Origin of the sequence: Mesorhizobium sp. B2-2-3 (assembly GCF_006442405.1) — a bacterium.
In the GTDB taxonomy this organism is placed as follows: Bacteria; Pseudomonadota; Alphaproteobacteria; order Rhizobiales; family Rhizobiaceae; genus Mesorhizobium.
Map to the genome: position 1 here is coordinate 115,343 of NZ_VFWC01000001.1, position 113,853 is coordinate 229,195.

Below are 113,853 nucleotides of genomic sequence, written 5' to 3' on the forward strand. Positions count from 1 at the left end.
CTCGTCGGCAATGGCGATCCGCGGCAGGGCGAGCGACAGGGCCAGGCAACTGGCTACGAGCCGCAAACGCCGCGAGCGGCTCGAATGCGGGCCGCTGCAAAAAACTTCGAACATGTCTATCTTCAACTGAATGTTCCGATCCGCTTTGGCCCCACCAGCCCGATGAGCCTGCGCCCGATGCCTGCCGGGAGAGATCCCCCGCGTGCGATCCGGTTCGCGACCGCTCAGTAGCAGCCGCGCGACATCCAGACAGCCGGAACTGTCTTGATGATGATGCGAATATCCTCAAAAAGTGACCAATTCTCGACATAGTGGCGATCGAACGCGACTCGGCTGTCATAGGAGACGTCGTTGCGGCCGCTGACCTGCCACAGGCCGGTCAGGCCGGGGCGGGACTTCAGGTAATACACAGCGGCGCTGCCATAGATCTCCAGTTCGTCGCGCACGACCGGGCGAGGTCCGACAAGGCTCATGTCGCCCTGAAGGATGTTGATGACCTGCGGCAACTCATCGAGACTGAGTTTCCTCAGGACCGCGCCGACCCGGGTGACGCGCGGATCGTTCTTCAGCTTGCGGGTGGCTATCCATTCCGCCTTGGCTTCCGGATTGGCCGCCAGATAGGCGGCCAGCACCCTTTCGCCGTCCGGCACCATGGTGCGGAACTTGAGACAAGGGAAAACCCGTCCGCCACGCCCGATTCGCCGGTGACCGTAAAAAATCGATCCGCCATCGGAGAATTTGACGAGCAGCGCTATCATCACGAACAGCGGGCTGAGAGCGATCAGGGCGGCCAGTGAACCGGCAATATCGAAACTGCGCTTGATAAGGCCGCCGATCGGCGGTGGAAAATCGACGCCAGCCTGCGAAAACTCCGCTGTGGCCGACTTGGCAACATCCCTCATGCCAAAACTCCATGCGTTGACCGGATGGTTTACGGCACGATATCAAAAAAATGTTGCAGCGCAACACACAATTTCCCGCACCTTTGAAATAGTCACGTCATGAATTGACTAAATAATAAGCGCGCCCTGCACAAATTTCGGAATATTTAGCACATTTATGACAATAAATGGGCATAGCCGGAAAAATAGAGGCGCTTTTGGGGCAACTTCTAGGCGGGGCGTTCTTTATGCCCTTGAATGGAGCTCGTTGGTGCTTTAGAGCGGCACGATATTCGGTGGTATTCATATAAAATACTATTCAATATTGTAGATTCTACTGAAAAACACCAAAGAGCCGAAGTTGCGCGTAATCCCGTCGTGTGCGTTGCAGCATGAGCGAGTCGAGCGCAAAAGCTCACCTAAAAATAAATGCAGTTGCCCTTGCGGCCTTTTGCTCGCCTTAATAGAATTGCAAATTATACCTGTCAAAGTGGCGACAGGTTGAAAGGCCGGAAGCAACCGGCCGGGAGCGGGCGACTTAACAAGCCCGCATGACAAGGGACGACGCTCGGGTGGGGCAACGATTGGAATATACCCGGGCCGGTTTGTGGGCTGTTGGGTATGTCGCTTCCAAAATTCATCGTTGGGATGATTTTCGCTCTTGCGATCGTCGTTGGCTGGTCATGGCTGGGCGGCGCTTCAATAGGCACGACGCTGCTGCGCGTCATCATTTGTGCCGTGGTCATCCAGGCGGGCTACTTCGTGCTCGTCTATGCCATGATCGTCAAAAGCGCGCCGACGCCGGCCGACAGGACACGCGAGGCCGAAAGAAAGCTGAGTTCGGCCGAGGTGGCCGAGGGTGAAAAGCTGGGCGGCGCCGGGCGAAGCCTTCACTGACCCAGACCGGGCTGGCCTCAGGCCACGTCGGCGGGTTCGGACTCAGATTGTTCGCCCGAAAGCATCCGGGACAACCGGCTTCCTGCTTTCGCCTTCAGCCGCCGATATTGCCCGACCTCGACGACACGGCCGTTTTCCATCGCCACCACCCAGTCGGCGAACGCGATCATCGATGGCCGGTGCGCGATGGTCAGGATCGTCATCGAGCCGCGCAGCCCGTCGATCGATTGCGCGATCAGTGCCTGGTTTTGCCAGTCGAGCGCGCTGGTCGCCTCATCGAGGATGAGCAGTGACGGCTTGCGCAGCAAGGCGCGCGCCAGCGCGATCCGCTGGCGTTCGCCGCCCGACAACCGCACGCCGCGGTCGCCGACCACCGTTTCCAGCTTGAGGTCGAGCCGTTCGACGAATTCGGCCGCATGGGCCGATCGCAATGCGGCCCACAGTTCATCGTCGCTTGCTTGCTGTGCGGCCAGGCGTAGGTTCGCCGCGATCGTGTCGTGCAGGAGAAACACGTCCTGCGGCACGTAGGCGACCTGGTCGCGCCAGCCCCGGCGATTGGCGGCGTCGATCTCGACGCCATCGACGAGGATCGTGCCGGCTGTCGGCTCGAGCAGGCCGAGCAGCATGTCGGCGATCGTGCTCTTGCCTGATCCCGAAGGGCCGATAAGGGCGGTGACCTTGCCGGCCGGAAGGCCGAAGGTGATGTCGCTCACCACCGTCTTGGCGGCGCCGTCCTCGTAGGCGAAGGAGACGCCGCGAACATTCAGTCCGAAATCGAGCGACAGCTTTCGAGCGTCCTCGATCCCGGCATGGCCAGGTTCCCGCTCGGCGTCGAAACGCATCTGCAGGCTGCGCATCGCGGCATAGGCGGGCAGGTTGATCAGGACCTGCTGCGCCTGCGTCTGCATGTCCATGAAGCGCGGCGCGATGCGCATGAAGACCAGTAGCAGCACCACGATCTCGGCCAGTGAGAGGTCGAAGCGAACCAGCGCAACATAGATGAACAGGCTCAAGCCGATCACGCTCGCCACCTGGAACAGGGCGGTGCCGGTCGAACTGTTGCGCACATAGGCGATGTTGTCGGCCTTCATTCTTTCAAGTGTCGCCTGCAACTGCGCGAAATAGGTCGCCTCGATGTTCAGGCTCTTGGCCACCTTGATGCCGCCGAGGAATTCCGAGACCGTCCGGTATTGATCCTGGCGGTTGGTGGTCAGGACCTGGCCAAAGGCGGTGGCCCGCGACCGGAATGGCCGCAGCGCGAGGAACATCAGCATGCCGATGACCACGGCGAACAGCGTCATGACCGGCGAAATGAACATGGAGATCACGAGATAGCCGGCCAGAAGCACGGCGATCTGCACCAGCATCAGCAGCGAGAAGGCCGCGCCCTGGACGCGGTCTATGTCCCCGGTCAGCGCATGGTCGAGGTCGGAGCCGCGCATGCGCGTGAAGACGCCCCATCGTGCCTTGCCGATGCTTTCGAACAGGTTCATGCGCAGGCGGTTGATGAAATCGAAGAGAAGACTGGCCATGTAGACCGACTTGAAGCGGTTGAAGGCGGCCTGCAGCGCGACCAGCGCCACCAGCATGCACAGCATCGTGGTCAGCTTCAGCGTGCCGTCCGGCACCAGCCAACGCATGAAATCATTGTCGGGCAGCTTGATCGCGAAGTCCTGGCCGGAGCGTCCGACTAGCTGCAACAGCGGAACCAGCAACAGGATGGAGATGCCTTCGGTCAGGCTGCCCATGATCAGGAAGAGCAGTGCCGTCCAGGTCCGCCGCCCGCCTATCTGGGCGATAACGGCGCCGAACCCGGCGATTTCCCGAAACAATGACGGGCGAAGGAGCGATGATTTCGACATCTCCTGCTACCCCTGTCCTGCCATCAAGTCATGCTCGACGAGGCTCACGACCTCGCCGATTCTGTCGAAGCCCGTCGGCACTTCGAGCCTGCACACGCCGACGCGATCGGCGAGCCGCGCGCAATGCCCGAGATGCGCCGCCGCGAAATCGCCGACCAGGGCGGCGCGGCCGAAGCGCGTGACATATGAAAATCTGATCACGGCCGGCAAAGCGGCGATGCCAGGCATGGGCGAGATCTCAGCCTTTCGGCCGCGCTCGAGAATGTAGATGCGGGTCGCCGGAACCCTGTCGCGCGAAAAGGCACTCTGCAAGCGGTGCTGGGCCTTGTTGATGGCCGGATGCACCTGCGGCCGCACTTGTGCCCCTTCAAGCGAAATCGCGGCAGCGGCGTCGGCCGCCAGCTTGATCTGGGGAAAACCCGGCACGATCATCGGCTCGTCCGGATGGCTGAGATCGAGCGCCACGACGTCATCGGTAAGCAGTTCGTGTCCGGCACGGATCATGGCGCTTGCCGTCGTCGATTTGCCGGCGCCCTTGTCGCCCATGAAGATGGCGCTTTTGCCGGCAATCGCGACGGCGCTGGCATGCAGCACGAGCAGGCCGCGCTGGTGCAGGATGAGCGCCATCACCGGTCCCAGCAGCGGGAACGCGATCAGCGCGTCGTCGATGCCGGGCGCCGGCTCGACCTCGATGCGGCAGGCGTCGCTGATCAGGAACGCGGCGACAGCGTGCCATGCCAGATATTGCCGATCCGGTTCGAAGCGGAAAATGGTCGCGGCCTCGGGCGAAGGCTTCGGCATATCGATCGCGCCGACACTGATCACGATATCCGCCGCTGCGGGTTCGGCCGGCTCCAGTTCTGGCAATGTCACCTCGGAAGCGATGGTCAGGCCGTAGGCTCGATAAAAACGGCGCTGTCCGCGCGGCCAGCCTTGCGCGCGCGGGCGGAGGGCCAGCGGCTCGTTCAACGGCGTCATGCGGCACTCCCGGCACGCTGCACCTGCCGCAGCCACAGCGACAGCGACGCCGAGCGCCAGACATACTGGACGTCGAGCGGCGCCGGCCGGTCGGGCCGACTGAGCAGCCGGGCATAGGCAGCCTTCACGGCCGGCAGGTTGATATAGGGCTCGATGCGGCCGGCGTCCGGGCCGAGCACCTGTTCCAGGAGGTCGCGGTGGTTGCGCAGCATGCCGTTGACGAGATTGCCGGTGAAATCGATCTTGTCGCGCCGCCACTGGACCGCCGCCGGCAGCACGTCTTGCATGGCGCGGCGCAGCACGTAGCGGCCAAAACCGCGGCTGAGCTTCTCCTCGCCCGGCAATGCCAGGCAGAACTCGACCAGCGGCTTGTCCCAGAAGGGATAACGAGGTTCGACGCCGAAATTGGCGGCCGCCTTGTCGAGGACTTCGAAAGCATGCGGCACATAGCCGTTGGAAAGAATCCAGCGGTGGGTCAGCGCCTCGCTGGCGCTGACGTCGGGCGGCTTGTAGCCGGCTCGGTGAACCCGCTCGATGAGCTCGGTGCGGCCGGCAAGATCGGCATTGATCAGGTCGCGCCAGCTTCCGCCCTGGGCCGGCTTTCGCAGCCTGTGCAGGAGCCGGTTCGCGGCGTGCCTGAGCCTGGCCACGCGCCAGGCAGGCCCGTAGATGGTCAGGAACTGGAAATACATGCCGAGCATGCCGTCGCCATAGGTGTTGGAAGCGCTGCGGATCTCGCGCCACAGCTCCAGCCACTTGCCTGCATTGGCAAGCTCGTGCAGATGGCCGTGCCCCTGCGATACGACTTCGTCCCCGCCATGGCCGTCGAGAAGCACCTTGACGCCTTTGGCGCCCGCCGTCCTGTATACCTCCCGGGTGAGCGTAAGGCCCGGCGCCAGGAACGTTCCTTCCTGCTCTTCCAGCACCCGTTCGAATTCCGCGAACGGCGCGTAGTTGCCGACCGGGATCAGCGTGCCGTCGACGCGCCCTTGTTCCAGCACCGCGTCTATGAAGGGGGTTTCGTCCATCGCCGAACCGCGTTCGAAAACCAGCGAAAAGGTGGGCAGCCTCGGCTTTTCCTCGGACAGGTTTTGCCGGCCCGCCACGCAGGCGATCGAAGAGGAGTCCAGGCCGCCGCTCAGCATGGCCCCGACCGCCGCGCTTCCGCGCATGCGGTTGCGCACGGACTGCGAGAAGAGGTGGGCGAATTCCTCGGCGGCGTCCGGCCGCATAGGCCGCGACGACGGCTCGATCTGCCAGTATCGCTGCAGCGTCACGCGCTGCCCCGTCACAGTGAGGCTGTGGCGCGCCGGCAGGCGGAAAATATCGGTATAAGGCGTCGCTTGCGGATCGTCTGGCAGCCCTGCCAGGAAACCCGAGATCTGATGTTCGCTGAGGCGGGCGCCGGCCCCGGTGACGCCAAGGATCGGGCCGATCTCGGAGGCAAAGACAAAGCGCTGCCCGTCCGCGTGATAGTAGAACGGTTTGACGCCGAAATGATCGCGCGCGCAAAACAGCACCTGCCGCTCGGCATCCCAGATGGCGAAGGCGAAATCGCCTTGCAGGTGCACGGGACAGGCTTCGCCCCAGCGCAAATAGGCCCGCATCAGGAGCACGGCGTCGGCAACCGATGCGTCGCGGACGCCGAGCCGTGCCGTCAGCTCGTCGCGATTGTCCAGGCGGCAATCCGCGGTGACGGCCAGTTTGCCGCCCGCCATCGTCAGCGGGCCGGGGCCGGCTTCATCGGTCGTGTTGAGCCAGGCGTGGCCGAGCGCGACAGCCTTGTCGGTCCACCACGAACTGCCGTCGCGGGCGCGATGACGCATGCGGGCCAGCATGCGCTGGATATCGGCTGCGGACTCCGGCGCCTCGTGCCCGTGCAGGATACCGGCCACGCCGCTCATCGGTCATTGACCATAGTCGACGAGAGGGACAAACCTGTCTATCGAGCCGCCAAGGACGACATGGTTGCCGCTGATCAGCCAGGCATGCGCCTTCAGCTGCCGGCCGGTGTCGCGCTCGATGCCGATGCGGATCTTCGAGGCGTTGCCCTGGCGGGCGAGAATGTACTGGCCGGCGAGCGCCTGGGTGAGGCAGCTTGCGCGCGGCACCAGGCGGGCCGCGGCGGCAACGCCCCAGGCGACACGGCGCAGTTCTCCCGTGCTGGCGCATTCACGCGCCTCCAGCCGGGTGACGATGCCGCGAAGGCGGTTGTAGGAGAACAGGGTCAGCCCCAGGCGAACGGCCGCGACCACCAGCAGGCAGCGGCAGAGGAACAGCATTTCCGGGCCACTCAGGGAGAGAGCTCGAAGCCGACGCCGCCGGTGCTTCGTCTGGTCGGGACTTTTCTCCGTCGCAGGTTCTTGTCGCAAAACCGTGACCCGCTTTTGCGGAACCTGCCTAGACAGGTTCCTCATGATGCAGCCTCGCAAGTCCGCTATCGGCCAGACCTTTCAACAGTGCGTCGACATCGGCCCTGCAGCGCTCGGCGTCGACATCGTAGCGCGCGAGCACGGCCCGGCGGATTTCGGCAATTGGTTTCGGCTCCTGGATCAACTCCCAGATGAACGTGCCTACCCCGTTGAGGCTGTAGTAGATGTTGGATTTCAGGTTGAGAAGCGCCAGGCCATTGCCGAATTCGCAGGCAACCGCTTCCTTGGTCGCACTTACGCGATCGTGGTCAGATGGGTTCCAGTTCATCCGAAAACCTCGTTTGCTACACACTGTCCGCAATGCGTGCCGACCATTCTGGCGATGAAGAAAAGCCGGGTCAGGCAATGAAGAGAAGCCGGGATTTTCACCCCGACTCCCTTTATGGTTCTTGGATTCCAGAGGCCCAACGTGTCCCTCCAGAATCAGGACAGGCTCAGGAGAACGTCAGGTCGCCAATCGGCGTGTGCGCAGGAAATGCTGCGTCGAGCGCCGTGTTGCCGCCACCGCCCTGAGTGATGGTTTCAATCGAACCATGAACCGTCAGGCTGGGCGTTTCGTACTCCTGCTTTTCAACATTCTGTTCCATTTTACACTCCATCAAGGACTGGAAACGGCCTGTCGATTGCCGGCGGCACTTTCATGCTGCGATGCAATAGCTGCATGGCAGCATTTATGAGTCAAGCCTGATTTACCGCGCATTAATCAATTATGGACTGCGCGCGCAGACACAGTCGTGAGTAACGATCTCAAGCTTTGGCCTTGATCGCCTAGAGATCCCTGCATATGGGCCTAATGCACTAGGTCAGCATAAGAAATTGATTTGCATATATAAACTTTTTAAGCCCTGTCACTTCAAGGCATGGCGACAATAATGCCGTAGCGCCGGGTCTCCCGGTAGGTTTGCTACGGAACGCCGAAAAGGCCACTCGTCCCTTGTGGTCCAGCAGTTCTCCTCATCGTTCGCCCGAGCCGGTTTCGATAAACGTCGGGGCCGGATTTTTGCGCTGCAAAAGGAAAAACTGGACGGCGCAAAAGTTTTTGGCGATGCTTTGCTTCGCACCTGCAGCATAGGCGTCGCGCCGATCGCTTCTGGAGAACCGTGCGCCCGATGGCCCTGACCGAACGTTCATATGAGCGACTGCGCGCCGCCGTTTGCGCCAGCGAGATCGCCTATGTGCAGGCCTGTCTGCGGCTGTTCTTCGCGGCGCGATCCGGCGCCGCGCCCGGCGATGCCTCCGGCCTCTCCGTAACCAATGTCACCGACATAGCCAGGTTGAACAAGGTCGCGACCTTTATCCTCAAGGTGCTGTCGAGCGCACCCGCGAATGGGCCGCCGGCCCAGCTCTCCCAATGGCTCGACGCCTACCGCCGGAAGACCGTTTCGATGAACGCGTCCTGCATCATGGATTCGATGGCGATCCAGGCGGCGCTGCGCGACAGGCAAATCGATTTCGTTTTCCTGAAAGGTCCCTTCCAGCAGCATCTGCTTTACGACGATCATTTCATGAAGCCTTCGGGCGATGTCGACATATTGGTGGCGCCGGCCGGGTTTTTCAGGGCGCGCGAGGCGCTCCGCTCGATCGGATACGAGATCGCCGGCAAGTCGCGCTCCGTCTGGTGGGTCCGTTTCCTCGGCGAACAGCACATGATCCGCGGCGACGGGCCGACGCAATCCACTGTCGATCTGCATTATCGGCTCCAGCAACCCGGCTCGCCCAGCCCGCGCGACGCGGATGGCTTCCTGCGGCGCAAACGGCAGGTCGAGATCACCGGCGTCGAGGTGCCGTTCACATCGGCGGCCGACACTCTGCTGTTGTCCTGCATCAGCGTCGCCAAGGCGCTTTTTAACCGGGAACCCTGCGCCGGTTACGTCTGCGACGTGCGCGCCAGCGCCGACCGCCTGGACGAAGCCGAGCAGCAGCGCCTGCTCGATGCCGCCGCGGCGCAGGGGCTGGACGACACGCTGCTGCTTGGCCTGCGCGCCGCCGACGTGCTCCTCGGCGGCGCCGACACGCTCCTGTCGCAGCGCGCCGCGCGGATGCTGTCGCGTATCGGCAATGAGGACCTGCTCAACATGGTCATCGCGCCATGGCTGTCATCCCTGCGCTGGCCGCAGCGGCGCACCGTGTTGTGGGAGCTGTGCGGTCGTGCGCCGGTCCGCTATCTGGCGGAAGCCGGCTGGGCGGCATCGGCCGACATCAGCCGCCGCATCTTCGAACGGCAGGGCAGCCCGTGACGGGAAGCCTGTCGGGCATCGAACACGTACAGGGCGAGGGCAGAATGGAACCTGTGCAAGAGGCAAATTCATGTCGATGACGGAATCAAAGGTCTGCGTGATCATCGCGGCCCGAAACGCGGCGCGAACAATCGCGGTCGCCATCGCGTCCGCGCTGCGCGAACCGGAGGTGGCCGAAGTCGTCGTCGTCGATGACGCCTCCACCGATGACACGGCCCAAGTCGCCCGCGCCGCCGATGACGGCAGCGACCGGCTCGCGGTGATCCGTCTCGACGTCAATCGCGGCCCCTCCTTCGCCCGCAACGCCGCCATCGCCGCCTCGCAATCGCCGTTCATCGCCATTCTGGACGCCGACGACTTCTTTCTCGCGGGCAGATTTCACAATCTGTTTGCCGGCGCGGACTGGGATTTCGCGGCCGACAACATCATGCTCATCAGGGACGACGCCTTGAGCGATGTCACCCAGATCGTCGCACCGCAGTTCGCGGCCGAGCCGGAATTCCTCGACCTGGAGCGCTTCGTCGAAGGCAACATCTCCAGGCGCAACGTGCGCAGAGGCGAACTCGGTTTCCTCAAGCCGGTGATCAGCCGCGCTTTTCTCGACAGGCACGGCTTGCGCTATGACGAGAGCTTGCGTCTGGGCGAGGATTACGAACTCTACGCGCGCGCGGTCGCCAGCGGCGCGCGCTTCAAGGTCATCCGCTCCTGCGGTTACGGCGCCATCGTGCGGGCCGATTCGCTGAGCGGCCGCCACAAGACGCAGGACCTGAAGCGTCTGGCCGACGCCGACCTGGCGCTGCTGGCGATCGACAGCCTGCCTGAGGGTTCCAAAGCGGTGCTGCGCCGCCACGAGCGCCACGTGCGCGACAAATACCGGCTGCGCAATTTCCTCGACGTCAAGGCCGAGCGGGGCCTGGCGTCGGCCGCGGCCTATGCCTTCGCAAGCCAATCCAACCTGGTTCCCATCGTCCAGGGCGTGGCGTCCGACAAGCTCGAGGCGCTGTTTCGCCGCGTCGGGTTTGCCTCCCGTCGTCAACATGTGCCGCCAATGCGTTTTCTCATGGCCGGCACCAGCACGGGCAAGCAGCCTTGAATGCGGGCCTCCGGCCGCGCTCTTGCCAGCCCGTCGCGCAAAGCATTTCCGGCGGATTTATGAGTTTACGAATTGGGTGGTTGCCTAGCCGGCCGGAGGATGGCAGTCTATGTTGCGGTGCAGCAATTAGGATGGCCAATGAACCGGCCTCCGATCGGACTGCCCGATATTGAACCGGTAAGGGGCCCGGCCGACGGTCGGACCACCACAGGACTTTGAACGCATGGCCTCGATATTCGGCTTCAGATCAAGGAATCCGGCCCGCGACCGCCAGACCGACATCTCGCGCCTCGACCGCCTGGCGAAGCTGTTCGAGCAGATCGCGGCCGAGATCGAGGCCGAGCGAAACGGGCTGGAGAATCGCTACAAGGCGACGGCCACCAACGCCGCCTTTCTGGTCGAGGCCATGGAGAACGGCTCGGCGTCTGCGCGCCGTTCCGCCGAGGTCGATGAATTGACGACGTCGATCCTGAATTGCGAGCGCCGCATCGCGGCGCTGTCGCGCCAGAACGGCATGGTCCGGGAGCTTCGTCATTCGCTGGATATGGTTTTCGATGAGGACGGGTCGTCCGATATGACGGCCAGCGAGGGGCTCGCCAAACCGGCAGGCGCCGGCAGAGGGTGAAGGCTGAAGGGTGGATTTGGCGCGAGGCGAGAAGGCAGCTTGGGGAGGGGCTGACGAGAGAAAGAAAGCGCCGTTTGGCAACGGCTCGAATGGCTACTTTGGGTTGGGGATGCACAGCGCAAAGGTTGAGTTTCGTATGAATGCGGATCCGAGAACCACGTTCACCGTCGCAGTTCGCGGCATATCGTCAACGCGCCAGGCCAGGCAAGCCCGCCCGGGCGGTTCCACCGGACGCAGGGCTGCCCTGGTCGCGCTGGCCGCTCTCGCTGGCCTGTTCGCCGGGCCGGCGCCATCCTGGTCGCAGGATCTGAAGTCGGCGCCCTCATTCGTCGATGATTTCACCAGCTTCAACCGCCAGCGCTGGTATGTCTCCGATGGCTGGACGAATGGCGGCCATCAGAATTGCACCTGGGCGAAGGGGCAGGTCAGCCTGGCGGACGGCGTGCTGTCATTGGGTTTCGAGAAGCAGAAGACGAAGGATCGCGACTACGCTTGCGGCGAAATCCAGACCAAGCAGCGATTCGGCTATGGCACCTACGAGGCGCGCATGAAAACCGACACCGGTCCCGGCCTCAACGCGGCTTTCTTCTCCTATATCGGCCCGTCGGACAAGCAGCCCTGGGACGAGATCGACTTCGAGATCCTGACCAAGGACACGTCCAAGGTGCAGGTCAATGCCTACATCGCCGGCAAGGGCAAGAACGAGAAGCTGGTCGACGTGCCGGGCGGCACGGAAAAGGCCTTCAACGACTACGCCTTCGTCTGGCAGAAGGACAGTTTGCGCTGGTACGTCAACGGCCAACTGGTGAACACCATCACCGATCCGGCAAAGCTGCCCAGCCATGCTCAGAAGATCTTCTTCAGCCTCTGGGGCAGCGATACGATGACCGGATGGTTGGGCGCATTCGCCGATCCCGGACGCAAGCTTTCGCTGCAGATCGAGCGCGTCGCCTTCACCGCGCAGGGCGAACCCTGCCAGTTTCCGGAATCGCTGGCATGCAGCGTAAAATAGAACCTATTGGAAAAGTCGATTTGAACCGGCCGGGCCGAACACGGTCCGCTGCCCTGGACAGGAACAAAACAGAATGAATTTGACGGTGTTTGGTATCGGCTATGTCGGTCTCGTGCAGGCTGCTGTGCTTGCCGAAGTGGGCCACCAGGTCGTCTGCGTCGACATCGACGCGAACAAGGTCGAGCGGCTCAATCAAGGTCTCGTCCCGATTTTCGAGCCGGGCCTGGAAAGCATCGTGAGGGAGAACCATGCCGCCGGCCGCATCAAGTTCACCACCGACGCGGCCGCCGCCGTCAGGCATGGTGAAATCCAGATGATCGCGGTCGGCACGCCTCCCGGCGAGGATGGCTCGGCCGATCTCAAATATGTGCTGGCGGTCGCCGAGGCGATCGGCCGGGAAATGGATGCGCCCAAGATCGTCGTCGGCAAGTCGACCGTGCCGGTCGGCACCTGCGAGAAGATCAAGGCCAGGATCGCCGAAACGCTGAAGAAAAGAGGCCGCGAGGACCTGACCTTCGACGTCGCTTCCAATCCGGAATTCCTCAAGGAAGGGTCCGCCGTCGCCGATTGCATGAGGCCGGACCGCATCATCGTCGGCACATCGAGCGAGGACACCGAGGCGGTGATGCGTGAGCTCTACGCCCCCTTCAACCGCAACCACGAGAAGATGATCGTGATGGATGTGCGCAGCGCCGAATTCACCAAATACGCGGCCAATTGCATGCTCGCCACCAAGATCAGCTTCATGAACGAAATGGCGAATCTGGCCGAACAGCTCGGCGCCGACATCGAGGAGGTGCGCAAGGGCATCGGCAGCGATCCGCGCATCGGCTACCACTTCATTTATCCGGGCCTCGGCTATGGCGGCTCCTGCTTTCCCAAGGACGTGCGCGCCCTGATCAAGACCGCCGAAGGCGTCAAGTTCGACGCCAAGCTGCTGCGCGCCGTCGAGGAGCGCAACAACGAGCAGAAGTCCGTGCTGTTCGACAAGGTGAACCGCTATTTCAAGGGCAACCTCAAGGGCAAGACCTTCGCGCTCTGGGGCCTGGCTTTCAAGCCCAACACCGACGACATGCGCGAGGCGCCCGCCCGCACGCTGATGGAGGCACTCTGGAACGTCGGCGCCACCGTGCAGGCCTATGATCCCGAGGCGATGCAGGAATGCCAGGCCATCTATGGGCTGCGCGACGACCTGCTTCTGTGCGGCACCAAGGAAGCGGCGCTGCGCGGCGCCGATGCGCTGCTGATCGCCACCGAGTGGAAGAGTTTTCGCGCGCCGTCCTTCGACGCGCTGAAGGACGCGCTGACCACGCCGATCATCTTCGACGGCCGCAACCTCTATGATCCCAAGGTCATCGCCCGCCACGGCATCGAATATCACTCGATCGGCAGGATGGCGGCATGAGACCGGGTTTGGGCAATCCAATGTGGGATCGCCGCGGCCGGCCGGTGTGCTTGCCATGACGAACGCACAAGACCCGGAAAGGAGTTGCGGCTGATGGTGCTGGACGTAAAGCCGGAGCAGATCACCAAGGACCACTTCGACGTTGTCGCGATCGGTTCCGGTTTCGGTTCGGCCTTCTTCCTGCACGAATTCACGAAGCGGCGTAAGGCGCGCATCCTGCTCCTGGAATGGGGCCGGCACAACACGCATGAATGGCAGCTCAAGCAGAACGTCAACACCGACATCGAGGACGAGTCGACCTACAAGACCAATTCCGACAAGCCCTGGAACTACACGATCGGGCTGGGCGGCGGCACCAACTGCTGGTTCGCGCAGACGCCGAGGTTCCATCCCAACGACTTCAGGCTGAAAAGCACTTACGGCATCGGCAATGACTGGCCGATCAGCTATGACGACGTCGAGCCGTTCTATTGCGACGCCGAAGACATCATGTCGATCTCGGGCGATCCCGACATGGCGGCGATGCTGCCGCGCTCGAAGCCCTTTCCGCAGCCGCCGCACCGCATGTCGACGCCCGACCGGATGATGAAGGCGGCGCAGCCAGGCCAGCATTTCGTTATGCCCACCGCGCGCGCCCGCGTGCCGACCGCGCAGCGCACCTCGTGCTGCGCCAACCTCAGATGCTGGCTATGCCCGGTCGACGCCAAGTTCACCGCCAACAATGGCCTGATGCATGTCTTCGAGCATCCCGACGTGTCGGTCTGCCTCGGTTCGGAAGTGCGCAGGCTCGATCATGTCGGCGGGACGGTCCGCTCGGTCACCTTCGTCCATGGCGGCAAGGAATATCAGGTCAGCGGCGACCTCTTCATTCTCGGCGCCAATGCCATCCAGAGCGCGGCGATCATGCTGCGGTCCGGCCTGGGAGGCGAATTCGTCGGCCGCGGCCTGCATGAATCCTATGGCTGGAATTTCGAGGTCTATCTCGACGGTGTCGACAATTTCGACGGCAGCACCATCACCACCGGCTTGAATTTCGGCCTCTATGACGGTCCGCACCGGTCCGAGCACGCCGCGGCGCTGGTCTATTTCGAGAACCGCTGGCAACACGGCATGCGCGCCGAGAAGGGGCGGTTGCGCCAGGCGCTGCCGCTCGTCGTGGTGACCGAGAACCTGCTCGACCATGAGAATTTCGTCACGCTCGACGAGGACGACAACGCCTTCGTCAGCTTCAAGGCGCCGTCGGACTACGCAGTCAAGGGCATGGCGCGGGCGCTGGAGAAACTGCCCGGGCTGCTCGCCCCGCTGCCGGTCGAACAGCTTTTCGATCGCGGCATCCGGCCAACCGAATCGCATGTCCAGGGTACGCTCCGGATGGGAACGGGCCCGGCCGATTCGGTGGTCGACAGCGGCATGATTCATCACCAGCTCAGGAACCTGGTCGTGGTCGGCACCAGCACATATCCGAGCTGTTCATGCGCCAATCCGAGCCTGACCGCGGCAGCGCTGTCCCTGCGGGCGGCGAGCCGGATGGCGTGAGAGGAGCAAACCAGATGATAGAGATCTCGCGACGCTCCGCACTGGCCGTCATGGCGGGCGGGGTGGTGTCGACCGGCATTGCCTACGCGGCAGTATCCTCGTTTTCGGATGAGGATCTGGTGCGCGTCACGCTCGAGAAATATTTCGGCAAGCTCAACATGCGCATCGAGCATTTGCAGCAGTTCGCCCTGGCGTTCCGCGACAGGAACCCGTGGATATTCCCGAGCAAGAAACTCAGCGACGCCGTCACCTTGCTCGAGGAGACAAGGCTGGGCAAAGCCCGCGCTCTGCTGCCGGAGCAGAAGAAGCAGGACCTCCTGCATTTCGACCGCTGGCTGATCGCCGAATTCCACATGCTGACCGACTACGCCTGGCGCAGTTCGCCGGGCGATCCGATCCGGTTCACCGGATGGCAGCCATGCACCAATCCGTTCGCCAATCTCGAGCAACAGAGTGCCTGAGGCGGTGCCGGAGCAAGCTCTCGGGCCACATTGAACGAAACGCGAAAGAACCAGGAGCCAGGACCATGAAAGTTCTTTTTGCAGGCGGAAACGGATACACGCCCGAATTCAGCGGCGGCGTCCAGTCGAGCACCCATCATCTGGCGGAACAGTTGATCGAGCACGGCCATGAGGCGGCCGTACTGGCCGCCCTGTTCGGCGACGGTGTCTTCGGCTTCAAGGCGCGCGCCAAGATGAAGCTGCTGCGTCAGCCGGCGGTCATCGACAGTTTTCCCGGCTATCCGGTGGTGCGGGCTTGGTTTCCCTGGAAGGCGGCCGACTTTGCCGTCCGCAGATTGAAGCCGGACGTGGCCGTCGTCCAATGCCACAAGTCGGTTCCGGTGGGCAAGGCGCTGCAGGCCGAAGGCGTGCCGCTGGTCGTCTATCTCAGGAACGTCGAGTTCCATGAGCTGGGCGGCGATCTGCGCGAGTTGCATTCGGCGCTCTACATCGCCAATTCGCAATTCACCGCGCGCGCCTACAAACAGAAGTTCGGCATCGATGCGGCGGTGCTGCCGCCGACCATCAATGCCGCCCTCTACAGCACGCCGACCACGGGCCAGTTCGTCACCTTGATCAATCCGTACGAGGAGAAAGGCTTCGAGCTCGCCGTGCGCATCGCCGGCGCCTGCCCCGAGATTCCGTTCCTGTTCGTGGAGAGCTGGAAGCTTGCCGACGATCATCGCGCCCGCATCGAGAAAACCATCGCCCCGTTCTCCAACATCAGGCTGGAGAACCGCACCGGCGACATGAAGACCGTCTATGGCCGCACCAGGATCCTGCTGGCGCCCAGCAAATGGGAAGAGGCCTGGGGCCGTGTGGCCTCGGAAGCCCATTGCAGCGGCATTCCCGTCATCGGCTCGCGGCGCGGCGGGCTGCCCGAAGCGATCGGCCCGGGCGGCGTGGTGCTGGATTACGATGCGCCGCTCGCCGACTGGATCGCGGCTGTCAGGCTGCTGTGGAACGACCGCCAGGAATATGACCGGCTCTCGGCCACGGCGCGCAGCTTCTCCGAGCGTCCGGAGCTCGATCCGGACCGCCAGTTCCTCACCTTCTTTTCCATACTGGACAAGGCCACACAGCAGCGTTCGCGACAGGCGGCGTAGCCAGGGCTCAGGCTGGCACCGGACCTGGCAGCCCTGTAATAGGAATTTTTTCTTGACAGGGTGAAGGCAGCTATGGTAGATTTTTGGGCATGGTGCTGAGTTGCGCCGGAAACCCGCCGCACAGGCGGGTTTTTCGTTTGATGCTTCTCGACCGGCACGCCGGCGAAACACTCCGAAGGAACCCGTTAATCTGGATTCGCAGCCTTGGCGGATCAGGCCAGGCGCTTGACCCGGCTTTTCAGCGTCTCGTAGCCGCGGGCGCCGAGCAGGGCGCGGGCAAGGGCCTTGGCGGCGCCCTTGCGGCCTTCCTGTGACTTGGCCTGTCGCAACCTGGCCGGCAGGTTGCGCGCCGCCTGGCCGAGCGCCGGGAGCGACAGAGCGTTGGGAAAGCTGACCATGTGCGTTTCGACGCACAGCACCGGTTTGCCCGACAGCTCGGTGATCCTCAGCGCCTGCTCGTGCTCGCTCTCGATGAACAGGATGGCATCGGATTTGCGGTAGAATTCGGCCTTGAAACTGCCATGCGCGCCAAGCCGCTGACGCTCCGCCTTGCTCGGCAGGTCGAGCATGATCAGATGATCGTACTTGATCTCGTGCTTGGCCAGCCATGCCTCGGTCAGCGCGCGGTATTTCTCCAGCCGGCTGGTCACCAGCCAGCCGATCTTGCGGGTCGCGGTGTGGAGCGGCCGCGCTTCGCTGAGGAATTTCTCGTAGGCCGGACCGTCGTCGTTTTCCGCCTCGGTCGGATCGAGGCACAGCACCCCGTCTATGTCGACGCAGCATTGCGCCAGGAATTTGTGATGCATGAAGTTCCACTGGAACATGCGCGGATGCGGCACGACCTCGAAGACGACATCGGTCTCGGCATGCTGCGGCTCAAGCCCGAACACGGCGGCAAAGGTGTAGTCGGCCTCGATGCCGGCACCCTCTATGCGGGCGCGGGCGTCGCGCATGGCGTTGCCGCCGGAGACGCTGTCGTCGATCACCAGCACCTTGCGCATTTCCGCGACCTTGCGGTCGAGCACCGCACGGCGCTTGGTGATGCCCGATGTGTAGACGCGACCCTCGAGGAAGGAGTCCAGGTCGGTCATAGGTATGTTCGCTGCGAGACTGACCAGCGTCGCTGCCAGCACGCCGCTTCTGGGGACGCCGACCACCAGGTCGATGTCGCGCGGCAACCGGTGAAGGTTGCTGACGATCGCGTCGTTCATGTCTGAGATCGATCGGTAATGCATGGATCAGGCCTGATGCTCGGGTGAACGGTAAGGGTCGAAAGCGCCAAAATTATTGCGCCTCGCGCGGTGCTGCCGCCGGCGGCCTTGCCGGCAGCATTTTCAAGGCCTCGCGCAAGGCTTCACGGCCGGCTGCGAAGGCCAGCGCGATGACGATGGTGATGAGATAGGCAAGGATCGCGCCGCTGGCCAAGGCAATGACATGCTGCTGCGGCAGCAGCGGCTTGACCAACCAGACCACCGCCAGCGCCACATGCGCGCCGAGCACGAACGGCGTCGCCGCGCGAAGAACGTGGCTTGCCCGCAGCGGCCCGCTCCTGCCGACATAGAGCCACAGGAAAGGCGTGCGCAGATATTCGCTGACGGCATAGGCGATCGCCACGCCGAGCGCGCCATAAGGCAGGCCCAGCACGAAAGCGAGCACCGACGTCACCGCCGTGATGATGCCCCAGCGCATGAAGTCGCCGGAGCGGCCCTGGCTGACGAACAGCCATCCGGCCGGATTGTTGAGCGGCTGCAGCAGCCCGGCGAAGCCCAGCGCCAGGAAAATGCCGGCGCTCGCGCGCCATTGCTCACCGAGCACGAAGGGGATGAGTATGTCGGACATGGCGGTGGCGAAAGCGACGCCGGGAAGCGCCACCAGCAGGATCAGCGGCATGACGCGAAGATAGGCGCTGCGGTAGCGGTCGGGCTCGTCCTTCAGCCTGGAAAGGGCCGGCACCATCACCTTCGACAGCGGGTTCGTGATCTGGCTCAGCGGGAACAGGAGCAGCTTGTAGGCACGGTCATAGAGGCCGAGCTGCGCCTCGCCCCAGTATTTTCCGATCAGCACGTTGTCGAGATTACGGGCAAAGAAATTGGCGAAGTTGAAGCCGGTTATGCCGGCGCCGAAATTGATCAGCTCGCTGATCCCGGCGACCTTGCGGGGCAGGCTGGGCCGCCAGCGCGAACTGGCCCAGTAGCACAGCGTCGGCAGCACGGCTCCGGTCAAGGTGCCGGCGAAAAGTGCCCAGTAGGAGCGGTCGATGAAGGTCCAGGCGATCGACACGGCAAGACCAGCCACGGCGCCTGCGACATCGATGATGGCCAGACGGCCGAACTGCATGCGGCGGGTCAGGAGCGCCAGATGCTGCGCACCGAGGCCGTAGGCCATGATCTGCAGGCCCAGCGCCGCCACCAGGCCAGCCACACGCGGTTCGCCGTAGAAGGCGGCGACCAGCGGTGCCGCGCCGGCAAGCACGCAGGCCAGGATGGCGCTGACGGCGACGTTGATCCAGAACAGGTAGTTCACCTCGTCGTGCCGTATGCCCGATTTCTGGATGGTCGCCTGGGTGAGGCCGAAATCCTGGAACAGCGCGATGAAGGCCAGCACCGGCGCGCACATCGCCACGACGCCGAAATCCTGCGGCAACAGGAGACGCGACAGCACGATGACGGAAATGATCTGCGTGGCAACCCGCACGGACTGCGACAAGGCCGTCACGACCGCGCCACGCCCGACCGATTTGCGCAGTGAGCCTTCTGGCGGATCGAATGGATTGGCTTCCAAATTCAGGATTCCTGATTCTTGTGCAGGTTCCGACCAGGAACCCTGCAACCGCCGCCGCGGCCAAATTACGGCATTTATTTTGCAGTGCAACAAAAAACGTGGATTTTGCTACGCTGCACCAAAAATGTTGCGATGCAGCAAGACCTGTACTAGGTTCGCCGTGGGTGGGCCAACAGCGGTCGAGTTTTCATGCTGAATGTCTTGTACCTTGTGCATGACGTTTCCGACCCGGCAGTGCGCCGGCGGATTACCATGCTCAGGGCAGGTGGCGCCCAGGTCACGCTCGCAGGCTTCCGCCGCACGGCAAATCCCATTGCCGACGTCGAGGGATTGCAGCCGCTGGATCTCGGCGCGACGCGTGACGGGCGATTCGCCCAGCGCCTGACGGCAGTCGCCAAGGCGGCGGTTTCGATCGGCACCAGGCTCCGCGGCATGCCGAGGCCCGATCTCATCATCGCGCGCAACCTGGAAATGCTGGCGCTCGCCCGCCGCGCCAACACGGCATTCGGCGCCGCGGTGCCGATCGTCTATGAATGCCTCGACATCCATCGCCTGATGCTTCGCAGCGATGCGGTCGGCAAGGCGCTGCGTGCCACGGAACGTTACCTTGCCAGGGACGTAAGGCTGCTGGTGACCAGCTCGCCCGCATTCACCGCCAATTATTTCGAGCCGTACGGCCAGGTGACGGCGCCGGTCGAACTGGTCGAAAACAAATATTTCGAGGCAGCGGCGATCCTGCCGGCCGAGCATGAGATGGCCGAGGCGCCTGTCGCGCCACCCTGGCGCATCGGCTGGTTCGGGGCATTGCGCTGCCGCCGCTCGCTCGAACTCCTGGCCGATTTCTCGCGCCGCGCCGACGGCCGGTTCGAGATCGTGCTGCGCGGCCGCCCGGCGTTGACCGAATTCCCGGATTTCCACGCCTTCGTCGAGGCGGAGCCCTGGCTTTCGTTTCGCGGACCCTACCGCAACCCGGAGGACATGGCGGCGATCTACCGGGACGTGCATTTCTCCTGGGCGATCGATTTCTTCGAGGCGGGCCAGAATTCCGAATGGCTGCTGCCCAATCGCCTCTATGAAGGCTGCCGATTCGGCGCGGTGCCGATCTCGATGGCCAACACGGAAACTGGGCGGTTCCTCGGCCGGCAAGGCATCGGCATTCTGTTGCCCGAAGCCTCACCCGACGCGCTCGAAGCCGCCATCGGCAAGATGGAGGAGCGCCGCTTCAGCACGTTGAAGGAGCGCGTTCTGTCGCGCAACCCCAGGATATGGAGCTATGATCGCAGCGATTGCCAGGCGCTGGTCGACAAGCTTCGAAGCCTGGCCGCCATGCGCCAACCCTTCGCGGCCGAGGCTTTGGCCTAGGATGGAGATCGCCCGATGATGCAAGCGCTCCCCTCCAGCCTGATCGTGATTCCCTGCCTCAACGAGGCAGCCCATATCGGTGTGCTGCTCGACCAGCTCAGCCCCGCGGCCGCGAGGCTCGGCGCCAGGATCGTCGTTGCCGATGGCGGCAGCACCGATGGTACCCCGGCCATTGTCGGCGAGCGTGCGAAGGAAGATCCCCGCATCATCCTGCTCCACAATGAAAAGCGCATCCAGAGCGCGGCGATCAATCTTGCCGTCGCCAGATTCGGCGATGGTGCCGAATATCTGATCCGCATCGATGCCCATGGCGGCTATCCCGCCGACTATTGCGACCGGCTGGTCGAGGAAGCGCTGGCCACGGGCGCCGATTCTGTCGTGGTCTCGATGCTGACCAGCGGCAGCGGCACCGTGCAGAAGGCGGCCGCGGCGGCACAGAATTCAAAGCTCGGCACCGGCGGTTCCAAGCACAGGCATCTGTCCGCCGGAGAATGGGTCGATCACGGCCATCACGCGCTGATGCGGATTTCTGCCTTCCGGGCCGTCGGCGGCTATGACGAGACGTTCAGCCATAATGAGGACGCCGAGCTCGACTACCGGCTGAGACAGGCCGGCTACAGGATCTGGATGAGCGGCAGGACGCAGATGGTCTACTATCCGCGCGCGTCGCTCAGCGGCCTCTATTTCCAGTATCTCGGCTACGGCCGCGGACGCGCCAAGAATGTCCTGAAGCACCGCGTCATCCCGAAGGTCCGGCAGATGGTGCCGCTGCTGGTGTTCCCGGTGGTGGTGCTCGCGGCCTTTTCCTTCGTGCACTGGCTGGCGGCGGTGCCGCTTTTGATCTGGGCATCCGTATGCCTCGGCTATGGCCTGTGGACGGCGGTAAGCCAGCGCAATGCCGACATCGCGCTTGCCGGCGTCTCGGCGATGGTCATGCATTTCGGCTGGTCCGTCGGTTTCTGGCTGCAGCTTCTCGGCCTTGGCAAACAGCGCGGGGTCGCGTGATGGCGGTTCCAGGCAAGAACCGCAGCATCGATATCGGCGTGTGCACGTTCCGCCGGCCGGAATTGGCCCACACGCTGCGCTCGCTCGACGCCATGGACAGGCTGGCCGGTTTCGATGTCCGTGTCATCGTCGCCGATAATGACGACACGCCGAGCGCCAGGGATCTGGTGACGACGCTGGCGCGCGAACTGACGCTGCCGATCAGCTATCACCACTGCCCGGCGCGCAACATCTCGATCGCCCGCAATGCCTGTCTTGACGCCAGCACGTCGGATTTCGTCGCCTTCATCGATGACGACGAGACGGCTTCGCCGCGTTGGCTTGCCGAGCTCGTCGCAACAGCCCAGGCAAGTCGCGCCGCCGCCGTGCTGGGCCCGGTCAAGGCGCGCTATGGGGCCGATGCGCCGGACTGGATGCGGCGTGGCGACTTCCATTCGACCTTGCCGGTCTGGGTGCGCGGCGAGATCCGCACCGGCTACACCTGCAACGTGCTGCTCGACATGGGGTCGGACAGCCTGCGCGGGCGCCGCTTCAGCCTGGCGCGTGGCCAGACCGGCGGCGAGGACACCGAATTCTTCGACCAGATGCACAAGACAGGCGGCACGATCGCGTTTTCTCCGGAGGCTTGGGTGGACGAGGTCGTGCCACGGACCAGGGCCGCGTTCGACTGGCTTGGCCGCCGCCGCTTCCGCGTCGGGCAGACGCATGGCCATCTCCTGGGGCGCAATGCGAGCGGCATTGGCCTGCTCAAACAGGTCGCCATTGCCTCGGCAAAGGCAGCCTATTGCTTCGCCGCGGCGTTTCCCTTCCTTGCCAGCCCCGTGCGGCGGAACCGCAGCGTGCTGCGCGGCATTATGCATGTCGGCGTCGTCAGCGGCCTTGTCGGCATCCGCGAGATTCGTCTCTACGGCCAGCCCTCGCCACAGGAAGGAGGCAAGCGTGCAGCCTGACGTCAGCTTCGTCCCGGACGTTTCCTTCGTCATTGCAGCCTACAACGCCGAGGCGACCCTCGACCGGGCGATCGCCAGCGCCATCGCGCAGAAGGGTGTCAGCATCGAGGTCGTCGTCGTCGACGACAAGTCGCGCGACGCCACGCTCGACGTGGCAAGGGCCTATCCGCAGGACATCGTGCGCGTCGTGGCGCTCGCGCAGAACAGGGGCCCCGGCGGCGCCAGGAACGCCGGCCTCGAGGCTGCCCGCGGCCGCTGGGTCGCGGTCCTCGATTCCGACGACGCGGTCTATCCCGGCCGCATCGCCGCCATGATCGCGCGGGCTGAAAGGGCGGGCGCGCAAATCGCCGTCGACAACCTCCAGGTCGTCCGCGAGGACGGCGTGATCGAGGATGCGATGTTCCCGACGCGCTATCTGGAGGAATTGGGCGAGATCTCGCTGGCCAGCTATATCGCCGGCAACGTCGTCTTCGAATCGAAGTTCAATCTCGGCTATCTCAAGCCGATCTTCGAGCGCCGCTTCCTGGAAGAAAACGGACTTCGCTACGACGAGGACCTGATCATCGGCGAGGATTACATTTTCCTGGCCAACGCCCTGGCCAAGGGCGGCAGGTGCGTGGTCGAGCCTGACATCGGCTATGTCTATCACATCCGCAGCGGCTCCATTTCGCGCGTGCTCGAGCCTCATCACGTCGAGGCGATGCGCAAGGCCGATGCGATTTTCGCTCAAAGCCATCAGATGGACGCGGCCGCGCAAGCGGCCTTCGCCCGGCGCAGCCGCAGCCTGCGCAAGGCGGCTTCGTTCCTGTCGATGGTCCAGCACATCAAGGCGCGGTCCCCGCTCAAGGCGATCCGGACGGCGCTCAGCGACCCGGCGGCGGTCAGCCATATGGGCATGCCGATCGCCGTGCGGTTGCGACGAGTAGCGGCACAATTTGCCGTAGGGGCGGGGAGGTGAAGATGCAGGCACATGGAGGGATTTTTCCTGGCCTGCGAATGGACTGAAGTCGATCTCCTCAGAAGGAATTTGCGATGAAGAAAATCAGGAAGGCCGTGATACCGGTGGCGGGGCTTGGAACGCGGTTCCTGCCGGCGACCAAGTCGATGCCGAAGGAAATGCTTCCCGTCGTCGACCGGCCGGTCGTGCAATACGCCGTCGATGAGGCCTTCGAGGCCGGCATCGAGCACATCGTGTTCGTGACCGGCCGCAACAAAGCGGTCATCGAGGATTATTTCGACCTGCATCCGGAATTGATCGGAACACTGGAGCAGAGCGGCAAGAAGGCGCAATTGCAGTCGTTGGAAAGCCTGCTGCCGGTGGCCGGCGCCACCAGCTTCATCCGCCAGCAATCCCCGCAAGGCCTTGGCCACGCCGTCTGGTGCGCGCGCGAGGTCATCGGCAACGAGCCCTTCGCCCTGCTTTTGCCTGATATGGTTTCGTTCGGCGGCCGCGGCTGCCTGGCCGAGGTCGCCGACCTCTATGCCGAGACCGGCGGCAACGTCATTGCGGTCGAGCGCTGTGACCCGACCGAGACCAACAAATACGGCATTGTCGGCCGAGGCGCCGACATTGGCGGCGGTTTCGAGGTGACGGCGATGGTCGAAAAGCCGGCGCCGGCCAACGCGCCGTCGAATTTCTACATCAACGGCCGCTATATCCTGCAGCCCGAGATCTTCGCCCTGCTCGGCAACCAGCAGCGCGGCGCCGGCAACGAGATCCAGCTGACCGACGCCATGGTCCGCCTGGCGCAGGAGCAGTCCTTCTTTGCCCAGCCTTTCAAGGGTCGCATGTTCGACTGCGGCTCGAAGGAGGGCTTCATCCAGGCCAACATCGCCTTCGCCTTGGCGCGCGATGACATGAAGGGTCCGGTTTTCGAGATGCTCCAGGAGTTCGTCCGGTCGCATGAACGACAGGAAGAAGCCGCATAATGCCCATCTTTCGGGAGCATTGTCGGACGGCTGACGGTGCGATGCGCGGAACGCCCTGTGGCGTCCGGCATGGAATTTGCGTTGCTTTTTGGCAATGCTCCCGATCTTCGAAGTGCCTGGGAGCCAAGGCATGATCCCGGAAAGCGCAAGGCGGTTTTCGGAAAAGATCATGTTCAAACAGTGAGATAGAGCCCATCCCGATGATTGGGATGGACGGGCTCTGGAATTGGACCGAAGATGAACTATGCCAACTTTCCTCTCGACAAGAGGATGCCATTGCCGAATTCGGAAGCAGGAGACGGCGAAGACTTCATCGATGTCGAGCGGCTGCTTGGCATGGCAGCGCGGCAGGCCAAGGTGGTTGTCCTGGGCGCGGTCATTGGTCTTGTCCTGGGCCTGCTCTATCTGCAGACCACGCCGCCCAAATACCAATCGGTCTCGAGCGTGCTGATCGATGAGGGGCTGAACAAGATCGTCGATGACATTTCGGCGGCGTCGACGACCATGCAGACCGATTCGGCCATCCTGAGCCAGATCGAAATCCTGACCTCGACGCGGCTTGCCGCCGTGGTCGTCGACAAGCTGAAGCTCGACCGCAACGACGCGTTCATGAACCCGCCCCAGTCGGCGCTCGCCCAGGGCATCGGCCTGATCCGCGGCCTGATCCAGTATGTTCGCCCCAGTCCTCCCATGCCGGGCGTCGGCGACGTCACCAAGCTCGACCCCGCCACCCGCGATGCGCTGATCGCGACCTCTCGTCGCGACTACGCTATCCTCAAATTGCAGAACGAGGTGCAGGCGGAGCGCGTCGGGCGAAGCTATGTCATCGCGCTCGGCTACCAGGCGACGGACCCGGCACTGGCGACCGCGATCACCAAAGCCTATGCCGATGCCTATCTCGCCGACCAGCTCGACGCCTCCTTCGATGCCACCGAGCGCGCAGCGGTCTGGCTGCAGGGCCGGCTGACGGAACTGCGCGAAAGCTCGCAGGCGGCATCGCTCGCGGTCGAGAAATTCAGGGCCGAGCACGGCCTGTCCGCCAACAGCGACGGCCAGCTGATGAGCGCCAAGCAGCTTGCCGACCTCAACGCCCAGCTTATCGTGGCGCAGGCCGATACGGCCCGGGCCAGCGCCCGCTACCAGCAATACAAGTCCATCGTTGAAAGCGGTTCGGAGAACGCCTTCAAGGATGCCGCCATATCGAGCGACCAGCCGAGCAGCTCGGTCATCGCGGCGCTTAAGACGCGCTATCTCGCCGTCGCCAAGCGGCAGCAGGATGTCGAGGCCAATTTTGGGCCGCAGCATCCGCAGGCGGTGGCGCTCGCCAAGGAGAAGGCCGACATATCGGCGCAGATATTCGGCGAGTTGAAGCAACTGACCGAAAGCTATCGCAACGAATATGAAGTGGCGCTGGCGCGCGAGACCGCGCTCAGGGCCAATGTCGCCGCGGCGCAAGGCAAAAGCGCCATCGACAACCAGTCGCAGGTCAAGCTGCGTGAACTCGACCAGAAGGCGACGGCGCTCTCCACGCTCTACCAGACATTCCTCGGCCGCTACGAGGAAGCCGCCCAGCAGCAATCCTTCCCGGTCGGCAAGATCCGCATCATCTCGGATGCATCGACGCCGCTCAGCGCCTCCAGCCCGCGCACGGTGGTTGTGCTGGCGCTCTCGCTTGTGCTGGGCACGTTGATGGGTGCCGGGCTCGGCGGCCTGAACGAATTCAACGAGCGTTTCTTCAGGACCGGCGAGGATGTCCGCGACCGCGTCGGCCTCAAATTCCTCGGTTATCTGCCTGTCATCGGCGGCAAGACCGCCAGGGAGGAAAAGCCGGCCGACCCGGATCTCAAAACCGCCAAATCGCCGGCCGCGGCCGAAAAGCGCGCGCGCATGCGCGTCAGCGTCGATGCTCCGGCGTCGATGTTCTCCGAGACGCTGCGCAGCGCAAAGATCGCCTTCGACGTCGTCATGGAAGGGCAGGGCAGCCGCGTCATCGGCGTCATCTCGGTCCTTCCCGGCGAAGGCAAGTCGACGGTCGCGGCCAATCTGGCCGGACTGCTCGCCGCCAACGGCGCCAGGACGCTGCTGATCGACGGCGACCTGCGCAATCCGGGCTTGAGCCGCAGCCTCGGCATGGAGGCCGAGCAGGGACTGATGGAAGCGGTGGTGAGCGGCCAGACCTGGCAGTCGGTCGGCAAGATCGACCGGCAGACGAAGCTGGCGATCATTCCGGCCGTGCTGCGCGGCAATTTCTCGCATACCAGCGAGCTTCTCTCCTCGGCCGGCATGCGGCGCTTCATCGACAACGCCAAGGAGACCTTCGAATACATCGTCGTCGATCTGCCGCCGCTGGGGCCTGTGGTCGACGCCAAGGCCTTCGCGCCGCTTGTCGACGGCTTCGTGCTGGTCACCGAATGGGGCCGCACGCCGCGCGCGATGGTGAGGTCGATGCTCGAATCCGAACCCTATGTCGCCAACAAGATCGTCGGCGCGGTGCTGAACAAGGTCGATCTCAAGAAGCTCGCCAAATACGGCTCGTTCGGAGCGTCCGAAAAATTCTTCGGCCAGTACTCGAGCTATTATCTCGACAAGACCGAAGTGCGCAGCAAGACAACGGTCTGAGTTCAACCGTGGCGATTTCCGTGCCTGAGTGACGAGGCAGGTCATCGCCTATGTGGCCACGGCGGGCTACAGTGGGAGTCTAAACCCGGGCATCATCCGGCAGGCAATGTCAGCTTACGCGGCCAATAGCGGCTGGCCACCAAAAGACTGAGATGGACGACAACTATTCCGAGGATGCCTGCCAAAGCCTTCAGCGAGCCGTCCGAAAGGCGCGCATGCCGTCCGGGTTCGAGGAGCTGCATCAGCTCCAGCACAGTGGCTACGACGACAACTATAGTGACAGTTCCAGCCAAGCGGTTTGGAAAGCCGAGCCCCATCGCCACGCCGAACAGAACGTAGGCGAGGGCGCGTTCGAAATCTGGGTCACCCAGGTGGGGCCGCATCTGGATTGGCGACAGCGTCGCGAAGACAATGACGGCGAGCAAAGCAAGGGCGGCAATGCGAGAGATGAGGGTCATTGCCGTTCGTAAAGCGAACAAGCCGGCGAAACAAGTACGGGCATCTTCAAGGGTCGAATTTATAACGAGGTAGCTTCCGTACTGCTTGGCGGATTCAAGCAGCCGCGCCCGATCCAAAGACGCCATGCTAGCCCGTGACGCCCGGTTTCTTTGGCTGATTGGCGATGTCTATGAAATGACATCCGGAGCAATATCGGATTGTGCGGAATCGACGCGCTTTGAGGTTGGCGACATGGATTGGAAGCAGGTCGGCCCCAGAGCAGATCAGTCTATTTCGCTTGCCAGCGATTTCGACGGCAGGTCGGTCGTCCGCTCTGGATGGACGGCGGTGTCGATCCAAGCCCTGGTCAGTTTGAGTTCTGACCGGGTTTCGCAGACAGCGCGATCGGGTCGGTTTCGATAAGCCGAAGCGACCGCACCATGTTCGCCGTTTGCGTCTTGTACTTGAGAAAATGCGGTGTGGTCAGATGGGCTTCGTACGCCGTCTGATCGGCGTAGCATTCGATCACGCGCACCTTTTCAGGCGCACCTTTTTCCGACACGGCATGAAGGAAAAGCACGCCCGGCTCGATTCGCACGGAGGCCTCGATCTCTTCGGCAATCAGGGCCTTGTAGCTGTCGATCTGGTCAGGATCGATTTCCAGTTCGGCTATCCTGACGATCCGCATCGATTGGTCCCTAACTTTGTACAGGGCCGCGACTCACTATCCAGGCCTCGGAACCCTGCGGCTGGACAGTGCGCTCCTGCGAGGAAGGCACCGAGGTGCCCGTTGGTCAATTGGTCAACAAGATCGCGACTAGGCGGCCCTGAGCCGGTAGCGGAACACCGTGTGGTCGAGCAGCAGCCGGATGCGCGGTTCGGCTTCGGTCGCCACCAGCCAGCTTGCCGCGATCATGGTCGCGCCGACCATTGCCATCGACAGGAGATAGGGAAATCCCGCGCCGACCATCGCGCCGAGCATCGCCGCGCCGATGACGTCGTGGATCAGATAGAGCGGGTAGGTCATCAAGCCGATCCGGCGCCAGCCGCTCCAGCTGAGGTCGAGCCGCAGCGACCACGCCATTAGGGCGATGGCGACCAGGAAGACAAGGATCGGCGGCGCATAGGGCATCGCGGCACCGACCTTGATGCTGTGGACGTCGACCGAGCTGGCGATTTGCAGCACGCCCCCGCCCAGGAACAGCAGGCAGAAGGCCAGGCGCGAGGCCGTCACCGCCTTGAACCGCATCAGCCAGATGAGCACGCCGACGGCGAAAAAAGAGCCATGGTGCACCAGGACGAGCTGCAGCCAGCGTGTCTCGGCGAGGTCGGACCAGCCGAGCGGATAATAGAGGCACCAGAACAGCGTGCTGACGAGGCCGATCGCGATTGCCACCGTCTCCATCAGGTGGAAGCGGCCAAGCCGCAACAGGATCCAGACGACAGCGTAGAAGGCGATCTCGATGCCGAGCGTCCAGTAGACGCTGTCCACCCAAGGGCCGTAGGGCGCGAAAAGGCCGGTGCGAACGAGCCTGATCACGGCATCGGTTGGCCAGCTCAGACCGGTGAGCAGCAGCACCGCCGCGGTCACCGGCGCGCAGATCCAGACCGCCGGCGCCAGCCTTTTCACCCTTGCCTCGAAAAACCGCAGCGGCGTCGAATTCTCGGCGCTGAAGGCGATGACGAAACCGCTGATGACGAAGAATATCTGCACGCCGACCCAGCCGGAGCCGACCAAGGCCATTTCGGGATGGGGCGGGATGCCGCCGGTCGCGCGCGCCGAAACCCCGTCAGGGAATGCCCATACCCAGAAGCCATAGTGATAGAACATCACCATGACGGCGGCCAGGAAACGCAATATGTCGACGCCGCCGAATGTCGCCTTGTGCTGAGCCATGCCGTGCCTTTGGAATGGCCCCCCAAGCCAAACCCTAGAGTCTGTTGTTGCATTGCACAACAAAAGATTGGCCAGATGTGACAGTTGGCGCCGACCGCTCAACAAACGGAAGGATCGGGTCTGCTGCGCCCGATCATCTAGACCCCGATGCCGCGCTCCTTCAGCACGGCCGTGATCTCGTCGAGGATGACCGGGTCGTCGATCGTCGCCGGCATGGTCCAGTCTTCCTTGTCGGCGATCTTCTGCATGGTCCCGCGCAGGATCTTTCCCGACCGCGTTTTCGGCAGCCGCTTGATCGTCACCACCGTCCTGAAGGCGGCGACCGGGCCGATGCGCTCGCGCACCAGCCCCACCACTTCGCTCTCGATAAGGCCGATCTCGCGCGAGACACCAGCGTTGAGCACGACGAAGCCGAGCGGAACCTGGCCCTTCATCGCATCCGCGATGCCGACGACGGCGCATTCCGCGACATCGGGATGCGTTGCCAGCACCTCTTCCATGGCGCCGGTCGACAGCCGGTGGCCGGCGACATTGATGATGTCGTCGGTGCGGGCCATCACGTAGAGGTAGCCGTCCTCGTCGATCATGCCGGCATCGGCCGTCTTGTAGAAGCCGGGGAACTCGTCGAGATAGGCCTGGCGGAAACGGGCGTCGGCGTTCCACAGCGTCGGCAGGCAGCCCGCCGGCAGCGGCAGCTTGACCACGACATTGCCGAGCGTGCCGCGCGGCACCTCGTGGCCGGCATCGTCGAGCACGCGGATGTCGTAGCCGGGCATCGGCACGCCGGGTGAGCCGTATTTTACCGGCAGCAGGCCAAGGCCCGCGGGGTTGATGGTCATTGGCGAGCCGGTCTCGGTCTGCCACCAATGGTCGATGACCGGCACGTTCAGTTTTTGCTCCGCCCATTTGATGGTTTCGGGATCGGCGCGCTCGCCGGCGAGGAACAGCGTTCGGAATTTCGACAGGTCGTATCTGGCGACGAATTCGCCCCTGGGATCCTGCCCCTTGATGGCGCGGAACGCCGTCGGCGCGGTGAACAGGGCGACCACGCCATGCTGCGCGATCACCCGCCAGTAGGTGCCGGCATCGGGCGTGCCGACCGGCTTGCCTTCGAACAGGATGCTGGTGCAGCCATGCAGCAGCGGCCCGTAGACGATGTAGGAATGGCCGACCACCCAGCCGACGTCGGACGCCGCCCAGAACACTTCGCCGGGCTTGACGCCGAACTCGTTTTCCATCGTCCATTCGAGCGCCACCATGTGGCCGCCATTGTCGCGAACGATGCCCTTGGGCTGGCCGGTCGTGCCTGACGTGTAGATGATGTAGAGCGGGTCGGTGGCAAGCACCGGAACGCAGTCGACATTGGCGCCGGCCGCCCGCTCGCGCGCGACCGCGTCCGCATAGTCGATGTCGTAATTGTCCCTGAGCTCGCAGCGCAATTGGTCGCGCTGCAGGATCAGGCAGGCGTCTGGCTTGTGGCGGGATATCTCGATCGCCTTGTCGAGCAGCGGCTTGTAGGCGACGACGCGGCCGGGCTCCAGGCCGCAGGAGGCCGAAATGATCACCTTCGGCCTGGCGTCGTCGATGCGGGTGGCGAGCTCATGCGAGGCAAAACCGCCGAAGACGACCGAATGCACGGCGCCGATGCGGGCGCAGGCAAGCATGGCGATGGCCGCTTCCGCCACCATCGGCATGTAGATGATGACGCGGTCGCCCTTGCCGACGCCGCGGTTCTTCAGCACCGAGGTCAGCGCCACCACTTCGCGTTTGAGCTCGGCATAGGTGAATGTTTTCACGGTGCCGGTGATGGCGCTGTCATGGATCAGCGCGATCTGGTCGGCACGCCCGCCGGCGACATGCCGGTCGAGGGCATTGTAGCAGGTGTTGCAGGTGGCGCCGGTAAACCAGCGGCCATAAACGCCGGCTTCCGCATCGAACACCTTGTCGTAAGGCGTGTACCAATCGATGGCGTTCGCCGCATCCGCCCAGAACTTTTCCGGGTCGCGTTTCCAGCCGTCATAGACCTCGTGATAGCGTGAAGCCATCCATTTCCTCCCCGGGAAGATTTGCCGTCCTGGCAACAGCCTATGCTGTTTTTTCCGGCGATGTCTTCCCTCAATTCGTCTGATCCGGCCCGGTCCTGGCCGCAAAGGTGCGACATCGTGGCCCTCCGGGAAGAAAAGCAACGGTCCGGCCCGGGCGTTCCCATGTGGCCGTGTGCACCGGCGCGTCGGCCGGTGGTCTCGTCGTCGGGCATGGTCACCGCGATCGAGCAGCCGTCTTCCGGGTCAGTCGATCCTTTTTGTGCTCACCATCACCGGCCGGATCGGCGGCGCCGGCGGCAGCAGGTCGCGAATGTCGGCGAAGGGAAACATCGGCTCGAAGCGGAAGGCTTCGGCCTGCGATCCCGGCGCGCCGTTGCACTGGCCGGCGCGAAAAAAATTCTGCGTCCGGGCGATGTCGACGAAGCGCTCCGGATCCTGCGACTGGTGCAGGCGGATCGCCTTGGCCTTGATCTCGGCCTGGGCTGATATCTCGACATAGTGGGTCGGGGAGAATCCGGTGCCGCCCACCGTGTCGGCATGAAGCACCGGTACGGCGAACGACGCCGCGATGCGCACGGCGTCCGACAGCGCGCGGTGGTCGGCGTGATAGTCGTTGGACGCATGGGTAATCACCAGATCCGGTCCGGTTTCGCCAATCAGCGTCTTCAGCGCGCCGATCAGCGCGTTATCCGCCACCAGCCTGCCGTCGGGAAAGTCGAGGAAGCGCGGCGCCGCCCCGAGTAGCGCGGCCGCGGCCGTTGCCTCCTCGCGACGGACACGGGCGAGAACCGTGGGATCGCTCTTGCCGCCCCTGGCACCATCCGTGGCTATGGCAAAAGTCAGTTCTGCGCCTTGCGCCGCATAGGCCGCCATCGTACCGAACATGAATATCTCGATGTCGTCAGGATGCGCGCCGAGCGCCAGTATTTTCAACGCTTCTCTCCCCGGAAATGGAAAAACGTGACGAACGGAATCCTGCTCGCCCTGATCGCCTATGCAAGCTATTCGGGCAGCGATGCCGTTGTCAAAAGCCTGGGTGGGCAGTTCACGGTGTTCGAGATCGGTTTCTTCTCGATATTGTTTGCCGGCTGCTTTCTCTTCTTCACCCGGCCGGCGGACGAGCGTTGGCGTGATTTCTGGCGCACCAAACGGCCTTGGGCGGTGCAGGCGCGCGCCTGGGCCGGCATCGCCTCGGGCGTGCTCAGCGTCTATGCCTTCACCACCATTCCACTGGCCGAAGTCTACGCGCTCGTCTTCCTGGCGCCGCTCTGCGTCACCATCCTCTCCACGGTCGTCCTCAAGGAAAAGGTCGGGCCGTGGCGCTGGCTGGCGGTGGTCGCCGGCTTTGCCGGCGTCATGTTGGTGGTGCGACCGGGTTTTCGCGAACTCAATCTTGGACACCTCGCCGCCTTTGGCGTGGCCTTTCTGGCAGCCGCCAGCGTCATCCTGATGCGCTCGCTGGCAAAGCAGGAAAAGCGCACGACCATGCTCGGCGTGCTGATCGGCTACGGCCTGTTGTTCAACGGCATCGGCATCGCCGCTACCTCGTTCACGCTTCCCGACGCAAGGCAGCTTGCATGGCTGATAATGGCCGGCGCCTTCACCGCATGCGGACAATTGCTGCAGCTGCTGGCCGTCAAATACGCGCCCGCCAACCGGATCGCGCCGACGCATTACTCGCAGATGGTCTGGGCGGTCATCCTCGGTGCGCTGTTCTTCCGGGAATATCCCGACTGGCTGTCGCTGGTCGGCCTCGCGGTCGTCGGTGGGTCCGGCCTGCTCACCATGGTGCGCGAGGAAGTGCGGCTGGGCACGGTGCGCTGGAACCCGTTTTCGCGCACCCGGCTTTGATCTGATGCGGTTGCATGGCGACCACGAGCGCTGATATGCGGGCGCGATGACGACAAAAGCCTTGCCGGAGCTTCCGGTATCCGCCGTGCTGCCGGCGCTGGGCCATGCGCTCGGCTCCGGCAACGGCGCCGTGCTTGTGGCGCCGCCCGGCGCCGGCAAGACGACGCTGGTGCCGCTGGCGCTGCTCGATGCGCCATGGCTGGGCACGGGCAAGATCGTGCTGCTGGAGCCGCGCCGGCTCGCCGCCCGCGCCGCCGCCCGCCGCATGGCCGAATTGCTTGATGAGGAGCCCGGCGGCACCGTCGGCTATGCCATGCGCATGGAGAACCGCACTTCGGCCCGGACAAAAATACTGGTCGTCACCGAAGGTGTGCTGGCGCGGATGATCCTTGACGATCCCGAACTGCCCGGAATCTCGGCCGTGATCTTCGACGAATTCCACGAGCGCTCGCTCGACGGCGATTTCGGCCTCGCTTTGGCGCTCGACGTGCAAGGCGCGCTGCGGCCGGACCTGCGCGTCTTGGTGATGTCGGCGACGCTGGACGGCGCCCGTGTCGCGAAGCTGTTGTCGGGCGCGCCGGTGATCGAAAGCGAAGGCCGTGCCTTTCCCGTCGACATCCGCTACGACGAACGGCCGGCCGGCATCCCAATCGAAGATGCCATGGCCAAGGCGATCCGCTCCGCTCTTGCCGACGAGAGCGGCAGCGTGCTTGCCTTCCTGCCCGGCCAGCGCGAGATCGAGCGCACCGCCGAGCGGCTTGCCGGCAAGGTCGGCGCCGACACCGATATCGTGCCGCTCTACGGCATGCTCGATGGCAAGGCGCAGGACGCGGCGATCAGGCCGGCGCCGGCGGGCCGCCGCAAGGTGGTGCTGGCCACGTCGATCGCCGAGACCTCCATCACCATCGACGGCGTGCGGGTCGTCATCGATTCCGGCCTGTCGCGGCTGCCGCGCTACGAGCCGGCCAGCGGCCTGACGCGGCTGGAGACGGTGCGCGCCAGCAAGGCCTCCGCCGACCAGCGCGCCGGCCGTGCCGGACGCACGCAGGCCGGCGTCGCCATCCGACTGTGGCGCGCCGAACAGACGGCGTCGCTTCCAGCCTTCACCCCGCCGGAAATCCTCGAGGCCGACCTTTCCGGCCTGCTGCTCGACTGCGCCGCCTTCGGTGTCGCCGATCCGACGAGCCTCGCCTTCCTCGATCCGCCGCCGGCCCCGGCGCTCAACGAGGCAAGGGCGCTGCTGCGCGCGCTTGATGCCATCGAGGAGGCGGGGCGGCTGACGGAAGCGGGCGCCGCGATGCGCAAGCTCGCTCTGCCGGTGCGGCTGGCGCATATGGTCGCCGAGGCGGCCCGCGGCGGCCATGCCGGCGAGGCGGCCATGCTCGCGGTGCTGCTGACCGAGCGCGGGTTGGGCGGTGACGGCGCCGATCTCGAACGCCGGCTGATGCGCTTTCGCCAGGAAAGATCGCCACGCGCCACCGCCGCGCGGCAACTCGCCGAACGCCTGGCGAGGCAGGCCTCTTCACCCTCCCCCTTGTGGGGGTCCGAAGGACGGGCGAGACCCCTGGCTCGCCCCGGAACGTCGATCCGCGAAGCGGAGCGGGGCGGGGGGCTTTGGCGCCGCACCCCCACCCCGGCGCTACGCGCCGACCCTCTCCACAAGGGGGAGGGTGGCAGCGCTGGTCCTCTCCTCATCCATGCCTGGCCGGACCGGGTCGCCAAGGCGCGCGGCGAGCGGGGGCGTTTCGTACTGGCCAACGGCTCCGGCGCCATGCTCGACGCCGCCGATCCGCTTGCCGGCGAGGCGTTTCTGGTTGTCGCCGATCTGCAGGGCAAGGCGCAGAATGCGCGCATCACGGCGGCGGCGGCGATCAGCGAGGACGATACTCGTTCAGCACTGGCGGATAGGATCGAAACCCGCAGGCAAACGAGCTTCGATCGCGAGCGCCGCGCCGTGCGCGTGCGCGAAACCGTGCGCCTCGGCGCCATCACGCTGGCCGAGCGCATGCTGCCTCCGCCAACCGGCAGTGAGGCCGACCGCGCCATGCTTGACGCCTTGCGCGAACATGGACTTTCACTGCTGAGCTGGAGCAAGGAGGCCGAGACGCTGCGCCAGCGCCTGTCCTGGCTGCATCGCGGCCTTGGGGCGCCGTGGCCCGATATGTCCGACACGGCGCTTATCGATCGCCTCGACGACTGGCTGCTGCCGTTCCTGTCGGGTGCCGCATCCTTCTCGGCCATCGATCCGGGTGTCGTCCCGGCCGGGCTGACGGCGCTTGTGCCGCACGATTTGCAGCGCCGGATCGACGCACTTGCGCCGACCCATTTCGACGTGCCGTCCGGCAGTCGCGTGCCGATCCGCTATGACGGCGAGTGGCCCATTTTGGCGGTTCGTGTCCAGGAACTGTTCGGTCTCGACCGGCACCCCGCAATCGCAGGCGGCACCGTGCCGCTGACGCTCGAACTGCTGTCGCCCGCGCACCGGCCGATCCAGACGACGCGCGACCTGCCCGGCTTCTGGCGCGGCTCCTGGGCCGATGTGCGCGCCGACATGCGCGGTCGCTATCCCAAGCACGTGTGGCCGGAAAATCCGCTGCTCGCCGCCGCCACCAGCCGCGCCAAGCCGCGCGGGACGTAGTTGCTTGGCGATTGGCGCAAACGCCATCGCTTCGTCATCCACCTAGCGCTCGCCGCTTCGCGGCTGTATTTCATGGCCATGATCAACGTATTGCGTTCTCCCGACTTCCAGCAGAGCCAGCGACTGCGCCTCAACACGCTGATCCGGCTGCGCTGGCTTGCCATTGTCGGCCAGAGCGTGACGGTGCTTTTCGTCGCCTACGGCCTGAAATTCCCACTGCCGGTCAGCCTGTGCTTTGCCCTGATCGCCTGTTCGGCCTGGATGAACCTGCTCCTTGCCTTTCGGTTCCCGGCCGCGCACCGGCTCACGCCGTTCGCGGCCTTCGGCATCCTGATCTTTGATAGCCTCCAGCTTGCCGGCCTGCTCTACATGACCGGCGGCCTTACCAATCCGTTCTCGCTGCTGATGACGGTGCCCGTGGTCATTTCGGCGACGTCGCTGCCCTTGCGCCTGACCGCGGTGCTTGGGGGGCTGGTGATGACGGCGGCGACCTTGCTGGTCTTCTTCCACTTGCCATTGCCTTGGCATGAAGGCGCGCCGCTGGCGATGCCCTTCATCTATGTTGCCGGCATGTGGATGGCGGTGCTGTCTTCGATCGCCTTCACCGCCATTTACGCCTTCCGCGTGGCCGCGGAAGCCCGCCTGCTGGCCAATGCGCTCGCCGCCACCGAACTGGTGCTCCAGCGCGAGCAGCATCTGTCGGCGCTCGACGGGTTGGCCGCCGCCGCCGCGCATGAGCTCGGCACGCCGCTCGCCACCATCACGCTGGTCGCCAAGGAGATGGAAAAGGCGCTCGGCAAGGACGCGAAATACGGGGAGGATGTGACGCTGCTGCGCTCCCAGAGCGAGCGGTGCCGCGAGATCCTCAAGCGCCTGACCAGCCTGTCGTCCGAGGGAGAGGCGCATTTGTCCCGCCTGCCTTTGACCTCGCTGGTCGAGGAGGTCACCGCGCCGCACCGCGACTTCGGCATCTCGATCAAGCTTAGGCCCGGCGAGCGCAGCGGCCCCGAGCCGGTCGGGCGCCGCAATCCCGGCGTCATCTACGGCCTTGGCAATTTGGTGGAGAACGCCGTCGATTTCGCCCGCGAGAGCGTCACCGTGCGCTGGAGCTGGGACGAGGCCACCGTCACCTTCTCGATCATCGATGACGGTCCCGGCTTTCCGCCCGAGATCATCGACCGCATCGGCGAGCCCTATATGTCGACACGCCAGGGCACGGAGGCCGGCGGCGGGCTGGGGCTGGGCCTTTTCATCGCCAAGACATTGCTCGAGCGATCGGGCGCCACGCTCGACTTTCGCAATTCGAGCGGACTGGGCGAGGGCGCCATGGTACGGATTTCATGGCCCAGAAATGTTTTCCTGAACCCGGAATCGGCGCCCGCGACGATGTTTGACACCGCGTAAATTGGACAATCGCCACGCAAAACTATATCTGCGTAAAATTAAGGCAGCAGGAATTTCAAGACGATGACAGGCGATGAAAACAGTGGCGCAATGGTTGAGGGCGAGGACACCTCGCTTCTGATCGTCGACGACGACAAACCGTTCCTGACCCGTCTGGCCCGCGCCATGGAAACCAGGGGGTTCGTGGTCGAAACGGCCGAGAGCGTCGAGGAGGCGGTCGGCAAGGCACGCGCCAATCCGCCCGCCTACGCGGTGGTCGATATGCGGCTTGGCGACGGCAACGGCCTCGACGTCGTGGCCGCCATCCGTGAGAAGCGCGAGGATTCCCGCGCGATCATCCTGACCGGCTACGGAAACATCGCCACCGCGGTGACGGCGGTGAAGCTCGGCGCCGTCGACTATCTGTCGAAGCCGGCCGACGCCGACGACGTCTTTGCCGCGCTAACCCGCACGGCCGGCGAGCGCGCCGCGCCCCCGGAAAATCCGATGTCGGCCGACCGCGTGCGCTGGGAGCACATCCAGCGTGTCTACGAAATGTGCGAGCGCAACGTCTCCGAGACCGCGCGCCGCCTCAACATGCATCGCCGCACCCTGCAGCGCATCCTGGCCAAGCGCGCGCCGCGCTAGGAGTGTGCGCGCTGAGCAATTCCTTCGGACCGGTTTCTGCTTACGGGGAAGCATCCAATTGTCGAACTCGGCGCCGCCCCTCACCTGCCTGCCGGCATCCTCTCCCCGTATAGTGACGGGGAGAGGGGCGCTGTCATCGCCGATTTCGCTAACCACCAGCGTTGCAAAAAGGCGCCGACGCTGCGGCCAGCCTCTTTCTCCCCGTCACTATACGGGGAGAAATGCCCGGCAGGGCAATGAGGGGCGGCGCCGGCCTCGACAATAAAGCCTGCCGGACAGGGCGGCATAACGGAGGGTGAAATGCGGGACTTGAAACAGCGGCCGGTTTCCGTCCTGCGCGAATTTCTCGACAGCGAGGCGGCCGGCGGCATCATGCTGATGGTGGCGGCGGCATTGGCCTTGATCGTCGCCAACTCACCGCTTTCCGGAACCTATTTTGCCGTCCTCCACGCCTATCTCGGCCCGCTCAGCGTGTCGCACTGGGTCAATGATGGGCTGATGGCGGTATTCTTCCTGCTCGTCGGCCTGGAGATCAAGCGCGAGATGCTGGACGGCCAGCTCTCGACCTGGCCGCGCAGGGTGCTGCCCGGCATCGCGGCGGCCGGCGGCATGGTGGTGCCGGCGCTGGCCTACGTCGCCATCAACCGTGACAATACGGCCGCGCTGTCCGGCTGGGCGATCCCGACCGCCACCGACATCGCCTTCGCGCTCGGTGTGCTGTCGCTGCTCGGCAATAGGGTGCCGGCCTCGCTGAAGATCTTCCTCACCGCCCTTGCCATCATCGACGATCTCGGTGCGGTGATCATCATCGCGATCTTCTACACGAGCGGCCTGTCGCTTGCCTATCTGGGCGCCGCCTTCGCGGTCATCGCCGCGCTTGTCGTGCTCAACCGCATTCGGGTGATGAGCCTCGTGCCCTACCTCGTGCTCGGTGCGATCCTGTGGGTGCTGGTGCTGAAGTCGGGCGTGCATGCCACGCTTGCCGGCGTGGCGCTGGCGCTGACCATTCCGCTCGAACGCACCGCCGGCATCGAACACGATCTCGACCATTCGCCGCTGCACCGGCTCGAGCACGGCCTGCACGCAATAGTGCCTTTCGTGGTCATCCCCATCTTCGGCTTTGCCAATGCCGGCGTTTCGCTCGCCGGCTTGAGTGTCGGCGCGCTGTTCGAGCCGCTGACGCTCGGCGTCGCCGCCGGCCTCGTCGTCGGCAAGCTGGTCGGCGTGTTCGGTTCCTCCGCGCTCGCCATCCGCTTCGGTCTCGCCGACCTGCCGGCCCATGCCGGCTGGCTGCACATGATCGGCATCTCGCTGCTGTGCGGCATCGGCTTCACCATGAGCCTGTTCATCGGCCTGCTCGCCTTCGCCAGCGACGTCGCGCTGCAGGACGCGGTCAAGGTCGGCATTCTCTCCGGCTCCCTGGTCGCAGCGCTGCTCGGCGCGGCCGTCCTGCTGATGGCGCCGGCGGCGACTGAGGTGGATGATGGCGAGGAGTAGGGGCCTATCAGCGACTTCAATGCACTCTTTTCGAGGTCGCGCTGCTCCTCATCTGCCTGCCGGCATCTTCTCCCCGTATAGAGACGGGGAGAAGGGGTGACGCGACCCCTTGGCGCTTTCTTCCATAAGTTGGCGAATCGCCGACGACAGCACCTTTCTCCCCGTCTCTATACGGGGAGAAATGTCCGGCAGGACAATGAGGGGCGGCGCCGTCGGTTGCGTTCTATCTCCTGCCTGTCAGCCTATTCGCTCTCCCCCTCCAGCGCCGGCACGGCCACTCCGGCGAGTTCCGCCGCCAAAAGCCGCGCGGCACCGGCCCGCGCGATGCGCAGCATCAGCGCCTTGCGCGTAGCCGCCGCCATGCGGTGCTCGGGCGCCTCGCGCAAAATCTCGGCGCCATAGCCGTCGGAGAGGATGAAGCCGCATTCTTCGGGAAAAATCTCCGCCGGCACGCCGGGATGGGTGGCGAAGAAGAAGCGATCCGAGTGCAGCCGGTAGTCGGGCCATTTGCGGTCGACGCGAAAATCCTCGACCGAGGACTTGATCTCGATGATCCAGATGTCGCCCTGGCGGGTCAGCGCCACGAGGTCGGCGCGGCGGCCGGTCGCCAGGGACAGTTCGGGCAGCACATGCGCGCCCATTTCGCGGAGCAGCCGCTGCACCCCGCGCCGCACCAGCATGGCGCGTTCAGACTGGCGGCCATCGATGAGCGGGTTCAGGGGAATCGGTGAGATGATTGGCATGACGGGACCATGCCAGATTTTGTTCACGATTTGAACCCGTACCGCTCATTTGGTGGCCACCCAAATCAATGGGTGCTCGATGGCATGAGCAGGCACGGAGAACCGTATGGCCACCTTCACTTTCCGTGATGGGTGAACGTGGCGGGACGACCTACGGCGCGGGAGAAGTCCTGGCGTTTATGAGCGACCAGGCCCCGTCGTTTCGATCGTAACCGGCACGCCCTGGCGCAACGAGTTGCTGACCGTCGAAACCGCGCTGGCACGGTCAATGATCCTTTGGGGATCGGACCCGTCCAAGGTCTCGCAGGAAACCGTCATCCTTGCTGCGGTCGCCAGCAGGGGCTTGCCGTCGAGATCAAGCCTCACCGAGACGGCGATCCTGCCGAGTTTCACGCCGATCTCGTCGGCGACATAGCGAAGGTCGTTGCAGAAGCAGCCGCCAATCGCCAGCGCCAGCAGCTGGCCGCCATTGAAGCCCAGGCCCATGCCGCCGGCCTTGCCCTCGGGCCGGTCGACGACGATCGTGTGGCCGCCGGCCCAGCCCATGGCGGCTTCGGTGCCTTCGACATTGTGCAGTTCGACAGTCATCGAGGCCATCGGCATCCTCCCCCCGTAGCCGAGAGCTCGGGCCTGGCCGGCACGGATCTATGCGACCGTGACGGATTTATCGCCGAGCGGCGCGGTTCCCGCAATGTCATCGATGATCGGGCAGTCCGGCCGGTCGTCGCCATGGCAGGCCTGGACGAGCTTCTGCAGGGTCGATCGCATCGCCTGCAGCTCGCGCACCTTCTCCTCGATCGCCCTGACATGGGCGGTGGCGATCTCGCGCACGTCGTGGCTGGCGCGGCTGCGGTCCTGGTAAAGCGCCATCAACTGGCGGCAATCGTCGATGGAAAAGCCCAGGTTGCGGGCACGGCGCAGGAAGGTCAGCCGATGGATGTCGTCGCCCGAATAGTCGCGATAGCCGTTGCCGGCACGCGCAGGCGCGATCAGGCCGATTTCCTCATAGTAGCGGATGGTCTTGGCTGGCAGACCGGAACGCTGGGCGGCGTCGCCGACATTCATGGTTGTTCCTCGATTCCTGCTGGCCCGAGAGTCATGGCCATTGAATTTCCTTCACAATCCGGTGAAGGCTGTTGCCGAAATGCCGCAGTTGCTGGCTTACCGGCAGGTGAGGTCTTGCATATAGGCATCGCGTACTTGGCAAGCAAAGCAAATGCCAGCATGAATGATGGCAAGAAAGCGGCCGACTCGTGCCGCGGATGTTTGGCGGGGCACGGATCACCTCATGCGCATGAAGTCGCTTGCAGTAATTGCCGCACTGGCGCTGTCCACCGCACTCGCCGGTTGCAGCACCATTGGCGGGCAGATATTCTCCAACGACTATGGCGCGGTGACCGACGCCGGCTACCAACTGCCGCGCATCCCGATCGAAAAGGTGCCCGCGAAGTATCACCGGCAGGAGGTGAACTACGACACCAAGGAAAAGCCGGGCACCATCATCGTCGATACGCAGAACAAGTTCCTCTACTTCGTCGAGGGTGACGGCCGGGCAATTCGCTACGGCATCGGCGTCGGCCGCGAGGGCTTCGAGTGGCATGGCACCGCCCATGTCGCCATCAAGCGCGAATGGCCGACCTGGACGCCGCCGTCGCAGATGATCAAGCGCCAGCCGGAACTCGCCAAGTTCGCCGGCGGCATGGAGCCGGGCCTGAAGAACCCGCTCGGCGCGCGCGCTCTGTACCTGTTCAACAAGGGCGGCGACATGGGCTATCGCCTGCATGGCAGCCCGGAATGGAACTCGATCGGCAAGGCGATGTCTTCGGGCTGCATCCGGCTGATGAATCAGGACATCATCGACCTTTACGATCGCGCCGAGGTCGGCGCCAAGGTCATCGTCCTCTGACCGTGACCGCGAGGTTCATGGTCAAAACCGTTCGTACGCGGACCGTCTAGGCAACAACGGACGTCCCCAACAAAAAACCGGGCAATTCGGCCCGGTTTTTTGTTGCTTGCTTTTTGAGAATCGTCGCCGCGCTCGGCGAAGACGAATGGTCAGGCGACCTGTTCGACCTGCTGGACCTCGGGAACGAAGTGGCGGAGCAGGTTCTGGATGCCGTGCTTCAGCGTCGCCGTCGATGACGGGCAGCCGGCGCAGGCGCCCTTCATGTGCAGGAACACGGTGCCGTTCTCGAAGCCGCGGAAGGTGATGTCGCCGCCATCCTGGGCCACTGCCGGGCGCACCCGTGTGTCGAGCAGCTCCTTGATGGTGATGACGAGTTCCTCGTCGGCCTTGTCGTAGAACTCGCCGGTCTGGCTGGTCTCCGCGGCCGGGCCGGCATTGGCCATGACAGGCGCGCCGGACATGAAATGCTCCATGATGGCGCCCAGGATCGCCGGCTTCAGATGCTGCCAGTCGGGCCCGTCCTTGGTCACGGTGATGAAGTCGTAGCCGAAGAAGACGCCGGTGACGCCCGGTATTTCGAACAGCCGGCCGGCCAGCGGCGAGGCCGTCGCCGCACTATCGGCATCACGGAAATCGGCGGTGCCTTCCAAAAGCACTTCCTTGCCGGGCAGGAATTTCAGCGTCGCCGGGTTTGGCGTCGATTCGGTCTGGATGAACATGGCCGTCTCCGTGCCCGTCTCGGGCAGATAGTTTGGAATAATTCTAAATAAGCTCTATCGGCTGGACATTCAAGCGAAACGCGTCGCCCGAACGGCTGGCTGGCGGAATGTTTTTGCTGGCTGGGGATCGAAATCCCTGGCGGGCTTCAGGCGAGGCTGTCGATTTCCTCGTCCGAAAGGTTTTGCGGCACCACGGTCACCGGGATAGGGAAGGCGGCGCCCTTGCCGGCCACCGCGCCGACCAGCGGCCCGGGCCCTTCCTTGCCGGCGCCGGCCGCCAGCACCAGGATGGCAATATCCTGATCTTCCTCGATCAGCTTGTGGATCTCTTCGGTGGGCTTGCCCTCGCGCACCACCATCTCGGGTTCGATGCCGAGCTTCTGGCGCACCTTGTTGGCATAGCTGTCGAGCGCGGTGCGTGCGGTGGCGGTCGCCTCCTCGCGCATGATCTTCTCGACGCCCAGCCAGTGCTGGAAATCGTCCGGTTCGATGACATAGAGCAGCACCAGCACGCCGCTGGTGCTCAGCGCCCGCTTCGAGGCGTAGGCGACGGCGCGCTCGCATTCGGGCGTATCGTCGATGATCGCCAGGAACTTCCGGCGATGTCCGGCTTCGCGGCTGAGGCGTTTGGAGACCATGTCTATTTACTCGATGTCATTTCGGCCGCAATCTGCCACTGCGGCTGACCGGCGGCAAGCCGCCGGTCTTTGGCCGGTATGGTGCGGGGCATAAGGATGCGGATCAGTCCTGCAGCAGCCCGATGATGTCGCGCACCGTCTTCATCGTCGCTTCGGCCAGCACGCCGGCGCGCTCGCCGCCGTCCCGCAGTACCGCGTCGACATAGGCGCGGTCATCGGAAATGCGGCGCATTTCGGCGGCGACGGGAGCCAGTTTTTCGACTGCCAGGTCGGCCAGTGCCGGCTTGAACACCGAAAACTGCTGGCCGCCGAACTCCTTCAGCACCGCCTCTTTCGATATGTCCGCAAGGCCGGCATAAATGCCGACCAGGTTTTCCGCTTCCGGCCGGGTGGCGAGGCCATCCACTTCGCTCGGCAAGGCTTCCGGATCGGTCTTGGCCTTGCGGATCTTCTTGGAGATGGCGTCGGCATCGTCGGTTAGATTGATGCGCGACAGATCCGACGGGTCCGACTTCGACATCTTCTTGGAGCCGTCGCGCAGGCTCATGATGCGCGCCGCCGGCCCGCCGATGACCGGCTCGGTGAGCGGAAAGTAGCCGTTCACAATTTCCTCTCCGACCTGCATCTCGACGCCGACGCCAAGACCGGCGATGCGGTCCGAAAAGTCGTTGTTGAATTTCTGGGCGATGTCGCGCGTCAGTTCCAGATGCTGCTTCTGGTCCTCGCCGACCGGCACATGGGTGGCGCGGTAGAGCAGGATGTCGGCTGCCATCAGCGAGGGATAGGCAAGCAGGCCGAGCGAGGCGTTCTCGCGGTCCTTGCCGGCCTTGTCCTTGAACTGCGTCATCTTGTTCATCCAGCCGATGCGCGCCACGCAGTTGAAAATCCAGGCGAGCTCGGCGTGCTGCATCACCCGCGACTGGTTGAACACGATGTGCTTCTTCGGATCGATGCCGGAGGCCAGGAATGCCGCGGTGATGGAGCGCGTCTGGTCCTTGAGGTCGTCATAAACCAGCTGGGCCGTCAGCGAATGCAGGTCGACGACGCAGTAGATGCAGTCGGACGTCTCTTGCAGGGCGACGAATTTCTTGATGGCGCCGAGATAGTTGCCAAGATGCAGATTGCCGGTCGGCTGGACGCCGGAGAAGACGAGTGGCTTGAAGGCGGACATGGTTTCCTCGTGGCTTGTGGAGGGCCGTATAAGCGTGATTCCGAAAAGTTGCAGACTTTTCGGAGCCAATCACGCGGCTGGAAACCGCGTGCGGCGAAAGTCTTGCGACGGCGCGCTTATGGACGAACATGACGCTGCGATCAAGACTGCTATTGCAGTCGGGCTGCCCGGCCTACTCGTCCAGCTCGGCGTTTACGGCTGGTGGTGTCGCTTTGCCTGAGCCGCGCTTCACATTGCGGCGGATCATGCCGAAATCGGCGCCGCCGCTGGCAAAGGCCGTGACGAAGTAGAGCAGCGCCCCGCCGGCCACCAGCCCCAGCAGCGTCGTCGCCTTGACGACCAGCGGCGAGCCGGAGCCGAGGCTGGCGCTCAGCCAGTGTTCGGCGAAATAGAGGGCGACGCCCATCACCCCCGCCGAGAGCACCAGACGCGGAATGCGCTTCAGAAGCGGCACGTCGCGGCCCCAATGGCCGCGCCGGATCAGCACCCCGAGCAGCATCAGCGCGTTGACCCAGCCGGCCACCGCCGAGGCCACGGCGATGCCGGGCGCGCCCATCCTCGGAAACAGCGTCAGCGCGGTGGCGACGTTCACCGCCACCGAGATGGCGGCGAAGATCATCGGCGTGCGTGTGTCCTCGCGGGCGAAATAGCCCGGGGTGAACGCCTTGATCAGCACGAAGGCCGGCAGGCCAAGCCCGAAGATCGCCAGGATCGCCGCCACGATAGGCGTCGAATGGTTGGCGGCGAACGCGCCGCGCTCATAGACCAGCCGCACGATCGGCTCAGACATGACCCAGAGCGCCACCGCAGCCGGCAAGGTCATGAACAAGGTGAATTCGACCGAGCGGTTTTGCAGATTGGCCGCCTCGATCAGATTGCCCGACTTCAGCGCCCGCGACAGTTCCGGCAACAGCACGATCGCAACGGCGACGCCGACCACGCCAAGTGGCAGCTGGTAGACGCGGTCGGCATAGGCGAGCGAGGAGACGGCGCTGTCCTGCGCCGAGGCGATGGCGGTGCCTATCAGCTGGTTGATCTGGGTGATGCCGCCGGTGATCGCCGCCGGCAGCGCCAGGATCAGGAGCCGCTTCACGTTCGGCGTCATCTTCGGCCGGCGGAAACCGATCGAGATGCCGGCGTTGCGAACCGCCACCCAGACGATGGCGAGCTGCACGAGGCCCGCCGCCAGAACGCCCCAGGACAGGCTGAAGCCGACGGCATGCGCATCCAGCCCATGATACCAGGCATAGCCAAGCACGCTGATCAGGATGATGTTGAGAAAGGCAGGCGCGATCGCCGCGGCGAAATAGCGGCGTAGCGAATTCAGCATGCCCGCCATCATGGCGGCCAGCGACATGCAGATGAGATAGGGGAACATGATCGTCGCCAGAGTGACGGTCGTCTCGAACTTGCCCGGCGTGTCGGCGAAACCCGGCGCCACCAGGTAGCGCACGATCAGCGGCATCGCCAGTTCCATGGCGATGGTCAGCGCCAGCAGCGCCGTGAACAGCACCCCGAACACTTCCTCTGAAAAGCGCTTGGCGCCGTCGGTGCCGTGCGTCTCGATCTCCTTGGCGAACAGCGGCACGAAGGCGGCGTTGAAGGCGCCTTCGGCGAACAGCCGGCGAAAGGTGTTGGGAAACTGGAAGGCGGCGTTGAAGGCGTCGGCCACCGGCCCGGTGCCCAGTGCTGCCGCCATCAGCATCTCGCGGCCGAAACCGAGCGCGCGGCTCATCAGCGTGCCGGAAGCGACCGTAGCGAATTTCTTGACGAGGCTCATGCGTTTGGAGACTGCCTGCGCGATTGGGACAAAGTGATGGTGGCGCTCACTCGGCGGCGGCCCTGGTCCTGCTGCCGCGTTCGGAGGCCGTGCCCTCGAGCGTCGCCGTCAGCCGGTTGCGGATGGTGGTGGTGCGTGACGGGCTGTCGATCTTCTGGCCGGTGAGGTCGGTGACATAGAACGTATCGATCACCTTTTCGCCGAAGGTGGTGATGTGGGCCGACGCGATGTCGAGCGACAGGTCGGACAGCGTTCCGGTGATCTCCGACAACAGACCCGGCCGGTCCAGCCCCTCGACCTCGATCACCGAAAATCGGTTCGACAGCGTGTTGCGGATTTCGGCGCGCGGCGCGATCCGGAAGACCTTGGCGCCGCGCTTGGGCTTGGTGCGCTTCTCGATCATCTCCGGCAGCCAGCTCTTGCCCGACAGCACGTCCTCGATCAGCCGCCCGACGCGCTCGGCGCGCCGGCGCTCGTCCTCGTCGCGGTCGAACTCCCTCGAGATCAGGATCGTGTCCAGTGCGCGGCCGTCCGAGGTGGTGAAGATCTGCGCGTCGACGATGTTGCCGCCGGCCGCCGCACAGGCGCCGGCGATCACCGACAGCAGGCGCGGATGGTCCTGCGCCAAAACGGTGATCTCGGTCACCGCCTCGAACTGGTGCGTCTTGACCATGGTGGCGAGCTTGTTGCCGGACGCATCCGCCTCGCGGATGAATTCGGCATGGCGAAGCTGGTCCGGCAGGTCGACGGTCAGCAGGTAATTCTCATAGTGCAGGCCGACATAGCGTTTGCGGATCTTGTCGGGCCAGCCGGCGAGCGCTTCGGCCAGGCACTCGCGCGCCGCCGCCGTGCGCTGGGCGCGCGACACTTCCGAGAAGCCGCCGGTGAGCAGCAGTTCGGTCTCGTAGTACAGCGTGCGCAGCAACTGGCCCTTCCAACCGTTCCAGACGCCCGGTCCGACGCCCCTGATGTCGCAGACGGTGAGGATGAGAAGCAGCTTCAGCCGCTCGACGGACTGCACGATCGAGGCGAAGTCCTCGATCGTCTTGCGATCGTTGAGATCGCGCGTCTGCGCCGTCATCGACATGACCAGATGGTTCTCGACCAGCCAGGCCACCGTTTCGGTGTCGGTGGTCGAAAGTCCCATATGCGGGCAGATGCGCCGGGCGATCCGGGCGCCGGCTTCCGAATGGTCCTCCGGCCTGCCCTTGGCGATGTCGTGCAGCAGCACGGCGACGTAGAGCGCCTCGCGGCTCTTTCTCAGTCCCGGCATCAGCGAATGCGACAGCGGATGCACCTTCTCGCCGTCGCCGCGCTCGATCTCGGCCAGCACGCCGATGCAGCGGATCAGATGCTCGTCGACCGTGTAGTGGTGGTACATCGAGAACTGCATCATGGCGACGATCTTGCCGAAATCGGGGATCAGCCGGCCGAGCAGCCCCGCCTCGTTCATGCGGCGCAGATTGAGCTCGGCGTTGCGGTCCGAGGTCAGGATGTCGAGGAACAGCCGGTTGGCCTCCTCGTCGCGCCGGAGCGATTTGTTGACCAGGCCGAGCGAGCGGGTGAGCAGCTTCAGCGCGTCGGGGTGAAACTCCAGCCCGTGCTTGTCGGCGAACCAGAACAGCCTGAGCAGATTGACCGGATCGCGCTCGAATACCTGGTCGTCGGCGATGTTGATACGGTGGTTGTCGACGATGAAATCCGACGTGCCGGCAAGCTTGCGCTTGCGGCGCTGGAAGGTGAGGAAGATGCGGTTGAAGCCCGGCACATGCTTGGCCTGCTCCTCTTCGAGCGCGGCGCAGAAGATGCGGGTCAGGTCGCCGACATCCTTGGCGACGAGGAAATAGTGCTTCATGAAGCGCTCGACCGCCGACAGGCCGGGATGCGTGGTGTAGCCCAGCCGCTCCGCGATCTCGCGCTGGATGTCGAAATGCAGCCGCTCCTCGGCCTTGCCGGTGAGGAAATGCATGTGACAGCGCACGGCCCACAGGAAATCCTCGGCCTTCTGGAATTCGCGGTATTCGGCCTGCGTGAAGACGCCCTTCTCGACCAGCTCCTCGCCGGTGCGCACCCGGTAGAAATATTTGCCGATCCAGAACAGCGTCTGCAGGTCGCGCAGGCCGCCCTTGCCGTCCTTGACGTTGGGCTCGACCAGATAGCGGCTTTCGCCGGCCTTGGCATGGCGCTCGTCGCGTTCGGCGAGCTTGGCCTGCACATATTCCGGTCCGGTGGTGCGCACCACCTCATGGTCGAAGCGCAGCATCAGTTCGTCGTAGAGCTTCTGCTCACCCCACAGGAAGCGCGCTTCCAGGATCGAGGTGCGGATGGTGATGTCGGTGCGCGACAGCCTGAGGCATTCCTCGATGTTGCGGGTCGCGTGGCCGACCTTCAGCCCCAGGTCCCACAGCATGTAGAGCATGTATTCGACTGTCTGTTCGCCCCACGGCGTCTGCTTGTAGGGCAGCAGGAACAGGAGGTCGATGTCGGATCCCGGCGCCAGCGTGCCGCGCCCATAGCCGCCGACCGCGACGACGGCCATGCGTTCGGCCACCGACCGGTTCTTTACCCGGTAGACATGGGTCGCGACAAAATCGTAGAGCGCCCGGATCAACTCATCCATCAGATGCGACAGCCGCTCGGCGCAGGCATTGCCGCCGCCATCCTGCTTCAGCATGGCCTCGGCTGTTTTGCGCCCCGCGGCGAGCCGGCCCTTGAGAAGCTGGAGAACCCCGGCGCGGGCGGCCGATCCGGAGCCGTCCCCGGTCGTGGCCGCCGTCAGCGCGGTCATCTCGCGGCGCAAGGCGTCGCCGTCGATCAGTTCATCGAGCTTCAAGGAGATTTTCGCCATGGTACCGGTTGGCCTTGCCTTTTGGGCGGCGTCTATAGCGCGTTTCCGCGGCGCTGGGTATGGGGGCGGGTTGACGCGTTTCCATGGTGCGGGACACCCGCGACAATAAAATTCAAGCCAGTCCTTGACCTTCCAGTTACTGGAAGGACTACCTCCGGCTCGAAGCAGTTCGATAGAGGCATTCGAAATGACGCATTCAGATCACGATCATCACGCGCATGGTGGTTGCTGCGCGGCAAAAGGTGCGGCCGTGGATGCGGGCGCCGTCACACGCGATCCGGTCTGCGGCATGACCGTCGATCCAGCCGCCGGCAAGCCGACATCGCAGCATGCTGGCCGTCTCTATCATTTCTGCAGCGAAAGCTGCCGTTCGAAATTCCGGGCCAAGCCGGAAACATACCTGACCGCCACCGACCCCGTCTGCGGCATGAGCGTGGACCGCGCCACGGCAAAGCATTTTCTGCGCCATGACGGCCAGGGCTTCTATTTCTGCTCCGCCGGCTGCAAGTCGAAATTCGAGGCGGCGCCGCAAACCTATCTCGGCGACAGACCGGCGCCGGAAGCGATGCCGAAGGGCACGCAATACACTTGCCCGATGCATCCCGAGATCATCCGTGACAAGCCCGGCTCCTGCCCGATCTGCGGCATGGCTCTCGAGCCGATGGGCGTTCCGACCGGTGACGAGGGGCCAAATCCCGAACTGGTCGATTTCACCAGGCGGTTCTGGGTCAGTGCGGTGCTCTCGGTGCCCCTTCTCATCGTCGCCATGGCGCCGATGATCGGTCTGTCGTTCGAGAAGCTGGTCGATGACCGGACAAAAGTCTGGATCGAGCTGGCGCTCGCGAGCCCGGTCGTGCTTTGGGCCGCATTTCCGTTCTTTCATCGTGGTTGGGATTCGATCCGCAACCGCAGCCCGAACATGTGGACGCTGATTTCGCTCGGCGTCGGTGCGGCCTATCTCTACAGCGTCGTCGCGACGCTGTTCCCGGACATTTTTCCGCATCAGTTCCGCGGCCATGGCGGGGCGGTGCCGGTCTATTTCGAGGCCGCAGCCGTCATCGTCGCGCTGGTCTTTCTCGGCCAGGTGCTGGAACTGCGCGCCCGCGAAAAGACCGGCTCGGCCATCCGCGCCCTGCTCGACCTTGCGCCCAAGACCGCCCGCCGCATAGGAGAGGACGGTTCCGAGAGCGATGTGCCGCTGGACAGCGTCAAGGCCGGCGAGCGCCTGCGCATCCGGCCCGGCGATGCCGTGCCGGTCGATGGCACCGTGCTCGAAGGCCGCTCTTCCATCGACGAATCCATGATCACGGGCGAACCGTTGCCGGTCGAGAAAGCCGAAGGTGATGTCCTCACCGGCGGCACGCTCAACAAGAACGGCTCGCTGATCATGCGCGCCGAGCGGATCGGCGCCGAGACCACGCTCTCGCGCATCGTCGAGCTGGTCGCCAAGGCGCAACGCTCGCGCGCGCCGATACAAGGGTTGGCCGATCGCGTTTCCTTCTACTTCGTCCCGGCTGTCGTTCTGGTCGCCATCGCTGCCTTTGTCGCCTGGGCGATCTTTGGGCCCACGCCCAGCCTGATCTTCGCCATCGTCTCGGCGGTCTCGGTGTTGATCATCGCCTGTCCCTGCGCACTCGGCCTCGCCACGCCGATGTCGATCATGACCGCCACCGGACGTGGCGCCCACGCCGGCGTGCTGATCAAGGAGGCCGCCGCGCTCGAACGCTTCGCTTCCGTCGATACGCTGATCGTCGACAAGACGGGGACACTGACCGAAGGCCGGCCGAAACTGACGGATGTCGTGGCGGCCGATGGGTTTTCGGAGGAGGAATTGCTGGGCCTCGCCGCGAGCCTGGAGAAGGGCTCGGAGCATCCCCTGGCCGAGGCTATTGTCGAAGGCGCCGCGACCCGCGGTGTAAGGGTCGCCGAAGCCAATGGCTTCGAGGCGGTCACCGGCAAGGGTGTTTCCGGTGCCGTTTCGGGCAGGAATGTAGCGCTCGGCAACGCCGCGATGATGCGTGATCTCGGCGTCGACGTGTCCACCGTTTCGGCCGCGGCCAAGGCGCTGCAAGGCGATGGCAAGACGGCGATGTTCGTCGTCGTGGACAGGAAACTGGCCGGCATCGTCGCCGTCGCCGATCCGGTCAAGGCGACCACCGCCGAGGCGATCAAGGCCCTGCACGACAGCGGCTTGAGGATCATCATGGCGACCGGCGACAATGAGCGCACGGCAAACGCGATCGCCAGAAGCCTCGGCATCGACGAAGTCCGCGCCGGCCTATTGCCGGAACAGAAGGGCGCGCTGGTCGAGGAATTGCGCGGCAAGGGCGCCGGCGTCGCCATGGCCGGCGACGGCGTCAACGACGCACCGGCCTTGGCCGCCGCCGATGTCGGTATCGCCATGGGCACCGGCGCCGATGTCGCCGTCGAAAGCGCCGGCATCACTTTGGTCAAGGGCGACCTCAACGGCATCGTGCGTGCCCGCACACTGGCGCAGGCGACCATCCGCAATATCAGGCAGAACCTGTTCTTCGCCTTCCTCTACAATGTGCTTGGCGTGCCGGTCGCGGCCGGCGTGCTCTATCCGCTGACCGGCACGCTGTTGTCGCCGATGCTGGCGGCGGCGGCGATGAGCTTGTCGTCGGTCTCGGTCATCGCCAATGCGTTGCGGCTGAGGACATTGAAACTTTGAGCCGATCCCCCAAATACGAAACCCGATCAACAGGAGACCATCAATGACCTTGGCCAAGAAAATCGTGCTGCTGCTGATGGCGGCTGGAATGCTGGTTGCCGTCTTTCTCGAAAGCGTTCCCGCACAAAGCGAGGAGATGAAGCACGACATGGCCGGCATGGCGACGGGGGCGGAAGGCCCGTCGACCGCAGGCTACAAGGCGGCGATGGACAAGATGCACGCCGACATGATGGCCTCCAAATACACCGGCGATGCCGACGTCGATTTCGTCCGCGGCATGATCCCTCACCACCAGGGCGCCATCGACATGGCCAGGGTCGAACTCGCCAACGGCAAGGACCCCGAGATCCGCAAGCTGGCCGAGGCGGTCATCGCGGCGCAGGAAGCCGAGATCAAGCAGATGCAGGACTGGCTCGCCGCCCATCCGGTGAAGTAAGCTTTCGCGGCTCGGCGAGAACGCCTCTGAATTTCTCGTCCGGCCTGTGATGCGATCCCGTCTCAACTGGAGCCTGCCATGCCATCGAGCGTCAGAACCACCACGCTGCCCTGCGGCGAAGCCATCCCCGTTCTCGGCCAGGGCACCTGGAAAATGGGCGAGGATTCGCGCCGCCGCGCGGAGGAGGTGAATGCCCTCAAGCTTGGTCTCGATCTCGGCGTCAAGCTGATCGACACCGCCGAAATGTACGCCAGCGGCGGCGCCGAGGAGGTGGTGGCCGAAGCCATTGCCGGGCAGCGTGCCGAGGTCTTCCTGGTCTCGAAGGTGCTGCCGTCCAACGCCTCGCGCGCCGGCGTGCAGCGCGCCTGCGAAAACAGCCTGAAGCGCCTCGCCACCGACCGTATCGATCTTTATCTGCTGCATTGGCCGGGCAGCGTGCCCCTGGCCGAAACCGTCGAAGCTTTCGAGGCGCTGAAGAAAGCCGGCAAGATCCGCCACTGGGGCGTCAGCAATTTCGACACAGGGGAGATGGAAGAGCTGGTCGGCCTGCCCGACGGCGGCAACGTCCAGACCAACCAGGTGCTCTACAATCTGGTCCGGCGCGGCCTTGAGTTCGATCTGGCGCCCTGGAGCCGGAAACGCGGAATTCCTCTGATGGCCTATTCGCCGGTCGAGCAGGGCGCCTTGGCGCGCAACGCCAGTTTAGACGCGGTCGCAGCCCGCCATGGCGTGACACCGGCGCAAATCGCACTGGCCTGGGTGATGCACCAGGATGGCGTCATCGCCATTCCCAAGGCCAGCAGCCAGGACCATGTCCGCCAGAATGTCGCGACACTCGACATCGAGCTTACGCGCGAAGACCTCGCCGACCTCGACCGCGCCTTCCCGCCGCCGAGCCGCAAACGCGGGCTGGAGATGATCTGAGCGTTGTCGGTGAAGCTGCCAATCTCCCCCCTCGAGGGGGAGATGCCCGGCAGGGCAGAGGGGGGCGCTGTCCCGCCAACATATTAATTTTTACAACGACGGCTTCCGCGCTGGCATGCTCCGGCGGGCATCGTCAGGGGGCAAGTTAATCAAGGCCGGCACTCTACGAGGCCCCCCTCTGTCCTGCCGGACATCTCCCCCTCAAGGGGGGAGATTGGCGGTTTCGGCGATACCGCCGTGCCAGCAGGTTCAATTTACGTCCCCGCCAACCCCTTCAACCGATAAAGCGCTTCCAGCGCTTCCCTCGGCGTCATCTCATCGGGATTGATGTCACTGAGTGCGAAGCCCAGCGCGTCGCTCTTGACCGGCTTCTGCGCTTCCCGCTTCACCGCCACTGAAAACAGCGGCAGGTCGTCGACCAGCCGGTTGGTCTTGCCCGAAACCTCGCCTTCCTCGAGCTGGTGCAGCACTTCCTTGGCACGGTCCACCACCGCCTCCGGCAGGCCGGCCAGCCGCGCCACCTGGACGCCGTAGGAGCGGTCGGCCGCGCCCTTGCCGACCTCGTGCAGGAAGACGACGTCGTTCTCCCATTCCTTGACCCGCATGGTGACGTTGTGGAGCCGCGCCAGCTTGCCGGCAAGCGAGGTCATTTCGTGGAAATGCGTGGCGAAGATCGCCCGGCAGCGGTTCTTCTCGTGCAGATATTCCACCGCGGCCCAGGCGATCGACAGGCCGTCGAACGTGGCGGTGCCGCGGCCGATCTCGTCGAGGATTACCAGCGCCCGTTGGCCGGCCTGGTTGAGGATCGCCGCCGTCTCGACCATCTCGACCATGAAGGTCGATCGGCCGCGCGCCAGATCGTCCGAGGCGCCGACGCGGGAAAAGAGGCGGTCGACGACGCCGATATGGGCCGATGTCGCCGGGACGAAAGAGCCGGTCTGGGCCAGGATGGCGATCAGCGCGTTCTGCCGCAGGAATGTTGATTTACCCCCCATATTGGGGCCGGTCAGCAGCCAGATCGCGCCGTTCTTGGCGCTGCCCTCCGGCGACAGGTCGCAGTCATTGGCCACGAACGGCCCTTCGCCGGAGCGCCGCAGCGCCTGTTCGACCACGGGATGGCGCCCACCCGAAATCTCGAAGGCAAGGCTGGCATCGACCAGCGGCCGGCACCAGGCCTCGCTTTCCGACAAAAGCGCGAGCGCCGCCGACACGTCCAGCACGGCGAGCGCATCGGCCCCGGCGCGGATCTTCTCCGCTTCGCCGACCGCTTCCGCCGTCAGCGCGTCGAAGGCCGCAAGCTCGATGCTCAGCGCCCGGTCGGCGGCATTGGCGATCTTTGTTTCCAGCTCCGCCAGCTCCGTCGTGGTGAAGCGCATGGCGTTGGCCATGGTCTGGCGGTGGATGAAGCGCGCCTTGGCGCCGTCGCTGCCGGTCATCACCGCGTGGTGGTTGGCGGTCACCTCGATGTAGTAGCCGAGCACATTGTTGTGCCGGATCTTCAGGGACCGAATGCCGGTCTCCTCGATCAGCGAACGCTCCAGCCCGGCGATCACTTTTCGCGACTCGTCGCGCAGCGCCCGCATCTCGTCGAGCTCGGCGTTGTAGCCGCCTCGGATGAAGCCGCCGTCGCGCTTCAGCAGCGGCAGTTCCTCGCCAAGTGCCTGCGTCAGATGCCCGGCAAGCGCGTGCGGCAGCGCCCGGATGGCGGCGAGCGCCGCCGCCAATTCCTGCGGCAGGGCGGTCGCGGCAAATATCCCCGCGATGGTGCCGGCCGCCTCGAAGCCGGCGCGCAGCGCGCCGAGGTCGCGCGGGCCGCCGCGGTTGAGCGCCAGCCGCGACAACGCGCGCGGCATGTCGGCGACGCTCTTCAGGCTCGCCCGCACCGCCTGGCAAAGCCGCGTCTCGGAACGGAAGAACGACACCGAATCCAGCCGCGCGGCAATTGCCGCCGGATCGGTCAGCGGTGCCATCAGCCGGTCGGCGAGCAGCCTGGCGCCGCCGCCGGTCACCGTGCGGTCGATCGCCTTGAACAATGAGCCTTCACGGCTGCCCGACAGCGTGCGCAGCAGTTCCAGGTTGCCGCGCGTCGCCGGGTCGATGAACAAAGTCGAGCCGGCCTCCTCGCGCTCGGGCCGCGACAGCGGCGGCCGCTCGGCCTTCTGCGTCTTTTCGACATAGGCGATTGCGCCCGAGATCGCCGACAGCTCGGCCCGCGAAAACGCGCCGAAGCTGTCCGGCGTCGCCACCTCGAAGAAGCGGGCGATGCGCGCGGCCGCCGAGGCCGAATCGAACAGGCTCGGCGGCTGCGGGTTGGCGACGCGGCCGAGCACGTCGAATACCGATCGCAATTCGGGATCGTGGAACACCGGCTCGGCGACGATCAGTTCGCGCGGATCGACGCGGAAGATGTCGGCCAGCAGCCGGTCGGCGGTGGTGTCTGTGACCCGGAAAGCCCCGGTCGAAATGTCGATCCAGGCCAGGGCAAAGCTTCCTTGGGTCCCGGTCGCGCCGCCGCGCTCCCCACTTCTTGGATCGCCGCCGCCCTTCACTCGTCCCAGCGCCATCAGGAAACTCGATTCCGACGGCGCCAGCAATTTGTCCTCGGTGATGGTGCCAGGCGTCACCAGCCGCACCACATCGCGGCGCACCACCGATTTGGAGCCGCGCTTCTTGGCTTCGGCCGGATCCTCGATCTGCTCGCAGACGGCGACGCGGAAACCCTGCGCGATCAGTTTCTGCAGATAGTCGTCCGCCGCATGCACTGGCACGCCGCACATCGGGATGTCGTGTCCCTGATGCTTGCCGCGCTTGGTCAGCACGATGCCGAGCGCCCGGCTCGCCTTCTCCGCATCCTCGAAGAACAGCTCGTAGAAATCGCCCATCCGGTAGAACAGCAGCGAATCCGGGTTCGCCGCCTTGATCTCGATGAACTGCTCCATCATCGGCGTGACGCCGCCAGCGGCTGCCGGCGTGATCGCCTCGGGAGCGTCCGGTTCGTTTTGAATGTGCATGTTCATGCGCTCACGCTAGCAGATGTGGCGGCGGGGTTTAATGCCGGCCATTGGAAAAGCAGGGGAAGAACGGAGATCAACCACCATTGAACGCCATGCGTCCTTCCGACGCCAGTTCGGTAACGCTTGGCGGTTTACACGCGGCGGCGCGTAGTCTTAATTCGGAATCACACAAGGCACCCGCCTCAAGGAGGTGCCGCATGGCGAGGAAATCAAAAGCATCATGGCAAGGAAAACCGAAAACAGCGGTCCGTCCGTTAGCGCGCAGGAAGCGCTCGAATTCCACGCCATGGGGCGGCCCGGCAAGCTCGAGATCGTCGCCACCAAGCCGATGGCCACGCAGCGCGATTTGAGCCTCGCCTATTCGCCTGGCGTTGCCGTGCCGGTGCTGGCCATCGCGGAGGATCCCAGCCGCGCCTTCGACTACACGTCGCGCGGCAACATGGTCGCCGTCATCTCCAACGGCACCGCGATCCTGGGCTTGGGCAATCTCGGCGCGCTGGCCTCCAAGCCGGTCATGGAGGGAAAGGCGGTGCTGTTCAAGCGCTTCGCCGACGTCGATTCCATCGACCTCGAGGTCGACACCGAGGACGCCGACGAGTTCATCAACTGCGTGCGCTTCCTTGGGCCCTCCTTCGGCGGCATCAACCTGGAGGACATCAAGGCGCCGGAATGCTTCATCATCGAGCAGCGGTTGCGCGAGCTGATGGACATCCCGGTCTTCCACGACGACCAGCACGGCACCGCCATCATCTCGGCCGCCGGCCTGATCAACGCGCTGGAGATCACCGGCCGCGACATGAAGACCACCAGGATGGTCTGCAACGGCGCCGGTGCGGCCGGCATCGCCTGTATCGAGCTGATGAAGGCGATGGGCTTTGCGCCCGAAAACATCATCCTGTGCGACACCAAGGGCGTGGTCTTCCAGGGCCGCACCGATGGCATGAACCAGTGGAAGTCGGCGCATGCGGTCAAGACCGACGCGCGGTCGCTGGCCGAGGCGCTGGACGGCGCCGACGTCTTCCTCGGCCTTTCCGCCAAGGGCGCGCTGACCACCGCCATGGTGCGTTCCATGGCCAAGAACCCGATCATCTTCGCCATGGCCAACCCCGATCCCGAGATCACGCCCGAGGAAGTGGCGGAGATCCGCACCGACGCCATCATGGCGACCGGGCGTTCGGATTATCCCAATCAGGTCAACAACGTGCTCGGCTTCCCTTATATTTTCCGCGGCGCGCTGGATGTGCGGGCCACCACCATCAATGACGACATGAAGATCGCCGCCGCGCGTGCGCTTGCCGACCTGGCACGCAAGGACGTGCCCGACGACGTCGCCGCAGCCTACCAGGGCAACCGGCCGAAATTCGGCCCCAACTACATCATCCCGGTGCCGTTCGATCCGCGCCTGATCTCGGCCATTCCGCTGGCCGTCGCCAGGGCGGCGATGGATTCTGGCGTCGCCCGCAAGCCGATCCTCGATCTCGACCGCTACGCGCAGGAGCTGTCGGCCCGCCGTGATCCGATCGCCTCGACCTTGCAGCGCATTTACGACCGTGTGCGCCGCCAGCCCAAGCGCATCGTCTTCGCCGAGGGCGAGGAGGAGCAAGTGATGCGCGCCGCCGTCTCCTATGTGAACCAGCGGCTCGGCACCGCCATCCTGCTCGGCCGCGACGACGTCATCAAGGAGAACGCCAGGCACGCCGGCATCGACCTCGACAAGCAGGGGCTGGAGATCATCAATGCTCGCCTGTCGCGCCGCAATTCGGTCTATACCGATTATCTCTACGAGCGCATGCAGCGCAAAGGTTTCCTGTTCCGCGACTGCCAGCGCCTGATCAACAACGACCGCAACCATTTCGCCGCCTGCATGGTGGCGCTGGGGGATGCCGACGGCATCGTCACCGGCGTCACCCGCAACTATTCCACCGCGCTCGACGATGTCAGGCGCGTCATCGACGCCAAGCCGGGCCATCGCGTCATCGGCGTGTCGATCGTTTTGGCGCGCGGCCGCACCGTGATCGTCGCCGACACCGCCGTGCACGACATGCCGAACGCCGAGCAGATCGCCGATATCGCGGAGGAAGCGGCAGGCTTTGCCCGCCGCATGGGCTATGAGCCGAGGCTCGCCATGCTCGCCTATTCCACCTTCGGCCATCCCCACGGCGAGCGCTCCGAGCGCATCCAGGAAGCCGTGCGCATCCTCGACAAGCGCCGCGTCGATTTCGAGTATGACGGCGAGATGGCCGCCGACGTCGCGCTCAACGCCCGTGCCATGGCGCAATACCCGTTCATGAGGCTGACCGGCCCGGCCAATGTGCTGATCATGCCGGCCTTCCACTCCGCCTCGATCTCCACCAAGATGCTGCAGGAGCTCGGCGGCTCGACGGTCATCGGCCCGCTGCTGGTCGGGCTGAACAAGCCGGTGCAGATCGTCTCGCTGAACGCCAAGGACAGCGATATCGTCAACATGGCGGCGATCGCGGCCTACACGGCGGGGACCTGAGGAAGGTCCGCGCGTCGGATGCGAAAGCTGCGGCGGATCTGGTCGCGCTTAACCCGCGGAAAACACCCGCGCCGCCTCGACGACCTCCTTGACCTGATCTTGCCGCAGCAGGTCGATGGGAATGCGCTCGTCGAGCGGCGCCGAGGGGCGGGTCAGCCACAGCCATGCCAGCCTCGGATTGCCGATCAACGACAGCACCTCTCGAATACCCGCCACCGGCCTGCCGTCGACGAACTGCGCCAGCGGGAAGACGTGCTTGCGGCCGCCCTTGCGCAAGGCGACCACCTCGCCCCGCCTTTGCCAGCGGTGCAGGGTCGAGCGGGCAATGCGCAGGTGTTCCTCCAGATAGGTCGAACCGGCGACCCGCCCGGCCCAGTCTTCGATCAGCATCGATTCGAGGTCGTCGGACTGGGTGCGCGGAAGCGGGGAGGCGGGGCCGTCGAAACCCGCCGATGGATTTGTGGCGCCCGCGGTGCCGGCTTCGCTGCGGCGCGCGGCTTCCACGGCCAGCGCACGCACGAATTTCGACGCCAGCCCCGGAAGGTCGGCATGAATGGCATCGATGGCGCGCTGATGCGTCGGCGATAGCAAGGTGACGGCTGACGCTATGCTGCCGGCGATCTTGCCAACCGAGACCATGGTGGGTTTGTTGATGGCCTCGTCATAGTGGGCGAGCGCCCGCTCGACCTTCTCCGCGACCATGTCCGCGAAGTCGTCTTGTTTAAGACCGGTTATGTGAAATCTGTTCATGCATCTGTCTTCGGGCCGCGAGCGCTCCTCCCCGACTGCGCCCGTTGCTGAATTTCTAATGTGGAAAGCGGAAATCGCGGCGGCAACAAATCCGGCCGCCCGACAGCTTGCTTTCTTGCATCTTGGCACCCCAACTGGTTGAGGGCGCCCAAATGTCAGTCAAAGGGCGCCCAGATTGCGTGTAGGTGCGATGTGTGACAGCCGCGCGACGGTGAAGCTGCCGATCTCCCCCCTCGTGGGGGAGATGCCCGGCAGGGCAGAGGGGCGCGCGAAGGATCGCTAGGTTGCGGTGGTTCCCTTCCGCGTGCCCATACTCTTCGAACTGGCGCCCCGACATGACAGTACGCTCATGCCGTTCATTTCGGGCTTGGCGGCAGTGTAGAACCCTGGATATGCCAGCGGGACAGCGCCCCCCCCCTCTGGCCTGCCGGCCATCTCCCCCACGAGGGGGGAGATCGGCAGCTTCACCGCCCCCCTACAGCAGCCCCGCCAGCTCGGCCTCGCGACGCAGATTCTGCCTTGGCCTCGGCCCGATCTGCTGGATCACCAGGCCGGCCGCCAGTGAGCCGAGATCGCCGCAGGTCTTGAGGTCGCGGCCCTGGGTATAGCCATGCAGGAAACCTGCGGCATAGAGGTCGCCGGCGCCCGTCGTGTCGACCAGCTCCTTGATGGCGGTCGCCTGGATGACGACGGTCTCGTCGCCGCGCGCGATGACGGAGCCTTTTTCCGAACGCGTCACGGCGGCGACCTTGCAGTCCTTGCGGATCTGGGCCAGCGCCTCGTCGAAGGACGAGGTCTGGTAGAGCGACTTGATCTCGTGGCTGTTGGCGAAGACGATGTCCACGGTGCCCGAGCGCATCAGCTCGAGGAACTCGTCGCGGTAGCGGTCGACGCAGAACGAATCCGACAAGGTCATCGACACTTCGCGGCCCGCCGCGTGCGCCAGCTTGGCCGTCTGCCGGATCGCCTCCTTGGCGCGCGGCGGATCCCACAGATAGCCCTCGAAATAGGTAATCTTGGCGCCCGACGCCTTGTCGGCCTCGACATCCTCCGGCCCGAGCTCGACGCAGGCGCCGAGATAGGTGTTCATAGAGCGCTCGCCGTCGGGGGTGACGAAAATCATCGAGCGCGCCGTCGGCGGCTCGCCCTGAAGCGGCTTGGTGTCGAAGGCGACGCCCTGGGCGTGGATGTCGTGGGCATAGATTTCGCCCAAAGCATCGTTGGAAACCTTGCCGAAGAAGGCGGCGCGGCCGCCGAAGGAGGCAACGCCGGCCGCCGTGTTGCCCGCGCTGCCACCGGACGCCTCGATCGCCGGGCCCATGCGGCTGTAGAGTAGCTCGGCGCGGTGCGTGTCGATGAGGTTCATCGCGCCCTTGATGATGCCATTGGTCTCCAGGAATTCCTCTTCGCACTGGGCGATGATGTCGACAATCGCATTGCCGATGCAAAGCACGTCATAGTCCGGCATCAATGTCTCCGCCAAAATCCGCGCCGGCTTCTTGCCATGCCGGCCGGGCGCGGGTCTAGCGATTTGCAACCGGTTTGCCTAGGCCATGTTCATATCGCGTGACGCCCAGGAGCTACGACAATTCGGTCGTGGCCGAAGCATTTCACCGCGGCTTTGCCTAAAAAGGGCCGTTCGATCCCGGCCCGAAGGCGGCAAGCCCATGCCTGAAAGAAACGACATGAACACCGATCTGGCGCTGCTCGCCCTCCTGGCGGTGCTTTGGGGCGCCTCCTACACCTTCATCAAGATCGGCGTCGAGACGATCCCGCCGGTGACGTTCATCGCCGCCCGCACCTTGATCGCGGGCGCGATCCTGCTGGCCATCATCCGCTGGCGCGGGCTCGCCATGCCGGGCGATGCAGCGAGCTGGCGTCGTTTCGCCTTCCAGGCGTGCCTCAACAGCGTCATCCCGTTCACCCTGATCGCCGCCGCCGAGCGCTCGGTGGATGCCGGCCTCGCCACCATCCTCAACGCGACGTCGCCTATCTTCACCTTCCTGTTGACCGCGCTCATCACCCGCCATGAACCGGTGACGCTGCGCAAACTGATCGGCGTCGGCGCCGGCATTGCCGGCATCTGCCTCATCGTGGGCACACAGGCGCTGGGCGGTCTCGGCCATGAACTTTGGGCGCAGCTTGCCATCGTCCTTGCAACGGTCTGCTATGCGGGGGCGGCGATCTTCGGCCGAGGCTTCAAGGGCCTCGACCCGATGCTGCCCGCCGCCGGCTCGATGCTCTGCGGCGCCGTCATCCTGGTGCCGCTCAGCCTCGCCGTCGACCAGCCCTGGACCTTGGCGCCGTCGACGGCGTCGATCCTGGCCTTGCTCGGCCTGTCGGTGTTTTCGACCGCGCTGGCCTTCGTCATCTATTTCCGCCTGATCCACACGCTGGGCTCGGTCGGCACGACCTCGCAGGCCTATCTGCGCGTGCCGATCGGCGTCGGCATCGGCGCCGTTTTCCTTGGCGAAAGCCTGGGTTCGACGGCCTGGCTCGGCATGGCCTTCGTCGTCGCCGGCGTCGCGGCCATGACCATTCCCACCCGCAAGCCGGCGCTCGCACAATAGGCAGACAGGGCAATCGCCTCAGACCAAATGGCTCCGATTGTCGAGGTAGCGCCGCCCCTCATCCGCCTGCCGGCGTTCGTCACTCGAAAAGCCAAGCAGTTGGCTTTTCGTCCGCTTCGCGGACCGCTCCTCCAACTCCCCGTAAGTGACGGGGAGAAGGGCGCTGTCATCACTGATCTCGCCAATCACCACGTTGCGATGGAGGCACCGGGGTTGGCGCCAGCTCCTCTCTCCCCGTTCTACGGGGAGAGATGTCCGGCAGGACAGTGAGGGGCGGCGCCGGCGCTCGCAAGAGGGGTGATGCGGAGAGTTCGAAACCTGAAACGACCGCCTTGACCCACGGCAGGCAATAGAGCTTGTGACCGGCGAACCTGCTGCCTATCCTCCCAGGGGCAATCCGTCGAAGCGAGGAAGCATCGTGATCTCCAGCGCCGCCCGCGCCGCCGCCGGCCAGTTGTTCTCGCCCGAATTGCGCGCCGTCTTCCTCAAGACGTTAGGCCTGACTGTGCTTGCTCTGGTCGGCCTGTGGTTCGGGCTGACCAGCCTCGTCGAGTGGCTGGCGCTGCCATGGCTGCACACGCTCTTTCCCGGCCTGCCGTCCTGGGCCGGTTGGCTGGGCGGCATCATCGCGGCCATCGCGCTTGCCTTCGGCATGGCGCTGCTCGTCGCGCCGGTCACGGCTGTCGTCGCCGGGCTGTTCCTCGACGATGTCGCCGAAGTGGTGGAGCGTACCGATTATCCCGGCGATCCGCCCGGCCGCGCCATGCCGGCCCTGCGCTCGCTGGTGTTGGCGATAAAGTTCTTCGGCGTCGTCGTTTTGGGCAACATCGTTGCCCTGCTGCTCCTGCTGGTGCCAGGCATCAACATCGCCGCCTTTTTCATCGTCAATGGCTACCTGCTCGGGCGCGAGTTCTTCGAATTCGCCGCCATGCGCTTCCGTCCGGAAGAAGAGGCCAGGGCCTTGCGCCGACACCATGCCGGGACGGTCTTTCTCGCCGGCCTGGTCATAGCGGCCTTCCTTGCCGTGCCGGTGCTCAACCTAGTGACGCCGCTCTTCGCCGCAGCCATGATGGTGCATCTGCACAAGGCGATCTCGGCCCGGCCCGATCGGGGGAGCAAGCCGTTCCGTTGATGCGCCAGTCCCTACCGCAGCAGAAAGCCGCGCCCCAGTTCGTCGTCGGGCTCGACGATGAATTCCGCCCGGCCGCAATAGTAGGCGCGGCCGCCGACGCGGGCGATGATCGCTTCATGCGGTCCGGCTTTCGCCATCCGCGCCACCGCGCCGGAAAAGCGCGAGCCGGCGATGCTCTCGAAAGTGCGTGTCTGGCCTGTTGCGATCTCACCCTTGGCGTGCATCGCCGCCAGCCGGGCGGTCACGCCGGAACCGGTCGGCGACCGGTCGACCTGCGCCTCGGCGAAGACGCAGACGTTTTTCGTCGGCTCACCCGAAAACGTGTCCCGCCCGTCCGTCAAAATGGTGCCGTAGAGAAAGGCGAGGTCGACATGGTCGGGGTGTGACAGGGGGAATTCCTGCTTCAGCCTTTCGGTCAGCGCCGTCGCCGCATCGACGAAATCGCGCACCCGATCGCGGCCGAATTCCAATCCGAACTGGTGGCAGTCGGCCAGCGCGTAGAAGGCGCCGCCATAGGCGATGTCGAAGCCGATCGCGCCGTAGCCGGGCAACTCGATCCTGCGGTCGCGTGCGAACAAGAAAGCCGGCACGCTTTCGAACGACACAGCACCTGCCTTGCCGTCGCGCACCTCGACCGAGGCAATCACCATGCCGCAGGGCGCCTCGATGTTGACCATCGTCACCGGTTCCCGCTTGGCCACCAGCCCTTCGTCTACGGCATAGCGGCCGAGCGCGACGATGGCGTGGCCGCACATGGTCGAATAGCCCTCATTGTGCATGAACAGCACGGCAAGGTCGGCGCCCGGCAAATCGGGCTCGACCAGCAGCGCGCCGTACATGTCGTAATGTCCGCGTGGCTCGAACATCAGGATTTTCCGGAGATGATCGAGATGGTCGCGCACATGGGCGCGCTTTTCCAGGATCGTGCCCTTCGGGATATCGGGATAACCCCCGGTGACGATCCTCAGCGGCTCGCCGCCGGTGTGCATGTCGACGACGGTCAGCGTCATGTGTCCGGCCCGCTTATCCCGATTTGCCAAACAGCGCCTGCAACTTGCCGAAGGGCATGGCGGCGCGGGCGAAGCCGAACGTGCCGTCCTGCTGGATCTCGCGCGCCGCCGTTTCCAGCATGCCATAGGCGAAGTTGGTGAGCCATGGCCCAAGCGAAACGCGCTTTGCCCCGGCCTTGGTCAGATCGGCAATGGTGAAGTCGGGCCTTGCCATGACGTTGACCGGCTTGCTCACCGCCGAGCAGACCGTGCGCACCATCTCGACGTCGCCGATGCCCGGCGCGTAGAGCACGTCGGCGCCCGCCTTCTCGAATGCCTGCAGCCGCTTGATCGTGTCGTCGAGGTCGGACTTGCCCCAGAGGAAGTTCTCCGCCCGCGCGGTGAAGACGAAATCGCGTTTCAGCGCGCGGGCCGCTTCCGCCGCCGCCGCGACGCGCTCCACCGCGTGCGAAAAATCATAGATCGGCTTGTTCGGGTCGCCGGTGTGGTCCTCGATCGAGCAGCCGGCAAGGCCGGCGGCTTCAGCCGCGAAGATGGTTTCGGCGGCCTGCTCGGCGCTGTCGCCCTTGCCGCGTTCGAGGTCGGCCGAAACCGGCAGCTCGGTTGCCGCCGTCACCTCGCGGCAATGATGGATCATCTGGTCGAAGGTCACCGCGCCGTCCGGCAGGCCGCGCGAGAAGGCGAAACCGGCGCTGGTCGTCGCCAGCGCCTTGAAACCGAAGGATCCAAGCAGCTTCGTCGTGCCGACGTCCCAAGGGTTGGGCATGACGAAGGTCGAGGCATGCAGGTCGCGAAAGATCTTGCCCTTGTTCATGGAAGTTCCCCCATCGTGTTGAGTGCGATGGCGCGGATTTTAGCTTGCCCGCCTTGCCCGGGCAAACGAATGCGGTTGGCTCAGAAGCGTTTCGCGTTCTCTGCTGACAATTCGTCCGGCGCGTCCCTGCAACCCCGTCAAACCCGGCGCCGATCAGTGGATCGGCACCAGTCCGGCCAGTGTGCGCATGTCGTCGAACAGGATGCCGCCGGCTCGCATCAAGCCGTCACGGTCGCTGTAGGGATCGCCATGATAGGAAAATACCCGCATGCCGGCGGCGATGCCGGCCTGCGTGCCGGCGACGCTGTCCTCGATGACGATGCAGTCGGCAGGCGCAAAGCCCATCGTCTTGGCCGCATGCAGGAAGAGGTCCGGAAACGGCTTGCCGCGCGCGACCATCGTCGAGGAAAACATCGCATGTTCGAACAGCGGCAGCAGGCCGGTCTGGCCAAGCGTGATGTGCATTTTCGACACCCTGGCCGAGGTGGCGACGCAATAGGCGATGCCGGCCGCGCGGACAGCCTCGACGAACTCCCGGACATAGGGAATCGCCTCGACCCCATGGGCGAACAGGTCCGGCAGCCCTGCATTCCAGCGCTCGACGAAGTCTGCGCCGAGCCTGACGCTGGTCTCTTCTTCGATCTGCTTCTGCACTGAGACCATGCTGCGGCCGGAGAAGTTCTTGCGGCAATATTCAAAGCTGGTGGGATACCCGGCTTCGCTCAGCCATTCGGCGAGACGCCGGTTGGCCAGGTTCTCGGTATCGACCAGAATCCCGTCGCAGTCGAAGATGACAAGTTTCGGTATGTTCATCAGGCCGTGCCGGTCGAGCCGAACCCGCCCGAACCGCGCGCCGTGCCGCCGGCCAGGTCGCGCTCTTCGACGCCCGCCTGCGTCACCGCGGCGAACACGATCTGGGCAATGCGCATGCCGCGCGTCACCGCAAAATCCTCGTCGCCGAGATTGACCAGCAGCACCTTCACCTCGCCGCGATAGTCGCTGTCGATCGTGCCCGGCGTGTTGAGGACGGTCAGCCCGTGTTTGAAGGCAAGGCCGGAGCGCGGCCGCACCTGGCCTTCCATGCCTTCGGGGATTTCCAGGATCAGTCCGGTCGGCACCAGCGCACGTTTTCCCGGCAGGATCAGCAGCGGCCGATCGTCGGGCACCGCCGCGCGCAGGTCCATGCCGGCGGCGCCGGGGCTTTCATAGGCAGGGAGGGGGAGTCCTTCCCCATGCGGCAACCTTACGAAGCCGACGGTCGGACCGATGACGGAGGAATTTTGGATGGCTGCGCGCATAAAATCGATCCTATCGGCGCGATTGCCGATTCGGTCAATTCGCCCTCGACCCTATCAACGGCTTTCTTTCGGGCATCACTATGGCCGGAGCCAATCCTTAGCGCACTTCCATCGGCACCACTGTGGTCTCCTTGATCTCCTCCATCACGAAGGACGCCGAAACGTCCGACAGCGCCACCTTGGCGATCAGCCGCTGGTAGAGCCGGTCATAGGCCTTCACGTCGGCGACGCGGGCGCGCAGGACATAGTCGAGGTCGCCGGACATCCGGTAGACTCCGGTGATCTCGGAAAATCCGGTCACCGCCGCCCGGAATTTCTGCAACCACTCGGGATCATGATTTGAGGTCCGGACCAGGATGAACACGGAGAGGCCGAGCCCGAGCTTCTCGGCATCGACCAACGCCACCCGGCCGGTGATGACGCCATCCTCCTCCAGCCGCTTGACGCGTCGCCAGCAGGCGTTGCGCGACAAGGCCACCCGCTCCGACAGCTGATCAACAGACAACGTGCCGTCGCGTTGCAATTCGGCGAGCAATTTCCGATCGATTTCGTCGATTTCGATGGCCATGTGGGATGTTTGTCCCACGAACAAGCAAAATACAAGGACATTTTGAGACCGATGAACCGACGAACCGTGCCAGGATACCCCCTATCGAGAACCTGAAGCGCTGAAGGGGAAGCAACATGTCGGTCGCACGGATTTTCACCTCCCATCCGGCCAAGGTCGGCGAAACCTATTTCGGTCACATGGCCTTTGCCGCCTGGTTTTCCTCGCGCCTGCTGACGGCCGCCGGGGCCGCCCTCGTTCACGCTTTCTTGCCATTTCTGTTCGAGACTACCGCCAGCCGAATCGTCCGCGAACTTTACGAGCGGACGCACAACAGAGGTTCGCACGCGGTCAAGGAGCCCAAGGCCCTTCCGGACCGCGCCTAGGAACGGACGAAGCGATGTGCCGGTGGGCGGCCTATCTCGGTGAAGCGGTCTTCCTCGAAGACATCCTCACGGCGCCCTGCCACTCGCTGATCGCCCAGAGCCATTGCGCCGAGGAAGCCAAGTCGCCGACCAATGGCGATGGTTTCGGCCTTGCCTGGTATGGCGACCGGCCCGAGCCCGGCCTCTACTGCGACATCCTGCCGGCCTGGTCCGATCCCAATCTGAAGAGCTTGTGCCGACAGATCAAATCCGGATTGTTTCTCGCCCATGTGCGCGCCTCGACCGGCGGCGCCACCAGCCGCATGAATTGCCATCCCTTCATCTCGGGCCCTTGGTCGTTCATGCACAACGGCCAGATCGGCGGCTTCGAGAAGATCCGCCGCGCGCTGGAAAATTCGCTGTCCGACGCCGTCTTCGACCAGCGCGAGGGCACCACCGATTCCGAGCTGTTTTTTCTCCTGATGATCGACGAAGGGTTGGCCGCCGATCCGCAAGGCGCCGTCGCCCGTGCCACCAGCCGCGTGCTGGAGGCTTCGCGGCGTGCCGGCCTCGAGCCGGCGCTGAAGCTGACGGCCGCCCTTTCCGACGGGCAGGCGCTCCACGCGGTCCGCTACGCCACGGACGACCACGCGCCCACCCTCTATACCGCCTCCAAGGGCGGCGGCCGCTGCATCGTCTCCGAACCCTTCGACCGTGAAGGCGGCGACTGGCAGGCGATCTCGCCATCGAGCTTCATCACCATGACCAGGGATGGCATGAATATTCAGCCGTTTGCGCCGGCCCCCGCGAAGCTGGCGTTGGCCGGGTAGCCTCCTCGCGGCGCAAAATTGCCGTAGAGAGCCGTCCACCAAGCTATTGAGCGAATCGATCCGACCCATAGGGCGCCAGCAATGGATCACGCTCGCCGTCGAGGATTTCGCGCGCGGCGAACAAGCCGACCGCCGGCGCCAGCGTGATGCCGGAATGCGTGACCGCGATATAGAGGCCATCCATGCCCTCGGCGCGGCCGATGATCGGGAAGCCGTCGATCGGCGTCGGCCGGTAACCGAGCGTATGGAAATCGAGCTCCAGGCCGTCACCGCCGCGCAGCATGGCCTGCAGCGCCGCAAACAGCTCGCGCGCCGTCGCCGCCGCATCCATCCCCGGGTCGGCACCGCCAAAATCAGACCCGGCGATGATGCGGCCTTGCGCCGTCTGGCGCATGTGCAGCCGCTCGGCCAGCACCAGACCGTTGAGCAATTTTCTGTAAGGTCGCGAATGGACGATCAGGCCGGGCGGCATTTCGATCGGTAGCCTTATGCCGGCCGTCGCGGCAATCTCCGGCGAGCCGACGCCGGCCGCGATCACCACCTCGTCGGCTGCAAACAGCCCATGCGACGTGTCCACGCCCGTCGTCCTGCCGCCGGTTTGGACCAACGCCGTAACCGTGCTGGAGACGAAGCGCGCACCGCGCCGTTCGGCGTCGGCCAGCAGCGCGTTCGTCGCTGCGACCGGCTCGGCGACACCCTCCTCGGCGACATGTAAGGCAAAGTCGGGAAGCCCGGCGAGATTGGGCTCGATGCCGACCGCGCCGGCGCGGTCGACCCGCCTGATGCCATAACCCCAGGACGAATGCTCCGCCGCATAGGCCTCCAATTTGTCCGCCGGCAAGTCCCAGCACAGCCCGCCGCACCAGGCGAGCGGAAGGCCGGGCAGGTCCTGCGCCAGCCGCGACCATTCCGCCATGGAGCGGATGCGCAGCCGGAAATACGGTTCCGGATTGCCCCAGCTGGCATTTATCCAGGCAAACGAGTTCGGCGTCGCCACGCCGCCGGCAGCGCTGTCGGCAATGACCGTCACCTGCGCGCCCGCCTTGGCCAGGTGCCAGGCGATCGAGGCGCCGATGATGCCGGCGCCGATGACGATCACTTTCTTGCTCATGCAGGATCTCCATCGAACAGGTCTTCTGATGCCATCGCGTCTTCCCTATCTCAAGAGCCGGCGGACCGATCCGGGCAAATCTGTTCGACAGGCCGGGAAAGCGCTGCTAGAAGCCCGCGCCACAGACAGGATTTCATAAATTGGCTGAAGACATCGAACAGGCGGTATCGCGCCGCCGTACTTTCGCGATCATCGCCCACCCGGACGCCGGCAAGACGACGCTCACCGAAAAGCTGCTGCTGTTCGGTGGCGCCATCCAGCTTGCCGGTGAGGTCAAGGCCAAGAAGGACCGCATCCAGACCCGGTCGGACTGGATGAAGATCGAGCGCGAACGCGGCATTTCGGTCGTCACCTCGGTGATGACGTTCGAGTATGAGGACAACGTCTTCAATCTGCTCGACACGCCCGGCCACGAGGATTTCGCCGACGACACCTACCGCACGCTGTCGGCGGTCGACTCGGCGGTCATGGTCATCGACGCCGCCAAGGGCATCGAGCCGCGCACGCTGAAGCTGTTCGAGGTCTGTCGGCTGCGCGACATCCCGATCATCACCTTCGTCAACAAGATGGACCGCGAGAGCCGCGATCCCTTCGAGATACTGGACGAAATCGAGCAGAAGCTGGCGCTCGATACCGCGCCCATCACCTGGCCGATCGGCCGCGGCAGGACGTTTTCGGGCACTTACCACCTGGCGCTGAACGCCGTGCGCAAGGGCGATGACGAGAAGGAACGCACGCCGGTCAACGGTCCCGATTCCAACCGCGTCGCCGGCCTGTTGCCGGAAAACGAGCGCGAGGCCTTCATCGAGGAGCTGGAACTCGCGCGCGAAGCCTGCCGTCCGCTCGACATCGACGCCTTTCGCGAGGGCCATCTGACGCCGGTCTATTTCGGCTCGGCGCTGCGCAATTACGGCGTGCGCGACCTGATCGAGGCGCTCGGCGCTTTCGGGCCGCCGCCGCGCGCGCAGGATGCCGACACCCGGATGGTGGAGGCGACCGAGGACAAGATGACCTCCTTCGTTTTCAAGATCCAGGCCAACATGGATCCCAACCACCGCGACCGCATCGCCTTCGTGCGCGTCTGCTCGGGCAAGCTCGAGCGCGGCATGAAGGCCAAGCTGGTGCGCACCGGCAAGCCGATGAGCCTGTCGGCGCCGCAATTCTTCTTCGCCCGCACCCGCGTCACCGCCGACGAGGCCTTTGCCGGCGACGTCGTCGGCATCCCCAACCACGGCACGCTGCGCATCGGCGACACGCTGACCGAGGGTGAGGAAATCCTCTTCCGCGGCGTGCCGAACTTCGCCCCGGAAATCCTGCGTCGTGTGCGGCTCGGTGATGCGATGAAGGCCAAGAAGCTGAAGGAGGCGCTGCACCAGATGGCGGAGGAGGGCGTCGTGCAGCTGTTTTCGCCGGAAGACGGCTCGCCGGCCATCGTCGGCGTCGTCGGTGCGCTGCAGCTCGACGTGCTGAAGGAGCGGCTGAACTTCGAATACACACTGCCGGTCGAATTCGAGATGTCGCGTTTTTCGGTCTGCCGCTGGATATCGGCCGACGACAAGACGGAAGTGCAGCGCTTCATCGAAGCCCATCGCGGCGACATCGCTCGCGACCTCGACAACGACCCGGTGTTCCTCGCCCAGCACGCCTTCTCGCTGAACTACGAAGCCGAGCGCTGGAAAGCGATCCGCTTCGCCACGATCAAGGACTATCAGGTCCGCGACAAGGCGGCTTGAGGGGCGGTCTTCCCTTCTCCCCGTTCACGGGAGAAGGTGCCCGAAGGGCGGATGAGGGGCAGCGCCGGCCTCAAAAATCAATGGACAGCCCTGCCCTTCGCAGGCTCAGGGCGTTCGAAGCTCGGAAAAGCCAATCAATTGGCTTTCCGTCCGCTTACGCGGACCACTTCTCACCCCTTCGCCGCCTCTTCGATCTTGGCGATGTCGATCTTGCCCATCTTCATCATCGCACTCATCACCCGGCCGGCCTTTTCCCGGTCCGGATCCTGGAGCAGGCGCGGCAGCTGTTCCGGCACGACTTGCCAGGAGACGCCGAACTTGTCCTTTAGCCAGCTGCACGGGCCTGGCTCGCCGCCCTCGGTGAGCCTCTCCCAGAAATAGTCGACTTCTTCCTGCGTCTTGCAGTCGATCGACTGCGACATCGCCTCGTTGAACTTGAATTGCGGTCCGCCGTTGAGTGCCTGGAACGGCACGCCGTCGAGCTCGAACGTGGTCAGCAGCACTTTGCCTTCATCGGCGTGGCCCTTGGGCCAACGCATGACGCTCAGCACCTTCGAATTCTTGAAGATGGAGACATAGTGGTTCATCGCCTCTTCGGCCTGTCCATCGAACCACAGGCAGGTGGTGATCTTTTGCATGTCGTGCTCCTCGGTTGCTTCTTGCTGCTACAATGGAACGGCTGTCTGAGAAAATGGTCCCACTCCCTTGCCGTTGATCTAAGGACGGGCGTCCGGCAGGCGATCCGACACGGGAGGCGATCTTTTTCGCAAACTCTGAATTTTTCTGGAGAATCTGGCGCATTGCAAAAATGTGGCCAGACAATAATTGCCGGTCTATAACGCCTGCGATCCATATTCAGGGCCGCGACGCTCCGCATCGGGCGCAGCCAGCCAGCTAAGGAAAGTTCATGCCTGCCTATCGCTCCCGCACCACCACCCATGGCCGCAACATGGCCGGCGCCCGCGGCCTCTGGCGCGCCACCGGCATGAAGGACAGCGATTTCGGCAAGCCGATCATCGCCGTGGTCAACTCCTTTACCCAGTTCGTGCCGGGCCACGTCCACCTGAAGGATCTCGGCCAGCTGGTCGCGCGCGAGATCGAGAAGGCCGGCGGCGTCGCCAAGGAATTCAACACCATCGCCGTCGATGACGGCATCGCGATGGGCCATGACGGCATGCTCTATTCGCTGCCGTCGCGCGAGCTGATCGCCGATTCCGTCGAGTACATGGTCAACGCCCACTGCGCCGACGCCATGGTCTGTATCTCCAATTGCGACAAGATCACGCCCGGCATGCTGATGGCCTCGCTGCGCCTCAACATCCCGACCGTCTTCGTCTCCGGCGGGCCGATGGAAGCGGGCAAGGTGGTGCTCGCCGGAAAGGCGCAGGCGCTCGACCTGGTCGACGCCATGGTCGCCGCCGCCGACGACAAGATTTCCGACGAGGACGTCAAGGTCATCGAGCGCTCCGCCTGCCCGACCTGCGGTTCCTGCTCGGGCATGTTCACCGCCAATTCGATGAACTGCCTGACCGAAGCGCTCGGCCTGTCGCTGCCGGGCAACGGTTCGACACTGGCGACGCACGCCGACCGCAAGCGGCTGTTCGTCGAGGCCGGACACTTGATCGTCGATCTCGCCCAACGCTATTACGAGCAGGACGACGAGACGGCGCTGCCGCGCAGCATCGCTTCAAAGGGCGCGTTCGAGAACGCCATGACGCTCGACATCGCGATGGGTGGCTCGACCAACACCGTGCTGCACATCCTGGCCGCGGCGCATGAGGGTGAGGTCGGCTTCACCATGGAGGACATCGACCGGCTTTCGCGGCGGGTGCCCGTGCTGTGCAAGGTGGCGCCGGCCAAGTCCGACGTGCACATGGAGGACGTCCACCGCGCCGGCGGCATCATGGCGATCCTCGGCCAGCTCGACCAAGCCGGACTGATCAACCGCGACCTGCCGACCGTGCACACATCAAGCCTCGGCGAGGCGCTCGATCATTGGGATATTTCGCGCACCTCAAGCCAGAACGTGCGAGATTTCTTCCTCGCCGCGCCCGGCGGCGTGCCGACGCAGGTCGCCTTCAGTCAGGACCGCCGCTGGGACGAGCTCGATCTGGACCGCGAGACGGGCGTTATCCGCTCGGCGAAGACACCTTTTTCCAAAGACGGCGGCCTTGCCGTGCTCAAGGGCAACCTGGCGCTCGACGGCTGCATCGTGAAGACGGCCGGCGTCGACGAGTCGATCCTGAAGTTCACCGGCCCGGCGCGGGTGTTCGAAAGCCAGGACGCCTCGGTCAAGGCGATCCTGTCGAACGAGATCAAGGCGGGCGATGTCGTCGTCATTCGCTATGAAGGACCGCGCGGTGGCCCCGGCATGCAGGAAATGCTCTATCCGACCAGCTATTTGAAATCGAAGGGCTTGGGCAAGGCTTGCGCGCTGATCACCGACGGGCGCTTCTCCGGCGGCACGTCGGGGCTCTCGATCGGCCATGTCTCGCCGGAAGCCGCGGAAGGCGGCACGATCGGGCTGGTGCGGGAAGGCGACACGATTGAGATCGACATCCCCAACCGCTCGATCCGCCTCGCCGTGAGCGATGAGGAGCTCGCCAGCCGCCGGGCGGCGATGGCGGCCAAGGGCGCCCTGGCCTGGAAGCCCGAAGAAAAACGCAAGCGCAAGGTGACGACCGCGTTGCGCGCCTACGCCGCCTTCGCCACCAGCGCCGACAAGGGTGCGGTGAGGCACGTTCCGGAGTAGGGCTCGAATCGGCCAGGTTCGTGCTGCCCCTCATTGTCCTGCCGGACATTTCTCCCCGTAAGTGACGGGGAGAAAGGGCTATAACCAAAGATTTCGCCAATTGTAGACGTTGCAAAAATGGCGGCGAGGTCGCAGCATCTCCCTTCTCCCCGTCTCTATACGGGGAGAAGGTGCCGGCAGGCGGATGAGAGGCGGCGCCACGTGGCAAGATTTTTCGCCCGCCGCGATCACGGCGGCAGCCGACAGGTGCTGATTCTTCGGGGACGACACAGATGGATTTCGACCTTATCGTTCGCGGCGGCACATTGCCTGACGGCAGGGTTGCCGACATCGGCATCGTCGGCGAGACGATCGAGCCGAAGCTCGATGGCAACGCCGGCACGACGATCGACGCGCGGGGCAATCTGGTCTCTGCGCCGTTCGTCGACCCGCACTTCCATATGGATGCGACGCTCTCCTACGGCATTCCGCGGATAAACGCCTCGGGCACGCTGCTCGAAGGCATTGCTCTGTGGGGCGAACTGAAGCCGCTCCTGACGCATGAGGCGGTGCGCGATCGCGCGCTCGCCTATTGCGACTGGGCGGTGTCGATGGGATTGCTCGCCATCCGCACCCATGTCGATGTCTGTGACGACAGGCTGCTGGCGGTCGAAGCCCTGCTCGACGTCAAGAAGACGGTGGCGCCCTATATCGACCTGCAATTGGTCGCCTTTCCGCAGGATGGGCTCTACCGCTCGCCCGGGGCACGGGAAAACACCATCCGCGCGCTGGATCTGGGCGTCGATGTCGTCGGCGGTATTCCGCATTTCGAGCGCACCATGGCCGACGGCACGCGTTCGGTGACCGAGCTTTGCGAGATCGCGGCAAAACGCGGCCTGATGGTCGACCTGCATTGCGACGAGACCGACGACCCGCTGTCGCGCCACATCGAGCAACTGGCCTATGAGACGCAGCGCCTCGGCCTTCAGGGCAAGGTGGCCGGCTCGCATCTCACCTCGATGCATTCGATGGACAATTACTACGTCTCGAAACTCCTGCCGCTGATTGCCGAGGCAGGCGTCTCCGCCATACCCAATCCTTTGATCAACATCATGCTGCAGGGGCGCCACGACGCGTTTCCCAAGCGCCGCGGCATGACCCGGGTCAAGGAGATGCTGGCGCTGGGCATCCGCGTCGGGTGGGGCCAGGATTGCGTGCTCGATCCCTGGTATTCGCTGGGCACCGCCGACATGCTCGACGTCGCCTTCATGGGGCTTCACGTCGCCCAGATGTCGAGCCCGGCCGACATGGCGCGCTGTTTCGACATGGTCACTAACGTCAATGCCGCCATCATGGGGCTCGATCATCTAGGCCTCGCCGTCGGCAAGCGCGCCAGCCTGGTCGTCCTCGACGCCGGCAATCCGGTCGAGGCCATTCGCCTGCGCCCCGAACGCATTTGCGTCATCGCCAGGGGCAAAGTGGTGGCGGAACGAACCAGGCAGGACACCAGGCTTGCCATCCCCGGCAGGCCGGCATTGGTGAACCGGCGGCACGTATCGTCCTAGACCCAGCCGATTTCCGGCGCTGGCCTTGCCGATTCCCGGATTTCTCCTCGTCAAAACGGCCGCTTCCGTCTACGACGCGGCCTGGACAGGTAAGGGATCGGCATGACGCAACCCGTGGCGCAGAATACCACAATCAGGAACGTGCTTCTGGCCGGCATTCTGCTGATGCTGGCCGGCGACTTCCTGTTTGCACTCAACGACGCCATGGGCAAATGGCTGGTCGCCAGCTTTTCCGTCGGCCAGGTGGTTCTGATCAGGTCGATCGGCGCGTTTTTCGTGCTCGGTCCGATGATCGCCCACCAGGGCGCCGCCAAGCTGTTCCGCATGGAAAGGCCCGAATTGCAGGTCCTGCGCGTCATCATGACCACGCTCGATACCGGGCTCTTCTATGCCGCCGTCGTCTATCTGCCGCTTGCGGATGTGATGAGCTTCTATATGGCCGGGCCGATCTATGTGGCGGCACTCTCGCATCTCCTGCTTGGCGAGAAGGTCGGCTGGCGCCGCTGGATGGCGATCCTGCTCGGCTTCTGCGGCGTGCTGATCATGCTCAAGCCCTCCTCGGCGGCTTTCTCGCTGTCGTCGGGCTTCGCGCTGGCGGGCAGCATTGCCTTCGCTTTCGCCATCATCCTCAACCGGCGTTTGCGCGGCACCAGCGACACCAATCTGGTGACATGGCAGACCATCGGCACGCTGCTGGTCGGCGGCGCCCTGACCATCGGCGCCTGGCAGACGCCGTCGGCGCTCGATTTCGGCGCCATGCTGCTGCTCGGCATCGTCTCCTGCGGCGCCCATCTGATGATCACGCGGGCGCTCAAGCTGGCGCCGGCCTCGACGCTGGCGCCGCTGCACTACACGCTGCTTCTATGGGCGGTGGTCTTCGGGCTGGCGTTCTTCGGCGACGTTCCCGGCCCGCGCATCCTCATCGGCTCGGGCATCGTCGTGCTGGCTGGCCTGTTCATCTTCCATCGCCAGAAGGTGGTCGACACGACGGTGCCGCCTGAAAACGTGCCGAAGGGCGTGAATTAGCCCTCGCGGATCGCCGCCAGGTGCCGTGAAAATTCCGGCGTCTCCATCAGCGCCTTGCAGCGCGCGAAGCGGCCGTCGGCATAGGCCCGAAAATCGTCGACGGGATTGTCGTTGGCGAGCTGGATCAGTCCCCACAGCGTCCACAACAGGTCGCACATCGCCTTGTAGATGACGATGCGCCCTCGCTCCGCCGGTTTCGCCTCGCCCCCGAAATAAGCGCGGATCATCTCCTCGTCCTGCGCGGCATCGAACTTGCCTTCGACGGAGAGGTCGCCAAGATCCCAGAGCGGATCGTTCATTCCTGAATATTCCCAGTCGACGATCCACATCCTGTCACCCGCATCGATAAAATTCTCGCACAGCGGGTCGCAATGACAGGCGACGACGGGCAGCGGGTGGGCCGACAGCGCCGCGCGCACGCCACCGGCCTCGCGCACCACGTCGTGATAGCCGGCGGGCAGGGCGACCTCCTTGGTCGACAGCACCTTCAGATAGTCATCGATCATCGCGAACAGTTCGAAACGGAACGGAAACACCGCACCGGACGAATGCAGCTTGCGGAAGGCCTCTCCCGCACGCGCCGGGCTGCCCGGCCGAAGCCTGAATTTTTCCGGCGACATGGTTACGGCGCCGGCGATGAAGCGCGTCACCATCACGCCGGTGCCCGGATCGACATGCAGCACCTCGGGGCTGACGCCTGCCTTAGCCGCCTCGCGCGCCGCCACCGCCTCATTGGCGCGGTTGATATATTCCTCGGTGCCTTTGCCTGGAATGCGCAGGCAGAAGTCCCCGGCCTTGAAAACCAGGTTGGTGAGGCCGCCAAGCCGCTCCAGCGTCCCGTTATAGCCGGCCAGCATGGGAATGGCGGCAAGTTTTGTCCGTGCCTCGTCCATTGTCATGCCCGCTCCCCCGCTGTTATTTGTCGCAGAGACGGTTCCACAAAATTCGTGCTTTGGCTATCATCCGTGCGAGACCAATTTAGGGCATGGCGGACAGGACGAAAGTGACCGACAGCAAGCATAAGGGCGCGCTTGGCGCTGCCTACGCGGCCAAGCGCCCGGAAGAAGTGGCGGCGCTCTATGACCGTTGGTCGCAGACCTACGACAGCGACATGTCGGCTGCCGGCTATCGCCATCCCACCATCTGCCTGGCCTTGCTGGCAAGGCATCTGCCGCGTGGCTCGGCCCCGCTGCTCGATGCCGGGGCCGGCACCGGGCTCATCGGCGAATGGCTGGACATTGCCGGCTATCCCGAGGTCGAGGCGCTCGACATCTCGCAAGGCATGCTGGATCAGGCAGAGCGCAAGGGCGTCTATTCGGCCCTGCATTGCCTTGCGCTTGGCGGGCCGCTGCCCTTTGCCGACAATGCCTATGCCGGGGTGATCTCGGCCGGCGTCTTTACCTCGGGCCATGTCGGTGCCGAAGGGCTGGACGAACTGATCCGCATCTGCCGGCCGGGCGGCGTGATCGTGCTGACGGTCAAGAACACGATCTGGGATCTAGGCTTTAACGCGCGAGTCGCTGAGCTGGAGGCTCAGGGGCTGGTCACCCGCATCGAGGAAACGCGCCCGTACGTCTCGATGCCGGGCGAGGCCGACACGGTGCCCAGCCGCTGCCTCGCCTTGCGTGTGAACTGATCAGGCTTTGATCCTGTTCCCGGCCGGATCATACATCGGCTCGAGATGGATCTTTGCCGGCGTGCGCTGCATCGCCACGACCAGCTCATAGCGGCCCGAGGCGAGAAAATCGTCGCTCACGCCGTCGGCATTGCGCACATAGCCGTAGCCGATGTTCTTCTCCACGGTGTAGCCATAGCCGCCGCTGCTGAGATAGCCGACCGGCTCGCCATTGCGCAGGATCGTCTCGCGCCCGACGAGCACGACGTCCTGATCGTCGACCGTGAAGCCGGCGAAACGCTTCTTCAATGGCCCGCCAGTGATTTTCTCCAAGGCGCGCCGCCCTACGAAATCCGTGTTCTTGCGAAGCTTCACCGCCCAGCCGAGGCCGGCTTCCAGCGGCGTGTCGTTGGGGGTGATATCGGAGCCCCAGGCGCGATAGCCCTTTTCCAGTCGCAGCGATTCCAGGGCCCGGTAGCCGACCGGGCGGATATCATGTTGCTTGCCTGCCGACATCAACGCGTCGAAGATCTCGCCGGTTGCGGAGATCGGCACGTGCAGCTCCCAGCCGAGTTCCCCGACATAGGTGACGCGCAACGCCCGCACGGTGTGGCCGGCAACGACAATCTCGCGGGCATGGCCGAATGGGAAACCGCTGTTGGAAACGTCGGCATCGGTCACGCCGGCCAGCACTTCGCGGGCGCGCGGTCCCATCAGCGACAGCGTGCCGAAATCCTCGGTGACGTCGGTGAGCGTGATGTCGAGCTCCTTTTCGACATGGTCGCTGATCCAGGACAGGTCATGGGTGCGGAAGCCCGTGCCGGTAACGATATAGAACCTGTCCTCGCCGAACCGCGACACGGTGAGGTCGGCCTCTATGCCGCCGCGCGTGTTGAGAAGCTGCGTATAGGTCAGCCGGCCGGTCGGCTTGTTGACGTCATTGGCGCAAATCCAGTCCAGCGCCTTCGGCGCGTCGGGCCCGGTCAGTTCGTATTTGGCGAAGGACGACTGGTCGAAGATGCCGACCTTCTCGCGCACATGGCGATGTTCGTCGCCGACGGCTGAAAACCAGTTCTGCCGGCCCATGGAATAGACGTCACGGGGCTCGACGCCTTCGGGGGCGAACCAATTCGGCCGCTCCCAGCCGAGCTTCGAACCGAACACGGCGCGATGCTGTTTCAGCCTGTTGTACAGCGGCGAAACGATGCGCGGCCTGCCGGAAAGATACTCCTCATGCGGAAAGCCGATCGTGTAGTGCTTGCCATAAGCTTCCAGCGTGCGCTCGCGGACCCAGTGCCGGTCGCGCTGCAGGCTGGAAAAGCGCCTGATGTCGACGACCCACAGATCGAACGGCGCCTCGCCATCGACCACCCATTGCGCCAGCACCCAGCCGGCGCCGCCGCCCGAAGCGATGCCGAAGGCGTTGAAGCCGGCGCCGACGAACATGTTGGCGCATTCGGGCGCCACGCCGAGGATGAAATTGCCGTCCGGCGTGAAACTCTCGGCCCCGTTGATCATCTGCTTGACGCCGACGGTTTCCAGCGCCGGCACGCGCGCGATCGCCTGGCTCATGTGCTGTTCGAAATGATCATAGTCGTCGTCGAACAGCCGGAACTCCCAGTCATTGGGCACGTCGCCTCCGGGGAGATCAGTCGTCCAGGCCTGCGGGTTTGGCTCATAGCCGCCCATCACCAGCCCGCCGACCTCTTCCTTGAAATAGGTGCGCCGGTCCGGGTCGCGGATGGTCGGGACATCGGTCGCCAGCCCGTCGATCTTCTCGGTGACGATAAACTGGTGCTTCACCGGCTGTAGCGGCACGTTGATGCCGGCCATGGCGCCAACCTGCCGCGCCCATTGTCCGGCGCAGTTCACCACCTTGTCGCAGGCGATGTCGCCCATGCTGGTCTTCACCGCAATGATGCGGCCGCCTTTGATCTCGAAGCCGGTGACGCGGACTTCCTCGTAAAGCCTTGCGCCATGCATGCGCGCGCCCTTGGCCAGCGACTGGGTGACGTCGGATGGGCTCGCCTGACCGTCGGTCGGCAGCCAGGAAGCGCCGACGAGATCGCCGGTTTCCATCAGCGGCCACATGTTCTTGACCTCCGCCGGCGACAGCAACTGCATGTCCATGCCAAAGCTTTTCGCTGTCGTCGCCAGCCTCTCGTACTCGGTCCAGCGGTCGGCATTGGTGGCAAGGCGCAGGCACCCGCTCATCTTCCAGCCGGTGGCAAGGCCGGTCTCGGCCTCCAGCCCATTGTAGAGGTTGACCGAATATTTGAGCACGCGGGTGATCGAGGCCGACGAGCGCAGCTGCCCGACCAGGCCGGCGGCGTGCCAGGTCGAGCCCGAAGTCAGCTTGCCCTGTTCGAGCAGCACCACATCTGCCTTGTGGTCGCGGGCCAGATGGTAGGCCGTCGAGCAGCCGATAATGCCGCCGCCGATGACGACGATCGCTGCCTGGGTTGGCAAGGTCATGAATTCAGGTCCCGTATTTTGTCCGGTAGTTTTCCAGCGCGGCATCGAGCCGCGTCAGGTTCTCTTCCGTGTAGGCGACGTAGTCGATGCCGGGCACGTCGAGGTAGAGTTCCGAAACCATGCTCCACATCGCCTCGCGCAGCAGCGAGGCGCATTGCATGGCTGCATGCGAGCGGCGGATCGCCTCGTCCGGCTCCTTCATGAAATAAGCGGTCAGGAAGGCGAAGGATTCCTCGTCGCTCATGCCGGCGTTCGAGGCGACGCCGGCAAGGTCGAACATCGCGGTATTGAAGCCGGCATATTCGAAGTCGATCAGCCATAGCCTGCTGCCGTCGTCGAGAATATTCGCCGGCAAAAGATCATTGTGGCCGAACACGATCGGCAGCAGTTTCTGGGCGCGTTCGAGCTCGTCGGCCAGCATCAGCAGACGCGGCAGGTCGCTCGCCTTGCGGCTGCCGGCGTCCTCCAGCGTGCGCGCATAGTCGCGGATGACGTGGAACACCCAGAACATGAAGCCGGCACCGGAGACGTGGTTGGGCATCTCGCGGTGGAAGCCGCGCATCAGGGCGGCGACACGGCCGAGATTGGCGCGCACGTCCTCAGCCAGGCAGGTCTTGGCGCCGAGATACTCCGTCACGAGAATGCCGGGTTCGGCATGGCGGACCGCCGGCGCGAAACCGGCGGCATGCGCGGCGCGTGCGGTCATCACCTCACGCTCGCGAAAGACGTGGTGGAAGGGATAGTCCCTGCCGAAACGCACGACATGCCTCCCGGCGGCGTCCTTAACCCGATAATTGGCATTGCTCAGGCCGCCGGGCAGCGGCTCGATCTCGACGCTGCCTGTCCAGCAAGGCAGGGCGCGGATGCGGTCCTCGGCCGTCATGAATTCGCCCTTCGTACGGCAAGGCGCCGACGGGGCGGCGCCGCCGTGGCGACCCGCCGTTTGTCCGGACGCTCGTTCTGGCAAAGACCTCGCCGGCGCGGCATTCGGGATCGGTATCCCGCGCCGCACCGACGAGCCCCACGTGCCGGGCTCTTCGAGGCCGGCATCCGCCCCCGCGGATGAGAAAATTCTTCCAGTCGCCCTCGCGTCAGGCAGTTTCCAGACCTTGGGGCACACAAATTCGGATCAGGCTCCGCTATCGCTTTTCCGTGGCAGTGCGAGCCTGACACGGCATCAGTGTCACGCCGGGTAAGCCACGTTGTCAACGAGATTCTGTGGCTTTTTCTGCTTTCCTGCCCGTATTCTTTCGAGATTCCTTGTATTATGCGGCAGATTTGCCATAGAAGCGGTCACTGCATCATGGCGCGACTGGAAATGACCCGATGAGCCATTCCAAGCGGCACGGCGAAATCCTGCGGTTTCTGCAGGAGGAAGGCACCGTCACCATCGCCAGCCTGGCCGACCGGCTAGGCGTCTCGCTGGAAACCGTTCGCCGCGACGTCAAGCCCCTCACCAGCGACGGCTCGCTCCTGAAGATGCATGGCGCCGTCGGCCTGCCGTCGACGATCGGCGAAGCGCCGTTCGAACGGCGCATGCGCGAGAACGCCGAGGCCAAGCGCCTCATCGCCCGCATGGTCGCCGCCACCATCCGCGACGGCGAATCGATCATGCTCGACACGGGAACGACCACCTCGTTCCTGGCGCGTGAACTGCTCGGCCATCGGCGGCTGACGGTCGTCACCAACTCATCCGACATCGCCCGCACGCTGGCCACCGTCAACGGCAACAAGGTCTACATGGCCGGCGGTGAGCTGCGCAGCGATTCCGGCGCCGCCTTCGGCGCCTCGGCCATCGACTTCGTCAGCCGCTTCTCGGTCAGCCATGCGGTGATCTCGACGGGTGCCGTCGATGCGGTGACGGGTGTCATGGATTACGATCTCGACGAGGCCGAGTTCGCCCGCATGGTGCTGTCGCGCGGCCAGCGTTCGCTCGTCGTCACCGATCATTCCAAGTTCGGGCGCCAAGGCCTGGTCCAGGTCTGCGGCTTCGATGGCTTTTCCGAGCTCGCCACCGACCGGCCGCCGCCGCGCGACATCGCTGCCGGCCTGGCGCAGGCCGGCGCGCGGCTCAGCGTCGCGGGCGAGGCAGCCTGAGCTAACCGAATACCAGCGACTGGTGGGCGCATATGCCGGCGAAGGCGCCGCCCGATACGGCGAAGGCGATGTTGTGCATCGCGCGTGACGCGTCCCCGGCGGCGTAGACGCCGGGAACCGTCGTCTGCTGCCTGTCATCGATTGATATCACCGGGCCAAGGGGACCGTCCGTGAAGCCGCAACCGAGCTGTTCGGCCACCGGGCTCGCCATTGTATTGCGCGGCGCGGTGAATATCGCGCGAACCCCCGCCTTTCGGCCGCCGTCGAGGATCACCGTCAAGCCGCCCGCGCCATCCTCCCGCAGTTCGGCGACCGCAGCGGGTTCGAACCTCACATTCTTGCCTTCCAGGACAGACATCTGTTCGGCATCGGGCTCGATCAGGCGATTGCCGAACAGCGTGACGTCGCCCCAGTCGGCGATCAACTGCGCCTGATGCAGGGACATGGGTCCGGTCGCCAGCACGCCAAGCGGCCCGCTGGAAACCTCGTAGCCGTGGCAATAGGGGCAGTGCAGCACGGTCTTGCCCCACTGCTCGGCAAGCCCGGGAACTTCCGGCAGGATGTCGCGCACGCCGGTGGCCAGAACCAGCCGCGCGGCGCCAAAGGTCTCGCCGCCCTCTGTGCTGATTTCGAAGTCGCTGCTGCTATTGGCGACCGCCTTGTCCGCACGTCCCTTGACAAGGCGAGCCGTCGGATAGGCTAGCAACTGCCGTCTTGCCTCCTCCAGGATGGCGCCTGGCGTGCGCCCGTCTTGGCCGAGGAAGCCGTGCGAATGCGCGGCGAACCGATTTCGGGGCTGGCCGGCGTCGATCACCAGGACGTTGCGCCGGGCCCGGGCCGCCTGGATGGCGGCGGACAAGCCGGCAAAGCTGCCGCCGACGACGGCAAGATCATACTGCATGGCTGGAGACTCCGATGAGGTCGTAACGGCGGCGGAAGTCGGCGGTCAGGTCGGCCAGCGTGATACGGCTGAGCTTCTCCGCCAGCAGCTTCTCCGCCGCGATCCGAAAATCGTCGAGGACGGCGATGACGGCCTGCTCGACAAGGCAGCCGGGGCTCTCCGGCTCGGTGCCGAACGGCAGCAGCGTCTCGCCAAGCGCGGCGCTGATTTCGGCCAGCGAGATCTCGTCGGGCGGGCGCCCGAGCAGCCAGCCGCCGCCATGTCCGCGTGAAGAGGTGACGATGCCGGCATCCCGCAACCCCGCGATGGTGCGGCGCACCACGACCGGATTGGTATGGATGAAGGTGGCAAGCTGCTCCGAGGTCAGCGCCCGCTCGGGCTTCTCGGCCATGTGGACCAGAATGTGCAAGGTGGAAGACAGCCGGCTGTTGCGTTTCATGTAACTTATTTAGTTACAATTCTGGGGGCCGTCAAGTTGCCGATCCGTTTCCACTTCCCAGTGTCGTCCCCGCCGTGTTTAGTCCGGCCATGGCTTTCACCATCCGCCAGTTGCAGTTCTTCATCGCCGTCGCCGAGCAGGGCACGGTGTCGGGTGCCGCGCAGAACCTCTCCATTTCGCAATCCTCGGTCACCGAAGCGATCAAGGAGCTCGAAGGCGATCTCGGCGTCGAATTATTCGACCGCCATCCGCGCGGCCTCAACATCACCCACAAGGGCCACCAGTTCCTGCGTCATGCCACCAAGATCCTGGCCGATGTGTCCGATGCGCGCCGCGCCTTCCTCGGCGAGCAGGCGACAGCGGGCGGCCGGCTGCAGCTCGGCGTCACCTCGCTGGTCGCCGGCTATGTGCTGTCGGACCTGCTTTCCCGCTACCGTCGTGCCTATCCCGGCGTCGAGGTCTCGGCAATCGAGGACAATGGCGACTATCTCGAGCATCTGCTGATCGGCGGCAAGCTGGACATCGCCGTGATGGTCACGTCCAATCTGCGCGACCGAACCGCGCTGCAATCGGAAATCCTTGAAGTCTCGGCTTACCGCCTGTGGCTGCCGCTCGGGCATCCGCTCGCCGGCGCCGACATCATCGGCATCGGCGACATCGCTTCGGAGCCGCTGATCATGCTGACCGTCGACGAGATCGAGGAGAACACCGGCAAGTTGCTGACGGCAATCGGCGCCAAGCCGCATGTCGCCTTCCGCACCCGTTCGGTCGAAGCGGTGCGCAGCCTCGTCGCCACCGGCGCGGGCGTGGCGCTGCTGCCCGACCTCGTCTACCGGCCGTGGTCGCTGGAAGGCGACCGCATCGAGTCGCGCGACGTCTCCGGTGCCCTACCCGTCGTCCAGGTCGGGATGGTCTGGCGCCGCGGCTCCGGCCTGCCGCAGGCTGCGCGCGATTTCATCGGTCTGGCGCAGTCGCAGCGCATGGTTCGCCAGCGCCCCGACAAGAACGGCCGCTGATCTATCGGAAAAACCGATATCCCCCTTCTGATAAATGAATTTGCGAAACCGGGATTTTCACAGCAACTTCGCTTCAGGGAACAAAGCCGCCGCCGAAGCGCGGGCCTATCAATGGGAGATCGATGATGAATTCATTCCTGAAGTCATGCACTGCATTGACGGTCGCGCTGACCTTCTCCGGCCAGGCCATCGCTCAGGTCACGGAACTCGGCAAGGGTGAAGGCGAGGTCGATATCGTCGCCTGGCCGGGCTATATCGAGCGTGGCGAAACCGACAAGGGCTATGACTGGGTCACCGCCTTCGAGAAGGAAAGCGGCTGCAAGGTCAACGTCAAGACCGCCAACACGTCGGACGAGATGGTCTCGCTGATGAACGAGGGCGGCTTCGACCTCGTCACCGCTTCGGGCGATGCATCGCTGCGCCTCGTTGCCGGCAAGCGCGTGCAGCCGATCAACACCGACCTCATCCCGAGTTGGAAGACGGTCGACGACCGCATCAAGGACGCCCCCTGGTTCACCGTCGACAAGGTTCATTATGGCGTCCCCTACCAGTGGGGGCCGAACGTCCTGATGTACAATACCGATGTCTTCAAGGAAGCGCCCAAGAGCTGGAACATCGTCTTCGAGGAGATGAAGCTGCCGGACGGCAAATCAAACAAGGGCCGCGTCCAGGCCTATGACGGCCCGATCCACATCGCCGATGCCGCCAACTACCTGATGTTCCACAAGCCGGAGCTCGGCATCAAGGACCCCTACGAGTTGAACGAGGACCAATACAAGGCCGCGCTCGAGTTGCTGCGCGTCCAGCGCACGCTGGTCGGCCGCTACTGGCACGATGCCGCCATCCAGGTCGACGATTTCCAGAACGAAGGCGTGGTTGCCTCCGGCTCGTGGCCATACCAGGTCAACACGCTGATCGCGGCCAAGAAGCCCATCGCCTCGACCGTGCCGGAGGAAGGCGTCACCGGCTGGGCCGACACCACTATGATGGAGGCCGACGCGGCACATCCGAACTGCGCCTATATGTGGCTCGAACACTCGCTTTCGCCCAAGGTGCAGGGCGACGTCTCGGCCTGGTTCGGCTCGCTGCCGGTCGTCCCCGCCGCCTGCAAGGGCAACGAGCTCCTGACCGACGAAGGCTGCAAGACCAACGGCTACGAAAACTTCGACAAGATCAAGTTCTGGAAGACGCCGGTGACCAAATGCGCCACCCAGAACGACCAGTGCGTGCCCTATTACCGCTGGGTGTCGGACTATATCGGCGTCATCGGCGGGCGATGATTTTCTTCACCCTCCCCTTGTGGGGAGGGTCGACGCGCAGCGTCGGGGCGGGGCGTCGCGGCGGTCTGTGCCAGAGCACCCCCACCCGCGACTTCGCCGCGACCTCCCGCATCGAGGGGAGGTAAGTGGCGCGCGTTCGCCGTCCAGCCACGATTGCGGGCGACCGAAGAGAACCCAATCGGCAAGAGACTGACACCCCATGACCTCAGCCGTTTCCTTTCAAAAAGTCTCGCGCCATTTCGGCAGCGTGCGCGCCGTCGACACGGTCGACCTCGAAATCGTGCCTGGCGAGTTCTTCGCCATGCTCGGGCCGTCGGGCTCCGGCAAGACGACCTGCCTGCGCCTCATTGCCGGCTTCGAGCAGCCGACGGCGGGTTCGATTTCGATCTTCGGCGAGCGCGCCGAGGGTGTTCCGCCCTATCGCCGCAACGTCAACACCGTCTTCCAGGACTATGCGCTGTTCCCGCATCTCGATGTGCTCGACAATGTCGCCTATGGTTTGATGGTCAAGGGCGTCGGCAAAGCCGGGCGGCACAAGGCAGCGGAAGAGGCGCTGTCGCTGGTCAGGCTGCCCGGCTACGGCGCCCGCCGCCCTGGCCAGCTTTCCGGCGGTCAGCGCCAGCGCGTCGCGCTGGCCCGCGCACTGGTCAACCAGCCCAAGGTGCTGCTGCTCGACGAGCCGCTCGGCGCGCTCGACCTCAAATTGCGCGAGAACATGCAGGAAGAGCTGAAGTCGCTGCAAAAGGCGCTCGGCATAACGTTCGTCTTCGTCACCCACGATCAGGGCGAGGCGCTGTCGATGGCCGATCGCGTCGCCGTCTTCAACGACGGCAGGATCATGCAGATCGGCACGCCGGAAGATATCTACCAGCGGCCGAGCACTCGCTTCGTCGCCGATTTCGTCGGTTCCTCCAACGTGCTGCCGCCGGATTTCGTCCAGCGCTATTGCGGCCAGCGCCGCTGGGGCAGCCTGCGACCCGAATCGATCCGCGTCGGCCGCACCGCGAAAGGCGACGGCGTGGCCGCGCGCCTCGTCTCAACTAACTATCTCGGGGCGACCACCAGGCTGGCGCTCGATGCCGACGGTCTGAAATTGCACGCCATCGTGCCTGCCGGTACGGCCTTGCCCAGGGAAGGCGAGGCGGTGGTGCTCACCTTCAACCGGGAGAGCCTGCATTTGATGGACGAGGCGGTGTGATGAAGGCTTGCGCGAAGCACCCCCCTCTGTCCTGCCGGACATCTCCCCCGCAAGGGGGGAGATTGGCTGCCCTTTCGGGTTTCGCCAATTTCCAACGTCGCAGAATTGGCGAGGCTGAGAAATTGCCAATCTCCCCCCGTGGGGGGGAGATGTCCGGCAGGACAGAGGGGGGCGACGCAGAACGCGGCCTCTCATATAATTCTCTTCAGCACACGGCGGCCCCATGACCATTGCCGCGCTCAACCCCAGCCCAGCCCCTGCCATCCTGCCCGGCAGCGGCGGCATACGCGGCGCGCTCTCCGACCTCTTCTGGCGCAGGCCGCAACTGCTCCTTCTGCTTATGCTGCTGCCGCCGGTCCTGTGGCTCGGCATCGTCTATATCGGCTCGTTGTTCGCTCTTTTGGCGCAGAGCTTTTTCTCGATCGACGAGTTCTCCGGGCTTATCAACCGTGAGTTCACGTTGAAGACCTATGGCGACCTGTTGCAGGCCGCCAATCTGGACATCATTCTGCGCACGGTGACGATGGCGGCCCTGGTGACGCTGGCCTCGGCTGTCGTCGCTTTCCCCATTGCCTATTACGCGGCGCGCTATGCGCGCGGCCGCTGGAAAGCGCTGTTCTATCTCGGCGTCATGCTGCCGCTGTGGTCGAGCTACCTGGTCAAGATCTACGCCTGGAAATTGATCCTGGCCAAGGAAGGCATTCTCACCTGGCTGCTCGCCAAGCTGAACCTGTTGGGGTTGCTCGATGCGTGGCTGTCGCTGCCGGTCGTCGGCGGCAACTCGCTGTCGGTGTCCTTCACCGGCACCTTCATCGTCTTCGTCTATGTCTGGCTGCCCTTCATGATCCTGCCGGTGCAGGCAGCCCTCGAGCGCGTGCCCGGCAATTTGGTCGAGGCCTCTTCCGATCTCGGTGCCTCGCCGGGCCAGACCTTCCGCAATGTGCTGTTCCCGCTGGCGCTGCCGGGGATCGTCGCCGGCTCGATCTTCACCTTTTCGCTGACATTGGGCGACTACATCATCCCGCAGATCATCGGCACGTCGCGCCTGTTCATCGGCCAGGCCGTTTATTCGCAGCAAGGCACGGCCGGCAACATCCCGCTCGCCGCCGCCTTCACTGTCGTGCCCATCGTCATCATGGGCTTCTATCTCTGGGGCGCCAAGCGCATGGGGGCCTTCGATGCGCTCTGACCGTGCCCAATCGGCTCCGCTTGGCCTCAAAATCGCCGCCGCTTGCGGGTTGCTGTTCCTGCATCTGCCGATCCTGCTGATCTTCGTCTATGCCTTCACGACGGAGGAGAAGAGCTTCGTCTGGCCGCCGCCGGGGCTCACCACGCAGTGGTTCGCTGTCACCTGGAACCGGCCGGACGTGTGGGAAGCGCTGTCGCTCTCGGTGCGCGTCGCCGCCATCTCGACGGCCATCGCGCTGGTTCTCGGCACGCTGTGCGCCGCCGCGGTGTCACGGACGAAATTCTTCGGCCGTGAAACCATTTCGCTGCTGGTCATCCTGCCGATCGCGCTGCCCGGCATCATCACCGGCATTGCGCTGCGTTCGGCTTTCGCGCTGGCCGACATTCCGTTCTCGTTCTGGACGGTCGTGCTCGGCCACGCCACCTTCTGCGTGGTTGTCGTCTACAACAATGCCGTTGCCCGCTTCCGCCGCACCTCGGGCTCGATGATCGAGGCCTCGATGGATCTCGGCGCGGATGGTTTCCAGACCTTCCGGCATATCGTGTTGCCCAACATCGCCACGGCGCTGCTTGCCGGCGGCATGCTGGCCTTCGCGCTGTCGTTCGACGAGGTCATCGTCACCACCTTCACCGCCGGCCAGCAGCAGACGCTGCCGATCTGGATGCTTGAAGAACTGATCCGCCCGCGCCAGCGCCCGGTCACCAATGTCGTGGCGATGGTGGTGGTGCTGGTGACGCTGCTGCCGATCCTCGCCGCCTACTACCTGACCCGCGACGGCGACCAGATCGCCGGCAGCGGGAAATGAAATAGTGAGCAGTGAGCAGTGAGTAGTGAGTAGTGAGTAGTGAATAGTGAATGGGGGGATGGTGAATAGTAGTTTTGGATAGTGAATACGCGGCAGAAACCTACTCACTACTCACTACTCACTACTCACTACTCACTACTCACTACTCACTACTCACTATTCACTATTCACTATTCACTATTCACTATTCACTATTCACTATTCACTACTCACTATTCATCATTCACTACTCACTATTGCCAATGGAGAACCCAATGGACACCCAGATGCTGATCGGCTCGAAGTTCGAGAAAGGCACCGAGACCGAGGAGTCGGTCCTCAATCCGAAGACCGGGGCGACCATTCTCAATCTCCCCGAGGCGAGCCCGGCGCAGATCGAGGCGGCGGTGACGGCTGCCGGGAAGGCGTTCACGGCTTGGTCGCGTACCACGCCCGCGCAGCGCTCGGGCTATCTCCTTAAGATCGCCGACCGCATAGAGGCCGAAGCCAGGGAATTCGCGGCGCTCGAGGCGCTGAACTGCGGCAAGCCGATCAATGCCGTGCTCAATGATGAAATCCCGGCGATCGTCGACTGCTACCGTTTCTTCGCCGGCGCCGTCCGTTCCATGCCAGGCCAGGTAGCCGGCGAATACCTGCCGGGCCACACCTCGATGGTCCGGCGCGATCCGATCGGCATCGTCGCTTCCATCGCGCCGTGGAATTACCCGTTGATGATGATGGCCTGGAAGCTGGCGCCGGCGATCGGCGGCGGCAATACGGTCGTCTTCAAACCGTCGGAACAGACGCCGCTGACGGCGCTGAAACTGGCGAAGATCCTGGCCGAAATCCTGCCCGAAGGGGTCGTCAATGTCGTGCTCGGACGCGGCGACAGCGTCGGCAATACGCTGATCAACCATCCCAAGGTCAACATGATCTCGATCACCGGCGATGTCGCCACCGGCAAGAAGGTGCTGCAGGCGGCCGCCAAGTCGGTCAAGCGCACGCATCTGGAACTCGGCGGCAAGGCCCCGGTCATCGTCTTCGATGATGCCGACCTCGGCGCCGTGGTCAACGGCCTGCGCGCCTTCGGCTACTACAATGCCGGCCAGGACTGCACCGCCGCCTGCCGCATCTATGCCGGCAAGAAGGTCTACGACAAGCTCGTCGCCGATCTCTCCTCGGCCGTGTCGACCATCAAGTACAATCTGCCGGACGATGCCGAGAACGAGATCGGCCCATTGATCTCGCGCCGCCAGCGCGATCGTGTCTCGAGCTTCGTCGAGCGCGCCTCGGAATTGAAGCACATCGAGATCACCACCGGCGGCAAGCCGGGCGAGGGCACTGGCTTCTACTACCAGCCGACCGTCGTCGCCGGCGCCTTGCAGGAGGACGAGATCGTGCGCCGCGAAGTGTTTGGTCCGGTCGTCTCGGTGACCCGCTTCTCGGATGTCGACGAGGCGGTGAACTGGGCCAATGACAGCGATTATGGGCTGGCATCGTCGGTGTGGACCAGGGACGTCTCGCGCGCCATGGCGACGGCCGCTCGCCTGCAATATGGCTGCACCTGGATCAACACCCACTTCATGCTGACCAACGAGATGCCGCATGGCGGGCTGAAGCAGTCCGGTTACGGCAAGGACATGTCGCTCTACGCGCTGGAGGATTATACCGCCGTGCGCCATGTGATGGTGGCGCACGGGTAATCTGTCTCCTTCCGGCAAAGGCAGATCTTATATGGCTGTGGCCGGCGCCGGCGACCCCGCTTGAGAGGGTCGTCAGCGCCATTCCACTTCGCGATTGCGCTGCATTTGACAGGCACGGCCGCCGAACGGCATCAGCGGCGAGACCCCGGCACTACGCGGCCGTCCGGCCCGGCATCGCCGATGTCGCAGGCTTGATGTTCAGGTTGACCCGGAAGACATTGGATGGGTCGTAGGTTCGCTTAACCTGGCTCAGCCGCTCGTAATTTCCGCCATAGCTCGCCTGCAAGCGCGCGTCTCCTTCATCGTCCATCATGAAGTTCACGTAGCCGCCCTCGCCATTATGGGGATGGACGCTCGCCCAGTAATTCCGTGCCCACGCGGTCAGGTCGGCGGCTTTGCCGGGATCGGGGTCGATGGCGGCGATGACCATCGACCAGCTTGCGTCGCGCGCGTTCCAGGCGGTCTCGTCCTTGCCGACGCGGCGGACGGCGCCGTCAATCGGGTATAGATGCATAAGCGACAATTCGCTGGGCGCCTGGGCGGCCTGTGCGATATGGGTCGCGATCGCTTCGTCGGGAAGCGACTTGACGAAATCGCCCTTCCAGTACCATTGCAGGCCTTTCGGAAGGAGCGGGTCGAATAGCGACTGCATCGCCGGGAACGGCATTACGCCCATCCAGTTGAACATTGGCGGCGGCAAGGTGTCCAGCAGCGGCGCCATGGCCTTGCGCCCGTCCTCCTCCGTGCCGTTGTAGCACGAGATGATGGCACAGGCGCGCTTGCCCCAATGCTCGCGCGGGAAAGGATCGCTCGAAGGGACGGATTTGAGGCCGACGAAAGCGCCGAGGTCTTCCGGCGCTTCCGGCAGGTAGTCGCGATAGGTACGCATGACCGCCGACGCGTGCCTGGCGTCCCAGAACACCGGACCGCCGAAGATCATGTTCACCGGATGAGCCTGGAACAGGAAGCTGGTTACCACGCCAAAATTGCCGCCGCCGCCCCGGAGCGCCCAGAACAGGTCGGGATTCTCGCTTTTGCTGGCCTTCGCCATGCTGCCATCGGCCAGCACCAGATCGGCCTCGATCAGATTATCGATGGTGAGGCCGTATTTGCGCGTGAGATAGCCGGTTCCTCCACCGAGGGTAAGGCCGGCGACGCCCGTGGTCGAAACGATGCCGAACGGAACGGCGAGCGCGAAAGGATGGGTGGCGTGGTCCACGTCGCCCGAAGTGCAGCCGGGCGCGACCCTCACGGTGCGGGTTTTCGGGTCGACATGGACGCCTTTCATCATCGACAGGTCGATGACGAGACCGTTGTCGCAAATCCCCAATCCCGCGCCGTTGTGGCCGCCGCTGCGCACGGCGATGAGGAGGTCGTTTATGCGCGCGAACCTTACAGCGGTGATCACGTCGGCGACATCGACGCAGCGTGCAATCAGCGCCGGACTCTTGTCGATCATGCCGTTGTAGACCTTGCGGGCCTCCTCATAGCCGGCTTCGCCGCGCAGGATCAGCTCTCCGCGCAAGCCTTCACGCAGTTTTGCATAGGTTTCGTCGGTCATCGGTTTCCTCCCTGATCGCGCCCGCGCCATATGGTTTCGACGCGACGATTTATCTTGTGGCTTTGCTTGTGCCGTCCATCCGTCGGGTGCGCAGGATGGTGCAGGAGAGCACATTGCACCGATCCGGCTCCTCGCTGCTTCGCCCGAAAGGGCCAGTGGGGAAATGGCCCGGGAGAGCCATAGCGGGCAGGCGGAAGCCGTCATGGTAGCGAAAGCGCGTCGCGTCGAAAGGGACCGATGCGGCGCGCTTCAGATCGTTGTTCTATGGGCACCTTTGGGCGACATGCATTATTCGACGATGCGGAAAATCTGCCAGAGGCTGGTGCCCGACACGACGTAAGGCTCGATCTCCTTGCCCCATTTGGCATGCGCGTCGATCTTGCCGATCCTGGCGAAGAACTCTTCCAACTGGGCCAGGCTTTCGACCTGGTGGTGAGATTCGACCGTCGCCTCCCGCGCGCCGATCGAACCCGTCATGATCTGGAACTTCAGGTCGGCGACGCCGACCTGAAAACCGATCTCGGATTCCCATTTCCGCAAGAGGTCGAGCACGGTCTGCTTGTGTCCGAACCTGGCGTCGATCTGCCATCTGGCGCTGAACATGTTTTCCTCCTCCGAAGATGCGGCTGATGCCGCTTACTCGTCCCAGGCCTGCACGACGGTCTGCCGTGCAATCCGCCCGCCCTTGAGTTCCAGCATCGCCGCACAGAACACCTTGGTCCCGTCCGGGTAGGCGCAGGCTTGGGTGAAGGCGAGATTGTCGCCATCGGCAATGGTGGTATCGACCTTGTGGGTCATTGCCCGGCTGCAGATGTCGTCCCAGAATGTGCTGATCGCCGCTCGGCCGCGGATCTCGCGCGGCTTGCTCGGCGGATTATTGCGGTCGACGACCCGCAACACCGCATCGTCGGCGTAAAAGCTCGACAGCATCTGTCCGTCGCGCCCTTCGATGGCTTTCTTGATTGCCGCGCCGTCAACGGTCTGTGTCTTGGTCAGCATTTCGTCCTCCATGGGCCCGTCTTCCCGATCGGGCGGTTGATGAGCAAAGTGCTGCCCGGCGATCATCGCCGTGCAGCGATAGTGTCACTGCGACTTGGCCTTCACGGCCGCGAACACGTCGTCGGTCTGCTTCTTGAAGGCTGTGAGGTCGACCTGGCTGCCGTTGAGCATCGTCGACCAGTGGCGAACGATCGCCGCCATCGCCACCGCTTCCTTGATCTCCTCGTCGGTCGCGCCGTTGAGCTTGGCGGCCTCGGTGTGGAAGTAGACGCAGTACTGGCAAGGAATCTGCGAGGCGACGGCAAGCCCCATGAGTTCCTTGGTCTTGCCGTCGAGTGCGGTCTTGGGATTGAGCTGCATCGACTTTATCTCGGCCCAGGCACCGGCGACCGCCACGTCAGGCAAAGTCCTGAACATGTCCGGTATGGAGCCGAGCGTGGCCTCTATGTCCTTGTATGCTGCCGTCGCCGAGGCATCCTCGGCCCGCGCCGGAGCCAGGGCCAGCAAGGCGCCGACGCCGGCCGCGATGACGAGCAATCTGGTCTTGCGACTTGATTTCACCATTTCATCCTCCCTTCGCAGTACCGTCACGGCGATATCGCCTGGCCTGCATGGGAAGAATTGATAATCCCCGACGCCATCGGCCGCTTCGCCCGAAAGCGCCATGGCCTTTATGGCCCGTGCGGGCCAGGGTTCCGTGCCGAAAACGCGGCCGCCGCCGCCCGCGACGGCAGGTCGAGCTTGAGCAATATGTTGGCGACGTGACGCTTGACCGTATGCTCGCTGAGGTTGAGCTCGGCGGCGATCGCGGCATTGCTTTTGCCGTCGGCGATCAGGCTCACCACCTCGCTTTCGCGCGCCGTCAGCGCGGCCGGTTCGGCAGGCCTGGGCTTGGATCGGCAGGCGGGTTCCAGATGCTGCTCGGACGTCGCAAGAACAAACGCCAACGGCTCGTCCAACTCGTCGAGCGCAATGCGTCCGCCATCGATGAAGTGTAGGCCGGAGCCGGTCGCCAGGTCGGAAACCAGCCGCGACGCCAGGATCTCGCCGCGGCTGGCATGGGCCGCAAGTTGTATGGTCACGCGTGCAGTCAAGCCGACCGGCGGTCCGCGCATCTCGATCTCGCCGACATGCACGCCCTGTGCACTGGCCACACCGATCTCCTGCGCCGCTTCGCGCAATGCCGCCGCGCAGCGTATGGCGCGCGCCGGACCGTCGAAGCGCGAGATCATCAGCTCGCCATGCGTGCCTGCGACACGTCCGCCATGGCGCCCCACCAGCAATCGCCAGGTCTCCTGGAATCGCTGGCTGCGCTCGCTCCACATGCGGTCGCCGAGGCGCGCCGTATCGTAGATACGCGTCACCAGCAATGCGGCGAGCACGCGCTCGCTGTCGGCCACGGCCGGCTCGCCGGTCAGGAATTCCTCGATCAGGTCGGCGACCCGGTCGACATCACCGGTCCACACCGGGTGGTCGCGCCCGGGGATTTCGACAAGCCGGGCGTTCGGGATTTTCCGGGCGAGAAAGCGGCTGGCATCGGGATCGACGCGCGCGTCGTTGCGGCGGTGGATCAGCAGCGTCGGCGCGCTGATCGCCGAGAGTATGCCGCGCACGTCTATGCCGGCATTCATTCGCGCCAGCGCCGCCGCCGCCGTTGGACTTGCCGACAGCCGCTCGAACCGCGACCACCAGGCGGCAAAGTGACTGTCTTCGACGCGGCCGGGCGCAAAATGCGGCAAGGTGGCGCCTGTGCCCCAGGCGGTTTCCGTCGTCGCGATGAATGCCTCCAGCCGTTCCGGCGGCATCACCCATCGGTGGAAATGGGCATAGCCGCCATAGAGCGCCAGGGCGCGTGTCCGCTCCGGATAGGTGGCGGCGAACAGCATGGCCATCGGAGCGCCTTCCGAGGCGCCGAGCAGGGCCGCGCGGCCGCTGCCGGCCGCGTCCATCACCGCACGCACGTCGTCCATGCGCGTTTCGAGGCTGGGGAGATGGTTGGCATCGACGCGGTCGGACAGGCCGGTGCCGCGCTTGTCGAATAGGATCAGCCTTGAGAAGGCGGAAAGCCGTTTCAGCAGCCTGCTATAGCCTTCATCCTCCCAATGCAGGTCGAGGTTGGAGATGAAGCCCGGCACGAAGACGAGATCGAACGCGCCTTGGCCGACCACCTGATAGGCGATCCGCACGTCGCCGCTACGGGCGTATCGGGTCTCGATCGGCCTCACGAGTTGTTCCGCCCGGCCTGACGATTTCGGATCGCCGACCATAGCAGAGCTGCGTCGCTTGCGGCAGCTTAAACTTTAGCGGAAGGAAATATAAGCGGACGCGAACCAATGGCTATTTTTGCGAGGCGGCTACGTCGCCTGGGGGAAGCTTGAGCCCGAGCTTCAGATCGGCCTCGGCGGGCGAGACCGGCTGCTTGATCCTGGTCGAGGCAGCCACGACGAGTTCATCGAAGCCGTCGCCGCCGCTGTCCAGCATCTCGAAGAACTGACGCCGCATCCTCGGCTCCCAGAATTTGTTGATATGCTCGGCCACCCCGGCCACGCCTTCTTCGCGCGGCCTGGAGTGGAAAAAGGCCGCGATCTGGTTGGCCATCCGCACCAGCTTCTCGCTGGTGCTCATGATGTGGTCTTCGTCATGCGACATGTTTGGCAACTCCGCGAACCACCCGGTCCGGATGGGTGAAAATATCGAAATCGTCGCCGCGAACCAAGGCCACCAGCGTCATGCCGGCCTGTTCGGCGGTGCGGACGGCGAGCGCGGTCGGCGCAGAGACGGCAATGATGAAGGGCGAGCCGATCGTCGCCGTCTTCTGCACCATCTCGACGGAGACGCGCGACGTCACCACTACCGCGCCGGTCGCGCCGTCGATGCCGGCCTTGGCCAATGCACCGGCCAGCTTGTCCAGTGCGTTGTGACGGCCAACATCCTCGCGCGCCATGACGGCGCCCTTGCCGGGGATATAGAAGCCGGCGGCGTGCACCGCGCCCGTCTCGCTGTGCAGCGGCTGCATCTTGGCGAGAAGCTTGACGGAACGGACGATGTCGCCGGCATCAAGCGTAAGTTTAGACGCACCAACCGAATCGACCGCGCGCATCGCTTCCTCGATGGATTCGATGCCGCAGAGCCCGCAGCCAACCGGTCCGGCGAGCCTGCGCCGCCGCGCCTCGAAGCGCGTGTTGGCCTGGTCCTTCAGTCGAATCTGGATGTCGATGCCGGCGCCGAGATCCTCGACCTCGATCGCCTCGATCTCTTCGGGTGAAGCGATGATGCCTTCGGTCAGCGAGAAACCGAGCGCGAAATCCTTCAAATCGGCCGGGCTCGCCATCATCACCGCGTGCGCCGTGCCGGCAAAGGAGAACGCCACCGGCGTTTCTTCCGGCACCATGCGGCGGGCCGCTGCCGTGCCGCTGGCGCGGCGAGCGAGACGGGACATTTCGGTGATGGCGGGGCGTTTGCGAGTCACGAGACGCACCCCTCGCGCCTTTCTTCTCCCCCGTCGATCGGGGAAGAGGTGTCGAGCGAAGCTCGACGAAGTAGGGGGCGATCAACCGTCAAGATTGAAGCTCTTATTGTCGAATGTCTCGTCCAAGTTCTACTCCGCCGCTTCCAGCGGGGCGATGCGGCGGCTGTTGCGCGCTTGCTCGTCATAGTCGCGTTGCCATTCCGATGGTCCGTTGGAGGCACCGACCTGCACTGCCGTCACCTTATATTCCGGACAGTTGGTCGCCCAGTCCGAAAAGTCCGTGGTGATGACGTTGGCCTGCGTGTCGGGATGGTGGAAGGTCGTATAGACCACGCCCGGTGACACCCTGTCGGTGATCTGCGCGCGCAGCGTCGTCTCGCCGGAGCGGCTGGTCAGCCGCACCCAGTCGCCGTCGCGCAGGCCGCGGTTCTCGGCGTCGTGCGGATGGATCTCCAGCCGGTCCTCGGAGTGCCACATGATATTGTCGGTGCGCCGCGTTTGCGCGCCGACATTGTACTGCGACAGGATCCGGCCGGTGGTCAAAAGCAGCGGGAAGCGTGGCCCGGTTCGCTCGTCCGTCGCCACATATTCGGTGCGGATGAACTTGCCCTTGCCGCGCACGAAGCCGTCGACATGCATGACCGGGGTGCCGAGAGGGGCCTTCTCATTGCAGGGCCACTGCACCGATCCGAGGCGGTCGAGCAACTCGAAGGAGACGCCGGCGAAGCTCGGCGTCGTCTTGGCGATTTCGTCCATGATCTCGGACGGATGCGCATAGTTCCAGTCCAGCCCGACGGAACGGGCAAGCTCCTGCGTCGCTTCCCAATCGGCGTAACGCGCCTTCGGTTCCAGCACCTTGCGCACCATGTTGATGCGGCGCTCGGCATTGGTGAAGGTGCCGTCCTTCTCAAGGAAGGTCGAGCCCGGCAGGAACACATGCGCGTAGTTCGCCGTCTCGTTGAGGAAGAGGTCGTGCACGACCACGCATTCCATCGCGGCCAGGCCGACGGCGACATGCTTGGTGTCGGGATCGGACTGCAGGATGTCCTCGCCCTGGATGTAGATGCCCTTGAAGGAGCCGTCGACGGCGGCATCCAGCATGTTGGGGATACGCAGGCCGGGTTCGTCGTCCAGCTTCACGCCCCACAGGCTTTCATAGATGTCGCGCACCGCGTCGCCCGAGACATGGCGATAGCCTGGCAGTTCGTGCGGGAAGGAGCCCATGTCGCACGAGCCCTGCACGTTGTTCTGGCCGCGCAGCGGGTTCACGCCGACGCCCGGGCGACCGATATTGCCGGTGGCCATGGCGAGATTGGCAATCGCCATCACCGTGGTCGAGCCCTGGCTGTGCTCGGTGACGCCGAGGCCGTAGTAGATCGCCCCGTTGCCGCCCTTGGCGTAGAGACGCGCAGCACCGCGGATCAGTTCGGGATCGACGCCGGACAGCTTGCCGACGGTTTCGGGGCTGTTCTCCGGCAGGGCGACGAAGGACGCCCAGTCCTGGAATTCCGTCCAGTCACAGCGCTCGCGGATGAAGGCCTCGTCGAACAGGCCTTCGGTGACGATGACATGTGCCAGCGCCGTCAGCACGGCGACATTGGTGCCGGGCTTCAGCGGCAGGTGGTAGTCGGCTTCGATATGCGCCGACTTGACCATCTCGGTGCGGCGCGGGTCGAGCACGATCAGCTTGGCCCCCTGGCGCAGCCGCTTCTTCAGCCGCGAGGCGAACACCGGGTGTGCGGAAGCCGGATTGGCGCCGATGATGACGGCGACGTCGGTGAATTCGACGGAATCGAAATCCTGCGTGCCGGCCGAGGTGCCGTAGGTCTGGCCGAGCCCGTAGCCGGTCGGCGAATGGCAGACGCGCGCGCAGGTATCGACATTGTTGTTGCGGAAGCCTTGGCGCACCAGCTTCTGGACCAGATAGGTCTCCTCATTGGTGCAGCGCGACGAGGTGATGCCGCCGATCGCCGTACGTCCATACTGGTACTGGATGCGGCGGAACTCCTTGGCCGTGTGGGCGATCGCCTCCTCCCAACTCACTTCGCGCCAGGGATCGCTCACCTTCTCGCGGATCATCGGCGACAGGATGCGGTCCTTGTGGGTGGCATAGCCATAGGCGAAGCGGCCCTTCACGCAGGAATGGCCGTGATTGGCCTTGCCCTCCTTGTAGGGCATCATGCGGATGACCTCGTCGTCCTTCACTTCGGCCTTGAACGAGCAGCCGACGCCGCAATAGGCGCAGGTGGTGACGGCCGAGCGTTCCGGCAGGCCCTTGGCGAGCACTGTCTTCTCGCGCAGCGCATCGGTCGGGCAGGCCTGCACGCAGGCGCCGCAGGACACGCATTCGGAAGCGATGAAATCCTCGTGCATGCCGGCGACCATGCGCGATTCGAAGCCGCGGCCCTCGATCGTCAGCGCGAAGGTGCCCTGCACCTCTTCGCAGGCCCGCACGCAACGCGAACAGACGATGCATTGCGCCGGATCATAGGTGAAATACGGATTGGATTCGTCACGCGCGACGTAGTCGACGGCCAGCGAGCCGTGGCCGGGCGCGACGCCATCCTCCTTGACGTGATTGCGGCCTTGGACGCCGTAGCGGTTCTCGGTCAGGCCAACCGACTTCGCCACCGCGTCGAACTCACTGGCGCCGGTGCCGGCCTTCTCGTTCCAGCCCACCGGATGGTCGGAGACATAGAGCTCCATGACGCCGCGGCGAATGGCGTCGAGCCGTTCCGACCGCGTGCGCACCACCATGCCTTCGCCGACAGGCGTCGTGCAGGACGCCGGCGTGCCGCCGCGCCCTTCGATCTCGACCAGGCAAACGCGGCAGGAACCGAACGAGTCCAGCATGTCCGTGGCGCATAGCTTCGGGATCTCGACCCCGCTTTCCATCGCGGCGCGCATGATCGACGTGCCTTCCGGCACGCTGATGCTGCGGCCGTCGACGGTCAGCGTGATCCGCTTCTCAGCCTTCGATTGCGGAGTTCCGTAATCGATCTCTTCGATAAGCGTCGGGAAGTCGGCCTTGATGTTCATCTGCCAGCTCCTATTCAGCAGCCACGCGCGCCGGCGCGGGCTTGAAATCCTCGGGGAAATGCGTGATCGAGCTCATCACCGGGTAGGGCGTGAAGCCGCCCAGCGCGCAGAGCGATCCGAACTTCATCGTGTTGCAGAGATCGGTAACCAGGGCGAGGTTCTTCTCCGGCTCGATGCCGGCGGCGAGCCTGTCGATGGTCTCCACCCCGCGCGTCGAGCCGATGCGGCAGGGCGTGCACTTGCCGCAGCTTTCGATGGCGCAGAACTCCATGGCGAAGCGCGCCTGCTTCAGCATGTCGGCGGTGTCGTCGAATACGGTGATGCCGGCATGGCCGATCAGTCCATCGCGCTTGGCGAATTCCTCATAGTCGAACGGTGTGTCGAACAGCGCGCGCGGAAAATAGGCGCCGAGCGGGCCGCCGACCTGCACCGCCTTCACTGGCCGGCCGGTGGCCGTGCCGCCGCCGATATCGTCGATGATTTCGCCCAGCGTCATGCCGAAAGCCGCCTCGAACAGGCCACCGCGCTTGACGTTGCCGGCGATCTGGATCGGGATCGTGCCGCGCGAGCGGCCCATGCCGAAATCCTTGTAGTAGGCGGCGCCCTTGTCCATGATGACAGGCACCGAAGCCAGCGAGATGACGTTGTTGATCACCGTAGGCTTGCCGAAAAGGCCCTGGATTGCCGGCAGCGGCGGCTTGGCGCGCACCACGCCGCGCTTGCCTTCCAGGCTGTTCAGAAGCGAGGTCTCCTCGCCGCAGACATAGGCGCCCGCGCCGACGCGGATCTCCATGTCGAAGGCGGTGGCCGAACCGAGCACGCTGACGCCGAGCACGCCGGCCTTGCGGGCGACCTCGACGGCCTTGTTCATGACCGCCACCGCATGCGGATATTCCGAGCGGATGTAGACGAAGCCCTTGGTCGCGCCGGTGGCGATGCCGGCGATCGCCATGCCTTCGATCAGCACGAAGGGATCGCCCTCCATGATCATGCGGTCGGCGAAGGTGGCGCTGTCGCCCTCGTCGGCGTTGCAGACGATGTATTTGCGCTCGGATGTCGTATCGAGCACGGTCTTCCATTTGATGCCGGTCGGGAAGCCGGCGCCGCCGCGGCCGCGCAGGCCGGACTCCGTAACCTGGCTGACGATCTCTGCCGGGGCCATGGCCACCGCGTTCTGCAGGCCCTTCAGCCCGCCAAGCGACTTATAAGCGTCGAGTGACAGCGGGTCGTTGATGCCGCAGCGCGCGAAGGTCAGACGGGTCTGCTTGGCCAGGAACGGGATCTTGTCCGGCGCGCCCAGCCAGCGCTTGTGATGGCCGCCGGTGAGAAAGCCATTGTCGAACAGGCTCTTGACGTCGGACGGCTTCACCGGCCCGTAGGCGACGCGGCCGTTTGCTGTGGCGACCTCGACCATAGGCTCTAGGAAATAGGCGCCGCGCGACCCGTTGCGGACGATCTTGGCCTCAACGCCGCGCTCGGCGAGTTCAGCACGAACAGCCTTGGCGACCCTTTCGGCACCGAGCGCCAGCGCGCCGGAATCGCCGGGAATGTAGATGCGCGGGATCATGAGCGCACCTCCGCGACGATCTCTTCGATCTTCTCGTTGTCGAGCCGCCCGATCACCTCGCCATCGAGCATCGCCGAGGGCGAGCAGGCGCACAGTCCCAAGCAATAAACCGGCTCCAGGGTCACCGAACCGTCTTTCGCCGTCTCGTGGAAATCAATGCCGAGCAATTGCTTGATCCTGGCGGCCACCGCATCGGAACCCATCGACTGGCAAGCTTCGGCCTGGCAGAGCTTGAGCACATGCCGGCCTGCCGGGCGGGCGCGGAAATCGTGATAGAAGGTGACGACGCCGTGCACCTCTGCTCTGGAAAGGTTCAGTCCGTCGGCAATGACCGGGAGTGCTGCCTGCGGCACATGGCCGAACTCTTCCTGAATGTTATGGAGGATCGGCAGCAGCGGACCTTCGAGGTCTTTCAGATCCTGGATGATCGCGGCCGTGCGCGATGCGATCTCGGTACTTGCAGGCTGCATCGTCACGCAGCGCCCTCCCTGGTCGGTGGCTTTATCGCTAAGTCTTTACAAAATCAGGAGAAACCCCTGAAATCAATAAAGCGGATCCGTCGCTTGATAGAAATTTTCTATCGAATTCCAGCACCTGCATTTCCTAACCTAGCGGGGGCGCGGAAATCGTCTGCAAGCGCCATCGCCTCGTCCAGCAGCGCCGAAACCAGCGGCGTGTGCGGTTCGCGCAACGCGGCCACCAGCCCGACCGTGTGGCTGGCGTCCGGCTCGACGATCGGGATAGCCCTGATAGGTTCGGAAAAGCCGAACGTTTCCGTGAGGTTGAGCGGCATGATCGAGGACCATTTGCCCGTGCGGATATGCGAGAACAGCACGATCATCGAATTGGATTCCAGCGTCGGCCGGACCTCGACACCGGCCTCGGCCAGGTGCTGGTCGATGATGCGGCGGTTCTGCATGTCCGGGGTCAGCAGGCAGAGCGGCAGGTGGCTGATCTCGGCCCATGTCACCTTGTCGCGGTCGGAATAGGGGTTTCCGATGGCGGTGATCAGCTGATAGCGCTCATCGTAGAGTGGTACGCTGGTCACTCGTCCGAGCGGTTCGTTGTCGAGATAGGTGATGCCGGCGTCTATATCGAAATTGCCGAGCAGCGACAGCACTTCGATCGAGGTCCGGGACAGTACCGAGAAGGTGACGCCGGGGTGTTTTTCGCGGAATGGCGTCGTCAGCCGCGCCACCATGGCGAGCGCGGTGGGAATGGCGGCGATGCGGATACGTCCCGACAAGCCGTGCCGCGCCGCCCGCATCTCCTCGCGCATGGTTCTGGTATCGCCGACGATGCGGCGCGCCCACACCAGCACCTGCTTGCCCTCCGGGGTCAGGCCCTGGAAGCGCGAGCCGCGCAGGACCAGCATCACGCCCAGCTGACCCTCAAGTTGCTTGATGCCGGCCGACAAGGTGGGCTGGGTGACGCCGCACACTTCGGCAGCCCGCCCGAAATGCTCTTCCTTGGCCAGCGCGATGAAAAATTCCAGCTTGTCGATCATATCTGAAGCTAACCGCCGCCGCCGCACCGCGCCAGAGGGCTGCCGGCCACTGCGATGTCGATCGCCCCAAGCCGATGCTTGATCGCAGAAACCTATCGGTCGACGAGATTGAGGATGTTGCCGTCCGGATCCTTGAACCAGGCGACCTTCATGCCGTGACCGACATGGATGTCGCCTTCCAGTGTCAGGCCGGGCATCTCGTAGTGCTCGAACGCAACGCCTTTCGATTTCAGCCCGCTGACGACGGTGTCGATCTCATCGCCGACCGTCCACGTCACCGCCGTCGCCTTGTTGGTTCCGGCGAACTGAGAGCGATAGACATTGATCGTGGTGTCGCCGCTTTTGTACACGATCAGTTCGCCACCCTCGTCATGCACCTGTTTCAGGCCGAGCGTCCCCTCGTAGAAAGCCTTTGCCTTCGCCAGCTCTTTCACCGCGAGGTTGGCCGTCGCGTTGCTGTTTGCAAGCATGATCGTTTCTCCTTCGCTGCTTGTCGTCCCCGGCGTCTCCTTGGAAATAGGTCGCTCCGGTCGCTTGACGACCCCCGCTTTGCCGGCGGCCAGCCAATTGCGAGCGGTGCCTGCAATTGGCTGCATCCACATCTTTCAGCCGGCTTACTGTTCCCCATGGGCGCATGCGGCGCTATGTGGATGGAACTGGTGCGCCGGGAGGGACGAACATGCTGGGCTGGTTCCGCAAGCTGTTGCCGCGCGAAGATCGCTTCTTCGACCTGTTCGAGCGGCATTCCCGCACGGTGGTCGGCGGCGCGGAGGCCCTGCAGCAGCTCCTCCTAGGCAAGGACATCGAGCATTGGTGCGAAAAGATCGTCGATCTCGAGGACGAAGCCGACCATATCACCGCCGAAGTCCTGCTTGCCGTGCGGCGCTCATTCATCACGCCTTTCGACCGCGGCGATATCAAGGACCTGATCCAGTCGATGGATGACGCCATCGACATGATGCACAAGACCGTCAAGACGGTGCGGCTGTTCGAGAAGAGGGAATTCGATCCGCTGATGCAGGAAATGGGCGCCGTCATTGTCGATGCCGCCAGGCTCGTCGCGGAGGCGATCCCGCTGCTGGCCAAGGTCGGCGCCAACAGTGCGCGCCTGAACGAACTCGCCGAGGAAGTCATGCGTGCCGAAGGCCGAGCCGACGATCTGCATGAGCAGGGCCTGAAGGATCTCTTCAGGCGGCACGGCCGCAGCGATGCGATGGCCTATCTGATCGGCTCGGAGATCTATGGCCAATTGGAGAAGGTGGTCGACCGCTTCGAGGACGTCGCCAACGAGATCAGCGGCATCGTCATCGAGAACGTCTAGGCGATGGAAGTCGCGATCGCCTTTCCCCTGCTGGTCGGCCTTGTCGCCGTCGCGCTGTTCTTCGATTTCCTCAACGGCCTGCACGACGCCGCCAACTCGATCGCCACCATTGTCTCGACCCGGGTGCTGAGACCGCATTACGCGGTGTTCTGGGCGGCCTTCTTCAATTTCATCGCCTTCATGTTCTTTGGCCTCCATGTCGCCGAAACCGTGGGCAAGGGTATCATCGATGCAAGCATCGTCACCCCGGCGGTGATCTTCGCCGCCCTGGTCGGCGCCATCGTCTGGAACATCGTCACCTGGATCGCCGGCATCCCATCGAGCAGTTCGCATGCGTTGATCGGCGGATTGGTGGGGGCAGGCGTCGCAAAGGCCGGCACGGGTGCCATCGTCTGGGCGGGGCTCGGCAAGACGGTCGCCGCCATCGTCCTGTCGCCGGCGACGGGCTTTGTCCTGGCGCTTCTCCTGATCCTGGTGGTTTCCTGGCTGTTCGTGCGCCAGACGCCGTTTGCCGTCGACAGTACCTTCCGTGTCATGCAGTTCTTTTCCGCCTCCCTCTATTCGCTCGGTCATGGCGGCAACGATGCGCAAAAGACCATGGGCATCATCGCCGTGCTGCTCTATTCCCAAGGCATGCTCGGAACGGATTTCTACGTGCCGCTCTGGGTGGTCCTGACTTGCCAGTCGGCATTGGCGCTGGGCACGCTGTTCGGCGGTTGGCGCATCGTCCACACGATGGGCTCGAAGATCACCAGGCTCAACCCGATGCAGGGATTCTGCGCCGAGACCGGCGGCGCCATCACCCTCTTCGCCGCGACATGGCTCGGTGTTCCGGTTTCGACCACGCACACCATCACCGGCGCCATCATCGGCGTCGGCGCCGCCCGCCGTGTCTCGGCGGTGCGCTGGGGCATAGCCGGCAACATCGTCATCGCATGGGTCGTCACCTTGCCGGCGACGGCGGCGATTTCTGCACTGACCTATCTGGCGGTTCGCCTGGCAGGCTGATGTCGCGGCCTGGCGCTTGGAGCCGCCGGCGATCTGCACTATGTGAGCAGCAGCCGAACGCCAGGGAAGCAACAGCCATGTCCGTCACCAAGGAAACCGTCATCGAGCGCCTGAAAACGGTCAATGGCCCCGATTTCACCGGCAACATCGTCGACCTCGGCATGGTTTCCGAGATTTTCATCGCCGATTCGAAAGTGTTCTTCTCGATCACCGTTCCGGCCGCCAGGGCGCAGGAGATGGAGCCATTGCGCGCCGCGGCCGAGCGTGTCGTGAAAGCTATTCCTGGTGTCGCCGGCGCCGTCGTCGCCTTGACGGCGGAGAAGAAGGGCGGCGGCATGGAGGCGCCTGTCGCGGCGCGCCCGGCGCCACGTCCCGCCCCGCCCGTTGCCGCGCCGCGCCCGGCGCCCCATGCGCCTGCCTCGCACAGCCAGGGCAAGCGCGGCGTGCCCGGCATCGAGGCGATCATCGCGGTTGCGTCCGGCAAGGGCGGTGTCGGCAAGTCGACCACAGCCGTCAATCTGGCCCTCGGCCTCGCCGCCAACGGGCTGAAAGTGGGCGTGCTCGATGCCGACATCTATGGCCCGTCCATGCCAAGGCTGCTCAACATCCGCGGCCGGCCGCAGACCGTCGACGGCAAGATCCTGAAACCGATGCAGAATTACGGTCTCAAGGTGATGTCGATGGGCTTCCTCGTCGACGAGGAAACGCCGATGATCTGGCGCGGGCCGATGGTGATGTCGGCGCTGACGCAGATGCTGCGCGAAGTCGAATGGGGGCCGCTCGACGTGCTCGTCGTCGATATGCCCCCTGGCACCGGTGACGCCCAGCTCACCATGGCCCAGCAGGTGCCGTTGGCCGGCGCGGTCATCGTCTCGACGCCGCAGGATCTGGCCCTGATCGATGCTCGCAAGGGCCTCAACATGTTCAGGAAAGTCGACGTGCCGCTGCTCGGCATCGTCGAGAACATGAGCTATTTCCTCGCCCCCGACACCGGCAAGCGCTACGACATCTTCGGCCATGGCGGCGCACGCCGTGAGGCCGAGCGCCTCGGCGTCACCTTCCTTGGCGAGGTGCCGCTGGAGATGGGCATTCGCGAAAGCTCGGATGAAGGTGCGCCGGTGGTGGCATCGAAGCCCGACAGTGCCGAAGCGAAGATCTATCGCGATATCGCTTCGAAGGTCTGGGACAGGGTCAACGAAGAGCGCGGCGCGGCCGCGGACGCCGTGCCGAGCATCGTCTTCGAGTAATGTCGTCCAGGGGCGCTAACGCTGGATAGACCAGCCTAAGCAGCACCCACCTTCTCGCCGAAGCTCGAAAAGAACTGTCCCGCCAGTTTCTTCGAGGTCGATTCGATCAGCCGGCTGCCGAGCTGGGCAATCTTGCCGCCGACTTCGGCCTTGGCGGCGTATTTGAGCACCGTCGCGTCCGCCCCATCCTCGGTCAGCGTCACGTCGGCGCCGCCCTTGGCGAAGCCGGCGATGCCGCCCTTGCCTTCGCCCTGGATCGTGTAGGCATGCGGGGGATTGAGATTTCTCAGCGTCACCTCGCCGTTGAAGGTCGCCTTGATCGGGCCGATCTTCAGCACCACCGTCGCCGCCATCTCGGTCGGCGACTTCATTTCCAGGCTCTGGCAGCCGGGGATGCTTTCTCTCAGCACCGCCGGATCGTTCAGCGCTTCCCAAACTTTCTGGAGGGGTGCGGCGATGCGCTCCTCGCCCTCGATCACCAAAGCCATCAGAACCTCCCGGACGACCAATGTCGGATTGTTGGTAGCGTGCGGCCCGATTGATGTCTATCGCACCAAAGTCCGGATTCAGATCACGCGTGCCCCTTGCCTGCACCCGCGCGTTGTCATATCGATTTGTCATACAAATACGGAGACCATGATGGCTGGCGCCCCCGCAGGAAAGAAAAAGTTTCGCTCGCAGGAGTGGTTCGACAACCCCGACAATCCGGGAATGACGGCACTCTATCTGGAGCGCTACCTGAATTACGGGCTGACGCGCGCCGAACTGATGTCGGGCAAGCCGCTGATCGGCATCGCCCAGACCGGTTCCGACCTGTCGCCTTGCAATCGCCACCACATCGAGCTCGCCAAACGCGTGCGCGAAGGCATCGTCTCGATGGGCGGCATTCCTTTCGAGTTCCCGTGCCACCCGATCCAGGAGACCGGCAAGCGCCCGACCGCAGCTCTCGACCGCAACCTTGCCTATCTCAGCCTGGTAGAAGTGCTCTATGGCTATCCGCTTGACGGCGTCGTGCTCACCATCGGCTGCGACAAGACGACGCCGGCGCTGTTGATGGCGGCGGCGACCGTCAACATTCCGGCCATCGCGCTGTCGGTCGGTCCCATGCTTAACGGCTGGCACAAGGGCAAGCGCACGGGTTCGGGCACCATCGTCTGGGAATCGCGCCAGCGCCTGTCGGCCGGCGAGATCGGCTACGACGAGTTCATGGACATCGTCGCCTCCTCGGCGCCGTCCACCGGCTACTGCAACACCATGGGCACCGCCACCACCATGAACTCGCTGGCCGAGGCGCTCGGCATGCAGCTGCCGGGCTCGGCCGCGATTCCGGCTCCTTATCGCGAGCGCGGCCAGATCGCCTACGAGACGGGAAAACGCATCGTCGATATGGTGCACGAGGATTTGAAGCCCTCCGACATCATGACGCGCAAGGCCTTCGAGAACGCCATCGTCGTCAATTCGGCGATCGGCGGCTCCACCAACGCGCCGATCCATCTCAACGCCATCGCCCGCCATCTCGGCGTGCCGCTCGACAATGACGACTGGCAGAAGATCGGCCTCGACGTGCCGCTCATCGTCAATCTCCAGCCGACGGGCGAATATCTGGGCGAGGACTACCATCACGCGGGCGGCGTGCCGGCCGTGGTGGCGGAGCTCATGAAAGCCGGGCTGCTGCCGCATCCGGATGCTCTGACCGCCAACGGCAAGACAATGGGCGACAATTGCCGCGATGCCGTCAACGAGAACCGCGAGGTCATCCGCACTGTCGCCGAGCCGCTGAAGGCCAATGCCGGCTTCATCAATCTCAAGGGCAATCTGTTCGATTCGGCAATCATGAAGACCAGCGGCATCTCGCCCGAATTCCGCGAGCGCTATCTCTCCAACCCGAAGGACCCCGAGGCCTTCGAGGGCAATGCCATGGTCTTCGACGGTCCGGAGGATTACCACGCCCGCATCGACGACCCGGCGCAAGGGATCGACGAGCACACCATCCTGTTCATGCGCGGCGCCGGTCCGGTCGGCTATCCCGGCGGCGCCGAGGTCGTCAACATGCAGCCGCCGGCCTATCTCATCAAGAAGGGCATCCACGCGCTGGCCTGCATCGGCGACGGCCGCCAGTCCGGCACGTCAGGCTCGCCCTCCATCCTCAACGCCTCGCCGGAAGCCGCCATCGGCGGCGGGCTTGCGTTGCTCAAGACAGGCGACCGCGTTCGCATCGACCTGAAAAAGGGCACGGCCAACATTCTCGTCACCGATGACGAGATCACCCGCCGCCGCGCCGAGCTGCAGAACAATGGCGGCTACCATTATCCCGAGCACCAGACGCCGTGGCAGGAAATCCAGCGCGGTATGGTGGACCAGTTCTCGGGCGGCATGGTGCTGAAACCGGCGGTGAAATACCAGGACGTCGCTCATACGAAGGGCGTGCCCCGGGACAATCACTGATTATTCCCCGGGACATTCATCGATTGTTTGAAGCGACAATTGACGGATAGCGATCGACGATCGGCGGCCTGATCGGCCGCCGGTCGTTTTTTCGTTTCGTGGCCCGCTATGGACCGAGGACATTGCGTCCTTGACAAGCCTGCCCAACAAATCCACCATCGCTGCAAGGGGTTCATCGCGACGACCCCGTGAGGCGTCAGCCCAACGTTCGCGTCCAGGCTTCTCTTTCAGGAGGTGGACGCCATGCCGTCAACAACCGCTGTCACCGTGCCGCAACTGATCCGTATGGTCGGTTTGCCGGGCGCGCCTGCAATCCTCGATATCCGTACCGAGGACGACTACAACGCCGATCCACGTTTGCTGCCGGCGTCGTACCGGCGCGATTTCAAAACCGTCCAGACTTGGGCAGCCGACTTCGCCGGTGGCCGCGTGGCGGTCGTCTGCCAGCAGGGAAAAAAGCTCTCGCAAGGCGTCGCCGCATGGTTGCGTCATGAAGGGATTGCCGCCGAATCGCTCGAAGGCGGCTTCGAAGCCTGGCGGGACGCCCACGGCCTTCTGGTCCGTGCCGACAGGATGCCGCCTCGTGACGACAAGGGCCGCACCGTCTGGGTGACGCGGGCCCGGCCCAAAGTCGATCGCATCGCCTGCCCCTGGCTGATCCGCCGTTTCGTCGATCCTCAAGCGGTCTTCCTGTTCGTCGACGCCGCGGAAGTGCCCGATGTCGCCGATCGTTTTCAGGCCGTGCCTTTCGACATCGACAATGCGTTCTGGAGCCATCGCGGCGAGCGCTGCACCTTCGACACGATGCTCGAGGAGTTCGGGCTCGAATCCGAAGCGCTCGACCGCCTCGCCGTGATCGTGCGCGCAGCCGACACGGCCAGCCTCGACCTGGTTCCGCAGGCAGCGGGATTTCTCGCTGCCTCGCTTGGTTTGTCGCGCATGTTTCGGGATGACCTGCAACAATTGGATGCCGGCATGCTGCTTTACGACGCGTTCTTCCGCTGGTGCCGCGATGCCACCGACGAAACGCACAATTGGCCGGCCGGGGCGAAGGCGTCATGAGCTCCCTCCTTTCCGAGGAAAGTGCTGACCTCATCGAGGCGCCTGCGGTCCCGAGCTTCCGCGAGGCCACGAAACTCTGGGCGAAGATCGGGTTGCTCAGTTTCGGCGGACCGGCTGGGCAGATCGCGCTCATGCACAGGGAATTGGTCGAGGAAAAGCGCTGGATCGGCGAGCAGCGTTTCCTGCATGCGCTGAACTACTGCATGCTGCTGCCTGGCCCCGAGGCCCAGCAACTCGCCATCTACATCGGCTGGCTGCTGCACAAGACGATCGGCGGTCTTGTCGCCGGCATCCTCTTCGTCGTGCCCGGGGCGGTCGTCATGCTGACCTTGAGCATCCTCTATGCGCTCTATGGCGATGCGCCGCTGGTCGACTCGCTGTTTTTCGGGGTGAAGGCGGCGGTGCTGGCGATCGTGGTCGAGGCCGTGATCCGCATCGGCCGGCGCGCCTTGAAGAACCGGGTTATGGCGGCGATCGCGCTTTGCGCCTTTGTCGGCATCTACGTGCTCAACGTCCCCTTTCCGCTCCTCGTCCTGTTTGCAGGACTGGTGGGATGGGTCGGAAACGGCATCGCGCCGGCCCTGTTTTCTGGCGCCGCGCATGGCAAGGACGAAGCTCCCGACGCCACGGGCGCGGTCGATCTGATGTTCGAGCGCGGCGAACTGGCCCACACCAGGCCGACGCGATGGCACGCGCCGCGCACCATCGCGATCTGGCTGCCGATCTGGCTTGGACCGGTTGTGCTGATCTGGGCGTTCACATCGGCAAACAGCGTCTGGACGCAGATCGGCGGCTTCTTCAGCCTCATGGCGGTCGTCACCTTCGGCGGCGCCTATGCCGTTCTGGCCTATGTCGCGCAAGCGGCCGTAGGCTCTCTTGGCTGGCTTGCGCCAGGCGAAATGGTCGATGGCCTGGGCCTTGCCGAAACCACGCCAGGACCGCTCATCCTGGTCCTGCAGTTCGTCGGCTTCCTTGCAGGCTTGCGCCATTCCGGATCGCCATATCCGTTGTTTGCCGGATCGCTTGGAGCGCTGCTTACGCTGTGGGTTACCTTCACGCCGTGCTTCTTCTGGATATTCCTCGGCGCGCCCTACATCGAGGCGCTGCGCGGCAACAAGGCATTGTCGGCGGCATTGGGCGCGATCACCGCGGCGGTCGTCGGCGTCATCATGAATCTGGCCCTGTGGTTCGCCTTGCACGTCATCTTCCGCGACGTGCGCGCGACGGGGCTCGGAATGGAGATGCCGGTGCTGTCCTCGATCGACTGGCGTGCCGCGCTGCTGTCCTGCGCTACCATGATCGCCATCCTCAAGCTGAAAATCGGCATGCTGCCGACGCTTGCCGGATCGGCCCTGGCGGGTGTCTTATTGCTTGCGGCGAGTGGGTAGCTTCGGCACGGAGGAGACCATGGAAACGGTCAACGTTCGCTATATAGTCAATGACGTCGACAGGGCGATCGCCTTCTACCGCGACCATCTCGGCTTCACGGTCGCCATGCACCCGGCGCCGTCCTTCGCCATGCTTTCCAGGGGCAACCTGCGGCTTCTGCTCAATGCCGCTGGCGGCCCTGGTGGGGCGTCGCAGCCGATGCCCGACGGCAGCGTGCCCGAACCCGGTGGCTGGAACCGCATTCAGATCGAGGTCGAGGATCTCGAAGGCGTGGTTCGCAAGCTGAAAACTGCCGGCCAGGCTTTCAGGAACGACGTCGTCAAGGGCATGGGCGGCAGCCAGATATTGCTGCGGGACCCATCCGGCAATCTGGTGGAACTGTTCGAACCGGGGCGCAGATAATGCGTCGCTGTCACGAATAGCCAGCTGACATGGGCAGAAACCACCTGCACGGCATTTGCATTCCGTTGCCAGGCCACTCAATTTGCTGGGAAACAGATTGGACCATGATGGCCAAACGACGCTCTTCCCTCGGTTTCCTCGGCATGTTCGGCCGTTCAAGCGACCTCAGGCAGCTCGATGCCGCATTGCGCGGAGCCGACTTGCATCCCGCCCTTGTGCCGGAGGGCGTAAAGCTCACCATCGTCAACCTGATGAAGGATCACTGACCCGACGAGCCGCCGCCGCAGGCTTATGCGCAAGTGGCGTGTTTGTTCAGCTATTGTATTGCTGGGCCTGAGGCATTCGAGCGCTCTCATGGCGCGCAGCCGCGGCAGGACGTGGAGCGTCGGATAGAGGCCGCGGTCGATGCCGGAGACAGTTTCGACGCCCAGATCGTGCTGATGGCGCTACACGCCAAGCTGGTCAATACCGAGGTCGTCGAACATTATGGGCTGAGCGCGGATTAACCTATTTTCAAAGGGGGGCGTTCTCAGCCGCCCATGCCGTTGCGCGGCAGCTTGATCATGTCGCCGAAGCGGGCGCGCAGCCTGTCGTCGAGCGGCTTCGGCACATGGCGCGGGAAGCGTTCGGCGAGGATGCGCCTCTTCTCGACGATCGCCCGCTGCAATATGTCGGGTCGGCCCTTCTCGTTCCATTCCTTCGGCGAAAACCGGTCGCCGACGGCGGGGTAGAAATATTCGGTCTGCATCAGCTTCAGCGTCTGCTCGTTGCCGAGATAGTGGCCCGGGCCTTTCAGGCAGACATCAGCAATGGTGTCGATCGACAGCGCGTCGTCCGTCACCTCGATGCCGCGCACGCAGCGCAGGCAATGGCCCAGCATGTCGTTGTCGATGATCAGGCTTTCCAGGCAGAAGCCGAGCAGGGACGCATGCATGCCGGCCGATTCGTAGACCAGGTTGAGGCCGGAAAGGCCGGCCATCACATTGGTAATGCCTTTTTCATAGCCGGACTGGATGTCGGGCAGTTTCGAATCCGTCATGCCGGCGGCCGAACCGCCTGGCAGGTCGTAGAACTGCGCCATCTGCGCGCAGGCCGCGGTCAGCACCGCCTGTTCGGCCGAGCCGCCGGACATGGCGCCGGTGCGCAGGTCCGACACGAACGGCCAGGTACCGAAGATCGCCGGATGGCCCGGCTTGATGGTGTTGACATAGACAAGGCCGGCCAGCACTTCGGCCACGGCTTGCACCACCGCACCCGCGATCGCCGCCGGAGCGGTGGCCCCGGCCTGTCCGGCCGAAAGCAGCAGGATCGGGATGCCTCCTTCGACGCAGGCCTCGAGCACGCCGCAGGCGTCCTCGGCGAATTTCATCGGCGGCACGACGAAACAGTTGGAGTTCGACACGAACGGCCGGGCCCGGAAATTCTCCTCGCCACCGGCGATCGCGTAGAGCATTTCGAGCGCCGGTTGCACGTTCTCCCGCACCGTGAAGGACGTGCCGACATGCTTGGACGTGCCCATCACGCAGGCATAGAGCGTGTTGAAGTCCATTTCGAGCGGATCGGGAATGTCGCGCGGCACCATGGGCCGCTGGAAGAAATGGATGTTGTCGAGCCCGTCGACGATGCGCGCGGCATCATAGATGTCCTGCAGCAAGGATTCGCGATACTCGCGCTTCTCGA

The 113,853-nt window shown here is 64.3% G+C and carries 102 protein-coding genes (2 of these 102 only partly in view); 50 read left to right on the top strand and 52 right to left on the bottom strand.

Annotated elements, in window-relative coordinates; genetic code table 11:
- Positions 1-114 carry the 5' portion of a polysaccharide biosynthesis/export family protein gene (locus FJ951_RS00515; protein ID WP_181171603.1) on the bottom strand. Its footprint begins 1,152 nt before the window's first position, so the window shows 114 of its 1,266 coding nt (coding positions 1-114); it begins with the start codon at positions 112-114; its stop codon lies off the left edge, out of view.
- 110 nt (positions 115-224) lie between these two features.
- Complete coding sequence (locus FJ951_RS00520) at positions 225-902, bottom strand: sugar transferase (RefSeq protein ID WP_140497203.1); 678 nt, start codon at positions 900-902, stop codon at positions 225-227.
- 600 nt (positions 903-1,502) lie between these two features.
- Here FJ951_RS00520 and FJ951_RS00525 point away from each other — a divergent pair.
- The gene (locus FJ951_RS00525) at positions 1,503-1,778 is read left to right on the top strand and encodes an exopolysaccharide production repressor exox (protein WP_140512914.1); all 276 of its coding nucleotides are present in this window, start codon (positions 1,503-1,505) and stop codon (positions 1,776-1,778) included.
- A 17-nt stretch (positions 1,779-1,795) separates the two neighbouring features.
- Here FJ951_RS00525 and FJ951_RS00530 read toward each other — a convergent pair whose 3' ends face one another.
- The 6 genes from FJ951_RS00530 to FJ951_RS00555 all read right to left on the bottom strand — a co-directional run bounded on the left by FJ951_RS00530 (position 1,796) and on the right by FJ951_RS00555 (position 7,637).
- Positions 1,796-3,640 (bottom strand): ABC transporter ATP-binding protein, encoded by a 1,845-nt coding sequence (locus tag FJ951_RS00530; protein WP_140512916.1) that lies wholly within the window; start codon positions 3,638-3,640, stop codon positions 1,796-1,798.
- 6 nt (positions 3,641-3,646) lie between these two features.
- Positions 3,647-4,618: a serine kinase gene (locus tag FJ951_RS00535; protein WP_140512918.1), complete on the bottom strand. Its 972-nt coding sequence runs from the start codon at positions 4,616-4,618 to the stop codon at positions 3,647-3,649.
- The gene (locus FJ951_RS00540) at positions 4,615-6,522 is read right to left on the bottom strand and encodes a lasso peptide isopeptide bond-forming cyclase (RefSeq protein ID WP_140512920.1); all 1,908 of its coding nucleotides are present in this window, start codon (positions 6,520-6,522) and stop codon (positions 4,615-4,617) included. Before FJ951_RS00540 ends, FJ951_RS00535 begins: the two co-directional genes overlap by 4 nt.
- A 3-nt stretch (positions 6,523-6,525) precedes the next feature.
- On the bottom strand, positions 6,526-6,900 hold the full coding sequence (locus FJ951_RS00545) for a lasso peptide biosynthesis B2 protein (protein ID WP_224618327.1): 375 nt from the start codon (positions 6,898-6,900) through the stop codon (positions 6,526-6,528).
- 118 nt (positions 6,901-7,018) lie between these two features.
- Positions 7,019-7,318 (bottom strand): PqqD family protein, encoded by a 300-nt coding sequence (locus FJ951_RS00550; RefSeq protein ID WP_140497191.1) that lies wholly within the window; start codon positions 7,316-7,318, stop codon positions 7,019-7,021.
- A 166-nt stretch (positions 7,319-7,484) separates the two neighbouring features.
- The gene (locus tag FJ951_RS00555) at positions 7,485-7,637 is read right to left on the bottom strand and encodes a lasso peptide (RefSeq protein ID WP_140497189.1); all 153 of its coding nucleotides are present in this window, start codon (positions 7,635-7,637) and stop codon (positions 7,485-7,487) included.
- Between the two features lie 522 nt (positions 7,638-8,159).
- On the opposite strand from FJ951_RS00555, the gene FJ951_RS00560 reads away from it, so the two are divergent.
- From FJ951_RS00560 to FJ951_RS00595, 8 genes are all read left to right on the top strand, one after another.
- Positions 8,160-9,287 carry a nucleotidyltransferase family protein gene (locus FJ951_RS00560; RefSeq protein ID WP_140512922.1) on the top strand — a complete coding sequence of 376 codons (1,128 nt, stop codon included), beginning with the start codon at positions 8,160-8,162 and terminating at the stop codon, positions 9,285-9,287.
- A gap of 70 nt (positions 9,288-9,357) precedes the next feature.
- Positions 9,358-10,380 (top strand): glycosyltransferase, encoded by a 1,023-nt coding sequence (locus FJ951_RS00565; RefSeq protein WP_140512925.1) that lies wholly within the window; start codon positions 9,358-9,360, stop codon positions 10,378-10,380.
- Positions 10,381-10,603: 223 nt separating this feature from the next.
- Positions 10,604-11,005, top strand: a complete 402-nt coding sequence (locus tag FJ951_RS00570) for a hypothetical protein (RefSeq protein WP_140512927.1) — start codon at positions 10,604-10,606, stop codon at positions 11,003-11,005.
- 136 nt (positions 11,006-11,141) lie between these two features.
- Positions 11,142-12,017: a family 16 glycosylhydrolase gene (locus FJ951_RS00575; RefSeq protein WP_140497181.1), complete on the top strand. Its 876-nt coding sequence runs from the start codon at positions 11,142-11,144 to the stop codon at positions 12,015-12,017.
- A 73-nt stretch (positions 12,018-12,090) separates the two neighbouring features.
- Positions 12,091-13,422: a UDP-glucose/GDP-mannose dehydrogenase family protein gene (locus FJ951_RS00580; RefSeq protein ID WP_140497179.1), complete on the top strand. Its 1,332-nt coding sequence runs from the start codon at positions 12,091-12,093 to the stop codon at positions 13,420-13,422.
- A gap of 93 nt (positions 13,423-13,515) precedes the next feature.
- Positions 13,516-14,958, top strand: a complete 1,443-nt coding sequence (locus FJ951_RS00585) for a GMC family oxidoreductase (RefSeq protein ID WP_140512929.1) — start codon at positions 13,516-13,518, stop codon at positions 14,956-14,958.
- A 14-nt stretch (positions 14,959-14,972) separates the two neighbouring features.
- The gene (locus tag FJ951_RS00590; RefSeq protein ID WP_140512931.1) at positions 14,973-15,419 is read left to right on the top strand and encodes a hypothetical protein; all 447 of its coding nucleotides are present in this window, start codon (positions 14,973-14,975) and stop codon (positions 15,417-15,419) included.
- Positions 15,420-15,484: 65 nt separating this feature from the next.
- Positions 15,485-16,564 (top strand): glycosyltransferase, encoded by a 1,080-nt coding sequence (locus FJ951_RS00595; RefSeq protein WP_140512933.1) that lies wholly within the window; start codon positions 15,485-15,487, stop codon positions 16,562-16,564.
- A 212-nt stretch (positions 16,565-16,776) separates the two neighbouring features.
- Here the strand turns inward: FJ951_RS00595 and FJ951_RS00600 are convergent, their stop codons facing one another.
- Together FJ951_RS00600 and FJ951_RS00605 are read right to left on the bottom strand one after the other, a co-directional pair.
- Positions 16,777-17,799, bottom strand: a complete 1,023-nt coding sequence (locus FJ951_RS00600; RefSeq protein WP_140497171.1) for a phosphoribosyltransferase family protein — start codon at positions 17,797-17,799, stop codon at positions 16,777-16,779.
- A gap of 49 nt (positions 17,800-17,848) precedes the next feature.
- Positions 17,849-19,345, bottom strand: coding sequence for a lipopolysaccharide biosynthesis protein (locus FJ951_RS00605; protein WP_140512935.1), 1,497 nt, complete (start codon positions 19,343-19,345; stop codon positions 17,849-17,851).
- A 189-nt stretch (positions 19,346-19,534) separates the two neighbouring features.
- Between FJ951_RS00605 and FJ951_RS00610 the strand changes: the two genes are divergently transcribed.
- The 6 genes from FJ951_RS00610 to FJ951_RS00635 all read left to right on the top strand — a co-directional run bounded on the left by FJ951_RS00610 (position 19,535) and on the right by FJ951_RS00635 (position 27,210).
- Positions 19,535-20,707, top strand: a complete 1,173-nt coding sequence (locus tag FJ951_RS00610) for a glycosyltransferase family 4 protein (RefSeq protein ID WP_140512937.1) — start codon at positions 19,535-19,537, stop codon at positions 20,705-20,707.
- Between the two features lie 15 nt (positions 20,708-20,722).
- The gene (locus FJ951_RS00615) at positions 20,723-21,712 is read left to right on the top strand and encodes a glycosyltransferase family 2 protein (protein WP_140497165.1); all 990 of its coding nucleotides are present in this window, start codon (positions 20,723-20,725) and stop codon (positions 21,710-21,712) included.
- A complete protein-coding gene (locus FJ951_RS00620; RefSeq protein WP_140512939.1) occupies positions 21,712-22,662 on the top strand; it encodes a glycosyltransferase in 951 nt (316 codons plus the stop codon). Before FJ951_RS00615 ends, FJ951_RS00620 begins: the two co-directional genes overlap by 1 nt.
- Positions 22,652-23,620: a glycosyltransferase family 2 protein gene (locus FJ951_RS00625; RefSeq protein WP_140512941.1), complete on the top strand. Its 969-nt coding sequence runs from the start codon at positions 22,652-22,654 to the stop codon at positions 23,618-23,620. The genes FJ951_RS00620 and FJ951_RS00625 overlap by 11 nt, the downstream gene beginning before the upstream one ends.
- 74 nt (positions 23,621-23,694) lie before the next feature.
- On the top strand, positions 23,695-24,591 hold the full coding sequence (locus tag FJ951_RS00630; protein WP_140512943.1) for a UTP--glucose-1-phosphate uridylyltransferase: 897 nt from the start codon (positions 23,695-23,697) through the stop codon (positions 24,589-24,591).
- A 237-nt stretch (positions 24,592-24,828) separates the two neighbouring features.
- Complete coding sequence (locus FJ951_RS00635; RefSeq protein WP_140497157.1) at positions 24,829-27,210, top strand: polysaccharide biosynthesis tyrosine autokinase; 2,382 nt, start codon at positions 24,829-24,831, stop codon at positions 27,208-27,210.
- 92 nt (positions 27,211-27,302) lie between these two features.
- Here the strand turns inward: FJ951_RS00635 and FJ951_RS28340 are convergent, their stop codons facing one another.
- The 5 genes from FJ951_RS28340 to FJ951_RS00660 form a co-directional block, all read right to left on the bottom strand.
- Positions 27,303-27,794 carry a hypothetical protein gene (locus FJ951_RS28340; RefSeq protein ID WP_181171602.1) on the bottom strand — a complete coding sequence of 164 codons (492 nt, stop codon included), beginning with the start codon at positions 27,792-27,794 and terminating at the stop codon, positions 27,303-27,305.
- Between the two features lie 221 nt (positions 27,795-28,015).
- Entirely contained in the window at positions 28,016-28,336 is a 321-nt protein-coding gene (locus FJ951_RS00645; RefSeq protein WP_140497155.1) for a putative quinol monooxygenase, read from the bottom strand.
- 129 nt (positions 28,337-28,465) lie between these two features.
- Positions 28,466-29,545: an acyltransferase gene (locus FJ951_RS00650; protein WP_140512945.1), complete on the bottom strand. Its 1,080-nt coding sequence runs from the start codon at positions 29,543-29,545 to the stop codon at positions 28,466-28,468.
- A gap of 137 nt (positions 29,546-29,682) precedes the next feature.
- On the bottom strand, positions 29,683-31,590 hold the full coding sequence (locus FJ951_RS00655) for a propionyl-CoA synthetase (RefSeq protein ID WP_140512947.1): 1,908 nt from the start codon (positions 31,588-31,590) through the stop codon (positions 29,683-29,685).
- 243 nt (positions 31,591-31,833) lie between these two features.
- A complete protein-coding gene (locus tag FJ951_RS00660; RefSeq protein ID WP_140512949.1) occupies positions 31,834-32,523 on the bottom strand; it encodes a PIG-L deacetylase family protein in 690 nt (229 codons plus the stop codon).
- 27 nt (positions 32,524-32,550) lie between these two features.
- On the opposite strand from FJ951_RS00660, the gene FJ951_RS00665 reads away from it, so the two are divergent.
- The 5 genes from FJ951_RS00665 to nhaA all read left to right on the top strand — a co-directional run bounded on the left by FJ951_RS00665 (position 32,551) and on the right by nhaA (position 39,607).
- Positions 32,551-33,441: a DMT family transporter gene (locus FJ951_RS00665; RefSeq protein WP_140497147.1), complete on the top strand. Its 891-nt coding sequence runs from the start codon at positions 32,551-32,553 to the stop codon at positions 33,439-33,441.
- Positions 33,442-33,487: 46 nt separating this feature from the next.
- Positions 33,488-36,079 carry an ATP-dependent helicase HrpB gene (hrpB, locus tag FJ951_RS00670; protein ID WP_140512951.1) on the top strand — a complete coding sequence of 864 codons (2,592 nt, stop codon included), beginning with the start codon at positions 33,488-33,490 and terminating at the stop codon, positions 36,077-36,079.
- A gap of 72 nt (positions 36,080-36,151) precedes the next feature.
- Positions 36,152-37,483 carry an ActS/PrrB/RegB family redox-sensitive histidine kinase gene (locus FJ951_RS00675; RefSeq protein ID WP_140513548.1) on the top strand — a complete coding sequence of 444 codons (1,332 nt, stop codon included), beginning with the start codon at positions 36,152-36,154 and terminating at the stop codon, positions 37,481-37,483.
- A gap of 63 nt (positions 37,484-37,546) precedes the next feature.
- Positions 37,547-38,110, top strand: a complete 564-nt coding sequence (locus FJ951_RS00680) for an ActR/PrrA/RegA family redox response regulator transcription factor (RefSeq protein WP_140497143.1) — start codon at positions 37,547-37,549, stop codon at positions 38,108-38,110.
- Positions 38,111-38,410: 300 nt separating this feature from the next.
- Complete coding sequence (gene nhaA, locus FJ951_RS00690; RefSeq protein ID WP_140512953.1) at positions 38,411-39,607, top strand: Na+/H+ antiporter NhaA; 1,197 nt, start codon at positions 38,411-38,413, stop codon at positions 39,605-39,607.
- Positions 39,608-39,849: 242 nt separating this feature from the next.
- On the opposite strand, the gene FJ951_RS00700 is transcribed toward nhaA, so the two are convergent.
- The 3 genes from FJ951_RS00700 to cueR form a co-directional block, all read right to left on the bottom strand.
- Positions 39,850-40,350: an MmcB family DNA repair protein gene (locus FJ951_RS00700; protein ID WP_140513550.1), complete on the bottom strand. Its 501-nt coding sequence runs from the start codon at positions 40,348-40,350 to the stop codon at positions 39,850-39,852.
- Positions 40,351-40,527: 177 nt separating this feature from the next.
- Complete coding sequence (locus FJ951_RS00705; RefSeq protein ID WP_140512955.1) at positions 40,528-40,947, bottom strand: OsmC family protein; 420 nt, start codon at positions 40,945-40,947, stop codon at positions 40,528-40,530.
- A 48-nt stretch (positions 40,948-40,995) separates the two neighbouring features.
- Positions 40,996-41,415 carry a Cu(I)-responsive transcriptional regulator gene (gene cueR, locus FJ951_RS00710; protein ID WP_140512957.1) on the bottom strand — a complete coding sequence of 140 codons (420 nt, stop codon included), beginning with the start codon at positions 41,413-41,415 and terminating at the stop codon, positions 40,996-40,998.
- A gap of 223 nt (positions 41,416-41,638) precedes the next feature.
- Here cueR and FJ951_RS00715 point away from each other — a divergent pair, with 223 nt between their 5' ends.
- On the top strand, positions 41,639-42,256 hold the full coding sequence (locus tag FJ951_RS00715; RefSeq protein ID WP_140497135.1) for a L,D-transpeptidase: 618 nt from the start codon (positions 41,639-41,641) through the stop codon (positions 42,254-42,256).
- A gap of 149 nt (positions 42,257-42,405) precedes the next feature.
- Here the strand turns inward: FJ951_RS00715 and FJ951_RS00720 are convergent, their stop codons facing one another.
- From FJ951_RS00720 to FJ951_RS00740, 5 genes are all read right to left on the bottom strand, one after another.
- Complete coding sequence (locus tag FJ951_RS00720; protein WP_140497133.1) at positions 42,406-42,975, bottom strand: NifU family protein; 570 nt, start codon at positions 42,973-42,975, stop codon at positions 42,406-42,408.
- Positions 42,976-43,121: 146 nt separating this feature from the next.
- Positions 43,122-43,613, bottom strand: coding sequence for a universal stress protein (locus FJ951_RS00725; protein WP_140497131.1), 492 nt, complete (start codon positions 43,611-43,613; stop codon positions 43,122-43,124).
- A gap of 103 nt (positions 43,614-43,716) precedes the next feature.
- Positions 43,717-44,784, bottom strand: coding sequence for a tryptophan--tRNA ligase (trpS, locus tag FJ951_RS00730; protein ID WP_140512959.1), 1,068 nt, complete (start codon positions 44,782-44,784; stop codon positions 43,717-43,719).
- A gap of 172 nt (positions 44,785-44,956) precedes the next feature.
- Positions 44,957-46,564, bottom strand: coding sequence for a murein biosynthesis integral membrane protein MurJ (gene murJ, locus FJ951_RS00735; protein WP_140512960.1), 1,608 nt, complete (start codon positions 46,562-46,564; stop codon positions 44,957-44,959).
- Between the two features lie 46 nt (positions 46,565-46,610).
- Positions 46,611-49,412: a [protein-PII] uridylyltransferase gene (locus FJ951_RS00740; RefSeq protein WP_140512962.1), complete on the bottom strand. Its 2,802-nt coding sequence runs from the start codon at positions 49,410-49,412 to the stop codon at positions 46,611-46,613.
- 187 nt (positions 49,413-49,599) lie between these two features.
- Here FJ951_RS00740 and FJ951_RS00745 point away from each other — a divergent pair, with 187 nt between their 5' ends.
- The 3 genes from FJ951_RS00745 to FJ951_RS00755 all read left to right on the top strand — a co-directional run bounded on the left by FJ951_RS00745 (position 49,600) and on the right by FJ951_RS00755 (position 53,464).
- Positions 49,600-52,104: a heavy metal translocating P-type ATPase gene (locus FJ951_RS00745; protein ID WP_140512964.1), complete on the top strand. Its 2,505-nt coding sequence runs from the start codon at positions 49,600-49,602 to the stop codon at positions 52,102-52,104.
- 43 nt (positions 52,105-52,147) lie between these two features.
- A complete protein-coding gene (locus FJ951_RS00750; protein WP_140512966.1) occupies positions 52,148-52,540 on the top strand; it encodes a DUF305 domain-containing protein in 393 nt (130 codons plus the stop codon).
- A 78-nt stretch (positions 52,541-52,618) separates the two neighbouring features.
- A complete protein-coding gene (locus FJ951_RS00755) occupies positions 52,619-53,464 on the top strand; it encodes an aldo/keto reductase (RefSeq protein WP_140512968.1) in 846 nt (281 codons plus the stop codon).
- 254 nt (positions 53,465-53,718) lie between these two features.
- Here the strand turns inward: FJ951_RS00755 and mutS are convergent, their stop codons facing one another.
- A complete protein-coding gene (gene mutS, locus FJ951_RS00765) occupies positions 53,719-56,481 on the bottom strand; it encodes a DNA mismatch repair protein MutS (RefSeq protein WP_140512970.1) in 2,763 nt (920 codons plus the stop codon).
- A 217-nt stretch (positions 56,482-56,698) separates the two neighbouring features.
- On the opposite strand from mutS, the gene FJ951_RS00770 reads away from it, so the two are divergent.
- Positions 56,699-58,978 (top strand): NADP-dependent malic enzyme, encoded by a 2,280-nt coding sequence (locus FJ951_RS00770; protein ID WP_140512972.1) that lies wholly within the window; start codon positions 56,699-56,701, stop codon positions 58,976-58,978.
- A gap of 48 nt (positions 58,979-59,026) precedes the next feature.
- On the opposite strand, the gene FJ951_RS00775 is transcribed toward FJ951_RS00770, so the two are convergent.
- A complete protein-coding gene (locus FJ951_RS00775; RefSeq protein ID WP_140512974.1) occupies positions 59,027-59,728 on the bottom strand; it encodes a hypothetical protein in 702 nt (233 codons plus the stop codon).
- Between the two features lie 475 nt (positions 59,729-60,203).
- A complete protein-coding gene (locus tag FJ951_RS00780; protein WP_140512976.1) occupies positions 60,204-61,196 on the bottom strand; it encodes an adenosine kinase in 993 nt (330 codons plus the stop codon).
- Between the two features lie 199 nt (positions 61,197-61,395).
- On the opposite strand from FJ951_RS00780, the gene FJ951_RS00785 reads away from it, so the two are divergent.
- Both FJ951_RS00785 and FJ951_RS00790 read left to right on the top strand, forming a co-directional pair.
- Positions 61,396-62,298 (top strand): EamA family transporter, encoded by a 903-nt coding sequence (locus tag FJ951_RS00785; protein WP_140512978.1) that lies wholly within the window; start codon positions 61,396-61,398, stop codon positions 62,296-62,298.
- Positions 62,299-62,716: 418 nt separating this feature from the next.
- On the top strand, positions 62,717-63,430 hold the full coding sequence (locus tag FJ951_RS00790) for a sulfate transporter family protein (protein ID WP_140512980.1): 714 nt from the start codon (positions 62,717-62,719) through the stop codon (positions 63,428-63,430).
- A gap of 11 nt (positions 63,431-63,441) precedes the next feature.
- Here FJ951_RS00790 and FJ951_RS00795 read toward each other — a convergent pair whose 3' ends face one another.
- The 5 genes from FJ951_RS00795 to FJ951_RS00815 form a co-directional block, all read right to left on the bottom strand.
- A complete protein-coding gene (locus FJ951_RS00795) occupies positions 63,442-64,440 on the bottom strand; it encodes a proline racemase family protein (protein WP_140512982.1) in 999 nt (332 codons plus the stop codon).
- A gap of 13 nt (positions 64,441-64,453) precedes the next feature.
- The gene (locus tag FJ951_RS00800) at positions 64,454-65,254 is read right to left on the bottom strand and encodes an oxaloacetate decarboxylase (RefSeq protein ID WP_140512984.1); all 801 of its coding nucleotides are present in this window, start codon (positions 65,252-65,254) and stop codon (positions 64,454-64,456) included.
- Positions 65,255-65,407: 153 nt separating this feature from the next.
- The gene (locus tag FJ951_RS00805; protein ID WP_181167621.1) at positions 65,408-66,067 is read right to left on the bottom strand and encodes an HAD family phosphatase; all 660 of its coding nucleotides are present in this window, start codon (positions 66,065-66,067) and stop codon (positions 65,408-65,410) included.
- The gene (dut, locus tag FJ951_RS00810) at positions 66,067-66,552 is read right to left on the bottom strand and encodes a dUTP diphosphatase (RefSeq protein ID WP_140512986.1); all 486 of its coding nucleotides are present in this window, start codon (positions 66,550-66,552) and stop codon (positions 66,067-66,069) included. The genes FJ951_RS00805 and dut overlap by 1 nt, the downstream gene beginning before the upstream one ends.
- A 97-nt stretch (positions 66,553-66,649) precedes the next feature.
- Positions 66,650-67,120 (bottom strand): Lrp/AsnC family transcriptional regulator, encoded by a 471-nt coding sequence (locus tag FJ951_RS00815; protein WP_140497095.1) that lies wholly within the window; start codon positions 67,118-67,120, stop codon positions 66,650-66,652.
- Between the two features lie 116 nt (positions 67,121-67,236).
- Between FJ951_RS00815 and FJ951_RS00820 the strand changes: the two genes are divergently transcribed.
- Both FJ951_RS00820 and FJ951_RS00825 read left to right on the top strand, forming a co-directional pair.
- Positions 67,237-67,485 (top strand): DUF6356 family protein, encoded by a 249-nt coding sequence (locus FJ951_RS00820; protein WP_140512988.1) that lies wholly within the window; start codon positions 67,237-67,239, stop codon positions 67,483-67,485.
- A gap of 14 nt (positions 67,486-67,499) precedes the next feature.
- Positions 67,500-68,294 (top strand): class II glutamine amidotransferase, encoded by a 795-nt coding sequence (locus tag FJ951_RS00825; protein ID WP_140512990.1) that lies wholly within the window; start codon positions 67,500-67,502, stop codon positions 68,292-68,294.
- Between the two features lie 43 nt (positions 68,295-68,337).
- On the opposite strand, the gene FJ951_RS00830 is transcribed toward FJ951_RS00825, so the two are convergent.
- On the bottom strand, positions 68,338-69,405 hold the full coding sequence (locus FJ951_RS00830) for an FAD-binding oxidoreductase (RefSeq protein ID WP_140512992.1): 1,068 nt from the start codon (positions 69,403-69,405) through the stop codon (positions 68,338-68,340).
- A 140-nt stretch (positions 69,406-69,545) separates the two neighbouring features.
- Between FJ951_RS00830 and FJ951_RS00835 the strand changes: the two genes are divergently transcribed.
- A complete protein-coding gene (locus FJ951_RS00835) occupies positions 69,546-71,138 on the top strand; it encodes a peptide chain release factor 3 (protein ID WP_140497087.1) in 1,593 nt (530 codons plus the stop codon).
- A 170-nt stretch (positions 71,139-71,308) separates the two neighbouring features.
- Here FJ951_RS00835 and FJ951_RS00840 read toward each other — a convergent pair whose 3' ends face one another.
- Positions 71,309-71,776 (bottom strand): VOC family protein, encoded by a 468-nt coding sequence (locus FJ951_RS00840; protein ID WP_140497085.1) that lies wholly within the window; start codon positions 71,774-71,776, stop codon positions 71,309-71,311.
- A gap of 269 nt (positions 71,777-72,045) precedes the next feature.
- On the opposite strand from FJ951_RS00840, the gene ilvD reads away from it, so the two are divergent.
- The 3 genes from ilvD (at position 72,046) to FJ951_RS00860 (ending at position 76,460) form a co-directional block, all read left to right on the top strand.
- The gene (gene ilvD, locus FJ951_RS00845; protein WP_140512994.1) at positions 72,046-73,890 is read left to right on the top strand and encodes a dihydroxy-acid dehydratase; all 1,845 of its coding nucleotides are present in this window, start codon (positions 72,046-72,048) and stop codon (positions 73,888-73,890) included.
- A 272-nt stretch (positions 73,891-74,162) separates the two neighbouring features.
- A complete protein-coding gene (locus FJ951_RS00855; protein WP_140512996.1) occupies positions 74,163-75,434 on the top strand; it encodes an amidohydrolase family protein in 1,272 nt (423 codons plus the stop codon).
- Positions 75,435-75,536: 102 nt separating this feature from the next.
- Positions 75,537-76,460, top strand: a complete 924-nt coding sequence (locus FJ951_RS00860) for a DMT family transporter (protein ID WP_140512998.1) — start codon at positions 75,537-75,539, stop codon at positions 76,458-76,460.
- Here the strand turns inward: FJ951_RS00860 and FJ951_RS00865 are convergent.
- Positions 76,457-77,359, bottom strand: coding sequence for a phosphotransferase family protein (locus FJ951_RS00865; protein ID WP_140513000.1), 903 nt, complete (start codon positions 77,357-77,359; stop codon positions 76,457-76,459). The genes FJ951_RS00860 and FJ951_RS00865 overlap by 4 nt on opposite strands.
- A gap of 104 nt (positions 77,360-77,463) precedes the next feature.
- Between FJ951_RS00865 and FJ951_RS00870 the strand changes: the two genes are divergently transcribed.
- Complete coding sequence (locus FJ951_RS00870) at positions 77,464-78,096, top strand: class I SAM-dependent methyltransferase (RefSeq protein ID WP_181172189.1); 633 nt, start codon at positions 77,464-77,466, stop codon at positions 78,094-78,096.
- On the opposite strand, the gene FJ951_RS00875 is transcribed toward FJ951_RS00870, so the two are convergent.
- Positions 78,097-80,550, bottom strand: a complete 2,454-nt coding sequence (locus FJ951_RS00875; protein ID WP_140513004.1) for an FAD-dependent oxidoreductase — start codon at positions 80,548-80,550, stop codon at positions 78,097-78,099.
- A gap of 4 nt (positions 80,551-80,554) precedes the next feature.
- Complete coding sequence (locus FJ951_RS00880) at positions 80,555-81,433, bottom strand: phosphotransferase family protein (RefSeq protein WP_140497071.1); 879 nt, start codon at positions 81,431-81,433, stop codon at positions 80,555-80,557.
- 443 nt (positions 81,434-81,876) lie between these two features.
- Here FJ951_RS00880 and FJ951_RS00885 point away from each other — a divergent pair, with 443 nt between their 5' ends.
- On the top strand, positions 81,877-82,647 hold the full coding sequence (locus FJ951_RS00885) for a DeoR/GlpR family DNA-binding transcription regulator (RefSeq protein WP_140497069.1): 771 nt from the start codon (positions 81,877-81,879) through the stop codon (positions 82,645-82,647).
- A 1-nt stretch (position 82,648) separates the two neighbouring features.
- On the opposite strand, the gene FJ951_RS00890 is transcribed toward FJ951_RS00885, so the two are convergent.
- Positions 82,649-83,548 carry an NAD(P)/FAD-dependent oxidoreductase gene (locus FJ951_RS00890; protein ID WP_140513006.1) on the bottom strand — a complete coding sequence of 300 codons (900 nt, stop codon included), beginning with the start codon at positions 83,546-83,548 and terminating at the stop codon, positions 82,649-82,651.
- Positions 83,538-83,987, bottom strand: coding sequence for an Rrf2 family transcriptional regulator (locus FJ951_RS00895; protein ID WP_140513008.1), 450 nt, complete (start codon positions 83,985-83,987; stop codon positions 83,538-83,540). The genes FJ951_RS00890 and FJ951_RS00895 overlap by 11 nt, the downstream gene beginning before the upstream one ends.
- An 89-nt stretch (positions 83,988-84,076) precedes the next feature.
- Between FJ951_RS00895 and FJ951_RS00900 the strand changes: the two genes are divergently transcribed.
- The 6 genes from FJ951_RS00900 to FJ951_RS00930 all read left to right on the top strand — a co-directional run bounded on the left by FJ951_RS00900 (position 84,077) and on the right by FJ951_RS00930 (position 91,157).
- Complete coding sequence (locus FJ951_RS00900; RefSeq protein WP_140513010.1) at positions 84,077-85,003, top strand: LysR substrate-binding domain-containing protein; 927 nt, start codon at positions 84,077-84,079, stop codon at positions 85,001-85,003.
- A 125-nt stretch (positions 85,004-85,128) separates the two neighbouring features.
- On the top strand, positions 85,129-86,283 hold the full coding sequence (locus tag FJ951_RS00905; RefSeq protein ID WP_140513012.1) for an ABC transporter substrate-binding protein: 1,155 nt from the start codon (positions 85,129-85,131) through the stop codon (positions 86,281-86,283).
- Between the two features lie 199 nt (positions 86,284-86,482).
- Positions 86,483-87,481 (top strand): ABC transporter ATP-binding protein, encoded by a 999-nt coding sequence (locus tag FJ951_RS00910; RefSeq protein WP_140513014.1) that lies wholly within the window; start codon positions 86,483-86,485, stop codon positions 87,479-87,481.
- 223 nt (positions 87,482-87,704) lie between these two features.
- A complete protein-coding gene (locus FJ951_RS00920) occupies positions 87,705-88,670 on the top strand; it encodes an ABC transporter permease (RefSeq protein WP_140513016.1) in 966 nt (321 codons plus the stop codon).
- Positions 88,660-89,475: an ABC transporter permease gene (locus tag FJ951_RS00925; RefSeq protein ID WP_140513018.1), complete on the top strand. Its 816-nt coding sequence runs from the start codon at positions 88,660-88,662 to the stop codon at positions 89,473-89,475. The genes FJ951_RS00920 and FJ951_RS00925 overlap by 11 nt, the downstream gene beginning before the upstream one ends.
- Positions 89,476-89,729: 254 nt before the next feature.
- Complete coding sequence (locus FJ951_RS00930) at positions 89,730-91,157, top strand: gamma-aminobutyraldehyde dehydrogenase (protein ID WP_140497054.1); 1,428 nt, start codon at positions 89,730-89,732, stop codon at positions 91,155-91,157.
- 151 nt (positions 91,158-91,308) lie between these two features.
- Here FJ951_RS00930 and FJ951_RS00935 read toward each other — a convergent pair whose 3' ends face one another.
- From FJ951_RS00935 to FJ951_RS00990, 12 genes are all read right to left on the bottom strand, one after another.
- On the bottom strand, positions 91,309-92,718 hold the full coding sequence (locus FJ951_RS00935) for an FAD-binding oxidoreductase (protein WP_140497052.1): 1,410 nt from the start codon (positions 92,716-92,718) through the stop codon (positions 91,309-91,311).
- A 288-nt stretch (positions 92,719-93,006) separates the two neighbouring features.
- Positions 93,007-93,321, bottom strand: coding sequence for a hypothetical protein (locus FJ951_RS00940; protein ID WP_140513020.1), 315 nt, complete (start codon positions 93,319-93,321; stop codon positions 93,007-93,009).
- 33 nt (positions 93,322-93,354) lie between these two features.
- Entirely contained in the window at positions 93,355-93,783 is a 429-nt protein-coding gene (locus tag FJ951_RS00945) for a nuclear transport factor 2 family protein (RefSeq protein ID WP_224680761.1), read from the bottom strand.
- An 18-nt stretch (positions 93,784-93,801) separates the two neighbouring features.
- Complete coding sequence (locus tag FJ951_RS00950) at positions 93,802-94,281, bottom strand: carboxymuconolactone decarboxylase family protein (RefSeq protein WP_140513022.1); 480 nt, start codon at positions 94,279-94,281, stop codon at positions 93,802-93,804.
- Between the two features lie 107 nt (positions 94,282-94,388).
- The gene (locus FJ951_RS00955) at positions 94,389-95,942 is read right to left on the bottom strand and encodes an alpha/beta fold hydrolase (protein ID WP_140497048.1); all 1,554 of its coding nucleotides are present in this window, start codon (positions 95,940-95,942) and stop codon (positions 94,389-94,391) included.
- Positions 95,943-96,054: 112 nt separating this feature from the next.
- Positions 96,055-96,366 carry a formate dehydrogenase subunit delta gene (locus FJ951_RS00960; protein ID WP_140497046.1) on the bottom strand — a complete coding sequence of 104 codons (312 nt, stop codon included), beginning with the start codon at positions 96,364-96,366 and terminating at the stop codon, positions 96,055-96,057.
- The gene (gene fdhD, locus FJ951_RS00965; RefSeq protein ID WP_140513024.1) at positions 96,356-97,186 is read right to left on the bottom strand and encodes a formate dehydrogenase accessory sulfurtransferase FdhD; all 831 of its coding nucleotides are present in this window, start codon (positions 97,184-97,186) and stop codon (positions 96,356-96,358) included. The genes FJ951_RS00960 and fdhD overlap by 11 nt, the downstream gene beginning before the upstream one ends.
- Positions 97,187-97,315: 129 nt before the next feature.
- On the bottom strand, positions 97,316-100,225 hold the full coding sequence (gene fdhF / locus FJ951_RS00970; protein WP_140513026.1) for a formate dehydrogenase subunit alpha: 2,910 nt from the start codon (positions 100,223-100,225) through the stop codon (positions 97,316-97,318).
- Positions 100,226-100,235: 10 nt separating this feature from the next.
- Positions 100,236-101,792 carry an NADH-quinone oxidoreductase subunit NuoF gene (locus tag FJ951_RS00975; RefSeq protein WP_140513028.1) on the bottom strand — a complete coding sequence of 519 codons (1,557 nt, stop codon included), beginning with the start codon at positions 101,790-101,792 and terminating at the stop codon, positions 100,236-100,238.
- Positions 101,789-102,268, bottom strand: coding sequence for a formate dehydrogenase subunit gamma (locus FJ951_RS00980; RefSeq protein WP_140513030.1), 480 nt, complete (start codon positions 102,266-102,268; stop codon positions 101,789-101,791). The genes FJ951_RS00975 and FJ951_RS00980 overlap by 4 nt, the downstream gene beginning before the upstream one ends.
- A 101-nt stretch (positions 102,269-102,369) precedes the next feature.
- Entirely contained in the window at positions 102,370-103,299 is a 930-nt protein-coding gene (locus FJ951_RS00985) for a LysR family transcriptional regulator (protein WP_140513032.1), read from the bottom strand.
- A 92-nt stretch (positions 103,300-103,391) separates the two neighbouring features.
- Positions 103,392-103,769 (bottom strand): VOC family protein, encoded by a 378-nt coding sequence (locus FJ951_RS00990; RefSeq protein WP_140513034.1) that lies wholly within the window; start codon positions 103,767-103,769, stop codon positions 103,392-103,394.
- Between the two features lie 209 nt (positions 103,770-103,978).
- Between FJ951_RS00990 and FJ951_RS00995 the strand changes: the two genes are divergently transcribed.
- From FJ951_RS00995 to FJ951_RS01005, 3 genes are all read left to right on the top strand, one after another.
- Entirely contained in the window at positions 103,979-104,620 is a 642-nt protein-coding gene (locus FJ951_RS00995) for a DUF47 domain-containing protein (RefSeq protein ID WP_140497032.1), read from the top strand.
- A 3-nt stretch (positions 104,621-104,623) separates the two neighbouring features.
- Positions 104,624-105,628: an inorganic phosphate transporter gene (locus FJ951_RS01000; RefSeq protein WP_140497030.1), complete on the top strand. Its 1,005-nt coding sequence runs from the start codon at positions 104,624-104,626 to the stop codon at positions 105,626-105,628.
- Positions 105,629-105,705: 77 nt separating this feature from the next.
- Positions 105,706-106,875, top strand: coding sequence for an Mrp/NBP35 family ATP-binding protein (locus FJ951_RS01005; RefSeq protein ID WP_140497028.1), 1,170 nt, complete (start codon positions 105,706-105,708; stop codon positions 106,873-106,875).
- A gap of 35 nt (positions 106,876-106,910) precedes the next feature.
- On the opposite strand, the gene FJ951_RS01010 is transcribed toward FJ951_RS01005, so the two are convergent.
- The gene (locus FJ951_RS01010; RefSeq protein ID WP_140497026.1) at positions 106,911-107,363 is read right to left on the bottom strand and encodes a carbon monoxide dehydrogenase subunit G; all 453 of its coding nucleotides are present in this window, start codon (positions 107,361-107,363) and stop codon (positions 106,911-106,913) included.
- 151 nt (positions 107,364-107,514) lie between these two features.
- Here FJ951_RS01010 and FJ951_RS01015 point away from each other — a divergent pair, with 151 nt between their 5' ends.
- From FJ951_RS01015 to FJ951_RS28975, 6 genes are all read left to right on the top strand, one after another.
- Positions 107,515-109,320 (top strand): IlvD/Edd family dehydratase, encoded by a 1,806-nt coding sequence (locus FJ951_RS01015; RefSeq protein ID WP_140513036.1) that lies wholly within the window; start codon positions 107,515-107,517, stop codon positions 109,318-109,320.
- Positions 109,321-109,563: 243 nt separating this feature from the next.
- Positions 109,564-110,382: a sulfurtransferase/chromate resistance protein gene (locus FJ951_RS01020; RefSeq protein WP_140497022.1), complete on the top strand. Its 819-nt coding sequence runs from the start codon at positions 109,564-109,566 to the stop codon at positions 110,380-110,382.
- Entirely contained in the window at positions 110,379-111,770 is a 1,392-nt protein-coding gene (gene chrA / locus FJ951_RS01025) for a chromate efflux transporter (protein WP_140497020.1), read from the top strand. Before FJ951_RS01020 ends, chrA begins: the two co-directional genes overlap by 4 nt.
- 19 nt (positions 111,771-111,789) lie before the next feature.
- Positions 111,790-112,173, top strand: coding sequence for a VOC family protein (locus FJ951_RS01030; protein WP_140513038.1), 384 nt, complete (start codon positions 111,790-111,792; stop codon positions 112,171-112,173).
- A 104-nt stretch (positions 112,174-112,277) separates the two neighbouring features.
- Positions 112,278-112,439, top strand: coding sequence for a hypothetical protein (locus FJ951_RS28660; protein WP_246671667.1), 162 nt, complete (start codon positions 112,278-112,280; stop codon positions 112,437-112,439).
- A gap of 111 nt (positions 112,440-112,550) precedes the next feature.
- Positions 112,551-112,679, top strand: a complete 129-nt coding sequence (locus FJ951_RS28975; RefSeq protein ID WP_281405583.1) for a hypothetical protein — start codon at positions 112,551-112,553, stop codon at positions 112,677-112,679.
- A 23-nt stretch (positions 112,680-112,702) separates the two neighbouring features.
- Here the strand turns inward: FJ951_RS28975 and FJ951_RS01040 are convergent, their stop codons facing one another.
- Positions 112,703-113,853: the 3' portion of a trimethylamine methyltransferase family protein gene (locus FJ951_RS01040; protein WP_140513040.1), read on the bottom strand. It continues 436 nt past the right edge of the window; only the last 1,151 of its 1,587 coding nucleotides appear in the window; its start codon lies off the right edge, out of view; its stop codon occupies positions 112,703-112,705.

What these genes read in the sequence shown, in the direction of transcription:
- FJ951_RS00520 (WP_140497203.1), bottom strand. Translation starts at nt 902, where the DNA reads ATGAGGGATGTTGCCAAGTCGGCCACAGCGGAGTTTTCGCAGGCTGGC.
- FJ951_RS00525 (WP_140512914.1), top strand. Translation starts at nt 1,503, where the DNA reads ATGTCGCTTCCAAAATTCATCGTTGGGATGATTTTCGCTCTTGCGATC.
- FJ951_RS00530 (WP_140512916.1), bottom strand. Translation starts at nt 3,640, where the DNA reads ATGTCGAAATCATCGCTCCTTCGCCCGTCATTGTTTCGGGAAATCGCC.
- FJ951_RS00535 (WP_140512918.1), bottom strand. Translation starts at nt 4,618, where the DNA reads ATGACGCCGTTGAACGAGCCGCTGGCCCTCCGCCCGCGCGCGCAAGGC.
- FJ951_RS00540 (WP_140512920.1), bottom strand. Translation starts at nt 6,522, where the DNA reads ATGAGCGGCGTGGCCGGTATCCTGCACGGGCACGAGGCGCCGGAGTCC.
- FJ951_RS00545 (WP_224618327.1), bottom strand. Translation starts at nt 6,900, where the DNA reads ATGCTGTTCCTCTGCCGCTGCCTGCTGGTGGTCGCGGCCGTTCGCCTG.
- FJ951_RS00550 (WP_140497191.1), bottom strand. Translation starts at nt 7,318, where the DNA reads ATGAACTGGAACCCATCTGACCACGATCGCGTAAGTGCGACCAAGGAA.
- FJ951_RS00555 (WP_140497189.1), bottom strand. Translation starts at nt 7,637, where the DNA reads ATGGAACAGAATGTTGAAAAGCAGGAGTACGAAACGCCCAGCCTGACG.
- FJ951_RS00560 (WP_140512922.1), top strand. Translation starts at nt 8,160, where the DNA reads ATGGCCCTGACCGAACGTTCATATGAGCGACTGCGCGCCGCCGTTTGC.
- FJ951_RS00565 (WP_140512925.1), top strand. Translation starts at nt 9,358, where the DNA reads ATGTCGATGACGGAATCAAAGGTCTGCGTGATCATCGCGGCCCGAAAC.
- FJ951_RS00570 (WP_140512927.1), top strand. Translation starts at nt 10,604, where the DNA reads ATGGCCTCGATATTCGGCTTCAGATCAAGGAATCCGGCCCGCGACCGC.
- FJ951_RS00575 (WP_140497181.1), top strand. Translation starts at nt 11,142, where the DNA reads ATGAATGCGGATCCGAGAACCACGTTCACCGTCGCAGTTCGCGGCATA.
- FJ951_RS00580 (WP_140497179.1), top strand. Translation starts at nt 12,091, where the DNA reads ATGAATTTGACGGTGTTTGGTATCGGCTATGTCGGTCTCGTGCAGGCT.
- FJ951_RS00585 (WP_140512929.1), top strand. Translation starts at nt 13,516, where the DNA reads ATGGTGCTGGACGTAAAGCCGGAGCAGATCACCAAGGACCACTTCGAC.
- FJ951_RS00590 (WP_140512931.1), top strand. Translation starts at nt 14,973, where the DNA reads ATGATAGAGATCTCGCGACGCTCCGCACTGGCCGTCATGGCGGGCGGG.
- FJ951_RS00595 (WP_140512933.1), top strand. Translation starts at nt 15,485, where the DNA reads ATGAAAGTTCTTTTTGCAGGCGGAAACGGATACACGCCCGAATTCAGC.
- FJ951_RS00600 (WP_140497171.1), bottom strand. Translation starts at nt 17,799, where the DNA reads ATGCATTACCGATCGATCTCAGACATGAACGACGCGATCGTCAGCAAC.
- FJ951_RS00610 (WP_140512937.1), top strand. Translation starts at nt 19,535, where the DNA reads ATGCTGAATGTCTTGTACCTTGTGCATGACGTTTCCGACCCGGCAGTG.
- FJ951_RS00615 (WP_140497165.1), top strand. Translation starts at nt 20,723, where the DNA reads ATGATGCAAGCGCTCCCCTCCAGCCTGATCGTGATTCCCTGCCTCAAC.
- FJ951_RS00620 (WP_140512939.1), top strand. Translation starts at nt 21,712, where the DNA reads ATGGCGGTTCCAGGCAAGAACCGCAGCATCGATATCGGCGTGTGCACG.
- FJ951_RS00630 (WP_140512943.1), top strand. Translation starts at nt 23,695, where the DNA reads ATGAAGAAAATCAGGAAGGCCGTGATACCGGTGGCGGGGCTTGGAACG.
- FJ951_RS00635 (WP_140497157.1), top strand. Translation starts at nt 24,829, where the DNA reads ATGAACTATGCCAACTTTCCTCTCGACAAGAGGATGCCATTGCCGAAT.
- FJ951_RS28340 (WP_181171602.1), bottom strand. Translation starts at nt 27,794, where the DNA reads ATGGCGTCTTTGGATCGGGCGCGGCTGCTTGAATCCGCCAAGCAGTAC.
- FJ951_RS00645 (WP_140497155.1), bottom strand. Translation starts at nt 28,336, where the DNA reads ATGCGGATCGTCAGGATAGCCGAACTGGAAATCGATCCTGACCAGATC.
- FJ951_RS00650 (WP_140512945.1), bottom strand. Translation starts at nt 29,545, where the DNA reads ATGGCTCAGCACAAGGCGACATTCGGCGGCGTCGACATATTGCGTTTC.
- FJ951_RS00655 (WP_140512947.1), bottom strand. Translation starts at nt 31,590, where the DNA reads ATGGCTTCACGCTATCACGAGGTCTATGACGGCTGGAAACGCGACCCG.
- hrpB (WP_140512951.1), top strand. Translation starts at nt 33,488, where the DNA reads ATGACGACAAAAGCCTTGCCGGAGCTTCCGGTATCCGCCGTGCTGCCG.
- FJ951_RS00675 (WP_140513548.1), top strand. Translation starts at nt 36,152, where the DNA reads ATGGCCATGATCAACGTATTGCGTTCTCCCGACTTCCAGCAGAGCCAG.
- FJ951_RS00680 (WP_140497143.1), top strand. Translation starts at nt 37,547, where the DNA reads ATGACAGGCGATGAAAACAGTGGCGCAATGGTTGAGGGCGAGGACACC.
- nhaA (WP_140512953.1), top strand. Translation starts at nt 38,411, where the DNA reads ATGCGGGACTTGAAACAGCGGCCGGTTTCCGTCCTGCGCGAATTTCTC.
- FJ951_RS00700 (WP_140513550.1), bottom strand. Translation starts at nt 40,350, where the DNA reads ATGCCAATCATCTCACCGATTCCCCTGAACCCGCTCATCGATGGCCGC.
- FJ951_RS00705 (WP_140512955.1), bottom strand. Translation starts at nt 40,947, where the DNA reads ATGGCCTCGATGACTGTCGAACTGCACAATGTCGAAGGCACCGAAGCC.
- cueR (WP_140512957.1), bottom strand. Translation starts at nt 41,415, where the DNA reads ATGAATGTCGGCGACGCCGCCCAGCGTTCCGGTCTGCCAGCCAAGACC.
- FJ951_RS00715 (WP_140497135.1), top strand. Translation starts at nt 41,639, where the DNA reads ATGCGCATGAAGTCGCTTGCAGTAATTGCCGCACTGGCGCTGTCCACC.
- FJ951_RS00720 (WP_140497133.1), bottom strand. Translation starts at nt 42,975, where the DNA reads ATGTTCATCCAGACCGAATCGACGCCAAACCCGGCGACGCTGAAATTC.
- FJ951_RS00725 (WP_140497131.1), bottom strand. Translation starts at nt 43,613, where the DNA reads ATGGTCTCCAAACGCCTCAGCCGCGAAGCCGGACATCGCCGGAAGTTC.
- trpS (WP_140512959.1), bottom strand. Translation starts at nt 44,784, where the DNA reads ATGTCCGCCTTCAAGCCACTCGTCTTCTCCGGCGTCCAGCCGACCGGC.
- murJ (WP_140512960.1), bottom strand. Translation starts at nt 46,564, where the DNA reads ATGAGCCTCGTCAAGAAATTCGCTACGGTCGCTTCCGGCACGCTGATG.
- FJ951_RS00740 (WP_140512962.1), bottom strand. Translation starts at nt 49,412, where the DNA reads ATGGCGAAAATCTCCTTGAAGCTCGATGAACTGATCGACGGCGACGCC.
- FJ951_RS00745 (WP_140512964.1), top strand. Translation starts at nt 49,600, where the DNA reads ATGACGCATTCAGATCACGATCATCACGCGCATGGTGGTTGCTGCGCG.
- FJ951_RS00750 (WP_140512966.1), top strand. Translation starts at nt 52,148, where the DNA reads ATGACCTTGGCCAAGAAAATCGTGCTGCTGCTGATGGCGGCTGGAATG.
- FJ951_RS00755 (WP_140512968.1), top strand. Translation starts at nt 52,619, where the DNA reads ATGCCATCGAGCGTCAGAACCACCACGCTGCCCTGCGGCGAAGCCATC.
- mutS (WP_140512970.1), bottom strand. Translation starts at nt 56,481, where the DNA reads ATGAACATGCACATTCAAAACGAACCGGACGCTCCCGAGGCGATCACG.
- FJ951_RS00770 (WP_140512972.1), top strand. Translation starts at nt 56,699, where the DNA reads ATGGCAAGGAAAACCGAAAACAGCGGTCCGTCCGTTAGCGCGCAGGAA.
- FJ951_RS00775 (WP_140512974.1), bottom strand. Translation starts at nt 59,728, where the DNA reads ATGAACAGATTTCACATAACCGGTCTTAAACAAGACGACTTCGCGGAC.
- FJ951_RS00780 (WP_140512976.1), bottom strand. Translation starts at nt 61,196, where the DNA reads ATGCCGGACTATGACGTGCTTTGCATCGGCAATGCGATTGTCGACATC.
- FJ951_RS00785 (WP_140512978.1), top strand. Translation starts at nt 61,396, where the DNA reads ATGCCTGAAAGAAACGACATGAACACCGATCTGGCGCTGCTCGCCCTC.
- FJ951_RS00795 (WP_140512982.1), bottom strand. Translation starts at nt 64,440, where the DNA reads ATGACGCTGACCGTCGTCGACATGCACACCGGCGGCGAGCCGCTGAGG.
- FJ951_RS00800 (WP_140512984.1), bottom strand. Translation starts at nt 65,254, where the DNA reads ATGAACAAGGGCAAGATCTTTCGCGACCTGCATGCCTCGACCTTCGTC.
- FJ951_RS00805 (WP_181167621.1), bottom strand. Translation starts at nt 66,067, where the DNA reads ATGAACATACCGAAACTTGTCATCTTCGACTGCGACGGGATTCTGGTC.
- dut (WP_140512986.1), bottom strand. Translation starts at nt 66,552, where the DNA reads ATGCGCGCAGCCATCCAAAATTCCTCCGTCATCGGTCCGACCGTCGGC.
- FJ951_RS00815 (WP_140497095.1), bottom strand. Translation starts at nt 67,120, where the DNA reads ATGGCCATCGAAATCGACGAAATCGATCGGAAATTGCTCGCCGAATTG.
- FJ951_RS00820 (WP_140512988.1), top strand. Translation starts at nt 67,237, where the DNA reads ATGTCGGTCGCACGGATTTTCACCTCCCATCCGGCCAAGGTCGGCGAA.
- FJ951_RS00825 (WP_140512990.1), top strand. Translation starts at nt 67,500, where the DNA reads ATGTGCCGGTGGGCGGCCTATCTCGGTGAAGCGGTCTTCCTCGAAGAC.
- FJ951_RS00830 (WP_140512992.1), bottom strand. Translation starts at nt 69,405, where the DNA reads ATGAGCAAGAAAGTGATCGTCATCGGCGCCGGCATCATCGGCGCCTCG.
- FJ951_RS00840 (WP_140497085.1), bottom strand. Translation starts at nt 71,776, where the DNA reads ATGCAAAAGATCACCACCTGCCTGTGGTTCGATGGACAGGCCGAAGAG.
- ilvD (WP_140512994.1), top strand. Translation starts at nt 72,046, where the DNA reads ATGCCTGCCTATCGCTCCCGCACCACCACCCATGGCCGCAACATGGCC.
- FJ951_RS00855 (WP_140512996.1), top strand. Translation starts at nt 74,163, where the DNA reads ATGGATTTCGACCTTATCGTTCGCGGCGGCACATTGCCTGACGGCAGG.
- FJ951_RS00860 (WP_140512998.1), top strand. Translation starts at nt 75,537, where the DNA reads ATGACGCAACCCGTGGCGCAGAATACCACAATCAGGAACGTGCTTCTG.
- FJ951_RS00865 (WP_140513000.1), bottom strand. Translation starts at nt 77,359, where the DNA reads ATGACAATGGACGAGGCACGGACAAAACTTGCCGCCATTCCCATGCTG.
- FJ951_RS00875 (WP_140513004.1), bottom strand. Translation starts at nt 80,550, where the DNA reads ATGACCTTGCCAACCCAGGCAGCGATCGTCGTCATCGGCGGCGGCATT.
- FJ951_RS00880 (WP_140497071.1), bottom strand. Translation starts at nt 81,433, where the DNA reads ATGACGGCCGAGGACCGCATCCGCGCCCTGCCTTGCTGGACAGGCAGC.
- FJ951_RS00885 (WP_140497069.1), top strand. Translation starts at nt 81,877, where the DNA reads ATGAGCCATTCCAAGCGGCACGGCGAAATCCTGCGGTTTCTGCAGGAG.
- FJ951_RS00890 (WP_140513006.1), bottom strand. Translation starts at nt 83,548, where the DNA reads ATGCAGTATGATCTTGCCGTCGTCGGCGGCAGCTTTGCCGGCTTGTCC.
- FJ951_RS00895 (WP_140513008.1), bottom strand. Translation starts at nt 83,987, where the DNA reads ATGAAACGCAACAGCCGGCTGTCTTCCACCTTGCACATTCTGGTCCAC.
- FJ951_RS00900 (WP_140513010.1), top strand. Translation starts at nt 84,077, where the DNA reads ATGGCTTTCACCATCCGCCAGTTGCAGTTCTTCATCGCCGTCGCCGAG.
- FJ951_RS00905 (WP_140513012.1), top strand. Translation starts at nt 85,129, where the DNA reads ATGAATTCATTCCTGAAGTCATGCACTGCATTGACGGTCGCGCTGACC.
- FJ951_RS00910 (WP_140513014.1), top strand. Translation starts at nt 86,483, where the DNA reads ATGACCTCAGCCGTTTCCTTTCAAAAAGTCTCGCGCCATTTCGGCAGC.
- FJ951_RS00920 (WP_140513016.1), top strand. Translation starts at nt 87,705, where the DNA reads ATGACCATTGCCGCGCTCAACCCCAGCCCAGCCCCTGCCATCCTGCCC.
- FJ951_RS00925 (WP_140513018.1), top strand. Translation starts at nt 88,660, where the DNA reads ATGCGCTCTGACCGTGCCCAATCGGCTCCGCTTGGCCTCAAAATCGCC.
- FJ951_RS00930 (WP_140497054.1), top strand. Translation starts at nt 89,730, where the DNA reads ATGGACACCCAGATGCTGATCGGCTCGAAGTTCGAGAAAGGCACCGAG.
- FJ951_RS00935 (WP_140497052.1), bottom strand. Translation starts at nt 92,718, where the DNA reads ATGACCGACGAAACCTATGCAAAACTGCGTGAAGGCTTGCGCGGAGAG.
- FJ951_RS00940 (WP_140513020.1), bottom strand. Translation starts at nt 93,321, where the DNA reads ATGTTCAGCGCCAGATGGCAGATCGACGCCAGGTTCGGACACAAGCAG.
- FJ951_RS00945 (WP_224680761.1), bottom strand. Translation starts at nt 93,783, where the DNA reads ATGATCGCCGGGCAGCACTTTGCTCATCAACCGCCCGATCGGGAAGAC.
- FJ951_RS00950 (WP_140513022.1), bottom strand. Translation starts at nt 94,281, where the DNA reads ATGGTGAAATCAAGTCGCAAGACCAGATTGCTCGTCATCGCGGCCGGC.
- FJ951_RS00960 (WP_140497046.1), bottom strand. Translation starts at nt 96,366, where the DNA reads ATGTCGCATGACGAAGACCACATCATGAGCACCAGCGAGAAGCTGGTG.
- fdhF (WP_140513026.1), bottom strand. Translation starts at nt 100,225, where the DNA reads ATGAACATCAAGGCCGACTTCCCGACGCTTATCGAAGAGATCGATTAC.
- FJ951_RS00975 (WP_140513028.1), bottom strand. Translation starts at nt 101,792, where the DNA reads ATGATCCCGCGCATCTACATTCCCGGCGATTCCGGCGCGCTGGCGCTC.
- FJ951_RS00985 (WP_140513032.1), bottom strand. Translation starts at nt 103,299, where the DNA reads ATGATCGACAAGCTGGAATTTTTCATCGCGCTGGCCAAGGAAGAGCAT.
- FJ951_RS00990 (WP_140513034.1), bottom strand. Translation starts at nt 103,769, where the DNA reads ATGCTTGCAAACAGCAACGCGACGGCCAACCTCGCGGTGAAAGAGCTG.
- FJ951_RS00995 (WP_140497032.1), top strand. Translation starts at nt 103,979, where the DNA reads ATGCTGGGCTGGTTCCGCAAGCTGTTGCCGCGCGAAGATCGCTTCTTC.
- FJ951_RS01000 (WP_140497030.1), top strand. Translation starts at nt 104,624, where the DNA reads ATGGAAGTCGCGATCGCCTTTCCCCTGCTGGTCGGCCTTGTCGCCGTC.
- FJ951_RS01005 (WP_140497028.1), top strand. Translation starts at nt 105,706, where the DNA reads ATGTCCGTCACCAAGGAAACCGTCATCGAGCGCCTGAAAACGGTCAAT.
- FJ951_RS01010 (WP_140497026.1), bottom strand. Translation starts at nt 107,363, where the DNA reads ATGGCTTTGGTGATCGAGGGCGAGGAGCGCATCGCCGCACCCCTCCAG.
- FJ951_RS01015 (WP_140513036.1), top strand. Translation starts at nt 107,515, where the DNA reads ATGGCTGGCGCCCCCGCAGGAAAGAAAAAGTTTCGCTCGCAGGAGTGG.
- FJ951_RS01020 (WP_140497022.1), top strand. Translation starts at nt 109,564, where the DNA reads ATGCCGTCAACAACCGCTGTCACCGTGCCGCAACTGATCCGTATGGTC.
- chrA (WP_140497020.1), top strand. Translation starts at nt 110,379, where the DNA reads ATGAGCTCCCTCCTTTCCGAGGAAAGTGCTGACCTCATCGAGGCGCCT.
- FJ951_RS01030 (WP_140513038.1), top strand. Translation starts at nt 111,790, where the DNA reads ATGGAAACGGTCAACGTTCGCTATATAGTCAATGACGTCGACAGGGCG.
- FJ951_RS28660 (WP_246671667.1), top strand. Translation starts at nt 112,278, where the DNA reads ATGATGGCCAAACGACGCTCTTCCCTCGGTTTCCTCGGCATGTTCGGC.